This window comes from Pseudoalteromonas sp. Ld20, from assembly GCF_045064175.1.
Classification (GTDB): Bacteria; Pseudomonadota; Gammaproteobacteria; order Enterobacterales; family Alteromonadaceae; genus Pseudoalteromonas; species Pseudoalteromonas neustonica.
The window spans coordinates 288,358-380,523 of sequence record NZ_JBISHB010000034.1 but is presented as its reverse complement, the minus strand read 5'-3'; the positions used below and the strand labels follow the sequence as shown (position 1 = coordinate 380,523).

The 92,166-nt window shown below is 39.0% G+C and carries 78 protein-coding genes and 1 pseudogene (1 of these 79 only partly in view); 32 read left to right on the top strand and 47 right to left on the bottom strand.

Annotated elements, in window-relative coordinates:
- The 3 genes and pseudogenes from ACJJVX_RS11530 to ACJJVX_RS11520 all read left to right on the top strand — a co-directional run.
- Positions 1 to 203, top strand: a pseudogene (locus ACJJVX_RS11530) (DDE transposase); the annotation flags it as partial.
- 211 nt (positions 204 to 414) lie between these two features.
- Entirely contained in the window at positions 415 to 801 is a 387-nt protein-coding gene (locus ACJJVX_RS11525; RefSeq protein ID WP_054205182.1) for an MmcQ/YjbR family DNA-binding protein, read from the top strand.
- 1,374 nt (positions 802 to 2,175) lie between these two features.
- The gene (locus ACJJVX_RS11520; RefSeq protein ID WP_405631543.1) at positions 2,176 to 3,015 is read left to right on the top strand and encodes a Tim44 domain-containing protein; all 840 of its coding nucleotides are present in this window, start codon (positions 2,176 to 2,178) and stop codon (positions 3,013 to 3,015) included.
- 102 nt (positions 3,016 to 3,117) lie between these two features.
- Here ACJJVX_RS11520 and ACJJVX_RS11515 read toward each other — a convergent pair whose 3' ends face one another.
- The 4 genes from ACJJVX_RS11515 to ACJJVX_RS11500 form a co-directional block, all read right to left on the bottom strand.
- Positions 3,118 to 4,308 (bottom strand): amino acid aminotransferase, encoded by a 1,191-nt coding sequence (locus ACJJVX_RS11515; RefSeq protein ID WP_054205179.1) that lies wholly within the window; start codon positions 4,306 to 4,308, stop codon positions 3,118 to 3,120.
- Positions 4,309 to 4,387: 79 nt separating this feature from the next.
- A complete protein-coding gene (locus ACJJVX_RS11510; protein ID WP_054205178.1) occupies positions 4,388 to 5,053 on the bottom strand; it encodes a GAF domain-containing protein in 666 nt (221 codons plus the stop codon).
- Positions 5,054 to 5,106: 53 nt separating this feature from the next.
- The gene (locus tag ACJJVX_RS11505; RefSeq protein WP_209438563.1) at positions 5,107 to 6,768 is read right to left on the bottom strand and encodes a fused response regulator/phosphatase; all 1,662 of its coding nucleotides are present in this window, start codon (positions 6,766 to 6,768) and stop codon (positions 5,107 to 5,109) included.
- Complete coding sequence (locus ACJJVX_RS11500; protein ID WP_054205177.1) at positions 6,768 to 7,073, bottom strand: STAS domain-containing protein; 306 nt, start codon at positions 7,071 to 7,073, stop codon at positions 6,768 to 6,770. The genes ACJJVX_RS11505 and ACJJVX_RS11500 overlap by 1 nt, the downstream gene beginning before the upstream one ends.
- 155 nt (positions 7,074 to 7,228) lie before the next feature.
- On the opposite strand from ACJJVX_RS11500, the gene ACJJVX_RS11495 reads away from it, so the two are divergent.
- Positions 7,229 to 7,558 carry a stress response translation initiation inhibitor YciH gene (locus ACJJVX_RS11495; RefSeq protein ID WP_405631540.1) on the top strand — a complete coding sequence of 110 codons (330 nt, stop codon included), beginning with the start codon at positions 7,229 to 7,231 and terminating at the stop codon, positions 7,556 to 7,558.
- Between the two features lie 1,145 nt (positions 7,559 to 8,703).
- Here the strand turns inward: ACJJVX_RS11495 and ACJJVX_RS11490 are convergent.
- From ACJJVX_RS11490 to ACJJVX_RS11475, 4 genes are all read right to left on the bottom strand, one after another.
- Entirely contained in the window at positions 8,704 to 9,087 is a 384-nt protein-coding gene (locus ACJJVX_RS11490; protein WP_054205175.1) for a hypothetical protein, read from the bottom strand.
- A gap of 434 nt (positions 9,088 to 9,521) precedes the next feature.
- On the bottom strand, positions 9,522 to 9,905 hold the full coding sequence (locus ACJJVX_RS11485) for a hypothetical protein (protein WP_054205175.1): 384 nt from the start codon (positions 9,903 to 9,905) through the stop codon (positions 9,522 to 9,524).
- A gap of 831 nt (positions 9,906 to 10,736) precedes the next feature.
- Entirely contained in the window at positions 10,737 to 11,237 is a 501-nt protein-coding gene (locus ACJJVX_RS11480; protein ID WP_054205174.1) for a GNAT family N-acetyltransferase, read from the bottom strand.
- Positions 11,238 to 11,511: 274 nt separating this feature from the next.
- Complete coding sequence (locus tag ACJJVX_RS11475) at positions 11,512 to 11,841, bottom strand: hypothetical protein (protein ID WP_054456076.1); 330 nt, start codon at positions 11,839 to 11,841, stop codon at positions 11,512 to 11,514.
- Between the two features lie 284 nt (positions 11,842 to 12,125).
- On the opposite strand from ACJJVX_RS11475, the gene ACJJVX_RS11470 reads away from it, so the two are divergent.
- Together ACJJVX_RS11470 and ACJJVX_RS11465 are read left to right on the top strand one after the other, a co-directional pair.
- Positions 12,126 to 12,266 (top strand): hypothetical protein, encoded by a 141-nt coding sequence (locus ACJJVX_RS11470; RefSeq protein WP_405631537.1) that lies wholly within the window; start codon positions 12,126 to 12,128, stop codon positions 12,264 to 12,266.
- A gap of 77 nt (positions 12,267 to 12,343) precedes the next feature.
- Positions 12,344 to 12,505 (top strand): phage integrase N-terminal SAM-like domain-containing protein, encoded by a 162-nt coding sequence (locus ACJJVX_RS11465; protein ID WP_167349696.1) that lies wholly within the window; start codon positions 12,344 to 12,346, stop codon positions 12,503 to 12,505.
- Between the two features lie 24 nt (positions 12,506 to 12,529).
- Here the strand turns inward: ACJJVX_RS11465 and ggt are convergent, their stop codons facing one another.
- Both ggt and ACJJVX_RS11455 read right to left on the bottom strand, forming a co-directional pair.
- Positions 12,530 to 14,200 (bottom strand): gamma-glutamyltransferase, encoded by a 1,671-nt coding sequence (gene ggt, locus ACJJVX_RS11460; RefSeq protein ID WP_405631535.1) that lies wholly within the window; start codon positions 14,198 to 14,200, stop codon positions 12,530 to 12,532.
- Between the two features lie 74 nt (positions 14,201 to 14,274).
- Complete coding sequence (locus ACJJVX_RS11455) at positions 14,275 to 14,820, bottom strand: GNAT family N-acetyltransferase; N-acetyltransferase (RefSeq protein ID WP_405631532.1); 546 nt, start codon at positions 14,818 to 14,820, stop codon at positions 14,275 to 14,277.
- A 99-nt stretch (positions 14,821 to 14,919) separates the two neighbouring features.
- Here ACJJVX_RS11455 and ACJJVX_RS11450 point away from each other — a divergent pair, with 99 nt between their 5' ends.
- A complete protein-coding gene (locus ACJJVX_RS11450; protein ID WP_405631531.1) occupies positions 14,920 to 15,306 on the top strand; it encodes a hypothetical protein in 387 nt (128 codons plus the stop codon).
- 67 nt (positions 15,307 to 15,373) lie between these two features.
- Here the strand turns inward: ACJJVX_RS11450 and ACJJVX_RS11445 are convergent, their stop codons facing one another.
- The 5 genes from ACJJVX_RS11445 to ACJJVX_RS11425 form a co-directional block, all read right to left on the bottom strand.
- Positions 15,374 to 16,045, bottom strand: a complete 672-nt coding sequence (locus ACJJVX_RS11445) for a hypothetical protein (RefSeq protein WP_169328395.1) — start codon at positions 16,043 to 16,045, stop codon at positions 15,374 to 15,376.
- Between the two features lie 623 nt (positions 16,046 to 16,668).
- On the bottom strand, positions 16,669 to 18,372 hold the full coding sequence (locus tag ACJJVX_RS11440; protein WP_235575713.1) for an FAD-dependent oxidoreductase: 1,704 nt from the start codon (positions 18,370 to 18,372) through the stop codon (positions 16,669 to 16,671).
- Positions 18,369 to 20,138 carry a thiamine pyrophosphate-binding protein gene (locus tag ACJJVX_RS11435; protein WP_054205166.1) on the bottom strand — a complete coding sequence of 590 codons (1,770 nt, stop codon included), beginning with the start codon at positions 20,136 to 20,138 and terminating at the stop codon, positions 18,369 to 18,371. The genes ACJJVX_RS11440 and ACJJVX_RS11435 overlap by 4 nt, the downstream gene beginning before the upstream one ends.
- Positions 20,125 to 21,918, bottom strand: coding sequence for a flavin monoamine oxidase family protein (locus tag ACJJVX_RS11430; RefSeq protein ID WP_405631528.1), 1,794 nt, complete (start codon positions 21,916 to 21,918; stop codon positions 20,125 to 20,127). The genes ACJJVX_RS11435 and ACJJVX_RS11430 overlap by 14 nt, the downstream gene beginning before the upstream one ends.
- Before the next feature lie 155 nt (positions 21,919 to 22,073).
- A complete protein-coding gene (locus ACJJVX_RS11425) occupies positions 22,074 to 24,296 on the bottom strand; it encodes a TonB-dependent receptor (RefSeq protein WP_054205164.1) in 2,223 nt (740 codons plus the stop codon).
- Positions 24,297 to 24,659: 363 nt separating this feature from the next.
- On the opposite strand from ACJJVX_RS11425, the gene ACJJVX_RS11420 reads away from it, so the two are divergent.
- Together ACJJVX_RS11420 and ACJJVX_RS11415 are read left to right on the top strand one after the other, a co-directional pair.
- Positions 24,660 to 25,805: a porin gene (locus ACJJVX_RS11420; RefSeq protein ID WP_054453325.1), complete on the top strand. Its 1,146-nt coding sequence runs from the start codon at positions 24,660 to 24,662 to the stop codon at positions 25,803 to 25,805.
- A gap of 10 nt (positions 25,806 to 25,815) precedes the next feature.
- A complete protein-coding gene (locus ACJJVX_RS11415) occupies positions 25,816 to 26,223 on the top strand; it encodes a phosphate ABC transporter substrate-binding protein (RefSeq protein WP_054205162.1) in 408 nt (135 codons plus the stop codon).
- 265 nt (positions 26,224 to 26,488) lie between these two features.
- On the opposite strand, the gene tyrA is transcribed toward ACJJVX_RS11415, so the two are convergent.
- The 6 genes from tyrA to ffh form a co-directional block, all read right to left on the bottom strand.
- Positions 26,489 to 27,622, bottom strand: a complete 1,134-nt coding sequence (gene tyrA, locus ACJJVX_RS11410) for a bifunctional chorismate mutase/prephenate dehydrogenase (RefSeq protein ID WP_405631524.1) — start codon at positions 27,620 to 27,622, stop codon at positions 26,489 to 26,491.
- A 634-nt stretch (positions 27,623 to 28,256) separates the two neighbouring features.
- Positions 28,257 to 28,616 carry a 50S ribosomal protein L19 gene (rplS, locus tag ACJJVX_RS11405; protein ID WP_007581406.1) on the bottom strand — a complete coding sequence of 120 codons (360 nt, stop codon included), beginning with the start codon at positions 28,614 to 28,616 and terminating at the stop codon, positions 28,257 to 28,259.
- A gap of 33 nt (positions 28,617 to 28,649) precedes the next feature.
- A complete protein-coding gene (trmD, locus tag ACJJVX_RS11400; protein WP_054205160.1) occupies positions 28,650 to 29,417 on the bottom strand; it encodes a tRNA (guanosine(37)-N1)-methyltransferase TrmD in 768 nt (255 codons plus the stop codon).
- Positions 29,417 to 29,953, bottom strand: a complete 537-nt coding sequence (gene rimM, locus ACJJVX_RS11395; protein ID WP_054205159.1) for a ribosome maturation factor RimM — start codon at positions 29,951 to 29,953, stop codon at positions 29,417 to 29,419. Before rimM ends, trmD begins: the two co-directional genes overlap by 1 nt.
- A gap of 17 nt (positions 29,954 to 29,970) precedes the next feature.
- Entirely contained in the window at positions 29,971 to 30,219 is a 249-nt protein-coding gene (rpsP, locus tag ACJJVX_RS11390) for a 30S ribosomal protein S16 (protein WP_016708927.1), read from the bottom strand.
- A 259-nt stretch (positions 30,220 to 30,478) separates the two neighbouring features.
- Complete coding sequence (ffh, locus tag ACJJVX_RS11385) at positions 30,479 to 31,858, bottom strand: signal recognition particle protein (RefSeq protein WP_054205158.1); 1,380 nt, start codon at positions 31,856 to 31,858, stop codon at positions 30,479 to 30,481.
- A gap of 272 nt (positions 31,859 to 32,130) precedes the next feature.
- Between ffh and ACJJVX_RS11380 the strand changes: the two genes are divergently transcribed.
- The 3 genes from ACJJVX_RS11380 to ACJJVX_RS11370 all read left to right on the top strand — a co-directional run bounded on the left by ACJJVX_RS11380 (position 32,131) and on the right by ACJJVX_RS11370 (position 35,235).
- Positions 32,131 to 32,937: an inner membrane protein YpjD gene (locus ACJJVX_RS11380; protein WP_054205157.1), complete on the top strand. Its 807-nt coding sequence runs from the start codon at positions 32,131 to 32,133 to the stop codon at positions 32,935 to 32,937.
- A gap of 61 nt (positions 32,938 to 32,998) precedes the next feature.
- Positions 32,999 to 34,267 carry an HlyC/CorC family transporter gene (locus tag ACJJVX_RS11375; RefSeq protein ID WP_152960587.1) on the top strand — a complete coding sequence of 423 codons (1,269 nt, stop codon included), beginning with the start codon at positions 32,999 to 33,001 and terminating at the stop codon, positions 34,265 to 34,267.
- A gap of 128 nt (positions 34,268 to 34,395) precedes the next feature.
- Positions 34,396 to 35,235, top strand: coding sequence for a mechanosensitive ion channel family protein (locus ACJJVX_RS11370; protein ID WP_054205155.1), 840 nt, complete (start codon positions 34,396 to 34,398; stop codon positions 35,233 to 35,235).
- A gap of 55 nt (positions 35,236 to 35,290) precedes the next feature.
- On the opposite strand, the gene ACJJVX_RS11365 is transcribed toward ACJJVX_RS11370, so the two are convergent.
- Together ACJJVX_RS11365 and gshA are read right to left on the bottom strand one after the other, a co-directional pair.
- Positions 35,291 to 35,899, bottom strand: a complete 609-nt coding sequence (locus tag ACJJVX_RS11365; RefSeq protein WP_054205154.1) for a hypothetical protein — start codon at positions 35,897 to 35,899, stop codon at positions 35,291 to 35,293.
- Between the two features lie 124 nt (positions 35,900 to 36,023).
- Positions 36,024 to 37,601, bottom strand: a complete 1,578-nt coding sequence (gene gshA / locus ACJJVX_RS11360) for a glutamate--cysteine ligase (protein WP_054205153.1) — start codon at positions 37,599 to 37,601, stop codon at positions 36,024 to 36,026.
- Between the two features lie 443 nt (positions 37,602 to 38,044).
- On the opposite strand from gshA, the gene ACJJVX_RS11355 reads away from it, so the two are divergent.
- Positions 38,045 to 39,592 (top strand): PAS domain-containing methyl-accepting chemotaxis protein, encoded by a 1,548-nt coding sequence (locus tag ACJJVX_RS11355; RefSeq protein ID WP_054205152.1) that lies wholly within the window; start codon positions 38,045 to 38,047, stop codon positions 39,590 to 39,592.
- Positions 39,593 to 39,800: 208 nt separating this feature from the next.
- Here the strand turns inward: ACJJVX_RS11355 and clpB are convergent, their stop codons facing one another.
- The 3 genes from clpB to rluD all read right to left on the bottom strand — a co-directional run bounded on the left by clpB (position 39,801) and on the right by rluD (position 44,197).
- Positions 39,801 to 42,377, bottom strand: a complete 2,577-nt coding sequence (gene clpB / locus ACJJVX_RS11350; protein WP_054205151.1) for an ATP-dependent chaperone ClpB — start codon at positions 42,375 to 42,377, stop codon at positions 39,801 to 39,803.
- A 107-nt stretch (positions 42,378 to 42,484) separates the two neighbouring features.
- Positions 42,485 to 43,210 carry a peptidoglycan editing factor PgeF gene (pgeF, locus tag ACJJVX_RS11345; RefSeq protein ID WP_405631512.1) on the bottom strand — a complete coding sequence of 242 codons (726 nt, stop codon included), beginning with the start codon at positions 43,208 to 43,210 and terminating at the stop codon, positions 42,485 to 42,487.
- Between the two features lie 9 nt (positions 43,211 to 43,219).
- On the bottom strand, positions 43,220 to 44,197 hold the full coding sequence (gene rluD / locus ACJJVX_RS11340; RefSeq protein WP_054205149.1) for a 23S rRNA pseudouridine(1911/1915/1917) synthase RluD: 978 nt from the start codon (positions 44,195 to 44,197) through the stop codon (positions 43,220 to 43,222).
- Positions 44,198 to 44,338: 141 nt separating this feature from the next.
- On the opposite strand from rluD, the gene ACJJVX_RS11335 reads away from it, so the two are divergent.
- On the top strand, positions 44,339 to 45,100 hold the full coding sequence (locus tag ACJJVX_RS11335) for an outer membrane protein assembly factor BamD (protein WP_054205148.1): 762 nt from the start codon (positions 44,339 to 44,341) through the stop codon (positions 45,098 to 45,100).
- A 303-nt stretch (positions 45,101 to 45,403) separates the two neighbouring features.
- On the opposite strand, the gene glnB is transcribed toward ACJJVX_RS11335, so the two are convergent.
- Positions 45,404 to 45,742 (bottom strand): nitrogen regulatory protein P-II, encoded by a 339-nt coding sequence (gene glnB, locus ACJJVX_RS11330; RefSeq protein WP_054205147.1) that lies wholly within the window; start codon positions 45,740 to 45,742, stop codon positions 45,404 to 45,406.
- Between the two features lie 72 nt (positions 45,743 to 45,814).
- On the opposite strand from glnB, the gene ACJJVX_RS11325 reads away from it, so the two are divergent.
- From ACJJVX_RS11325 to ACJJVX_RS11315, 3 genes are all read left to right on the top strand, one after another.
- Positions 45,815 to 45,982 (top strand): hypothetical protein, encoded by a 168-nt coding sequence (locus ACJJVX_RS11325; protein ID WP_157601495.1) that lies wholly within the window; start codon positions 45,815 to 45,817, stop codon positions 45,980 to 45,982.
- Positions 45,983 to 46,188: 206 nt separating this feature from the next.
- A complete protein-coding gene (locus tag ACJJVX_RS11320; RefSeq protein WP_054205146.1) occupies positions 46,189 to 46,737 on the top strand; it encodes a GspH/FimT family pseudopilin in 549 nt (182 codons plus the stop codon).
- Positions 46,738 to 46,809: 72 nt separating this feature from the next.
- Complete coding sequence (locus tag ACJJVX_RS11315) at positions 46,810 to 47,352, top strand: GspH/FimT family pseudopilin (RefSeq protein ID WP_405631507.1); 543 nt, start codon at positions 46,810 to 46,812, stop codon at positions 47,350 to 47,352.
- Between the two features lie 91 nt (positions 47,353 to 47,443).
- On the opposite strand, the gene ACJJVX_RS11310 is transcribed toward ACJJVX_RS11315, so the two are convergent.
- The 13 genes from ACJJVX_RS11310 to murJ all read right to left on the bottom strand — a co-directional run bounded on the left by ACJJVX_RS11310 (position 47,444) and on the right by murJ (position 62,214).
- Positions 47,444 to 47,848 (bottom strand): type IV pilin protein, encoded by a 405-nt coding sequence (locus tag ACJJVX_RS11310; protein ID WP_054205206.1) that lies wholly within the window; start codon positions 47,846 to 47,848, stop codon positions 47,444 to 47,446.
- A 10-nt stretch (positions 47,849 to 47,858) separates the two neighbouring features.
- Entirely contained in the window at positions 47,859 to 50,966 is a 3,108-nt protein-coding gene (locus tag ACJJVX_RS11305) for a pilus assembly protein (protein WP_054205144.1), read from the bottom strand.
- 15 nt (positions 50,967 to 50,981) lie between these two features.
- The gene (locus tag ACJJVX_RS11300; RefSeq protein ID WP_054205143.1) at positions 50,982 to 51,467 is read right to left on the bottom strand and encodes a pilus assembly protein PilX; all 486 of its coding nucleotides are present in this window, start codon (positions 51,465 to 51,467) and stop codon (positions 50,982 to 50,984) included.
- Complete coding sequence (locus tag ACJJVX_RS11295; RefSeq protein WP_054205142.1) at positions 51,455 to 52,444, bottom strand: PilW family protein; 990 nt, start codon at positions 52,442 to 52,444, stop codon at positions 51,455 to 51,457. The genes ACJJVX_RS11300 and ACJJVX_RS11295 overlap by 13 nt, the downstream gene beginning before the upstream one ends.
- Positions 52,445 to 52,446: 2 nt before the next feature.
- Complete coding sequence (gene pilV / locus ACJJVX_RS11290) at positions 52,447 to 53,007, bottom strand: type IV pilus modification protein PilV (protein ID WP_054205141.1); 561 nt, start codon at positions 53,005 to 53,007, stop codon at positions 52,447 to 52,449.
- Positions 53,008 to 53,129: 122 nt separating this feature from the next.
- Complete coding sequence (locus tag ACJJVX_RS11285) at positions 53,130 to 53,831, bottom strand: LytTR family DNA-binding domain-containing protein (protein WP_054205140.1); 702 nt, start codon at positions 53,829 to 53,831, stop codon at positions 53,130 to 53,132.
- A complete protein-coding gene (locus ACJJVX_RS11280) occupies positions 53,828 to 54,868 on the bottom strand; it encodes a sensor histidine kinase (RefSeq protein ID WP_405631501.1) in 1,041 nt (346 codons plus the stop codon). The genes ACJJVX_RS11285 and ACJJVX_RS11280 overlap by 4 nt, the downstream gene beginning before the upstream one ends.
- 29 nt (positions 54,869 to 54,897) lie before the next feature.
- A complete protein-coding gene (ispH, locus tag ACJJVX_RS11275; protein ID WP_054205138.1) occupies positions 54,898 to 55,827 on the bottom strand; it encodes a 4-hydroxy-3-methylbut-2-enyl diphosphate reductase in 930 nt (309 codons plus the stop codon).
- Positions 55,827 to 56,267, bottom strand: a complete 441-nt coding sequence (gene fkpB, locus ACJJVX_RS11270) for an FKBP-type peptidyl-prolyl cis-trans isomerase (RefSeq protein WP_054205137.1) — start codon at positions 56,265 to 56,267, stop codon at positions 55,827 to 55,829. Before fkpB ends, ispH begins: the two co-directional genes overlap by 1 nt.
- Positions 56,264 to 56,764 (bottom strand): signal peptidase II, encoded by a 501-nt coding sequence (gene lspA / locus ACJJVX_RS11265; RefSeq protein WP_054205136.1) that lies wholly within the window; start codon positions 56,762 to 56,764, stop codon positions 56,264 to 56,266. The genes fkpB and lspA overlap by 4 nt, the downstream gene beginning before the upstream one ends.
- A gap of 9 nt (positions 56,765 to 56,773) precedes the next feature.
- Positions 56,774 to 59,602 (bottom strand): isoleucine--tRNA ligase, encoded by a 2,829-nt coding sequence (gene ileS, locus ACJJVX_RS11260; RefSeq protein WP_054205135.1) that lies wholly within the window; start codon positions 59,600 to 59,602, stop codon positions 56,774 to 56,776.
- A gap of 25 nt (positions 59,603 to 59,627) precedes the next feature.
- Complete coding sequence (gene ribF, locus ACJJVX_RS11255; RefSeq protein WP_054205134.1) at positions 59,628 to 60,554, bottom strand: bifunctional riboflavin kinase/FAD synthetase; 927 nt, start codon at positions 60,552 to 60,554, stop codon at positions 59,628 to 59,630.
- Between the two features lie 130 nt (positions 60,555 to 60,684).
- Positions 60,685 to 62,214: a murein biosynthesis integral membrane protein MurJ gene (gene murJ, locus ACJJVX_RS11250; protein WP_405631555.1), complete on the bottom strand. Its 1,530-nt coding sequence runs from the start codon at positions 62,212 to 62,214 to the stop codon at positions 60,685 to 60,687.
- Between the two features lie 287 nt (positions 62,215 to 62,501).
- On the opposite strand from murJ, the gene rpsT reads away from it, so the two are divergent.
- Entirely contained in the window at positions 62,502 to 62,762 is a 261-nt protein-coding gene (rpsT, locus tag ACJJVX_RS11245; RefSeq protein WP_054205133.1) for a 30S ribosomal protein S20, read from the top strand.
- 158 nt (positions 62,763 to 62,920) lie between these two features.
- Here rpsT and ACJJVX_RS11240 read toward each other — a convergent pair whose 3' ends face one another.
- The gene (locus ACJJVX_RS11240) at positions 62,921 to 63,304 is read right to left on the bottom strand and encodes a response regulator (RefSeq protein ID WP_054205132.1); all 384 of its coding nucleotides are present in this window, start codon (positions 63,302 to 63,304) and stop codon (positions 62,921 to 62,923) included.
- Between the two features lie 121 nt (positions 63,305 to 63,425).
- On the opposite strand from ACJJVX_RS11240, the gene ACJJVX_RS11235 reads away from it, so the two are divergent.
- Together ACJJVX_RS11235 and ACJJVX_RS11230 are read left to right on the top strand one after the other, a co-directional pair.
- Entirely contained in the window at positions 63,426 to 63,875 is a 450-nt protein-coding gene (locus tag ACJJVX_RS11235) for a hypothetical protein (RefSeq protein ID WP_054205131.1), read from the top strand.
- A 99-nt stretch (positions 63,876 to 63,974) separates the two neighbouring features.
- On the top strand, positions 63,975 to 64,220 hold the full coding sequence (locus ACJJVX_RS11230) for a hypothetical protein (RefSeq protein ID WP_054205204.1): 246 nt from the start codon (positions 63,975 to 63,977) through the stop codon (positions 64,218 to 64,220).
- Between the two features lie 184 nt (positions 64,221 to 64,404).
- On the opposite strand, the gene ACJJVX_RS11225 is transcribed toward ACJJVX_RS11230, so the two are convergent.
- Together ACJJVX_RS11225 and ACJJVX_RS11220 are read right to left on the bottom strand one after the other, a co-directional pair.
- The gene (locus ACJJVX_RS11225) at positions 64,405 to 64,536 is read right to left on the bottom strand and encodes a hypothetical protein (protein ID WP_269432715.1); all 132 of its coding nucleotides are present in this window, start codon (positions 64,534 to 64,536) and stop codon (positions 64,405 to 64,407) included.
- A gap of 100 nt (positions 64,537 to 64,636) precedes the next feature.
- Entirely contained in the window at positions 64,637 to 65,557 is a 921-nt protein-coding gene (locus ACJJVX_RS11220; protein WP_054205130.1) for a glyoxylate/hydroxypyruvate reductase A, read from the bottom strand.
- A 173-nt stretch (positions 65,558 to 65,730) separates the two neighbouring features.
- Between ACJJVX_RS11220 and ACJJVX_RS11215 the strand changes: the two genes are divergently transcribed.
- The 3 genes from ACJJVX_RS11215 (at position 65,731) to ACJJVX_RS11205 (ending at position 69,946) form a co-directional block, all read left to right on the top strand.
- Complete coding sequence (locus ACJJVX_RS11215) at positions 65,731 to 67,443, top strand: lysophospholipid acyltransferase family protein (protein ID WP_054205129.1); 1,713 nt, start codon at positions 65,731 to 65,733, stop codon at positions 67,441 to 67,443.
- 162 nt (positions 67,444 to 67,605) lie between these two features.
- On the top strand, positions 67,606 to 69,228 hold the full coding sequence (locus ACJJVX_RS11210) for an ATP-binding protein (protein ID WP_405631493.1): 1,623 nt from the start codon (positions 67,606 to 67,608) through the stop codon (positions 69,226 to 69,228).
- A 10-nt stretch (positions 69,229 to 69,238) separates the two neighbouring features.
- Positions 69,239 to 69,946, top strand: a complete 708-nt coding sequence (locus tag ACJJVX_RS11205; RefSeq protein WP_405631491.1) for a response regulator — start codon at positions 69,239 to 69,241, stop codon at positions 69,944 to 69,946.
- 386 nt (positions 69,947 to 70,332) lie between these two features.
- Here the strand turns inward: ACJJVX_RS11205 and ACJJVX_RS11200 are convergent, their stop codons facing one another.
- Both ACJJVX_RS11200 and dapE read right to left on the bottom strand, forming a co-directional pair.
- Complete coding sequence (locus ACJJVX_RS11200) at positions 70,333 to 71,004, bottom strand: hypothetical protein (RefSeq protein ID WP_054205126.1); 672 nt, start codon at positions 71,002 to 71,004, stop codon at positions 70,333 to 70,335.
- A gap of 501 nt (positions 71,005 to 71,505) precedes the next feature.
- Entirely contained in the window at positions 71,506 to 72,690 is a 1,185-nt protein-coding gene (gene dapE, locus ACJJVX_RS11195) for a succinyl-diaminopimelate desuccinylase (RefSeq protein WP_405631489.1), read from the bottom strand.
- Between the two features lie 278 nt (positions 72,691 to 72,968).
- On the opposite strand from dapE, the gene ACJJVX_RS11190 reads away from it, so the two are divergent.
- On the top strand, positions 72,969 to 73,622 hold the full coding sequence (locus ACJJVX_RS11190) for an OmpW family protein (protein WP_054205124.1): 654 nt from the start codon (positions 72,969 to 72,971) through the stop codon (positions 73,620 to 73,622).
- Positions 73,623 to 73,688: 66 nt separating this feature from the next.
- On the opposite strand, the gene ACJJVX_RS11185 is transcribed toward ACJJVX_RS11190, so the two are convergent.
- A complete protein-coding gene (locus tag ACJJVX_RS11185) occupies positions 73,689 to 74,225 on the bottom strand; it encodes a thioesterase family protein (RefSeq protein WP_054453304.1) in 537 nt (178 codons plus the stop codon).
- Between the two features lie 112 nt (positions 74,226 to 74,337).
- Between ACJJVX_RS11185 and ACJJVX_RS11180 the strand changes: the two genes are divergently transcribed.
- Positions 74,338 to 74,826 (top strand): hypothetical protein, encoded by a 489-nt coding sequence (locus tag ACJJVX_RS11180; protein ID WP_405631487.1) that lies wholly within the window; start codon positions 74,338 to 74,340, stop codon positions 74,824 to 74,826.
- A 21-nt stretch (positions 74,827 to 74,847) separates the two neighbouring features.
- Here the strand turns inward: ACJJVX_RS11180 and tyrR are convergent, their stop codons facing one another.
- The gene (gene tyrR / locus ACJJVX_RS11175; protein WP_054205121.1) at positions 74,848 to 76,404 is read right to left on the bottom strand and encodes a transcriptional regulator TyrR; all 1,557 of its coding nucleotides are present in this window, start codon (positions 76,402 to 76,404) and stop codon (positions 74,848 to 74,850) included.
- A 258-nt stretch (positions 76,405 to 76,662) separates the two neighbouring features.
- Between tyrR and ACJJVX_RS11170 the strand changes: the two genes are divergently transcribed.
- The 7 genes in view from ACJJVX_RS11170 to ACJJVX_RS11140 are tightly spaced (at most 22 nt apart) and all read left to right on the top strand, a layout consistent with a single transcriptional unit that may run on beyond the window.
- Positions 76,663 to 78,888 carry a CapA family protein gene (locus tag ACJJVX_RS11170; protein WP_405631485.1) on the top strand — a complete coding sequence of 742 codons (2,226 nt, stop codon included), beginning with the start codon at positions 76,663 to 76,665 and terminating at the stop codon, positions 78,886 to 78,888.
- A 22-nt stretch (positions 78,889 to 78,910) separates the two neighbouring features.
- Positions 78,911 to 80,896, top strand: coding sequence for a hypothetical protein (locus ACJJVX_RS11165; RefSeq protein ID WP_054205119.1), 1,986 nt, complete (start codon positions 78,911 to 78,913; stop codon positions 80,894 to 80,896).
- Positions 80,896 to 84,012: a poly-gamma-glutamate biosynthesis protein PgsC/CapC gene (locus tag ACJJVX_RS11160; RefSeq protein WP_054205118.1), complete on the top strand. Its 3,117-nt coding sequence runs from the start codon at positions 80,896 to 80,898 to the stop codon at positions 84,010 to 84,012. The genes ACJJVX_RS11165 and ACJJVX_RS11160 overlap by 1 nt, the downstream gene beginning before the upstream one ends.
- Positions 83,999 to 86,272 carry a hypothetical protein gene (locus ACJJVX_RS11155; protein ID WP_405631481.1) on the top strand — a complete coding sequence of 758 codons (2,274 nt, stop codon included), beginning with the start codon at positions 83,999 to 84,001 and terminating at the stop codon, positions 86,270 to 86,272. Before ACJJVX_RS11160 ends, ACJJVX_RS11155 begins: the two co-directional genes overlap by 14 nt.
- On the top strand, positions 86,256 to 87,020 hold the full coding sequence (locus tag ACJJVX_RS11150) for a hypothetical protein (RefSeq protein WP_405631478.1): 765 nt from the start codon (positions 86,256 to 86,258) through the stop codon (positions 87,018 to 87,020). The genes ACJJVX_RS11155 and ACJJVX_RS11150 overlap by 17 nt, the downstream gene beginning before the upstream one ends.
- Positions 87,005 to 91,309: a hypothetical protein gene (locus ACJJVX_RS11145; RefSeq protein ID WP_405631476.1), complete on the top strand. Its 4,305-nt coding sequence runs from the start codon at positions 87,005 to 87,007 to the stop codon at positions 91,307 to 91,309. The genes ACJJVX_RS11150 and ACJJVX_RS11145 overlap by 16 nt, the downstream gene beginning before the upstream one ends.
- Position 91,310: 1 nt before the next feature.
- Positions 91,311 to 92,166, top strand: the 5' end (the start) of a protein-coding gene (locus ACJJVX_RS11140) for a poly-gamma-glutamate synthase PgsB (protein ID WP_405631474.1). The gene runs 3,257 nt beyond the window's last position; only the first 856 of its 4,113 coding nucleotides appear in the window; it begins with the start codon at positions 91,311 to 91,313; its stop codon lies off the right edge, out of view.

The window sequence follows — 92,166 nt, the reverse complement described above, 5'->3', positions numbered from 1 at the left end:
TGCAAGATTTAAGTGTATACGTCACGACTGCTGAGGGTCGAGCTAAAGCAAGAGAGCGTGTTAAAGTAGAGCACGCTCTTGCATCTGTATGTAACCGTAAAGGACCTCGAGCACGATATAGAGGAATAAGACTCAATGAATATGATTTAAATCGTACAGCCATGATCACTAATTTACATATATCACTGAAATTAGCTGCATGATTTTTAAACTATATGGTGCTCTAGCAGACATTTTTATTAACCAAGTATACTTAAACATCATACATCGCGAACAACAGCACGCATTTTTAAAATTTAACTTCTAGAGGTTGTTATTGCTAATAAATTTGCTTTATTAATCTCTTTTTCATGACTAAACGATAAAAAAGCTGCTATTGTTAATTTATCTTAAAATGACTTCAAGGACTGGATCATGAATCAACACACAGCACATGAGTACCTAAAAAATAAACCTCTGGTCATGGTTACCCAACCTTTCGGCCAAGAAGTTGATGTATATAAAGTGAACCATAAAATGTTTGCAACACTATCCGTCGGAAACGAAGGGCAAACAGATGAAAATGGCAATTTAATCTGGTGGATGAATTTAAAATGCGATCCAGACGAAGCCCAAGCACTGCGTGATATTTTTCCGTCTGTCATACCGGGTTATCACATGAATAAACGGTTATGGAATACTGTTATTCTTGATGGCTCAATCCCTAATGGGGAAATTGAACGCATGATAGATAATTCTTTTAATTTAGTGGTCGCAAACATGCCTGAAAAAGACCGTAAAGCAATTGAAATACATCTATAAAAAATTGATATAAACTGCACTGTTCAATTTATTTGCTCAGTGCAGAGTAATCTATAATGATTGACACTAAACATTCCCTCTAACACACGCTAAAACACTATTTCGAGTTAATACCGGCCAAAAGTAAATACTTTCTTGCGTGACCAAGTACCTGCAGCAATACTAGGGCGTGTTGACCTTTCGTGATTGATTTTGCAGCAGTATGTTTGGTATTTAGGCAAGGCAGAGCCTATGTAGTGTGGTTGTTCCCCATAAATAGGCGATAACGCAGTATAAATGCCAAACATGCGCTGCCCAAAGGGTTCTTCCTAGGGGCGATTGACTCTTTGTTGCTCGGTTTTTACTTAGCCCGCTAGGTTACAAACCTCGCGCCGCGATTAAATCGCCCCTAGATTGAACAAATTTCAATCCACAAAGGTCAACACGCCCTAATAAATCACCTGCGTTCACCATTAAATGACTTACGAAAGTATACCGTAAACATGACTGCCCTTTTGGTAAATTAATATCAGTTTTATTCACCGCTATTTCAAATATTTTGTGCCTATTTATTCGCTTTTAATAATTAAACCTTTAGTTGCCAGTAACTGCTTATTGGCTCCCATACGTATAAGCAATCCGCTATTTTTTAAATTTTAACTCGTATTTCAATGGTCCTTAAAGGTTTACCACACCTTTTAGCTAACTGAGCATTCGTAACATCGCGATCTTGCTCACTAATATACACGACAAAGGTCAATATTTTATTAGAGAGTGTAAAAGGCGGTGTATATTTGGGCATTATTTGTATTCATTGCTTAGGTGTTAAATTGCAGTGTGATAGTTAAAGTACCACTTTAAAACTTTATTTTTACAGCAAGCCCGCTATTTAATTTAAGTCAAATCCATAAAAAAACCGTTAATTTGATTGCTCAAATTAGCGGGTTTTTTAGGGTTTTTAAATCAACGAATTTAAAAACCTATATTAGTGGAGCTGCCCCGTCCGCAAAGCCTCGATTATTATAGGCCGTCAATAAAAACAATGGCTTACTTTAAAATCAGAAACTTAGTTTCTTATGCTATTTTTTAAGGTCTTGTGTAATTTTTTGAATTTGGACATTATGTGGACACATAAAAAACAAGGAAAGTTATGAGTTTCAACTTATTCAAAAAACACCTTAAGTACACAATTTGTATTATGGCAACAATAGTAGCGCTTATGAAGTTTTTCTATTTCATAGATGACTACAGTGATTCATTTAAGAGCAATATTGTTCCTGAAATAGTAGGGATCGCAATTGTAACGGGTATTTTAATCCGAATTCACTTTGTACCTATTTATATAATTCCTAAACTGATTTAGAATCGCCACTCTAATCTGTTTTAAGGAATTTCATGAAAAACCTGATTGTTATATTTTCATTACTTGCTCTGTTATGTACTGCAAGTTTTGATGCTGAAGCACGTAAAAAGTTCGGTAGTAAAAAGCGCGGAAAAACCCCTGAAACCCAACAAACTGCACAAAAACAACAAACCGACACCAATACTGTCGCTCCAGCAGCTAAGCCAAAATCAAGCAAAAAAGGCATGATGGCGGGCATCTTTGGTGGTTTGTTAGCCGGAGGCTTAATCGCCTCAATGATGGGTGATGATTTCGAAGGTATGCAAATTTTAGAAATGATCGTAATGGCCGGTATTGCCTTTATCATCTTTAAACTTGTAATGGGCATGATCCGCCGTAAAAATGCCCCAGCGATGGCGCATGCGCAAGGTACATTTAACGCGCCACAAATGAAACAAGCCGCACCAGAGCAAGCGACTGCTACAGGTTTTAGTCAAACGAATAACGTGCCTTTTAACCTGCCACCTAATTTTGATACCAATGGCTTTTTACAAGGCGCTCGTACTCATTACCACACTTTACAAACAGCGTGGAATGAAGCTGATTACAGCACGATGGCTGAGTATTTAAGCCCTGAGCTAGTGGCGGAGTTTAAAGCTGAACGAGAAACAATCCAAAGCGTAGCGACTGAGGTCATGTTTATTGATACCGAGCTTGTTCGCGCTGATACAAACGCACAAAAATGGCAACTGAGTGTTCGCTTTAAAGGTAAATATCGTGATTTAGGTGATAATAAAGAAGAGCCTATTTTAGAGATTTGGCACTTAGAGCGCGGCACTGATAATGACGCACCTTGGTTAATAGTTGGCGTAGAAGATTTAATTGATTCATAAAATCTAATCACTAAAAACAAAAAACCGCACAACATAATGTTAGTGCGGTTTTTTATTATTTAAATAAACGCTATTTATATAAACAATGTAATGTAAATATAATTACTTACAAACGTCTGCAACAGCATTTGCAAAGTACTCAATGTTTGTATCACTGATACCTGCCACGTTTACACGACTTGAACCAACAATATAGATTGAATATTCTTTTTGTAAACGATCGATTTGCGCTTTATTAATACCTAAGAACGAGAACATACCGTTTTGGCGATCAATAAAAGAGAAGTCTTGTGCAATCCCTTTCGTCGCTAGGTTATCTTTAATAAGCGTACGTAAACCATTAATACGGTTACGCATTTCATCAAGTTCGCCATGCCACATTTGTGTAAGCTCTGTGCTACTTAAAATAGTATTTACAATGTCAGCACCGTGCGCTGGTGGCATTGAATAAATACCACGCACCACACTTAACAGTACTGAATTTGAAATATCAGCCGTTGCAGCATCTTTAGCGATAATAGAACATGCGCCAATACGTTCACGGTATAAACCAAAGTTTTTAGAACATGAAGAACAAATAATTAGCTCATCAACCGCATTCGCTAAAATACGTAAGCCGTTTGCATCTTCTTCAAGGCTTGAACCAAACCCTTGGTACGCAATATCTACAAGTGGTGTAAAACCAACATCTTTAGCAAGCTGCGCTACAGTGTTCCACTGTGTTTCGTTTAAATCCATACCACTTGGGTTGTGGCAGCATGCGTGCAATAAAACAACATCACCTTTAGGCACTTGCGTAAGGGTCTCTATCATTTCATCAAATAATAAATCTTTATTTTCGTAATCGTAGTACGGGTATTCTTTAACTGTCAGACCAGCGGCTTCAAACAAGCTGATATGATTAGCCCAAGTAGGATTAGTAACCCATACTGTTGCCCCTGGATTACAACGAACAATAAACTCAGCAGCAACACGCAGTGCACCTGTACCGCCGGGCGCTTGTGCTGTACGAACACGGTTAGCTAATAACGCTTGGTGCTCACCTAATAATAGGTTTTCCATTTGCTGACAGTAATCTAAATTACCTGCCAAACCAATGTATGATTTACTGGTTTCATTTTCTAGACGAAAGGCTTCGGCTTTTTTTACTGATTTTAATACTGGCGTATTGCCTTGTTCATCTTTATAAACACCCACCCCTAAGTCAATCTTATTTGGGTTAGTATCTTGCTTATAGGCCGCCATAAGGCCAAGAATAGGATCTGTTGGTAATGGTTTTAATACTGAGAACATTGACTATCTCTTTCATTATTTAGGGGTTAGCTGTTGCACTTAGCTTAACATAAAAGGTCACTAGATTGACTAGTGTTATTTACACTAAAAAGTGAGGAATTTTAATACAGCAAGCAATTAATAGCGCTAATGTTTGTTGATTAAAAAATTCGTTATTGAAGGCCTCACCGTCAACAATACCCACACAACGATTTTCACTGTCAAAAAGCGGTAAACACGCTTCTGATTTAACTTTAGGATCACAAGTATAATACTCTCCACCCGCAGCCAAATATTGCTCAACATTGTTTATTACACGGCCTTTACTGCTCAGTGCAACCTGTACATTATTACTACCCGCTGCAAATGCTTCAGTAAGTGGAAAAAGAGGCCTACTTGGTGCGCCAAAATAAGCCAATTTCAGAAGCTGGGCGCCCTCTTGCGTTTGCGTATTTTGATAGATACCGTACCAATCAACATTCGTTTGACTTACAACATAATCAACGATGAGTTGTAATGTTGCCAACTTATTAGTGGTGTGCTGATCTTGGCTTACATAATCAGTTAACTTAAATGGCTCATCTTGTAAGTAACCAAATAAACTGCACGTCCCACCTTCGCCTAATTCAGGTATTTGATATTGCCAACGTACAGAGGGCAACTGTACCTGATGCCCAGCCAAATGCTTTTCAAGCTTGATAAGTTCCGCAGAGACTAATTGAGGTGACACATCTAATTGTGCCAGCGATAAATAAGAAGAAGCCATTTAGCCGTCCAAACATCTAAAAAACAAATCATAGCATGACAAATGACGTTCGACTAGGCTTGTAGCGATGTTAATCTATAACACATTTCTATTTGATTCCCAGATGCGTTATATGACACCTGTTCGGCTATTTCTTCAAGTAGTGATAACCCACGACCATGTTCACGCGTTAAACTATGTCCGTTGTTATTATCGGCGCTAAAACCATTACCTGAGTCACATATAGTAAAATAAACACACAAGGTTTCCGGACAATAACGCATATCAACAATGATCATCGCACCTGTTAATTTTTCTAGAGCGACTTCTCTTTGTTGGTAATACTCCATAAAGCCATCTTCTTGATTTTTAATATCGGAATCTAATCCCAAAACACCATGATCGAGCGCATTGTTATACGCCTCAGATAATAATAAAAAGATGTTTGACCGGTGCGCTTTCAACCCACCTACTCGGGTAATTACATCGACTATCTCTAGTACCGGATCGGTTTGCTTTATTTGCGTTGAGTTTAAACTTAATGAAAAGTTAAAAGGTAGTGGAGAGTAGCTTTCTATTTCTTTTTTTGGTGCAGGCACAGCTAAACAGTTAAACAAAACTAAACTTAAATCATCTTGCTGTTTAGTGCCATGTGCAAAGTTTGTCACATGTTTAATCACCTCATTACTTGAGATTTGCGCTTTACTTGCTAATACCTCTATAAAGCGCTGCTCACCAAAATAGTCGTCGTATTCATTGGTGGTTTCAATAATCCCATCCGTCGATAAAACCAGCCGCATGCTGGGGTCAACTTCAAAATGAATCAACTCGCGTTCAAACTCATCGGTTTCTAATATACCTAAAGCCATATGTTGCGATTCTAATGTTTTTAAAACATCTCCTTGTTGGTTAATTAAATACGCATCAGGTAAGCCACCTAACCAAGCCGAAATGCTTTTTCCTGAGCTACTTAACTCAATAATATTTGCAGCACAAAACATATGACCAGGTAATAGTTTAGCTAAAACTGTGTTTACTTCATTGGCAATATCGCTTACTGCCATGCCTTTACCGACCATGGTATAAAATACTCTAGAAGCAGGTAAGGCACCCACGGCAGCCGCTAAACCATGACCAGTAAAATCTCCCAACATACAATATAAACTACCAATAGGGCTTTGTGCCACTAAACACATATCACCATTAAACATTGATGCAGGCGAAAGGTGAAAATCTATATTTTCAGTAAATGCATATTGATTTTCGAGCGCATTATTAAATATATGCTCAACTATTTCATGCTCTCGTTCAGTTTGATTATAGTGATATTCTAATAACTTATTTTGCTCGTGGGCCTTCAAGCTCAGTTGCCGAGTACGGCTATGTGCTTTGATTTTTGCACTTAAAATAGCCTTATCAAAAGGCTTATTAATAAAATCATCCCCTCCCACCGCTAAGCAACGTTCAAAACTACCTTTTTCTTCTAATGCCGTAATAAAAATAATAGGTAAATAAACATCACTACTTAATTTTTTTATCCTTGCTGCTGTTTCATAACCGTCCATTATTGGCATTAAAACATCCAACAAAACAATGTCTATTGCTTCTTTTTCTAATAGCGCTAATGCTTCTACACCGTTACCTGCTAATAAAATATTGTAACCTTGCTGCTCCAGCATAACTTTTAATAGTGTGCAATTTATGGGTTGATCATCAACAACAAGAACGCGCATCATCAGTCGATATCAAATTTTTTATCAAAACGAGATATTTGCAGAATTTTTTTCAATTGCGGTTGGCAATTACTAATATGAATCGCGTTAACAGATGTCCCCAATGTTTTTTTCATGTTAAGTAACATACCCAACGCCGAGCTATCCATATAGTCGGTTTCGCGTAGGTCTACAACCACCCTCACTGTAGTATCATTTATACCAGCGTAGGCTTGGCGAAACGATTGAACCAAATTAAAATCAAACTTCCCTTTAATTTGAATCGTTAGTGTAGTGCCATCCGCTGAGGCACTCTTACTTAAACTCATACTCAACTCCTGATCAGATTATCCGTTCTTATTGCTTTAAATATAACTGCTTAAAAATAATTAGCCAAAAATAAAAGCACCTAAGCGCAAATTTGTTATTAGATTTGATATTATAGACGTTATTGTTATTTAACTTTTTTCACCGCAGGCTAAGCATGAGTGATAGTAATCTCGTTTATTCAACCGAAACCGGGCGCATCAGCCAACCAAAACCAACTAAAGAAATTGAGAGCAAAACCTTTAAAGATGGCGCCCTGCGCATCGAACGCCAAACAAAAGGCCGTAAGGGCAAAGGCGTTATGTTGGTCACCGGCATTGATAGCGAACAACACGACTTAAAAAAACTCGCTAAAACCATTAAAAGCAAAATGGGCCAAGGCGGCGCAGTAAAAGACGGCATCATAGAAGTACAAGGCGACGACCGCGACAAACTTAAAGCCATCCTAGAGGCACTTAAATTTAAAGTAAAAATTGTCGGGGGATGAGCCGCTGGGTTTATAAATGCGCTGCTGATATACAAAAATACGCAGCGATTCCCCCTGTTACCCAACGCAGTGGCAAGAAAGAATGAATACATTGGCGATACTCGTGCACTAAATTTTTAAGGCAAACATTTGTGGAATGGGCAGGGTTATCTGTGCGTTATTCATTTTGAGCTAAAGCATATTATCGGCAGCAAGAAACCAAAGAAAAACCTCATAATACCATCATCAGATCATTGTCATTTAAGTGGATACGAATCCTATTTAGGTGCTGGAAAACACATACGCCCTACGATGAATCAACTTACTTAACTGCATTGAAAAGTAAGGGATCACCGCTGTTAAGATTTGCGGTGGAAAGTGAGCTTTACCGTTTGCTGTCCACCTCAGGGCGTGTTGTTAGATGCGTATTTTACACAAACCGTAAACTTTTGAGCTAATTTTACAAGCATGTAACTGACAATAGGAAACAGCGGTGTAAATAATATAAATATTAAGAAGAGTCCACCATCCATTAGACCTGCTTCAGTATTCCTTAATGGAGTTATATAAATAGCTATCAACACAAGCGCAAAAGTAAGTGGCCCTGTAAATAAGGTAATTACTAATTTAGATACAGTATTAAGTTGTTGCTCATATGACTTTGCATAATATTTACATACTAAAAAAGAAATATAGAAATGAACAAAAAGAAAAACACCTAAAACTAGATAACTCACCAAACCTCCCTATACGTATAACGAGGCTGTAGAATAACTCGTTTTTTAATTTATTTTTATTGATGCTTCAACCATAGCTGAGTTCCTATTTTGGTTCAATCGGTTACTTCGATTTTACATAAATATAAAAAAAGGATTTAGTGTTGTTTTAATGGGCGTTTTGGAAGGGATTGCAGGTGTGTGAGTGGTTTATTTGAGGTGATAAGAGTTTACTCTATTTGGGACTGTTGAACTTTGTAGTATGTATATTAACGCCAGTATTGGTAGCCAAAGCGAGAAATACAATGATAATACTTTATATCAAGCAAACTTATTTGACGTTTTCTTGCGATAGCCATATGACATTCTGTTTGTTTTTTGCACTAATTTAAAGCAAGTAAAAAATATGGAAAATACAAAATTTAGGATGGATGTCATCTTTGTTATTTATTATATTTGCGATTGCCAAACATTTAGTTTCTCCTCACTAGAGTAGACACCGCTAATCCCAACAGCTAGTGAGTTGGAAAAAGGAATTAAAGCTAGACTATTTATACCACATCGAAAAGGAAGCTGCTCGTGTGACTGCGACACAGCGCTCATTCTTATTTGCCCCGCGAGTTCGTCTAACCAACAATAAAAAGTCATTCTCACATTAGGCTTTGCGTTTGTATAAACATCCTTACTATCACGTAAAAAAGCAATGATTGATCCTTCGGTATTACCTAATGCGTTTATTGCAAAAGCCATCATATTCTCTTGAGCTTCAACATTAATTTCATTAGATACAATGACTCTCAAAGATCCAGCCAATTCCTCTAAATCTGAATGCATTTCAATTTAAACCTCTAGCACACATAACGAGGCTGTAGAATAACTCGTTTTTTAATTTATTTTTATTGATGCTTCAACCATAGCTGAGTTCCTATTTTGGTTCAATCGGTTACTTCAATTTTACATAAATTTAAAAAAGGATTTGGTGTTGTTTTAATGGGCGTTTTGGAAGGGATTGCAGGTGTGTGAGTGGTTTATTTGAGGTGATAAGAGTTTACCCTATTTGGGACTGTTGAACTTTGTAGTATGTATATTAACGCCAGTATTGGTAGCCAAAGCGAGAAATACAATGATAATACTTTATATCAAGCAAACTTATTTGACGTTTTCTTGCGATAGCCATATGACATTCTGTTTGTTTTTTGCACTAATTTAAAGCAAGTAAAAAATATGGAAAATACAAAATTTAGGATGGATGTCATCTTTGTTATTTATTATATTTGCGATTGCCAAACATTTAGTTTCTCCTCACTAGAGTAGACACCGCTAATCCCAACAGCTAGTGAGTTGGAAAAAGGAATTAAAGCTAGACTATTTATACCACATCGAAAAGGAAGCTGCTCGTGTGACTGCGACACAGCGCTCATTCTTATTTGCCCCGCGAGTTCGTCTAACCAACAATAAAAAGTCATTCTCACATTAGGCTTTGCGTTTGTATAAACATCCTTACTATCACGTAAAAAAGCAATGATTGATCCTTCGGTATTACCTAATGCGTTTATTGCAAAAGCCATCATATTCTCTTGAGCTTCAACATTAATTTCATTAGATACAATGACTCTCAAAGATCCAGCCAATTCCTCTAAATCTGAATGCATTTCAATTTAAACCTCTAGCACACATAACGAGGCTGTAGAATAACTCGTTTTTTAATTTATTTTTATTGATGCTTCAACCATAGCTGAGTTCCTATTTTGGTTCAATCGGTTACTTCAATTTTACATAAATTTAAAAAAGGATTTGGTGTTGTTTTAATGGGCGTTTTGGAAGGGATTGCAGGTGTGTGAGTGGTTTATTTGAGGTGATAAGAGTTTACCCTATTTGGGACTGTTGAACTTTGTAGTATGTATATTAACGCCAGTATTGGTAGCCAAAGCGAGAAATACAATGATAATACTTTATATCAAGCAAACTTATTTGACGTTTTCTTGCGATAGCCATATGATATTCTGTTTGTTTTTTGCACTAATTAAAAGTTAGTGCGAAATATAGAAAATACAAACTTTAGGATGGGTGTCATCTTTATTTCTTTTAAGCTCGCTCAATCAGCGGAGAAAAAGTGGTACCGTCTGCGGGGCTTTAAGTTGCTAGCGGATGTGATAACAGGCGTAAAATTTAAAGACGGAGAAAGAATAATACAAGATCAAGCAGAGCATCAAGGTGGCTTCATACACCAGATTTGACAATAACTCAGCGACTCGCCATAGCCTGTGGTATTACCAGTAAAGGCCCTTGTAGAAGCTCAAAAACAAAAGGAATTAACATTGCATTAGGCAATGATTACTTAGCGTCACAAGGTTTAGTGTCATTGAGAGATGTTTGGATCAATATTCATTACGGGAGATGAACCGCCCATTGCACCTCCTGTTAATAAAAAGCGCATGATTGGTGGTGTGGGGGCTGGAGGTTAGAGACCTCCGGCTACCCGATTATGCGTATTTTAACCTAAACTCTGTACAAGCTAACTGCTTATTATTTAATACAATAAAGTTAGGGACATTACCAATAGGCTCAAAGCCTTGTTTTAACAATACATGCTTTGAAGCTGGGTTGTTTTCTAATACTTTAGCTTCTAAGGAACGAATGCAAAATTTTCTTTTTGCAATATCAATTAGTGAAGCCAGACAAAAGCTTGCATAGCCTTGAGATAAAAAACGTTTTGAAACCCTATAACCGACAACAGCTTTATTAGTGCTAATATCTCTTAAATTGGCTCTTGCGACAATTTCATTATTTTTAATAAGTAAACCACAAAACGCTGTACCAGAATTTACCTTATTAAGTTCTGCATCAATGTGGTTTCCGACACCTTTAGCCGAATAAAAATCATGTCCTCGAGGCTCAATTAATGATTCAAACCATGATCTATTTTCTAGCTCGAAAGCTAATAATTTCTCCAAATGATCTTTAGATAACAGCTCAAGTTGCATTGAAACTCTCTATACGCATAACGAGGCTGTAGAATAACTCTAACAGCCAAATTCAATTAAAAAACGAGCTCCTGTAATTAACTCTAAGCGTTTTTAAAGCATTAGATAATGCATTTGGAACCCATAAAACAGGCTGTTTTTCTTAAAAAAGAGTAATTCTACAGCCACAACTTTTCAATAACGGGCGCAGGCGCGTGGGGTATAATGGCGAAGCCGCCCCGCGTGTATGCGTCCCAGCGAACGAAGTGAGTGAGTTAATTGAGTTGTTAGGCACTCAAGGCCCCCAATAATTAAAATAATATATAGTGCCTTTAGGTACTGTAATAGACATGTACATACCGCACTCAATATGCACATCGCCATGTGATATTTTTCCTTTTTGTGAGGAATTATGAGGCCAAGGCTTACTATTAACGAAACACTTATCAGTCCCTTGGTCTTCAATAACTAGATAAGTACTACCATCATCAGACGTTCTGTATCTTCCACGCAACTCATATGTAGCATCCGGATCTTTATTTAATAGCTGCGGCACAGCAATTATCAACAATGCTGCTACAGGAATTAATATTAAAAACCCTAAGATAAGTAAAAACTTCTTCAAAGTTTCTCCGAGTGCCTAACAATTTTATAGTGCGCGCGTCGCGCATATTTCTGCCGAAGTCACGCTCATGTATCTAATAAGTCTTTTTTAACAAATAACTTAACCCATTGCTAGCTATAATTATTTCTTGGTACTAAATATAATCAGAAAAAGAAAATACGCTCGACGCTCTTTTTCTTGAATATGGGAGCAAAACAACTAGACTGTATATTTATGGCTATGTTGTATTTCAGTGTTGGTGAACTATATTTAATATACTGAAACCTAATAACGGTAGGTGCAACATGGCTTCCAAGCAGTTTCAAAATATACTACATCACATTACCAACTTAAATTACGCTCTTGAGAATTATTTAAGCTGGTTTAGGTTTATGGAAGATAACACTGAGTATTCAGATCAAACATGGATAAAAGAGGCATTATGATATGAATTTTTAATACCCACACTCAACTACAACATAGCCCTATACATACAGTGCAATTTGGAAGTTGAATATTATTTATGAAATCTCTTTTTCTAAGCATGATTAAAGATCATATGTATAGCAAGCGGTATGCTAAGAGCACTATTGAAGCTTATCTGTTTTGGATAGCTGCCTATATCCGTTTTAATAATATGCAACATTCAAGCTCCATGGAAGATACTGAAACCGAGCAACCTTAAAACTTACCGCTTACCGCTGCTACCTCAAAACACCACCGCTTTTCCGCGCCCTGATGCTTCAGAGCCTGCGTCAAGTTTGCCATTGCGTTCAATAATCACGTGCATATCTCCAAAACGGCGTTCATTGAGTGTATAGCCCATTTTTTCAAGTGCTTTAATAACCTCTGTATCTAAACCTGGGTGATGACGGATCACGTTTTTAGGCCAAAGTTGATGATGAAAACGCGGGCTGTTTACCACTTGTTCTGCACTCATATTGAATTCCACCGCATTTAAAATAGATTCATACACTGAGCTAATAATCGTGGTGCCACCCGGTGAGCCAGTGACCATTTTTACTTTATTGTCTTTGAGTAAGATGGTTGGCGTCATTGAGCTGAGCATACGCTTATGGGGCTGTATTTCATTGGCTTTGCCGCCGAGCGCGCCAAATACATTCATTACCCCTGGTTTTGCACTAAAGTCGTCCATTTCGTCGTTAAGTAAAAAGCCTGCACCTGCAACCACTACGCCACTGCCGTATCCTAAATTAATCGTGGTGGTATTCGATACTGCATTGCCCCACTTATCAACAATTGAAAAGTGTGTGGTTTGTTCGCTTTCATATAAACCGGGTTTAATGTTTTCAGTCGTTGATATTTTATCTAGCGTTATCGTACTGCTACGCTTTTTAAGGTAATCACTGGCAATTAACGCCGCTTTTGGTACATCAAAAAAGTCGGGATCGCCTAAATACTCTGCCCTATCAGCAAACACGCGTTTGCCTATTTCGGCTAATAAATGAATATACCCTACTGAATTATGCTCCAGCCCTTTCGCAGGTTTTGTTAACTCATACATTTTAAGCCATTGTAAAATAGCGATGCCACCAGAGCTGGGTGGTGGCGAAGTAAGTACTTCATAACCATTCCACGCTGATTTCATAGGGACTCTTGATTTAGCTTGATACGCTTTTAAATCTGCTTGTGTAATAATGCCACCGTGCTCAGACATAAAGTTAGCAATAATTTTTGCTGTTTCACCTTCATAAAACCCTGCTTGGCCTTTATCACGAATACGCTTTAATGTGGCTGCTAGTTCTGGTTGTTTGAAGTTTTTATTCGCCTTAGCACTGGAGAAATAATCAGCAAAGTTAATAGATACCTCTTTTTTAGCCATCCGTGCAATATAACGCTCTATGCTACTAGCAAGCTTTGGATGCACTATAAATCCATGTTCGGCTAGCTTAACTGCTGGCTCAATTAATACGTCCCAATTGAGTGTGCCGTGTTTTTGATGCGCTAACCACATGCCTGCAACACTTCCGGGAACGCCGCTGGCATGGATCCCGTATACTGACTTATTAGTAATGACGTTACCTTGCTTATCTAAGTACATATCTCGGTGAGCTGCGCTGGGTGCTGTTTCGCGGTAATCAATAAAGTCTCCTTTGCCGTCTTTTTGGATCAACATAAAGCCACCGCCGCCGATATTCCCAGCCTCAGGTAAAGTAACGGCTAACACAAACTGCGCTGCAATTGCTGCATCTACAGCATTTCCGCCAAGCTCTAAAATAACACGTGCCGTATCACTGCTATAACTATCTGGCATTGCAACGGCCGCTTGAGCCACCTTGGTATTATTTGCTAACACGCTCATTTGTAATTGAATAACTACTACACTCAATAGCAGTAAATGCCTAGCACCTAAAAACATAATTAATTCCTTATTGTATTTATTTTTTAATTATTTTATTAATACACTCTGTGCGTGATACGGTCAAACTACTATTACTCAATCTCAATACTTTTGCGATAGAGTACCGCTGGTAAATCACCATTTTCGTCAGTATGAATGTATTGCTTAATAAACTGCATTCCTAGTTTTTGCATTACTTTAATTGAACCAATATTGTCTTTTAGGGCTGTTGCACTCAATGCGGTGACACCGGCTTGTTTTTCTATGACTTCTGCCACTGCTTTAGCCGCTTCGCTTGCGTATCCTTTTCCCCAGCTTAGTTGCTTAAATCGCCAACCAATTTCTATATCACTAAAATTTGACGCATCTGTAAAAAATCCCATAGGACGTATCAACACCCAGCCTATAAATGTATTAGTGTCAGTAATATTTACTTGCCATAAGCCCCAGCCTTTATCTGGATTAGTGTAGGCTTGCAAGCGAGGGATAAATACCTCTTTAATCATTTGCATTGAGCTTACTTTACCACGCGTGAGGTGGCGCATTACATCTGGATCGCTGTCTAAATCAAATAGTAGCTGAGCATCTCTTTCGCCCATTAATTTAAAATTAAGTCGTGCTGTTTGGGGTATATTCATTTTTCTACCTGTATATTGCTTGTTATTGCGTTGTCATTAATAATGACCGTACCTAAGATAAAAACTCTTAGGCTTCAATCCTTTTATTAGAGAACAAATATGAACAAATTAGCAAGTTTAGTTTTATTAGGTTGTGTAGCATTAACTGGTTGTGAAGATGCTAACGAAGTAAAAAAAGATGCCTCTGAAGCAAAAGCCGACGTTCAAGAAGCGCTCACCGATGCATGGAATGATGTAAAAGAAACCACTAACGAATTTAAAGGTGAATCGCTTGATGAGCTACTTAGTGAGAGTAAAAAGCTAGGCCTAGATATGTATGATGACGGTAAAGAAGTCGCTCTTGATGCATGGTTAGAGAGTAAAGAAGCCGCTGGTGAACTCACTGAGAAAACCAAGCAAAAAGCGCAAGAACTCGCAGCTGAATTACGTGAAGCACGTGAAGCACGTGAAGCACGTGAAAAACGCGAGCAAGAGAAAAACAACTAATAACATATTTTCCCTGTGGGCTATGTGTTTATTCACCTAGCCCGTACTGTATTTATGGCATGTACGTTTATTCAGCCGTATTGATCCGTTGTTGTAACTTAACTAAATACTGTTTTTTAGTGATCAACACATCAAGATCCCCTTCAAACGTATACACTTTTTTCATATTAACAAGAGTGAATTTGCCTTTGATCAACGACATTGCACAACTTAAATTTATAAAATTAAAATACAATATAAAACGTTGCAGCGGATCTGTTTCAACTTGGCGTAAACCGAGTTTATTAGCTGTTCGCGGATTAATAATATAACTCGATGCTTTTAAAGTAATGTGTGTTGGCTGATGGTTTTCATACTCGCTTATCAGCGTTAATAGCCCTTCAATGTAGCCTGAAAATACCTGTTTAGTGCGCTGCTGCGCGCTATCTTTTGAATTAAGTACAAAATAGTAATCAAATAAACTTCCGCCATGTAGCACCAAACGTGCATTTTTTACTTTTTCACCAATCAACAAGGGTGAATAATATTTAAGGCTACCCGCTTTAATTCCGCTGGGTATGTCAATAAATGGTGCAAATACAGAAAGACTGATTGAAACAGCAAATATTGATAAAAATAAAACTGAGAGCATAAAAAACAACCCTGCTAAAACGAGGTTACCTACAATAAATAACCCCGCTAATTTTAATTGAAAAGCGTGCTGTTGTTGTCGCGTGAGTAAATAAAACGTATGTTCCATTTTAATGCTGATCCTTATTTTTTTATATCGTCACTATATTCTCTCAATACAATGCCTGTAAATATAAAATAAGCATACGAAAGCTAGGGTGTGTTGACCTTTGTGGATTGAAATTTGTTCAATCTAGGGGCGATTTAATCGAGGCGCGAGGTTTGTAATCGAGTGGGCTCGATAACTGCTCCTGCGTTATTCTACTGGCTCACATCCATGTGAGAATAAGTAAAAATCGAGCAAAGCTTCCGCGTCCTGCTCACACCTCTTTGTTACCCTCTATGCAGGTAACAAAGAGTTAATCACCCTTAGGAAGAACCCTTTGGGCAGCGCATGTTTGGCATTTATACTGCGTTATCGCCTATTTATGGGGAGCAACCACACACCATAGGCGCTGCCTTGCCTAAATACCAAATAGACTGCTGCAAAATCAATCACGAAAGGTCAACACGCCCTAGATACTTAACATGGCGATTCTATGGATAAACGAAAGTAAAATTTCAATATTATGGTCGTCAATTGTTTGGGGATATGTGATGTTAAAAATGCCACTTTTGCTTTGTAATAAAACAAAAATGACATTTTAGCTAACCAGCGCTTTTAGTGCTTAAATAAAACTTGGTTCGACCAAATTAAATAATCGTTTTACGTGACCTTAGGTGATTAAAAGAGTCTTTTGAATATGCTTCTTTTACATCAATAAGTTGCTGATAACTACCAAGGAAGTACGTTTTTGTTGGGATTGCACTGTCTTTAAAGCTAATAAACGCGCCCTCAGTTCCATTAATTTGTGTCTCTCGGCTTACTTCAATCCAGTCCATTGCTCTATTGATATAATTGTAGACCTCATTATTTTGGCCTTTTTCTTTTAACTCAACCGACTCATTCCACCATGTTTGATATTGAATAGTGTACTGAGATTTTGAATAAGGGAATGCAACGCGGGCGTTTGGCTCTTCTTCGCTTATTTCATCATAGAAAGGACCTGCTATAGCACCGAGCGTAACGTAACTAAACAGGCCTAAATCACTACTCTTCGCATTAATTAAATCTGACGTTAAACTCTGAATTAACTGATCTTTCCCTTCTTTTTTTAGACCACTAATTTTCACAACTTTAGATGTTAATTTATGTGGTGCAGGTGCATCAAAGTCAGGAGTGAATGGCATGCCATCGGTATTCGTTAAATTACCTACGTGCATTTTATTCTTTAGTACATCGTAAAGGGAGTTTCGTGACCAATTACTCATTAATGCACTGTTATAGTTAGCTTTTGTATCTGTACCTTGGTGTACTGGTGTACTATTGCTAAAGTTGTTTGTTACAAATTCTTCTAGTGCCTGCCAACTTCCCTGCCAATAGCCGTACATAGAGCTCGGGTGGCATAACTTTCTAACTTCACTTGTCGCGTGCTCAGCAGCAACTGCATTAATTTTTAAATTAGTGCCGACCAGCATATCGGTACTTGCGTTATTTATAACGTCTTCCCATTGCGATAAAAGCTCAAACGTGGGCAAGAGTTGCGCATGCTCGTCATTAGTATTCCAGTTTATTACAAAACGATGGATCTCTTCTGGGATCTCAAATGCTTTTACTTTAAAGTTGGTCACTATACCGTAACTTAGGGCGCCGCCACCACGTAATGCCCATAATAAAGCTTGATGGGATTTTTCGTTTACTTCAACAATATCACCGTTACCTAATACAACAGTAGCCCCCACCAGCGACTCACAGCACATCCCTTTGCTACGTGTCCATGGTCCCCAGCCTCCGCCTTGAATAAAACCAGCTAAACCGACTGTTGCGCATGTACCATGAGGTATTGTCAATGGCGGGTTATTATCAGCTAGCTTTGGCACCACCTGAAAAAAACGATAACCTGAGCCTATACTAGCAATATAGTCGCCGTTAACTTTATCAACGTTAAAATCTGTTAATCGGCTCAAATCTAATAAAATCACATCGGTGCCCGTACACTCCCCTTCATGGTCGTGTCCACCAGAACGAACGCGGATCGGTAAGTTCAAGCTAATAGCTTGCTTATATGCCTGTGCTACATTTTTTGTTGATTCACACATTATAATAACAGCAGGATTGAATCGTAAACGAGTATTAAATATAAGGGTTTGCGCTTGATACCCTGTTAACCCTGGAGTTTCAGACACTGATGGGGATGCTTGAGTTAGCAGCTGATCATCTTTAAAATCCAAAGACTTAAGTGCTTGAACCAACCTTAGCGTATTATTCCAATAAGTTGCCATCAGGCTCTGGGCGCTTTTTAGCTGTTCGTGCGGCTGTTGCGAAACTTCATGAACTGTATTTTGGTTATTCATCATATATTCCCTTTATTATCCTTGTGACATAAACACTCGTCACGTTTTTGACCGGTTACTGACTCTGCAAGCGTTTGAATTGCTGGCGCTAAATCATCACGTGCAATATCAACTTTAATGAGGTAAGGCGCTGATGTATTTTCATATAAAATATTAAATGCATCTTGTAGATTTGCCACTGAATTGACATTTAAATATTTAACACCGTAAGCCTGAGCTAACGCTTCGTAATCCCAAGAAGGTAATTCATCAAAAGGAGCAAATTTTCCTTCAGGTGTAAATGCGCAAATATCTACAAATGATTGCTCAATAGCATAAACCTCGTTACTCATTACAAATACAGCGGTATTACAGTGATTACGCCTCAGCGTTGAAAGTGTCTGGCACATCATCATAAACCCGCCATCCCCTGCAATTACAATACTACGGTTATCATTTGCAAGTGATACACCTAAAGAGCACCCTGTTTCATGTCCCAGAGATCCCCATGCGGCATCACTGACGAAGTGATTTTTTTCTATGCCAATCAATCTTGCAGCCATATAAAGTGATGAGCTTTCACCTAAAATAAGGTTATATCTTTTTAAGGGACTCGATTCATTTAACTCTTGTTGATAAAAAGTAAAGAAGCTTTCGTAACTAATTTGGCTGCACAAATCGCTATGCTTAGTGAGCGGCAGTGCATTGAAGCCAAAATTGTCGGGCTTTGAAAACGTCACGTTAAAGCCTGCTGATGAACACAAAAAATGCGCAATCAATTCATTAATGAATACTGCTAGGCTGGTATGAATAAAGTGATCACTGTTACCAACAAGCGCACCATCCATATTGACTCTTATTAGATCAGAGCCTTGATTTGTCAGCATCGTGATGTAGTCATCAGTAAAAATGACCCCAAGCGCTAAAACTGCATCGCATTGCGACACATAATCGAACGTTTCAGGTAATGAGGCTTCGCCTGCATAGGTGCCTACAAATAATTTATGGCTAATTTCGCTTCGCTCGCTGATCACCGATTTAGCCAATGTGCTTGTGGTATAAGGTATATTAAGTAAATGTAAAAGTGACTCTACCTTGTCTTGTAAGCCTAACCTTGCGATCTCTATCCCCAGCATAATTATTGGCTGTTTTGCACTTTCTAGCTTTTGTATGGTCTGTTGTAGTAATGTTTTTTGCATACCTAGGTTAGCTGGTGAATCGGTAATAACCAGCGGTTGCATGGGTGCTTTGCATTCTGCCCCCCAGACATTTTGCCAAGCTTCTAAGTAAATTGGCCTTTTTTCTTTTATTGCACACGCTAATGCTGCATCTATAATAGTTGGAGCCATCTCAGGATCTGACAGTATTTCACTTGCCACGGTCACACTTTCAAATATGACTTGGTTTGAATTATAATTACCCGTTGAGTGATGAAATAATGCGCCTGTATCTGCGATAATTTTTCGATCATCAATTGATGGGCTAGCCGTGATCACCACCACAGGATTTCTTTCTACATAGGCGCCTGCAATTGCGTTTATAACACTTAATGTACCGACTCCATATTGCACCGATACTGCGCCAATTCCTCTGTAACGAGCATAACCTTCGGCCGCATAACCTGCACCTAGCTCCGTTATGTCACCAACCGCATCAATACCATCAAACTTATCAAGTGCGCTCATAAACTCCTGTACATAGTCACCCGGTACTTGAAATATTTTTTCTAGACTTTGCTCTTTTAAGCGCGTTAATAAATAGTCAGCAACTGTAAAATTATTGGTACTCATGGTTAATTCCTTCGTACGCAAATTTCGTTACTTCATTAAGTGTATTACTGCTTGCATTAGGCTGCACTTTTTCACTTTGATCTTTGCAGGTCTTATTGCAATTAACAGGTAGATAATTATGCTTTTGATCTAACCAGCATGGTGTGGGTAAATCAAAAAACTCCTCGAGTGTTGATTCTGCTGTATTTAATGCACCTTCAACCCAGCCTTGTTCGTATGAGTACGCCTCACCAATAATATATATGTTTTCTTTATCAACAGGGTGGCGCATACGACACATAATTTCATCTAAACGATAATTTGCTTTCCACTCATGCCAACCCCCGCCATAAGGGGCGTCTCCCCAATCTTGGTAAATGGCCGAATACGGCATCGCTAATTCTTTTTGCTCATGAAGCGCTTCTATTTGTCTGTGTGCAGCTTCCACCATGCCAGTGGTTATTTGGCATTGGCTTTTAGGGACTATTTCTTGTGGGGTATAACCTTCACATCCATAGCTTGGTGTGTAACCAGAATATAACTCACCAGACTCTAAGCCTTTCCAATAGGGGATAGAGCCAATATCATTATATGACGCCATCAATAACGAATTTGTATTTGGTAAACCGCCTGCTTGGTCGCACTCTGTTCCCATATAATATGTTTGCCTAATTGGTAAGTCGGTCACTGAACGACCTGCAACTAGACCTAAACTTCGCCACCAAGGCTGCTCGTAAGCCATAAACATTTTTAGCGCTTTTTGTATAAGTACTGAGGGGATATTTTCTTTTAACCATGGATCAGCAAAAAATTCAGACTCAATAAGCTCCAATGAACGTCTTGGCATTGCCAAAATTAACCGTTTCGTTTTTACAATTTCCTGATCAGTGACGGTTAAGTCATCAACTGTTTTGCCATATTGATCTGTGCACGTTGATTGAAATATTAATTCATATCGATAATCAGGATCATCCAAATAGTTAATTTTCACTAACCGTTTATTCATTTTCACTTTGTCATCTTCGGCTAAACAGCTTGGTAACGCTTTAAACTGCGCGCACAGTGTTAATGGCAGTGCCTGGAATCCATCAGTAAGAGTGAGAAACTCAGTGTCATCACTGTATTCTGTTGCGGGAAGCTGAGTAACCGCACTTGCATTAGCAACATTAGCATCGTACCCGCCAGCCTCTTTCATAAATAAATAGGCTTCGTTACTTAGTACTCGCTCAAGTAGATTCCAAAAACCATACTTCCAAATCTCTTTGCCAAATACTTTCACTTTCATTTGCTCACACAGACTCATGTCAGCAAAACCAGGACAAATTAAGTTCATCACCTTAACTTGCAAATCCTCAGGGCCAAAGCCGCGTTCAGATCCGTTTAAGTTATAAGGTATTTTATCAGGGCACTGCGCAAAATCTCGGTAACGAAAATATTGACCGCGCAGATAAAAAAGATTATTTTCACTGCCCGCTTTTACATCTTTCAAAGCGGGATCTTTTGAATTAGGATACATGGGTAAAGAAGAACCCATTGGGAAATCTTGCGTTTTCAGGTTCAGATTATTAACTAATGCATTAACCATGACATGATCTGAAGGAATAAAACGCATTCCCCCTAACTCAGCAACTACATTCGGTAACCCGGGCAGTGTTTTACTGTATAAACGTCCCCCTATGCGGTCACTGTATTCAAATAGTGCTATACGTTTTGCTTTGCCTTCATGCTGTTGTAGCCTCCACGCACTGTAAACACCAGACACGCCACCACCAACAATTGCTATATCAAGTTCGTTCTTCATAATTGTTTATTCCTTAACTAAATTAAGCTAAGGCTAGTCAAAAATAATTACGAGTTCTATTACACGCTATTACAAAATGAACCGTGACTATAAATTCACAAAAAAAGGTAAGCCTAAGCTTACCTTTTAATGTTTAAACCAGATTTTTTTAGTAATTAAAGCTCAAAATCTTTCTTAAACTTAATACCAAATTCACTGCGGTCATTACTGCGCATCACGCCTACAAAACCCGATTGTTGCAGACGACCTACATCGTAAACTTCGTTTAGCACATTTTCGCCGTATAATGTCACTTCCATATCGCCATAAGCATTAAGGTAAGAAATATTAAAACCGACTAACTCACGCGAATCAATTTGCTCACTTTGGTTAAACACTGACTGACCTTGCATATCACTACGGTATGAATAGTTAGCATTAAGTGCAATTGTGCCGCCGTTACTTAAGTCAACAAAGTAAGATGGCGCAACCATTACAGTCCAACGTGGTGTTAATGCCGGTGAATCTCCGATACCAATACCTTGTACGCCAGCATCAACCTCTGTAATTTCAGAATCTAAATAACCAACGGCGCTGCGAATAGTGAAATCATCTGTAATTGCGATAGTTGTTTCAAGCTCAATACCTTGTGCTTTTGAAGCACCTGCATTTTCAACAATTGTTACAAACCCACCACCAGCCGTTGGATCAGAAAATGGTAATGCCAAGTCTGTGTAATCAGTTACAAACACAGCAAGCATCATAGATACATTTTCATGTACCTGCCCTTTTAAACCCAGCTCGTAGTTAATTGCTTTAGTTTCATCAAACGGTACGAATTGATCAGGCCCACCAAATGGACGAGGCGGAAAGCCCCCTGTTTGATAACCTTTTTGAATTTGACCGTATACGTTCATGTTGTTGCTAAGTTGGTAAGATGCGTTTACATCCCATGTTACTGCATCAAAATCAGCGGTTACGTATTTACGCTCAGAAAAACTTGGGAATACCGCATTCGCTGCTTTTTTATCTTTTGAATAACGAAGACCACCACCAATGCTTAAATCATCAGTTAAGTCATAGCTTGCATTTATATACGCTGCATATGAGTTGGTTTCTTGGTTTACGTCAAAGAAGCCGTAGTCTCCAAATGATGCTGATACGCCATCATTTAATAAACCATTCGGAGTATTCCAAGGACTAAATACAAAAGGACCTGAACGTGTAAAGCCATCTTCGTTGAAATAGTAAAGGCCAGATACAAAGTCCATGTCCGCAAATGTACCGTTTAATTGAATTTCAAACGAGTATTGATCCGCGCCACCCTCTTCTGGAAATTCTGATAAATTAAGCGCCGTTGCATCATCATCCAAACCGCCATCATATTCTGACGTACGATAACTTGAAATAAACTTAGCCGAGTAAATATCGTTAATCGCCCAATCAGCACTCAACGATGTACCCCAACCTGAATATGACGTTGATTCAATACCTGCTACCGTTGATGCTAAATCATCTGGATTTGCAGGTAGCATGTCAGCTGTTAATAGTGGGAAGTCGCCATTAAAAGGGTCGCTTGCATCTAATGGTTGTGTTAATTCGATTGTGTAAGGTGATTGGCCCGATTCATTATCAACAGCATCCAATGAGAAAACCATTGAAAAATCACTATTTGCTTGCCATTTTAGTGCAACGCGCCCGCTCGTTTCTTGTTCTTCGCCAATTTCTTTTTCAGGATTGGCTAAATTGATTGCTCTACCTACACCATCACGTTTTTTGTAAGATGCACTGGCAGACATACTCAGCTCATCAGTCAATGCATTATTAAAATACACATCGCCAGCGATGCGCCCACGAGAGCCCACTTTTGCTGTCGTTGTTAAAATACCTTCATCACCGGGCTGTTTTGTAATGATATTTACTGCGCCACCTAATGTATTACGCCCATATAAAGTCCCTTGAGGGCCACGTAACACTTCCACACGCTCAACGTTTGGTAATGACAAGTTAGAACCCATTTGACGCCCTAAGTAAACGCCATCTAGGTATACACCAACACCAGGATCTGTGGTGATGATGTGATCTTGTAAGCCTATGCCACGAATAAAAACAGATGCATGGGCTGCATTACCCACACCATAACGAGTAATATTTAGGTTAGGTACATATTTACCTATGTCTTCAAGATTACTCATATTGGCTTTATCGATAAGATCTTCACCGATTGAAGTCACCGCTGTTGGGGATTCAAAAATACTTTCGGTGCGCTTACGTGCTGTTATTTCGATTTTCTCAAAAGCATCCTGCTTTGCAGTGGTTTTTTCATCTTGAGCATAAGTTGTAGTCGCAAAAGTGGCAATTATTGCTAAGCTTAACTGTGAAAGGTTACGTAATTTCAAAATTCTCTCCAAAGGATACCGTGTGTGTGTTTGCGCTGTTTTAAATATCAGGCACAAAAAAAGATGCTTAAATAAGCATCTTTCCTCTGGAAGGATATTATATGACAGTATTGTGAATTTGTGTATAAATTTAATGTAAGTCGTCACTTTTATTACTTTAGTTAAACATTTCATTAATTATGATAATAAACCATTCGCAAATAGGATTTATAAAACCTAAAAAAAACAAATTACAGATTATTTACCCATTACAAGAACAAAAACAACATACATAAGATAAAATAAAACATAACATTCGATAATTTACCCCTTTCATTCTATAATGTAGTCGAAATCAACATACTAAACACCTAGGACACACATATGAAAAAGCTATCCTTAGCTGTCGCTATCTGCTGCGCGTGCGTAACAAGTTATGCAAACGCTGAAGTTCGCATAAACGGTTTTGCATCAATAGTTGGCGGAAAAACATTAGATAACGATTCAACCTTGTATGAATATGACAATGATATTTCATTCAAAAATGAGAGTGTCTTTGCATTACAGTTATCTGCTGACTTACAAGATAAATTGAGCGCAACAGCACAAATTGTTGCCCGTGGTGAAAACGACTTCAATGCGGAATTTGAATGGGCCTACTTAACTTACGAATTTACCGATGAGCTGCAACTCAGTGCAGGTAAAATGCGTGTGCCTTTTTATCGTTATTCTGACTTTATAGATGTTGGCTATGCATATCGCTGGGTAAGACCACCTCAATCTGTTTACAATATTCCATTTTCAACATACGAAGGCCTTAGCCTGCTGCACACATCACAGCTAGGTGACTGGGACTCAACTCTACAAATTATTTATGGCAGCTTTGATGGTAATATTGGAGTTGTTACTTATAACGATAAAGCTGAGCTAAATGATATAGCAGGCATTAACTGGACTTTATCATATGATTGGTTCAGTGCCCGTGCAGCATACCTTGTTGCTGAAACATCTATTGGCCTAAGTGATCAAGAGCCTACAGGCCAAGCTCTAAATGGCCTTGAGAAAACACTGCGTGATAACGGGTTAGTAACACAAGCAAATGATATTGCGATTTCTGAAGATGATGGAACATTTATCGGTGTTGGTTTTTCAATTGATTATAACGACATACTATTTGACGCTGAATATACTCAACTTGAAGTTGAAAACAGTATATTAGCAAAACAGTCGCAATATTATGCTTCTGTTGGTTATCGTATGGATGAAATTATTGTGCATTTCACCTACGAGAACAATGACGATAAACATGACGCCGCTGATTTTGATAAAATAACTCAAATCCCTGCTCTTAATGGCGCTATCAACCAAGCACTTTTGGGCACTAAAGCACAAAGCACTGTTTACACGATAGGCACTCGTTATGATTTCCACCCATCAGCGGCGCTAAAAGTAGATTTTAGCCGTTTTAAAAATGACATTACAGATACTGAAACGGACGTTATAGCCGTTGCTGTAGATTTAGTTTTTTAAGGGGATAAAAATGAAAAAGCTAATTTTAGCGAGCCTAATTTCAACCTGCTCTTTTGTAGCATTTGCTGATGTTGCAGTTATAGTAAACCCAAGTAATAGCAATTCATTAGACAAAAATGAGATAAAAAAAATCTACCTAGGTAAAAGCAAATCATTTGCCGATGGTGTAAAGGTTAACCCCGTAAATCAAAACGGTAACAGTGTTGTTGATGAGTTTAATAACAAGGTTGTTGGCAAATCAAGTAGTCAGCTAAATGCTTATTGGTCTAAGCTTGTTTTTACTGGTAAAGGCACACCGCCAGAGAAACTAGATTCCGATCAAGCAGTTATTGATTTTGTAGTAAGTAACGCCGATTCTATTGGTTATATTGACAGCGCGAAAGTAAGCGATGCTGTAAAAGTAATTGCTACATTTTAAAATATAAGCGTATGTAAAATACCCAAACCACCTCAAGATGCGAGTTTTAGTTGGAATTAAAAGCGATTTAGGCAAGGCATTGACTGCAAGTAATAGTGGTTCTACTATTAAAATCAATTCCTTATAAAAGTAACGCAGTCTAAATCGCTTTAAAACCAACCCGTTGGGCGTTTCACAGAGACTTACTCTCATCGTTGCTGCTTCTTGAGGTGGCTTGGGTATAATACCAGTCAGTTTAACTGACTGGTATTTTTTAAACGTTTTATTAATCAAGTACTTTTGCGTCATTAGCTTTATTGAGCAAACTGCGACTTTGGGTTAAAAAGTGCGCGGTTGAATCTGAAAAATATTCTTTTGCTTCAGCAAATGAATCTATTAGCCCAACTTTATCACCCGCTTTGAGCTTTTTTAACGTACTCGCAAATGTCTCTTGATACTGTGTAAGTAATGGCGCTACATTATCAAATTGTGCCAACATTATATCGGAATAAAGCTCTGGTGATTGTGCAAATAAGCGCCCTACCATCATTAACTCTAATTGGTATATTGGTGACGAGCAACTTCGCAATTCTTCAAGTGTATGGCCTTGCTTAGCTAAGAACTGGCCGTAAACAAAGGTGGTTAAATGGCGCATAACTTGAATAATTTGCATAGCTTCATCGTGTTTTTTAGCATCAAGTTCAACTAACTGACAGCCCCACACTTGCAGCTGAGATAATAATCCTTGCGCAACTTGATGCTCACGCCCTTCACAGACCACCACCGTTTGCTTAACCCAGTGAGAAATATCAGGACCAAACATGGGATGTAAACCCACTACAGGCCCGCTATGTACCTCTTTTAACACACTTAGTGGTGCTTGCTTAACCGATGTTATATCAACCAATAAACAATCATTATCAAGTGGTGGTAATGCTCTAACTATCGTTTCTAAGGCGTTTATAGGCACACTGATCATCACCAGTTTTGCGCCTTTTAAAATTTCTTGTGCATTCGTTTGCTGATCTTTATCAAGGATCCTGACTTCATAACCAGAGCGAATAAATTGCTGAGCAAAAAGCTGCCCCATTGCACCTTGACCACCAACAATAACAATAGGTGATAGCTGCGGGGCACTACATGCCAATTTAGCTTGTTGGTTCTGATAAGCTTCTCGCATCATACGCCTAAGAATATCTTCAACAAGCTCAGGATTAACGCCTTGCTTTATTGCTTCTTGGCGTCTGGCCGCTAACAAAGAGGCTTCACGCTCTGGTGCATGTAAAGGGGCACCTGTTTGCTGCTTAATTTCACCAATTTTTTGGGTAATACTATTACGCCGAGCAAGCAATGCAACCAGCTGTGTATCGCACTCATCAATACCTATTCTTAACTGGTCTAAATCTTTAATATTCGCCACGCTCTATACACCTCAAAAATGTAATTTTGTATATTTATATTTACATAAAAGTAAACTAATCAATACAATAAATACTAACAGGATCGGTTAACTGTTAAAAGGTTAAATAAAGAAAAGAATGTGATTTGAGTTGGGAGCTATGAGTTGTAATTTATAAGCTGTCCGGAGTTATCGTCACCGCTTGCTAATCGACTTTAGGCGTTCACCTTAGGGCTTATAACTTTATTTGGCGGATTATCAGTAATTCTACATTACCCAACCGATAAAATAATTAAACATTTTTGGACTGATATGAGAATGGTAGTGCCTGATCTCTAATACCAATCGTGTTAAGTTAATGACCATTTATAGCGAAAGATAAGTACAGTGATAACAAGGCAGAAATTTTGACATGGTGTTGTTCTCGGCAATTGCTCCTGCATTGCTCTAGCTCCTGCATCCATGCATCCATGCATCCATGCAGTCGTACATGAAAAATTACTAACGCAGTTAGCGCTTTATTTAGTCCGCTAGAATGGTTAAATATTTAAGCCGATTGGTATAATATCTAACTTATTCTTTGTCACTAAAAAACCAAAACGGGTTGCAACCCGAAGGCTGCAACCCGTTTTTTTGCGTTGATAAACAGCGCGTATTAGTTAAGCTTTTCTCTAATACGTGCAGATTTACCAGAACGCTCACGTAGATAGTAAAGTTTCGCACGGCGAACTGCACCGCGACGCTTAACTGTTACGCTATCGATAAGAGGGCTGTGCGTTTGGAATACACGCTCAACACCTTCACCGTTCGAGATTTTACGAACTGTGAATGCTGAGTGAAGACCACGATTACGCTTAGCGATTACAACACCTTCAAAGGCCTGTAGACGCTCTTTAGCACCTTCTTTTACTTTTACCTGTACAACCACTGTATCACCAGGGCCAAATGCAGGTACGTCTGTTTTAAGCTGCTCATCTTCAAGCGCTTTAATAATATTTTGGTTTACTTTTGCCATTATGTTTCTCACTTTCCTAGGTGTAACTGTCTTCTAGCCACAAGCTTTTTGGTACTCTTGCTGAAATTTTGCGAGTAATACCGCTTGCTCCTCAGTCAGAGCTAGGTTATGCAACAAGTCAGGACGTCGTAGCCAAGTTCTGCCTAATGACTGCATTAGCCGCCATTTTGCTATCTCTTGGTGGTTTCCGCTGAGTAATACAGCAGGCACCTGTTTGTCGTCCAATGTTTCTGGCCGAGTATAATGAGGACAATCTAGCAAGCCATTCGAAAATGAGTCTTGCTCTGCTGACTGGTTATGCCCTAAAACACCTGGCACTAATCGCGCTACTGCGTCAATTAATGTCATAGCAGGTAGTTCACCACCACTCAAAATAAAATCACCAATTGACCATTCTTCGTCAACATATGACTCTATTATTCTCTCATCTATACCTTCATAGCGACCGGCAATTAAAATCAGTTTTTTAGAGCTTGCGAGTTCGCTTGCCCCTTGCTGATCTAATTTGCGCCCTTGCGGGGACATATAAATTACTTTTGCACCATCACCTGCCGCTGCTTTAGCGTCAAGAATGGCTTGTTTCAATGGCTCAACCATCATCAACATACCTGGACCGCCCCCGTAAGGGCGATCATCCACTGTTCTATGCTTATCAATAGCATAGTCACGTGGGTTCCAGCAGTTAAAGTCGATCAGACCATTTTTTACTGCGCGACCAGTTACACCTTGCGTTGTAATGGCATCAAACATGTCCGGGAAAAGGCTGATAACCCCTACCCACAACGAACTAGTTTGACTCATTAAAAGCCAGGATCCCAGTCTACGGTAATTTCTTTAGCATCGTGTTTAATCTCTTTAATAACTGTATCAGTTAAAAATGGAATTAAACGTTCAGCTTGACCAAATGCATCTTTATTGTTTGCTTTAACAACCAATACGTCATTTGAGCCTGTCTCCATCAGGTCATCAACGATGCCTAAGTTATAACCTTTATCAGTTATAACCGACATGCCAATGAGATCTCGCCAATAGAACTCGCCTTGCGGAAGTTCTGGTAATTGCGCTGCATCCATTGAGATTTCTGCATGGGTATAAGCCATTGCTTCGTCTCGGTCGTTTACTTGCGCAAATTTAGCGATAAAGCCTTTGTTGTGGCGACGCCAGTCGACCACTTCTAAGGTCTGCCATTTACCTTGCTGCCCTATCAACCACGGGCTGAATTCGAAGATCCCTTGGGGATCATCAGTAAATGAATGTACCTTAAGCCAGCCCTTTATACCATATGGGGCACCGAGCTTTCCTACGACAATTATTGATGAGGTGTTCTCTTGACTCATGGTTACACTTACGCCTATTAAGCCGCTTTACGAGCGTCTTTTACTAACTTACTTACGCGATCTGAAAGAGATGCGCCCTGACCTACCCAGTGTTCAACACGAGATAAATCTAAACGTACTTTTTCTTCTTGACCACTAGCAATTGGGTTAAAAAAGCCTACTTTCTCGATGAAGCGACCGTCACGCGAGAAACGGCTATCCGCAACCACAATTTGATAGAAAGGGCGTTTTTTAGCGCCACCACGTTGCAAACGAATAGTTACCATACCGTCCTCTAAATAGATTGACTGTTTTCATTAATAAGAATTGCTCCCCAGTATGGGGAGCTGGGGAATTGTACGAGTTTTTAGCAACAATGCAAGTAAGAAGTGACTCAAAATAGGAGTTAACTTGATTAAACTATGATCTCCGCGTTAATTGAGTCTATATAAGTCTTTGAATGCATAATTTATCCACAAAAAAAGAGGCTGTTTGCCTCTTTTTTAAATTAATTTGTACACAATACCTACAAAACTTAGCTGGTAATTAAAACTTAGGCCCACCACCACCCATCATTCCAGGGGGTAACATGCCTTTCATACCGCGCATCATTTTTTGCATTCCGCCCTTACCTTTCATTTTTTTCATCATTTTTTGCATTTGCGTAAACTGTTTTAGCAACTTATTTATCTCTTGCACTTGGGTACCAGAACCCGCTGCTATACGCTTTTTACGCGAACCTTTAATGATTTCAGGACGGGCACGCTCTTTTTTAGTCATTGAGCTGATGATCGCTTCCATTTGAATAAAGGTTTTATCACCCATTTGACCTTTCACTGCATCGGGTAAGTTTGACATACCTGGTAACTTATCAAGCATCGACATCATGCCACCCATATTTTTCATTTGCTTTAGTTGCTCAGCAAAATCATCCAGGGTAAAACCATCGCCTTTAAATACTTTTTCAGCTACTTTTGCAGCTTGCTCTTTATCGACTTTCATCTCGACTTCTTCGATCAATGAAAGTACATCACCCATCCCTAAAATACGGGATGCTATGCGGTCAGGATGAAAAGGTTCGAGTGCATCAGTACGTTCACCCACCCCCATAAATTTAATCGGCTTACCGGTGATATGGCGAATAGACAACGCCGCACCACCGCGAGCATCACCATCGGTTTTTGTTAATATAACACCAGTAAGCGGCAATGCTTCGTCAAATGCTTTAGCTGTGTTTGCCGCATCTTGACCTGTCATAGCATCAACGACAAATAAGGTTTCGATTGGGTTGATTGCTTTGTGTAGCGCTTTTATCTCATCCATCATGTCATTATCGACATGTAATCGGCCTGCGGTATCGACTAATACAACATCAATAAACTTCTTTTTTGCGTGTGTTATAGCGGCCGTTGCAATATCAACTGGCTTTTGTGATATATCACTTGGGAAAAATTCAACTTCAACTTCTGCGGCAAGCGTTTCTAGCTGTTTAATTGCGGCAGGACGATATACATCGGCACTGACCACTAACACTGATTTCTTTTTACGTTCTCTTAAAAATTTCGCAAGCTTGGCAACACTGGTGGTTTTACCCGCACCTTGTAAACCCGCCATCATGACAACAGCTGGCGGTTGTGCGTTTAAGCTTAGCTCTTCGTTTGCTTCACCCATGGCTTTTTCTAGCTCTTCACGAACTATTTTAATAAAAACTTGCCCTGGGCTTAAACTTTTAGTTACTTCAACGCCTACCGCACGTTCTTTAACTTGTTTAACGAACTCGCGAACAACGGGTAAAGCAACGTCAGCTTCTAAAAAAGCCATACGAACTTCGCGTAGCGTATCTTTTATGTTGTCTTCAGTTAGGCGACCGCGGCCGCTGATATTCTTTAAGGTTTTACCTAATCGTTCTTGGAGGTTCTCAAACATGTAAAGGTTCCGATCAAACGTGATATACCGACAGCTCAATTTCACACCGTGAGCAAATTAATAGTTTGCTCTTTATATGCGTTAATTTAACTTAGTCAGTAATATTAAAATTTTAATTAAAAACAGTATACCGTAAATTAAGGTGCACAATATAGTACTCAAGTAGGCTGTTTGAGTTTCTTTTTACAAAGCCTAGGCATTTGTCTTGCTATAAAATACAATGGACTTACTCTAACAAGGATATTTGACTCAAATTGAGTGGCCCAAGTACTATGCTGATTATTAGTTTAACTATTATTGCCAGTTTATTTTACGTTTTAGCGACATCACATGTCCTATCTCGATTATTTCACCAACAAGGTCCGAGCCAAAAGCTCACGGTGATACTAAGCACTATCGCTATCTTAGCGCACATGCTATTGCTGGTAAATTCGGTCTTTCGTTCTGATGGACAAGATTTGAGTATCGTGAATGTCGCACTCTTAACTTGCTGGGTGATCGTGGTGTCTGTCACCACGGTTTCATTAAAGTTCCCTGCAACATTACTATTACCTGTGGTGTATGGTTTTGCGGCTTTACTAACAATTGCTAGTTTATTTATTCCTCATCATATTCTATTGCAAAGTATTGATATACAAATCGGCCTTGTTACTCATATATCACTCTCTTTACTCGCTTATTGTGTACTTATTATTGCTACGCTATATGGTGTGCAATTTTATTTTATTGATAAGCGGTTAAAGCGCAAAGATTTAGCGATCGTGCGTAGTCATCTTCCTCCATTAATGGTGGTTGAACGCCAGCTTTATCATTTATTGACATTAGGAACAGCACTTCTTACTTTGGCTTTGCTATCAGGGTTGGTTTTCCTCGAAGGTATGTTTGCTAAAGAGTTTATACATAAAACCATTTTATCTTTATGTGCATGGGCTATTTTTGCCACGGTTACACTTGGTCACTTAAGATTTGGCTGGCGCGGAAAACCTGTTGTACTTGCTATAATGAGTGCTGCATTTGTACTGACATTAGCTTATTTTGGTAGCCGCTTTGTGCAAGAAGTTATCCTTAATAAGTTTTAACTTGACTCAGCGTGCTCTCTACCGCTTAATATACCTTGATTAAATAAAAAAGGATCCTTCTTTGGACGACATCTCTACAAGTGTTTTGTTTATAATACTTGGAATACTCATACTTTGTTCTGCATATTTTTCTGGTTCTGAAACGGGCATTATGTCAATTAACAGAATCCGCTTACGCCACCTTGCCAAAGAAAACCACCGCGCAGCAAAGCGTGTCAACAAACTCTTGAGCCGTCCTGATAGACTTATTGGCCTGATCCTAATTGGTAATAATCTGGTAAACATTGCTGCCGCACAGGTTGCAACTATAATTGGTATCCGTTTATATGGTGATTTAGGTATCGCTATTGCCACTGGCGCACTTACGTTAGTCGTCCTTATTTTTGCAGAAGTAACACCTAAAACGCTTGCTGCGCTTTATCCTGAAAAAGTTGCCTTTCCAAGCTCGGTAATACTCAAAGGTTTGCTAAAGATTCTCTTTCCATTTGTCGTCGTTGTTAACTGGATGACCAATGGTATATTACGCTTATTTGGTATTAGTGCGGCACAAATAGATGAGCACAGTATGAGTAAGGAAGAATTAAAAACAGTGCTGAATGAATCTGGTGCGCTGATCCCCGCTCGCCACCAAAGCATGTTGACCTCTATTTTAGATTTAGAGCAAGTCACTGTTGAAGATATTATGATACCCCGTAACGAGATCGTGGCCATTGATATCAATGATGACTGGAAACTTATTAGTAAACAGCTTACCCACGCACAACATACACGCGTACTTTTATACCGTGACCAAATTGATGATGCGGTAGGTTTTATCCACTCACGTGATGCGCTGCGCTTGTTAACGAAAGAGCAATTTGATAAGCCATCACTACTTCGCGCAGTTCGTGAAATTTACTTTATCCCTGAAGGCACATCGCTTAATACACAGCTGTTTAAATTTCAGCAATCAAAAGAACGCATTGGTTTGGTCGTCGATGAATACGGCGATATTCAAGGCTTAGTAACCCTTGAAGATATTCTTGAAGAAGTGGTTGGCGACTTTACGACTACTCAAACACGTACTCCAAGTGAAGAAGTTGTATCACAAGAGGATGGTTCATTTTTAGTGGATGGCGGTGCTAACGTACGTGATCTAAACAAAGAAATGGATTGGGAATTTCCGCTTGATGGCCCAAAAACGCTAAGTGGATTAATTGTTGAGTACCTTGAAGATATTCCAAATGCAAATTTAAGTTTACGCATTGCAGGCTACCCTATCGAGGTAATTGAGGTGAAAGAGAACATGATTAAACTTGTTCGAGTTCAAGCCGCTTTACGCAAATCCTAACCCCAAATGATAGAGTAACCAGTAAGTTACTCTATCTCTCTTTCTTATTTCTGAATTTTCCGACATAGATTCTCAACCCAGTGATATATATTAAGCTATTATAATTCTTTATCTTACGGAGAACTTTAATGGATGATATTTCAGTAGAGACTATATACACCAAAGCTATCGAAATGCTTATGTTGTATGGCCCTAAATTCTTACTCGCAATATTTGTATTAGTTGTGGGCTGGTGGTTTATTGGCCGAATTGCAAATATGACCGAAAAATCAATGGCTAAAGTGAAATTTGAAGCCGGTTTAACTCACTTTTTAGTCTCGTTTATTTCAGTGATATTAAAAGTCCTATTACTCATTTCTGTTGCCTCGATGATTGGGATCGAAACCACCTCATTCATCGCGATGCTCGGCGCTGCAGGTTTGGCTGTAGGTATGGCTTTACAAGGCAGTTTAGCTAACTTTGCTGGTGGTGTACTTATCTTGTTCTTTAAACCATTTAAAATTGGTGATGTCATTGAAGCACAAGGGCATATGGGTAAAGTCGTTGAAATTCAAATTTTTGTTACTATCTTACTTACCTACGACAATGAAAAGATTATCATCCCTAACGGCGCACTTTCAAATGGCTGTGTTAAAAATAAATTTGCAGAGCCAACTCGCCGTGTTGATATCGAATTCGGCATTAGCTACCAAGATAATGTACTAAGGGCTCGCGAGGTGTTAATGGCTGTCCTAAATGAGTATGAGTTAGTGCTTAAAGGTGATGAAGCGAAGAAACCTATTGTGCATGTTAGCCAACATGGTGATAGCCATATTGGCATGCTCGTTTGGGCATGGGTTGACTCTGAAAATTATTGGCCGGTATATTTTGGTTTATACGAGCGCGTTAAGATCGCTTTCGATAAAGAGAACATCACCATTCCATTCCCACAAAGAGATGTACATATCCATCAATTTCCAGGGAAGTAAATAGCCTGCCCCCTTAAAACTAACAAGCCCGCAGTGCGGGCTTGTTAGTTTTAAATTAGCCAAATAAACGATCTAACCAACCTTTGTCTAAACTATCTTCACATTTTTTAAGTTGAGCACCATAACGGCTTGCCCTATTTTTTACTTTATTTGCGACACCCATTAGCCACTTTTTCTTTTTGTAGGTGCCACGTTTATAGCCACCCCAGCCTTCGTGGTAATTTAAATATTGTGCGTAAGCATCCCATTTTGATATGCCATTCACTTTATGCGTTTTATAAACAAACCAACCCATGAAGTCGATGGCATCATCAAAATCATCACGATCAGCCCCGCTGTTACCTGTTTCGCGAATATAATCAGACCATGTTGGTGTTTTAGCTTGGGAGTAGCCATAAGCAGAACTTGCACGCCCGGTGGGAATAACCCATAAAAAATATTCCATTGGAGGTGCTGCATCATGCTTAAATGAACTTTCTTGATACATCATACTCATTAGCACATGCTTTGGTGAGCCCCACTTTTCTTGGGCATTTTTGGCATCATAATACCAACTTGATTTTTCTTCAAAAATCTTACAGATATCATTAGGTTGCTTTGGCGGAGCGGTCGCGCAGCCGGTTAAAATCACTCCCAGCGATAGAATTATTAAATTTTTTTTCATTTATTTTGATTCTCGCTGAACTTTTAATAAAAACATCGGCCTTAGTTTATGAATGCGCAGTTTAGCATTGTTTCATCCCTGAAGAATTTTTACGCAGCCCATATGGGCTGCGTTTTTTTGTCTGTTATTTATCTTTAAAATACTCATCTAAAAACACTTTAAAAGATACGCTATCAGCAGCAACTACAGCAAGCTCGTCCTGTATTGAACGCTGTGCTTGTTGTTGCAAATAGCTATCAGAATAAACGTTGTATGGCGTTGCTTGATGGCTATGCTTGTAATTTTTAGCTAATGCTAAAGCAAAGTGTCCGTTATCAAGACCTGACTCTTTCAATTGCGCCACATAGCGACCTGAATAAGTAAGTGTAGGATCTGTGATCCACGAAGATAAGCGTGCAACCGTTTCACTGTAGTATTGGACACCATAAGCATTATCCATGTAATGAGCCACAGAGCGAAGCTGAGCAAACACCTCTTGTCCCCAGTCGACTAAATTACTTGGTGCGCCTGATTTATTGAGCTCAACATGACTAGCACGCCCATTATTAACAACGGTATCTAGATTCTCAGTGCTGCGCTGTTGCGAGTCCCAATCCATGTCCGGTGAATCTTTTAACAAGCAATATGTTAAAAATACATCGAGAAAGCGAATTTGTTCAATATTAATGCCTGTTTCGCTAAACGGGTTCACATCTAATGCACGAATTTCTATGTATTCAATACCACCACGTAATAATGCATCCGTTGGTGTTTCACCACTTTTTGCATTGCGCTTAGGCCGGATTGGAGAATAAAATTCATTTTCTATTTGTAAGATATTTTTATTAAGCTGTTTTGGTTGATCATTATTGTAATCGCCAATGCCACTGTAAATATCTGATGGCGTATTAATCGCACGCTTTAAGCCGGCGACATACTCATCTAATGAGTTATACATAACCTTTAATGATGACTGCGCACTATTTGTATAACCTAAGTTACCTAATCGAAGCGCCGTGCCTGTTTCAAGGTATAGTGTACCTTTGCCTAATTTTTTAAATGGTAAATCCGTCTTACGACCTTGTAAAAACGAATTACATAAAGCGGGTGACGCACCAAATAAATAGCTTATTAACCAAAGCTCTCGTTTAAAGTTACGGATCAAGCTGAGGTAACCTGCTGAGATAAAATCAGTTAACGGTCCCTTGTCGCCTTTTATTGTCTGCAAACTTTGCCAAAACGTTTCAGGGAATGAAATATTAAAGTGCACGCCAGCAATAGCTTGCATCATGCTGCCGTAACGGTTTTTCAATCCTTGACGGTAGAGTGTTTTCATTCGGCCAATATTGGAATCGCCAAATTGAGCTAACACTATGTCGTCTTGGTGCTCAATGAAACACGGCATACTGATAGGCCATAATAACTCATCCCCCATCTGCGCTAAGGTAAACTTTTGCAAATCTTGCAACTGACTTAACGTTTCTTCGGCAGATTCACTAACCGGTGTAATAAACTCTAATAACGATTCAGAGAAATCAGTGGTGATATGCCCATTTGTTAACGCACTACCAACCCCTTTAGGATGTCTTTGCTGTGATATAACACCATTAGGCTGAATCCTCAATGCTTCTCTTTCTATGCCACGTTGAATACCTTTAATTGCGTATTGATGTTGTTCTGGAGATAACGCTGCTAGCGTTTTATTTAGATCATGTGTAGTCAAAAATGCTTCCTCGAGCCACGTGGCTTAATCTTAAGTCAATGGGGGCGAATTGATAATACTCAAGGCTAAATAATAGGGATCACACTTATTCTAATTATTTGCCACACAAACTACCGCGCGAATTACAGCAAGGCGTACAAATTTGCCAATGCATTATAGACTAATCTTGCCATTGAAAGTGTCAATATACAATTGCTTTAAACGCACCACTGTCATGACATATATCATGATGTGGTTTATTCAAAATACATAGACCCGCCCAGTCGAGCTAACCATTCAAATAACTGCAAAGTAAATATGGTTAATTGACCTTTTATTTGTTTTAGATCATCAAAAGTGTAATTAGCAATTTATGCGTACCCACTTTAGGTATTTTACCTTTCATTAATTTAGGATGAACTTTATAATCGGGTTTAATAATAAAGTATGTTTAAGGACTACCCATGCGTCGGGGTCAGCAAATAAAGAATGAAGAGGTTACTTTTTCACAGCACCAAGAATTGGTCTCTACAACAGATTTACGTGGTGTGATCACTTATGCTAATGACGCTTTTTGCGCAATAGCAGGCTACACATTAGAAGAGTTGATGGGTAAAAACCATAACATTGTTCGCCACCCTGACATGCCCAAAGCTGCATTTAAAGAAATGTGGGAAAAGCTAAAAGCAGGCCACTCATGGCGTGGAATGGTTAAAAACCTCTGTAAAGACGGTCGTTATTATTGGGTTGACGCTTTTGTTACCCCTATTTTTGAACACGGTCAATTAGTTGGCTATCAATCTGTCCGCAGCAAGCCGACACAACAATTAAAACAGCGCGCCACTGAATTTTATAAAAAAATAAATGCTGGAAAGTCACTCACTTCATACCGTGAATTAGTTAGTGTAAGGCAAACATGTGCGTTGATCATCACGTTACTGGGTTTAACTCTGTTAGCTGTGACTATATCTGTTACTGCAGCCCTTGTTGCAGTGTTATTTTGTAGCGCTATTGTTTTCCTCAATTATGACGAACTGATTGTAACTCCCAATTTATTAAAGCAGCAAAAGGCTGAGTTTGATTCTGTCTCACGCTATATTTACGTAGGCACTCACCCATTTAGTATTAGCGAATACAATCGTGAGATGCTCAACGCAAAACTACGCACAGTGCTTGGCAGAATAAAAGATGCCACCATAACATTTAACGGTATAGCGTCTAATTTAGATAACCAGTCGTCACTTACAGAGCAAGGTATTTCGGCGCAAGGTCAACGTCTAAGCCAAATAGCGACGGCAATGTCGCAAATGAGCACAACAATTGGAGAGATCTCCACAAGCACTCAAAATACCGCTGAACAAGTTAATGTAACCTACCAAAGCTGCTCTGATATTAAAGTTCACATTGCTGATAACAGCTCAATGGTGTCAGAACTTGCATCTCAAGTAGAGCAAGCGGCTAGCACTGCAAATGCATTAGCAACAGAGGCTGATAAAATTGGTCAAGTAATGACTGAGATTGAAGGCATTGCTGAACAAACCAATTTATTGGCTTTAAATGCTGCAATTGAAGCTGCACGCGCAGGTGAACATGGCCGCGGCTTTGCTGTAGTAGCTGATGAAGTGCGTGCACTTTCTTCACGTACCCAACGTGCAACATCGCAAATTCACAGCTCAATTAAAGAAATTCAAGACACTTTGTTTAGTTGGTCAACAGTGATGAAAAATACAAAATCCCAGGCCGATGAATGTGTAAATACAACTGGCCATACGCAAATAGAGCTTGATAGCATTTTTGCTCAGATAAGCGAAATATCACAATTAGCCACACAAATATCAGCCGCAGCACAGCAGCAACAAGCGGTCAGTGGTGATATTGGTGAGAACGTAAAACAAATTAAAGGATTTAGTGATGAAAACCTCGCTTTAAGCTTTAATGTAGCTAAAGATGCGGCTCAGCTAGTTGAAGGTTCACGTAAAGTGAATGATATTTTGCTTACTTTTAAAGTTTAAATTATGGTTTATTAGGATGTTAAAGCCTGATTTTAGAGCTTTATTTTTAACTTTACATTAGGCCGTGTTGACCTTTATGGATTGAAATTTGTTCAATCTAGGGGCGATTTAATCGCGGCGCGAGGTTTGTAACCTAGCGAGCTAAATAAAAATAGAACAACAAAAAGTTATGACCAGCACATGCGCTGGTCATAACTTTATTACTTATTTAGCGTGTTGTGAATACTAAACCATTTTCATCAGCGTCTATCACTATCATGTCTCCACTTTGATATTCACCAGCGAGTAGCTTCTGAGACAGTGGGTTTTCAATTGTGTGCTGGATTGCTCGTTTAAGCGGTCTTGCACCATAAACTGGGTCAAAACCGCTAGCAGCAATTCGTTCAAGTGCAGCATCACTAATGTTTAACAAATACCCCATTGCTGTAAGTCGCTCGCGTAATTTGCTCAGTTGAATATCTGCAATCTCTTTGATGTGCTCATTCGCTAGGGGATGAAATACGACAGTTTCATCAATACGGTTTATGAACTCAGGTCTAAATTCATTAACGAGTACACCCATTACTTTTTCTTTCAAGGCACTGTAATCATTACTACCTGTTTGCTCTTGGATGATATCGGAGCCTAAATTAGAAGTCATGATAATCACCGTGTTTTTAAAATCAACGGTTCGACCTTGCCCATCCGTTAAGCGACCATCATCCAATACTTGTAGTAAAATATTGAATACGTCAGGGTGCGCTTTTTCAATTTCATCAAGCAAAATGACTGAATATGGACGGCGTCGTACAGCTTCGGTCAAGTAGCCACCCTCTTCATAACCTACATAACCAGGAGGCGCGCCAACTAAACGTGCTACTGAGTGTTTTTCCATAAACTCTGACATATCAATACGCACCATTGCGCTCTCAGTGTCAAACATATATGTTGCTAACGCTTTTGTCAGTTCGGTTTTACCTACCCCGGTTGGCCCTAAAAATAAGAATGAACCAATTGGTCTATTTGGATCAGCAAGCCCTGCGCGTGAGCGCCTAATCGCATTAGATACGGCAATAACGGCTTCGTCCTGCCCGATTACTTTTGCATGCAGATGATCTTCCATTTGCAGTAACTTTTCTCGCTCACCTTGAAGCATTTTTGAGACCGGGATCCCCGTCCAACGCGATAAAATTTCAGCAATCTCATCTTCGCCAACCTGATTTTTGAGTAAACTCATATCTTGCATTTCAGCTTGCGACGCTAAATCAAGTTTACGCTCTAAATCAGGGATGCGACCATACTGGAGTTCAGACATACGTTGTAAATCAGTTGCTCTGCGGGCAACATCTAAATCTAAACGAGCTTGTTCTAGTTCTGCTTTTATAACTTGGGTGCCTTGAAGTGATGCTTTTTCGGCATTCCACACTTCATCAAGCTCACGGTATTGGGCTTCAAGGTCTGTGATCAATTCCTGCATTTCACTTCGACGCTTTTGGCTTGCGTCATCTTTTTCTTTCGCTAACGCATTGTCTTCTAATTTAAGTTGAATAATACGACGCTCCAACTTATCTAAAGACTCTGGCTTTGAATCAATCTGTAGACGAATAGACGAACCTGCTTCGTCAATTAAATCAATAGCTTTATCTGGTAGTTGGCGATCACTAATATAGCGGTGCGACAAATGTGCAGCAGCAACAATGGCCGGATCGGTAATATCAACGCAGTGATGAAGCTCATAACGCTCTTTTAATCCACGTAAAATCGCTATTGTGTCTTCGACTGAAGGCTCTTCAACTAAGACTTTTTGAAAACGACGCTCTAAAGCTGCATCTTTTTCAATGTACTTACGGTATTCATCAAGCGTTGTTGCACCTACGCAATGTAATTCACCTCGTGCTAAAGCAGGTTTTAACATGTTCCCTGCATCCATTGCACCATCGCTCTTTCCTGCGCCCACCATAGTATGAATTTCATCTATAAATAAAATCACTTGGCCTTCTTCTTTAGCCAATTCATTAAGAACTGATTTTAATCGTTCTTCAAACTCACCTCTATACTTGGCACCAGCCACCAGCGCCCCTAAATCAAGTGACAACACACGTTTGTTTTTTAACCCTTCGGGCACTTCACCATTAATGATACGCTGCGCTAGTCCTTCGGCAATCGCCGTTTTACCGACGCCTGGCTCACCAATTAGAACGGGGTTATTCTTAGTGCGTCGTTGTAGTACTTGAATTGTACGACGAATTTCATCGTCACGACCTATAACAGGGTCTAACTTACCTTGCTCAGCGCGTTCGGTTAAATCTATGGTGAATTTTTTCAATGCTTGGCGTGTTTCTTCAGCATTTGGATCATCCACTTTTTGGCCACCTCGAATCGCTTTAATTGCCGCTTCAATTTTTGTCGCGGTCATATTCAAGGCACGGAAAATATCACCTAACGGTCCTTTATCTTCACAGGCAGCTAATACAAATAATTCGCTCGAGATATATTTGTCTTTACGTTTTTGTGCATATTTATCACATAAGTTAATCAGTGAAACCATGTTATTCGATAACTGTACGTCACCACCAACACCTTCCACTTTAAAGAGTTTTTCTATCTCTTGGGATAATTTAGTATTGAGCTCATCGGCACTCACACTCGCTTGAGCGAGTAATGCACGCACACTTGAACCGCTTTGCTGAAGCAATGAGTACATTAAGTGCACAGGTTCAATAAATTGATGATCGCGACCTAGAGCAAGAGACTGAGCATCTGAGAGCGCAGATTGAAATTTACTGGTAAATCGATCTAAACGCATAATGAGATAACCTATAAAAAAACTAATTGTTTAATTAATGGGTATGTTGAGTGGTTTGTTCAAGGTTTAGCAAAAAATATAATCATGAATATGAGTGTAGTTAGAGGTTATTTGCGCCAGATCAAGCTTGCCATTCGTCCTGTCTGCCTATCACGGCGATATGAAAAAAATGATTCGGGCTGGCTTACGGTGCAATATTCACCGCCACTAATAGTATTAACACCTAACTGCATCAATTGAATACGGGCAATAGCGTAAATATCAGCTAAATATTTGCCATTATTGGTTTCTTTAAATGCGTATTCATAGGCATCTGATTGCTCACAAAATGCAGCTCTTACTTCACTGCCTACTTCAAACTTTAATGCACCAATTGCAGGCCCTAACCATGCAATGATGTTATTTTTTGATGCCGAGAATTGAGCAATCGTATTCGCCATAATACCTGCATTTAAACCACGCCAGCCACCATGTATTGCGGCAACTTCATTACCACACGATGACGTCAACAATATAGGGAGACAATCTGCCGTCATAATTGCTAAAGGCTGATTCTGCAAAGATGTATAAAGTGCATCTGCATCTCGTACTGTTAATGGATCAAAGTGTTTATCAACGACGACAACCTCAGCGCTATGTACTTGATTTAACCAAATCGGCGGATTTGGCAATAGCTGATCTAATAAATGGCGATTTGCTAATACCACTTGCCGATCATCACCCACATGAAGCCCTAAGTTTAAACTTGAAAAAGGGGCACGCGATAGCCCCCCGTCACGAGTTGTACTTAATGCACCAACATTTGTTGGTGCTGACCAATTGGGTGAAAGCATTAACTAAGCTTAATAATCAATATTTGGGTTTGCTTTCGTATCTTCACGTAGCACGTGCGTCATCGCAACCATGTCATCAGGAATAGGTGCCTGCCATGTCATCATCTCACCAGTAATTGGATGAGCAATACTTAACTTAACAGCATGCAAAGCTTGACGATTAAACTCACGTAGCATTTGGAATAACTCAGGTGTTGCTCCTTTTGGTGGACGTGGACGGCCGCCATATGCTTTGTCGCCTATTAATGGGTGATTAATAAATGCCATATGAACACGAATTTGGTGAGTTCGTCCTGTTTCTAAACGCAGACGTAATCGCGTGTGCGCACGAAACTTTTCAGCAACGCGAAAATGCGTAATTGCAGGTTTACCCTGCTCATGAACAGCCATGTGTGTACGCTGTGTAGGGTGACGAGCAATTGGTTTTTCAACCATGCCACCTGCTGTCATCGTACCATTACAAATTGCTTCGTATTCACGCGTGAAATTCTCGCGCTTTTGCAAGGCTTTAACTAAATGTGTTTGCGCCTGAATAGTTTTAGCTACCACCATTAAACCGGTCGTATCTTTATCTAGACGGTGAACAATACCTGCACGTGGAACGTTAATAATATCAGGATGATGATGCAATAATGCATTAAGCACTGTGCCATCAGGATTACCAGCTCCAGGGTGCACAACTAAACCCATAGGTTTATTGATAACTAAAATATCATCATCTTCATAAACGATGTTTAATTTGATATCTTGTGCGAGGTATTCACGTGGTGCTTCAATACTCGTTTCAACATTAACGACTTCTCCGCCAAAGAGTTTTTCGCGTGGAGTGTTGAAAATTTCACCATCAACGGTGATTTTATCATCCAAGATCCACGTTTTTATACGTGAACGTGAATAATCAGGGAACAATTGTGCTAATACTTGGTCTAGACGTTTACCGCCTAACTCAGTTGGTACATCGGCTTGAAGAGAAATTTGCTCTGTCATTAGTAACTTTACCCAATTTACCAGTGCAAGCTGCGCTCGACTGGGTTAGAATCGCTTTTAATAAAAGCATTATATAATAAGTATAGTTTACTCGGTTTTACCCACTTGGCCTAGCCGAAGACATCGAAGGTAACAAATAAAATGATAAATAGAATAGGGAAACGTGCATTCGCCATTGTTTTTACAGTTTCATTGCTTGGTTTAGGGGCTTGTTCGTCAGCACCAGATGAAGAAGATATCCAACGCGTACCAAATAAATCTGCACAAGCACTTTATGAAGATGCGAAACAAACTCTCGATTCAGGCTTATACGCACGTGCAATTGAACTTTTAAGTGCTATAGATTCACGCTACCCGTTTGGCCCAATGTCAAAACAGGTGCAATTAGATTTGGTGTTTGCTCATTATCAAGCTGGAAATACTGAGCAGGCATTAGCAACAATAGACCGTTTCATTCGCCTTAACCCAAACCACAAAGATTTAGACTACATGTACTATATGCGTGGCTTGGTAAATATTAAAGCGGATGAAAATGCTTTCCAAGAATATTTTGGTGTTGACAGAGCTGACCGTGATGCAAACCGAACTCGTGTTGCATTTACTGATTTATCAACTTTAGTTAATCGCTTTCCTGATAGCGGTTATGCACCTGAGGCAAAACGCCGCTTAGTATGGTTGCTAAATAAAATGGCACGCTATGAGCTTAAAGTAGCCGATTATTATTACGAACGAGAAGCATATCTAGCTGCAGCTAACCGTGGTAAATATGTTGTTGAACATTATTCACAAAGTAGCTATCTAGATGAAGCTCTGGAGATGATGGAAAAAAGCTATGAAAAGCTTGGTTTACCAGAGTTAAGTAAGCATGCAAGAATGACTCGCGAACTAAATAAAAATAAGTAGATTATTTCCAAACACACTCTAACGTGTTTGTAATAAATACAAAAAAGGCGCTACTTGATACAAGTAGCGCCTTTTTTAATGGATGAGTAATACCAATCGACTTAAATTTTTAACCATTCTAGCGGACTAAATAAAGCGCTAACTGCGTTAGTCATTTTTCATGTACGACTGCATGGATGCAGGAGCTAGAGCAATGCAGGAGCAATTGCCGAGAACAACACCATGTCAAAGTTTCTGCCTTGTTATCACTGTATTTATCTTTCGCTATAAATGACCATTAACTTAATATAATTGGTATAACGTCTAAATTGCTTCTTCATCTTCTTCCGCTGTACGGATACGAACAACACGTTCAACGTCAGTTACAAAAATCTTACCGTCACCAATCTTGCCCGTTTGCGCTGTTTTGACAATAACTTCAATAGCACGGTCTACATCTTCATCCGTTAGTACAATGTCTAATTTTACTTTAGGTAGAAAATCAACCATGTACTCAGCACCACGATACAATTCAGTGTGCCCCTTTTGACGACCGAAGCCTTTAACTTCGCTTACTGTCATGCCTGTAATACCAACTTCTGATAATGCTTCTCGTACATCATCAAGTTTAAAAGGCTTAATTATTGCTTCAATTTTTTTCATTGTTTGTTGCTACTCATAATTCCCATTTGCATCGATTTTAGACAATCCTGCATCCCATAGCAAACAAAGCAATTGAATTACGATGATTTAATCGCCAGCAGTGGTATGATTGAGCAACAGATTACAGCCATACCCAAACTACCTCAAGGTGTGAGCGTCGTTGGAGTTAAAAGCGATTTAGGCAAGGCATTGATTGCAGAGAATAGTTATTCCCTTGCTAAAATAAATAACACAGTATAAATCGCTTTTAAACCAACCCATTGGGCGATTCACCGGGAGTTACTCTCTGCGTTGTTACTTCTTAAAAGGGACATTCTTACAAGTAACGCTTGATATTAAGCCCCTGTGAAACGCTGAACCCTGCATCTTGAGGCGGTTTGGGTATATAATTAATAATGAGTTTAAATAACTCCACAGTAAGTACCTACTTAGTAGCAGAGGTGTATATGAAAAATAAACAACGTGGTTTCACACTACTAGAATTAATGGTCACAGTTGCAATTGTAGGGATTCTTGCTGCGATCGCATTTTGGAATAGCAGTGATATGCTTAATAAAGATCGTGCCGAAAATTTTCTTTTAGATTTAAAGCGCAATATTAGTTTTGCTCGAGCTAAGGCAAGTAGTACTGATGAAATTGTTATTCTCTGCCCTGTGTTAGAAAGTAGTGTAATCGCAAAAGCGACAACCATTGAATGCTCAAATGACTGGGCTGATAAAAACGCTATTATTGTATTTGTAGATGCTAATCAAGATCAAGGCTATGACGCTGGCTCTGACTCAATACTGAGAGTTATGGATAAAGTACCACTTAATAATCAGCTGAAATTTTCAGGCAGCAATAGCTTACGTTTTAATACCAGCGGTAGAGTAACAACAAACCCTGGTGATTTTGTTTTTTGCCCCAGTAAATCAGGTGAGAGCAACAAAGCTTTAAACGTCTCCCAATCTGGCACAGCAATGTATCTTGGAGATACCACATCTAACTGCCAATAATTACATCTATGTTTGCTAATCTAGGATTAGCATCTAGAATTTAGAGATATTGGATTACTACGGACTTCAAGGATGAAGCAGTTAACGCCCCTTCACCAACATTCTGGGATCACATTAATTGAAATAATGATTGGTGTGTGTATCTTATCTATTTTGCTTCACTTTACTGTATTTCAAATGTCTGAGGTATTAGCGCGTGTAAGAGCTGAGAATAATACAGCCTTATTGCATCGAGGCTTATACTTATCGAGGCTGTATGCAATAGAGCACAATACTTTTACTACTTTTTGCGCCATGAAAAATAAACGCTGTGTGCTGGATCAGTGGGATAAACAAGTTGTTGCTTTTACTGATAAGAAGAATTTTGGAGTACGAGATCCAAATGAAGAAATACTCATGGTGTTTGACCTTGCTCATCAAGCCGATAGATTAAAGTACCCTAGACGTATGATCACTTTTCGCCCTGACGGGACACCAAACGCTTTAAATAATGGGACATTTATATACTGTCCAAATTATCAACAAGCAAAACTTGCTGGCTATGCTGTCACACTGAGCCAAACAGGACGAGCAAGAGTGAAATCCACAAAAGAATGTCAGTCAGCCTCCCTATGATATAAAACCTTATATCATAGGGAGGCAAACGTGGTTAAGTAGCTTATCGCTTGTGGAATATACCCAAAAGCGATAATTAATAATTAAGTTACTAACCCCAGCAGTAGTCGATACTTTTACTGCCCCCTACGCCTTTTAAACCAACATCAGTTATTGTAAAAGAGCCACAATCACCGTCTGACTTTACAGGCCCACCAACTGGCTTTGCTGTTAGAGTGAAATTAGAACCTCCAACGTTCACTGTAAGTGAATAGTAGCCGTTTTCAGTCGTTGTATTAACACCTAAATCACCTAGATTAGACGTGTACTGTCTGTTATCAACAAAGTACTGTTCTTGTCTATTTGCGGCATCTAATAACGCTGTTACAGCTTCTACACGCGCAGCACGCTTTACATGCTCAGAATAACTTGGAATAGCAACCGACGCTAATATACCTGCAATAGCCACTGCTATTAACAGCTCAGTTAATGTAAAGCCATACGTTCTTTTTTTCATTACTTGCATCTTAATTATCATTACTTGCTTCATCATTATCTTCACGTTTATAAATAAATGTTTGTCGTGTTTTAAAACCAAACCCAACCGGTAGCTCATCACTAAATAGCTTTATTTTGCCACTTGTATCCAGATTTAAGCCTGGACCAGTAATTTCTTTTGGTACAAAAGGATTTGTAACACCATACTTTTCAGGGTTTTTAATGCTTGGCCCAATTGTTTGAAATTTACTCACTTCTTCTACGTCTTCACCTGTATCATCACACTTACCATTACTGTCTGAATCCGCACATGAGGCACCACTACCGAAGAATATTTGCGGTGTGTCAGGCACGTCATTACCTGTTTGATACTTTAAATTACTATAGGCCTTAGTGCCATAATGCAAATGAAACGCGTATACGTGTCCTGATCCTCCACTTAATGAACATTGATTCACTGTCGACGTTTTTGATGCTGGTGTATAACTTGTAAAATATGCAATGCCACCAATCACTGTCGCTGCAGCCAATGACTTTTCACCTGCGCTTGGTAGCGCATAACGCCACCCTTTATAGCTATTGGCTAATTCAGCTTCTAATTCGACAAATTTCTCTACATTATCGAGTGAATTACCAAAAGGATCATCGTTCATCTTCATCAAATCACCTACTTCTATTGTAGGCGGTATTTTTGTTTTAAACGAACGCGTAACCGTGTTTTCATCTCTGATCATGAATAGTTGATCTTGTTCAGATGTTGATGTCGGTTTAGAGCGGTTACCACTGCCTATCAGTACTGCATCAAAGGGGGTATCTTTACGTGTTGTAACACCGCTTACTAGATCTTTTGTTACTTTACTAAACATTGTACGTGCTACCATCGGCTTATAAAAAAAGCGACGGTCTTGGGCTGCGTTGTTACTTCCCAGTTCTGCGAGCTTAAAATGTGTCCATGGATTTTTTGCATCCGTAGGGTTATCTGAGGGCATGTCAACACGCCAAACATTGCCTCCCGTATCTGTTGCATAAAGGCGATCAATATAACCATCGTAATCAGAATCCATCGTCGTTATATCTGAAGCAATACTATGTTGTCCTTGAAAACCATTGCCTGACTCTAAAGACCATACTTTTTTTCCAGTCTGTGCATCAACGATAAAAATACCACGCCCTTTGCTATCATTACTGCGTATTGCATTGTCTTTATTTGTATCATAGCCTGCACCAAAAATGAGCATTGGCTTATTTTTGTAGCCATTTAGATTAACAAAGGCAACTTGTGCTTTTGACCATGTTTGTCCAAGTTCGTTAAAATCGCCACTGCTTCCAGTGATTGGCCCACCCCACATTAACTTTGGTTTATCTGGTATCGAAATATCAAACGCATAGTATTGATTTCCACCACGACGCATCCCAGTAAATGCCCAGACTCTGTCGCTACCATTAACAATGCCGTCTTTATTTTTGTCATCAAAGTAAATTGAGATTGGGCCATCAAAGCCATATACTTTTGTGTCAGCTTGGTTGTCTCGTAACGGTTTCATTATTTTATAAAGGCTGGTCGGTATGAAAGCCCAGCTTTCAGATACAGTGTCTCCACTGTCTTTAAACATATGCAAGTAACCTGCATTTGTTCCAATCAGGATTCTTATGTCGTCATTACCGTAATCTATCGCAACAGGCTTTGAATGTAACGGATCACCAAAAATATCTGTTCGCTGATCAATTGTTGAACCATTATCATTTTCATCATTAACATCAACCCCTTTCGACCAACTTATAATATCAGGTAACTCAAGTAAGTTACCCCCAGCTAATTTTAATAAGTTGTTAACGCCACCTAATGCATTAGCAACATCGGTATAATTGAAATCTATTAACCCACCAGTGCCCGCATCTGTAAATAATTTACGCTCTGCAAGCATAGACAACTTTAAATTTACACCTCCTTGTTGTACCGTATTACCATCAGCCCCTTCGTTTTCCGGTAACCAAAAAGTACGTGCATTCTTATCTATAAGACCATCGCTATTAAGTGCTTGTATATCTTCAGAATCAACAATGTTTGCACCAGATACTTTTAGTTTTTTTAAATTTCCTCTCCACCTTGCACCACTTTCAGGATAAAACATTGCGTAATATATTGATTCTCGACTGCGAGTTTGGTCAGCATTATTAGTAGCAACTGCTGGCGCCGAGAAAGTATCGTTGACTTCTCTTATTCTGGTAATTGTTTTTTTAAGTGCATCAGATAATTGCTCTGCAGTGTTTGCATGCAGATATTGACCGCCACCATCTTTTGCAGCTTCGGCAAGTAATGTCTTACCAGCTGAGCTCATCCCAGAACCAAAGCCTATAGCAAAAACACGCCCCTCATCATGAATTAAGGGTGTGCCAGGATAAAGGTCGACTTTAGTATCTTTAGTGCCATGAATAGATTTTGCCAATGCACTTAAATAGCTGTTACTAATTTTTGACGGATTGCTCCCAAATGTACTTCTATGCAAATTATAAATAACAGTATCAGCGCCGTTATCATTTGAAGGATCGCCATCGGTCATTAAAATAACATTTACTGAGTTATCACATCGCTCTGGTACGCCGCTAACAGGTAGAAAAGGTGAACGGTAGCGATTGCCCACATCAACCGTTCTATCACGCGCACCAACGCTTCTCCCATAAGCACGCTGCTGACCGGTTAAATAAAGGTAAGCTTCCCAAAGCGTTTCTGTCAACGGCGTTGCACCATCTGCAGGCAAGCTATTAATCTGATCTACCAATTTAGTTTTAGTTGCACCAAGACCAGCCATGACATAGCCACCTGAACTACCGTTAAAACGCATTAGACCAAACTCTATGTCATCATTATCATTTACGAGTGAACGAATTGCATCTTTTGCTACACCTAGGCGACTATCATTACATAAAGTCCAGCCTCGATAATAACCACAATCTCTACCTGTTCTCGTAGAAAAGGCCATGCTCCCTGATGTGTCAAAAACAACCACAACCCGTGGTTTCTCTGTCGTTTTTACATTATGGTTAACATAAAGCTCTATATCTTCGGCTTTAGCTTGATAACACACTGCTAATGCAAGAGACAGCAAACTAAATCTTACAAACTTATGGGTCTTCATTTACTTATCCTCACTTTAACTGCCTGTATTCAAGCTCACCATCTCTTGTGCAACACCCGTTACAACAGCCAATGTATGCTTACTTTTTGAACCATATGCGATTGTCGTGTTCATTTGCATCATGTTGCATGAAATTCCAGCTGTATAACTAAACTTACGTGGACATTGCAAATCATGTGCACCCGTATTTAAGTTTATTAGCAGGCTTTTTGTTTTACCACCAAGAGCCAAATCAACCCCACCAAGAGGAATCTCTACTGGCGTTAGAAAAAAACGACTATTACCACCTCTTAGCGCTTCTGTAGCCATCGTTTTTTGTACTTCTCCCATCAAGGTATTATCTGCAATTTCGCGCTCTTGAGCAGCATTTGTGATTTTAATATCTATGCTACTGCTGCTCATTAAAGTCACCGCTATCCCAGTGACAGCAATCACCATTATAAGCGCGACGATTAATACAACTCCCTGCTGGTGGGTCCTACTTGTATTTAAATATTCCATAAATTTGCTCCCACATTGTTCAACCGTATTGTGGTTGTAAATAAAGTTCGACGGAAATGATCTGATTTGCTAATAATTCGTTGATCAGCATCTTCCCCCATCGTATACACTTGACTTTTTAATTTAAGACCATAGTCTGGTAATAATGAACGTACTAAAATAAAGACCTGAACAGTTAGAATTCCCTGACGATTTTCCCAATCTGATGCGGTCATATTTTTAATACTTTTGTAAGTATCAACACGGTTATTACTTGTCGTATCTAAGCCAAATACAAAACGCATATTTTCAACGCCTTCCATCACTGTTTCTGTGATCATACCGCCACTGGGGGTGAGCCTTTTACGCATAAGCACTGGTACACTAATTGACTGTTTATTAATTTCATATGTTTGATTCGCAACATAATAAACATGATGCCCATATGGCCAAACGCTAGCATTACCATTAATGCTGTTTTTATCAATAGGTCCACGTCGAAACTCGGCCTTTTCTTGTTGGGCAATAAAGTAATATTGCTTGTTAGTACTATCATCAGGCTGTACCTGACGTCCTTCTAAATATTTAACTTGTAATATATCTGAGACAGGATCAAAATTTGCATTTTTAATACAACTTAATTGCAAAGCACTTGTTGCTTCTACAGCAAAAACAGATCGAAAATTAGTATTGCTATTATCTGGAAAACTACCGTTATTCTGGCCGCTAAAACAATCACTTGTAGGATTAGGAAGAGTTACCGTATTATCATCTGTAAATCCATCTTCATAAAATGTTCCCCAAAATCCTATTTGCTCAATATCACGTTTCATTATTGATAATGCTAATCGACCCGACTCCTGAAGCTCACCAATTACCATTGTGTCTTTTGTTGTTGATTTCATGCCAACATACAAAAACATCACTCCGCCTAAAATCAATCCACCAATAAAAAGGGAGATCATTATTTCGATCAACGTAAATCCATGCTGCTTCATACTTAGCTCCGTATATAAATAAAGCTGTTTATAACGACTAAGCGCCGCTTTTTATCATTCGCCCCGCACTTTTTCCCTTGTGTACTCCCAGTGGCTGTCATTTCTTGACGCCCTTGCCAACTTATTATTACTTCAATATTAAATTGCTTACCTTTTGTATTCGCCATCATTTGTGGATCAATACATACTGTGGCGTCATCTAAAGTACCTGTATTTTCTCTTGCTTGAATAGCGCGCTTCCATTGCTCGAAATCTAGTGCCGCGATCTGCGCAGCACTACAAGCCCCCGTAAAGCATTGAGAGTTAGAGTTTAATGCCGTTTTACTCGTAAAATCTTTTTTATATAAAGCCCCAATTTGGGGCACATCGTTAGCTCTGATACGTTGAATAATATCGTTTCCTAATGCCACAGCAGCGGCACGTTGCATTGAATCAAAACTCGCTTTTTTAGCCGTCGCTTGTAATGCCACAGCACCAAGTAAACCAAAGCTTAAGATTACGAAAGCAATTAATACTTCAATAAGTGTAAACCCTCGTAGAGATGAAGGGTGTGCTGAGCCCATAAGTACGCCTAATAAAAAATATCGTACGATAAGAATAATCTAACAAGGAGGGAATACAAGAAGGGTTAGGATGAAAGGTTATTTTTGTTGATAAACGGTTAACGCTATTTGCAATGAGTAACCTAAAGTTGCTCTTTTACCACTTTGTAAGCTCGCCGACTTACTGGTAGTAAATGAGTGCAATTTTTAAGCTCCACTACATGGCTACCATCTTCAGCTTTTTTCAATGCATGCAACTGCGATCGATTAATCAATATCTTACGGTGGATCTGTAAAAGTTCCACGGGAAAGTCTGATACTAGCTGCTTCAAGCTTTGCTCGATGATTGCCTCCCCGTCATCAAAAATAATCCGTGTATATTTCTCTTCAGAAATAATGTAATAAACTTTTTCCAACGCTATTACTCGACTAACCCCCGCTAACTGGTAACTTATTGTCGCTGTTTTTTTCTTTTGCATATGAGCTCGAGTTACTCGTCCTATTTGCTCTAGCGTTTTCGCTAAATTTTGCTCAGTCACTGGTTTCACAAGATATCCTGCAGCTGATAGCTGTAATGCCTCTAGCGCATGTTCAGGGTGAGCCGTCACAAATACTATCGCTGGCGGTACAGCGAGTAGGTTAAGCTCGTTTGCAACTTCTAAACCATTTAATCCGGGCATATCGACATCCAAAAAAACTAAGTCAGCAACCCACGACTGCATCAATTCTAATGCTTGCGTACCGTTACTTGCTTCTCGGTGACTGCTTAAATCGGGGTATATAGCAAGTAAGCGCTTTAGACGTGAGCGAGCCAATGCTTCATCATCAACGATTAATACTTTCATGGGAAACCCTTTAAGTCTAATACATGCCTAGGCAAAACGAGTTTCACTCGAAAAGTGTCATTGCGTGTTGTAACTACCAACTTTGCTTTCCCTTGATAATAAATGTCTAACCGTTGACGAATGTTCTCCAGCGCCATACCATTCCCAGGACGTTTATTCACACCTTCAAAAATAGGGTTTGATACCAAAATAGTCAACGATTGAGTGCTAAGCAACAACTCTATATTTATTACAGCCCCTGTTACTGAAGGTTCAACTCCATGGCACACGGCATTTTCAATCAAAGGTTGCAATGTTAAACATGGTATTTTCAGCGCAGGTAACTGCTGAGGGATATGCCAATTTACTTGTAAGCGCTCTGAAAACCGCCAAGTTTCCAAAGCTATATACTGTTTTGTTAGATTAATTTCATCTTCTAATAAAGTGCTTTTTCCGACTTTCATCGCAGCTTGCGATAAAGCAGCCAAGGCCAGAATTGCTTGCTCTGCAGCTAATGGATCATAATGGGTCAATTCGGCTGCTGTATTTAAACTATTATATAAAAAGTGTGGACGAATACGTGCCTGCAATGCATCAAGTTCAGCTCTCGCTAATGCATTGGTTTGCTGTTCTTTTTCATAGTGGATAATTAAAAATTGAATAAACAATGCTGCAACTAAAAATACCATTAGTAGGTTTTTTAATAAAAACTCGTAGGGGTTTTGCAGCGCAATATAATCATTTGTAAACTCAGTAAAAAGCAGACTAAACAAAGCGGTAGTTAATAATAAAGATGCCATTAATGCACATAACTGAGGTGTTTGATTTAGTCTTTGAAGCCGTTTACGTAAAAGATAAAGCCAAGTAAGGCTAAATAAAAAGGTGAGATGTAAAAAAAGGCTAATAGCCCCTAAACGAATCCAAATTGCATCAGCCGTCGCTGGAGCAAACGCTAAAATAGTCGCTATAACTTGTCCTACAACAAGTGTAGCCAGTACTCCACGCTCTTTAAAAAGAGCCGCAAAAAGCAAAACATTGGGTTGCAATTGTTTGCTCATCCGGCTCTCCTTTAAAGGTTGTTATAGGCTTAACGCAATTCAACCGGTACTGCAAAGACAATATTCTCTTCTTCGCCCGGGTTTTCAATAACCTGTTTACCACCAAGTTCTTTTAAGCAGTTTATTACTTGTTGCACAAGAACCTCAGGGGCTGAAGCACCCGCTGTTACACCCACCGCATTTGCCTTTTCAAACCAATGCTTTTCAACATTACTTGCATCATCAATTAAATAAGCGGTTGTGCCCATTTTATCTGCAAGTTCACGTAAGCGGTTGGAGTTAGAACTATTTTTTGCACCAACAACGAGCAATACATCTACTTTATCTGCCAAGTCACGAACAGCATCTTGACGATTTTGTGTCGCATAACAAATATCGTCTTTTCGTGGACCATTAATTGCGGGATACTTTGCGCGCAAAGCATCAATTACATCAGCAGTATCATCCACTGATAATGTCGTTTGGCTGCAATAAAATAAATTGTTAGGGTTTTTAACATTAAGATTAGCAACATCATCAGTCGTTTCGACTAAATAAATACCGCCATCGTCATTATCGTATTGCCCCATAGTTCCCTCAACTTCAGGGTGGCCATGATGACCTATCAAAATACACTCAATACCCTTACGGCTTGCGCGCGTAACTTCCATGTGTACCTTGGTAACTAGCGGGCAAGTGGCATCAAAAACTTTTAGCTCTCTGCGCTTTGCTTCGCTGCGAACAGCTTGAGACACACCATGCGCACTAAAAATAACAATGCTATCGTCTGGCACTTGATCTAGCTCTTCAACAAATACCGCACCACGTCTTTTAAGACCGTCAACAACATAACGGTTATGTACAACTTCGTGGCGAACGTAAATTGGCTTTTCAAAGATATCTAACGCACGCTCTACGATACTAATTGCTCGATCTACACCGGCACAAAAACCACGTGGATTTGCTAAAAGAATATCCATTAGCCATTTACCTCTAAAATTTCTACTTCAAAGGTTAATCGCTGACCCGCTAGAGGGTGGTTAAAGTCAATTGTTACTGACTCCCCCTGCACTTCACGCACAAGCCCTGGTAACTCTGTACCATCAGGTTGCGTAAAAGCAATAATTGAACCGACTTTTGCAGGTGTCTCTGGGCCAAATTTACTGCGATCAACGTAATAAATGTTATCAGGGTTAGGCTGCCCAAATGCATCTTCTGGTTCAAGTTCAAATGATTTGCTCTCACCTGATGCCAAACCAAATAAACATTTTTCAAAGTTTGCCGTTAAGCTACCATCGCCCATAACAAGCTTTGCGGGCTTATTATGCACTTTGGTTGAATCAGCTGCTGAGCCATCAGACAATTTAATCGAAAAATGAAATATCACTTGTGAGTTTTCACCAATCACCGATTGACTCATGCTTTTTGCTCCTTTGGACTTTCGCCTGTAAAGGCATCATATAATAGTAGCGCTGCACCTACACAAATTGCACTGTCGGCAATGTTGAACGCTGGAAAATCCCAGTTTTGGTAGTAAAAATGAAGAAAGTCAATTACATAGCCATATGTCATACGGTCATATAAGTTACCTATCGCTCCTGCTAATACTAACGAATAAGCACCGCACAATACTTTATTAGTGGCTGGTAGACGTTTTAACCACCAAATAAGTAATACACTAATTGATATAGCTATAATGCTTAAAAACCAACGCTGCCAACCACCCGCTTCACTTAAGAAGCTAAATGCCGCGCCATAGTTATGGACATACGTTAGATTAAAAAAAGGCAAAATATCAATCGAATCATATAGATTCATGGTTTTAACAACCAGTGTTTTGCTGGCAAAGTCTGCTACTAAAAGTAGCAAACTTAACCAAAGCCACACTAAACCACTTTTTTGGGCTAGTTTGCTCACTTAAAACTCCTATGCGAACTGGCGCTTTTCACCTTCGCCATTTACGTTACTCACGCAACGACCACAAATTTCAGGGTGTTCTGGATCAGTCCCTACATCATCACAGTAATGCCAACAACGCTCACACTTTTTAGCATCTGTCGCTGAAACGCTAATATACAAGCCTTCAATTTCTGTTGCTTGAGTGCCATCTGGTTGGGCATCAACAGCCGTTACAGTTACCTGTGAGGTCAAAAATACAAAGCGTAGTTCATCACCAAGTGCTAATAGCTTATTTGTAAGTTCTGTACTTGCATATAAAGCGACATTAGCTTGTAATGTTGCACCGATAACTTCTTCTTTACGTGCACCTTCAAGAACGCGGTTTACTTCATCACGTACTGTTAGAATTGTTAACCAATCATCATTACTAAATTGACCTTCACTAACAGCCTTTAAACCATCATACCAAACTGATGTAAATACATATTGATCACGTTCACCTGGTAACGCTTCCCAAATTTCTTGCGCTGTAAAACTCATGATTGGCGCCATCCAGCGCGTCATTGCTTCGGCAATATGATACAAAGCAGTTTGACACGAACGACGTGCATGACTATCGCTCTTCGCTGTATATTGGCGATCTTTGATTACGTCTAAATAGAAAGAGCCAAGTTCACCAGTACAGAAGTTCATTAGCTTTTGCGTCACTTGTAGCATTTGGTAGCTATCGTACGCGGCTAAAATTTCATCTTGTAACTGTGCTGCACGACCAACAATCCAACGATCAAGCTCAACCATATCATCAATAGCAACTTGGTCAGTTTTAGGATCAAAACCACTTAGGTTGGCTAATAAATAACGGCTAGTATTACGAATACGACGGTAGCGATCAGCTGAACGTTTAAATATCTCATCTGATACCGTCATTTCTGCGGTGTAATCAGTTGAGGCAACCCATAAACGTAAAATATCTGCGCCTAGTTTGTTCATCACATTTTGTGGTGAAATAACATTACCTAATGATTTTGACATCTTACGGCCATTCTCATCCACGGTAAAACCGTGAGTAAGCACTTGGCGATAAGGCGCATGTCCATTAATAGCAACTGACGTCATCATTGATGACATAAACCAACCACGGTGTTGATCTGAACCTTCAAGGTATAAATCTGCTGGGCCAACTAAATCTTCACGGGCATCAACAACACATGCGTGAGATACACCTGAGTCAAACCATACATCAAGTGTATCTTGCACTTTCATGTATTGCTGAGCATCAGCTTCGCCAAGCAATGTTACAGGTTCTAAGTCATACCATGCTTGAATACCTGACTTTTCAACCAGCTGAGCTGCTTTTTCAATCAATGCTTGTGTATCTGGATGAAGCGCGCCAGTGTCTTTATCTACAAATAAAGCGATTGGTACGCCCCACGTACGTTGACGTGAAATACACCAGTCTGGGCGACCTTCAACCATGTTAGCAATACGGCTTTCGCCCCATTCAGGTAGCCACTGCGTGTTTTTAATCTCAGCCAATGAATCTTGACGTAAATTAGCCTGATCCATACTGACAAACCACTGCGGCGTAGCACGAAAAATTATTGGCGTTTTATGGCGCCAACAATGTGGGTAACTGTGCGTCAATGCATGATGATGCAATAAAGCATTACGTTCAGTCAGTACATCAACAACGCTCGCGTTTGCTTTAAATACGTGTTGGCCGGCAAATAACTCGGTATCAGGTAAATAAACACCATTTGCGCCTACTGGGTTCGCAACTTCTAAACCGTATTGTAAACCTGCCACGAAATCTTCTTGGCCGTGACCTGGTGCGGTATGAACAATACCAGTACCTGAATCAGTTGTTACATGTTCTGCGACAATGACTGGCACGTTAAAATCATAAAACGGATGAGCTACCTGTAAGTTTTCAAGCGCTGCACCTTTTACATAACCTAATACGTGGTAATGATTAAAGCCATATCGATCCATTGCATCTTTTACAAGTTCTGAGCCTAAAATCAAACGCTGCGTAGCGCCTTCATCATCAACTTGTACCAGTGCATATTCTAAATCAGCATGTACTGCAACCGCGCGGTTAGCTGGCAGTGTCCAAGGAGTTGTTGTCCAGATAGCCGTACTTACAGTGCCTGAGCCTTCATGCCCTTCGTTTAAATCAAAGGCATTAACAACGCCCGCTTGATCAACAAATTCAAAACGTACATCAATAGCCGGTGATTGTTTATCTTGGTACTCAACTTCTGCTTCAGCCAATGCTGAACCACAATCAGTACACCAATGCACAGGTTTAGCACCTTTGTGTAGATGACCTTTTTCGATAATGCGACCAAGCACACGGATGGCGTTGGCTTCAAAATCAAAATTCATCGTTAAATACGGTTTATCCCAATCAGCAAATACACCTAGGCGTTTAAAATCAACTTTTTGACCTTCAACTTGCTTTTTAGCGTAAGCACGACATTTTTCACGAAACTCAGCAGCCGTGACTTTCACACCCGGCTTACCAACTTTCTTCTCTACCATTAATTCAATTGGTAAACCATGACAGTCCCAACCTGGTACATAAGGCGCATCAAAATCAGATAACGTTTTTGATTTAACAATGATGTCTTTTAGAATTTTATTTACTGAATGGCCTAAATGAATATCGCCGTTTGCGTACGGAGGGCCGTCATGCAAAATAAAGGTTTTTTTACCTTTTTTAGCGTTGCGAATTTGACCATATAGGTCTTCTTCATACCATGTTTTAAGCATTTTTGGCTCACGTTGTGCCAAATTGCCGCGCATTGGAAACGTCGTTTCCGGTAAATTCAAAGTATGCTTGTAGTCGCTCATTAATCCTAGTTTCCGTATCGGCTACCTAATTTAAACCAAAACACTGTTTAGCGGCAGCAACATCAGTTGCTATTTGTACCGTCAATTGTGTTAATGTCTCGAATTTTTTCTCATCGCGAAGTTTTTCAATCAACTCCACGTGCATAAACTGTCCGTAAATATCTTGCGCAAAGTCGAACAAATGAACTTCTAATAATGCGCGTGTTCCATTAAATGTGGGTTTGTTGCCAATATTTGCAACCCCATACACTTTTTTATCGTTTAACGTTACTTGCACCGCAAATACCCCATTCACTGGGCATACTTGACGCTTTAATGCGATATTCGCAGTCCTAAAACCTAGCTCTCGCCCGCGTTTCCAGCCATGAATAACACGCCCTGATATTGCATAATCATGGCCTAACATCGCTTTAGCTTGCACTAACTGACCTTCAGCTAATGCTTGGCGGATCAAAGTGCTGCTTACTCTAGCATTTAATTGGCGAAAACTCGCGGTGCTTTTTACATCCATATGAGCCGCTTGACCCATTTTTGTCAGTAAATTAAAGTCACCTTGGCGTCTTTTCCCAAAGCGAAAATCATCGCCTACGGTTAACGCTTTAACGCCAAGCTTATTGATCAATATATCTGTCACAAATTGCTCAGCTTGCATATTGGCAAATTGTTGATTAAAACTAATGCAAATAACGCGTTCAACACCTAATTCCTTGAGCAAACGTAGTTTGTCTCGTAATCGTGTTAATCGAGCCGGCGCATTGTCTTTAGCAAAAAACTCTTGCGGCTGTGGTTCAAATAACATCACCGTGCTGGGCAAATTATATTTTTTAGCGTCATTGAGTAACCCATTGAGTACTTCAGCATGCCCTAAATGCACGCCATCGAAATTACCAATGGTCAACACACAGCCGTAATGCTGCGTGCGAATATTGTGAATACCTCTAATTAACTCCATGCCAACTAATGCCTTTGTAAGCGTTATGTACCGAGTAAAATTTCACTTGGGTTACAGAATCATCAATTATACCCAAACCACCTCAAGATGCGAGTTTCAGTTGGTTATATAAATCGTTTTTTTTACTTCATTAAAGCGTTGTAACACTTTTTATCGTTTTCAATCGTACACCGAACAAAAACAAGGTCAAAAAATACACGAACCCAGCAAGTACCAATAAACCACCTAATAAAATCACTTGCTCTGTGAAGTGCCATTGCTGCCACATAAATTGGATTGAGGTGTACCAAACAACAGCCCCCATAATCAATGCTCCTATGACACATTTAGTAAAAAACACTAAACTAAAACGAGAGAATTGATATACCTGCTCTTTGCTTAATTGGCGATACAGTAAATACGCATTACAGCTAGCGGACATTGATGTTGCCAACGCTAACCCTAAATAACCAATAAAAGGGGCTAGCATGATATTGAACACCATGTTCAATACTAAGGTGATAATACCTATACGCACAGGGGTCTTGGTATCTTGGCGAGCATAAAAACCGGGCGCTAACACTTTAATTAGCATAAAACTAACGAGCCCGACCGAGTAAGCCATAACACCGAAACTTACAGCCTGAACATGGTCAATATTGTCATCTTTAAATGCACCATGATCAAATAAAACCGAAATGATCAACGGACTGATAATCATCAGGCCAACCATCGCTGGCAGCCCTAAAAATATCACAAACCGCACTCCCCAGTCTAAGGTGTGCTGAAAATCGCTGCCTTTATCACTACTATGTAATTTAGACAACGCAGGCAAAATAACCGTTGCGATACCAATCCCAAATAAACCCAACGGAAACTCAATTAATCTATCGGAGTAATACAACCAAGCGATTGATCCTGTCATCAACAAAGAGGCGATTACTGTATCTAGTAGTAAATTAATTTGACTAATAGATACACCAAATAATGCTGGCAACATCAACTTGCGTACTTTTTTTACATTTTCATCCTGCCATGCCCAGCGTGGTTTACTGAGCATTCTAACTCGATACAAAAATGGCAATTGAAACAACAACTGCACCACCCCACCTACAAACACACCAATGGCAAGTGAATAGGCACCGACAGAAAACTTATCATGTAAAAAATATGCACATGTAATAATCGAAATATTCAATAAAACAGGTGTAAATGCAGCAACCGCAAAACGGTTATAAACATTCATTAACGCACCGCTAAGTGCAACAAGGCTAACAAAAAACAAGTAGGGAAACGTTAATTTTAGTAAGCTGCTCGCTAATTCAAACTTTTCAGCATCTGGGCCACCTTGCCACCAATCAATAAACCAACCAGTACCAAAAAGTCCGGCAATAATTGGCGATGCGATTACACCAATCATGGTGACGATCAGTAAAATAGTCCCTAATGTCCCCGCTGCTTGGGCGACAAAAAGACGAACTTTATCATCACCTTGTTGTTCTTTTATTTCAGATAATACCGGCACAAACGCTTGAGCAAATGCGCCTTCAGCAAATAAACGTCGTAAAAAATTTGGGATGCGATTAGCGAATAAAAAAACGTCGGCTGCGGCTCCGGCTCCCAATAAGTTGGCTACCACCGCATCTCGCACTAATCCTAAAATACGCGATATCATTGTCATTGCACTTACAATCATACCAGAACGAAATAATCCTTTTGCCACCTTAAACTCGCTGTAAAACAATTAAGAAAGGTAATTATGCCTAAAATCTACTGAAAGCACTAGGCTGAGACCACGGGCTTTGTTACAATAGCGATATTAACTGCTAGAGCGGCAACAAATTGATGTTCGTTATTAAGGAGCAGTTTTTCTTGTTATGTCAATTTTTTATTGACATTCATGATTAAAAAAGGCATATTCCACGGCCTTTAAATTAAGCTTATTTTTAAGATTGTTAGGAGCAAACCTTGGCTAACATCAAGTCTGCAAAAAAACGCGCTATCACTAGCGAAAAGAACCGTCAACACAACGCAAGCCGTCGTTCAATGATGCGTACATACTTCAAAAAAGTACTTGTTGCTATTGAAGCTGGCGACAAGGAAGCTGCACAGCAAGCTTTCGCTGTTGCAACACCTATTTTAGACCGTTACGCAACTAAAGGTCTAATTCACAAAAATAAAGCAGCTCGTCATAAGAGCCGCATAGCAGCTAAGATTAAAGCGCTATAATTTATTTTTGCTAGAATATAAAAAACCGGCCTCGGCCGGTTTTTTTATATCTATTTTCTATGGCGCTGAAAAAATAACTCAATAATTTTTAACGCAGCCTAAAGAGTTATTTAATTCACTAGATAATTTGTTATGCGTAATTTTGATATGACTTTAGATTAGGCTATGACTAATTCAGGGTAAAACTTTTTCAACATTGCGGCTATTTTTTTCGGTGTAAATGGTTTTACAACAAACCCTTTAGCGCCTTTATCAATCGCATCTTTTACATTCTCTACCGTAGAATGAGCTGAAACCATCACCACATTTGTCTCAGGATTTATATCGTTTATTTGCGCGATAAGTTCTTTTCCATCGCCATCTGGTAATTCGATATCTAAAAATATAATGTTGTAACTCGCTGCATTACACGCGCTAATGCACTGCGCTGCTGTCGATGCTTCCCTAACGTTTTCAATACCTAAATGCATTAAAGTTTGATTTAAAAAGCTACGTACAGTGCCTACATCGTCCACTATCAAGATTGAAAGCTGCGTATTCATGGTTGATCCCCGTAGGTTATGAACTAGGTTTAAGTTATTATACTTGGGTATATACCTAATAACTTATTTCATTTTATAATCTCATTATAGAGAGCTCTGCTTAAAAGGCCAGATTTGCTTTATGTCTAACAATCAAAAAAAACAATCCTTACTTGGAAAAACACCACAAAGAAGAAAACCGACAACTGCATCAAAAAAAAAGGGGACCAGTCAGCTTCCTAGCTCAATCCAAAGTGTAGATGAGCAACAAATTACAATTGGGGCTAACAACAAAAAAACGAAAGCTAAACTTATTATTACTGGTGTAATTTTACTAATCGCTGTCAGTGTACCTAAGCCACAATTAATAACGTATGAAAAGTTAGGCCTAGTGACGCAAAGTGTTTACTGGCCTGGTATGTTTGGTTACGGTGCCACACTTTTTGATTCAAGCTTGCAGCCTCAAGCCGATCTAACCCGAAACAGCCTTTACTTGTGTCGAAATATGAAGCAGCCTGATAGCTGTCAAAAATATCGAATAACCGAAAATGCAGGCTTTTTTGCTGCGCTCAAAAAGCTAATGATGGATTAAAAAAACTAATCCGAAAAAATAAATTTACTTGGTTGAAAGGTGCGCAAAAACTCACCATAATGGCGCTCCTTTTTTCAACACATGAACAACGATAAAACCATGCTAAACGAGCTTGATTGGCTTTTAAACTTTATACTATTAGCCCTAGGATTAGGGGCATTTTTTATTAACCAACTAACAATATTACGCGTTGCGGCGATTAGCGCCTGCGTTTTACTGTTTTTATCATTTAGTTTAGACCTAATGTCGTCAAGTGTGATCTCAAACATGAGCCTTGTGTTGATTAATACATTTTATTTGTTCAAAGTTTATACCTTTGGTCAATTAAATGTGACGCCTAATTAATATATCCCCCAAGATAATTTTATATGCCTTACTTGGTTTTACTGAGTGAGGTATTTTTTTGTCTAAACTTATTAGCAAAGAAATAACTCGCTTGCACAATAATGCATTAATAAGCTTGTAAAAAAGGAAGAGAGTAAAAACCGAGCACTATGTAAGAAGGATTGACTCGGCTTAGTGATTACTTTTATTTAACTTGGCTTGTTGATTGTTGAGGTTGTTCATCAGCATTAGCTTGGTTAAACCATGCTGACACTCCCATTAGAACAATAGACACCACAATAACACTGAGTTTTACGCCACCTTGTTGTTGTTTCATTATAAACCTTATTATTGTTTTTATTATAAATCGTACGCGTTATAGATTAGCTAAAATTACAAGTGTTAACAATATGTATTTTGCGTTAATTACTTAGATTTTAATAACCTTTTGTTCTATCAACTTGATGATTTAAATCTAGGCCTAATTTTAAACGCTCTACATTTTGTGCAATTTGAGTCGTCACACTATCAAGATCTGACAACGCTGCACAATGTGGTGTTAGTGTGATTTTAGGGTGTTGCCAAAATGGGTGTTCATCACCTAATGGTTCTTGTGTAAATACATCCAAGGTAGCCGCGCGCAATTGCTGTTGGTCTAATGCATGTAGTAGGTCTTTTTCAACCACATGCTGTCCCCTAGATACATTTATTAATACTGCATGTGGTGGTAAATGCGCTAAAAGATTACGGTCTATAATACCTTTTGTTTGTGGTGTTAAAGGCAATAAACACACTAAGTAATCTGCTTTATTGAGTAAATTAGGCAATGCTGCTTGCTGATGTATACAGTTAACATCAGCCATACTTTTTGCGCTTTGCGAAAACGCGCTTACACTAAAGTTATTTATTAAAAGACGTGTAGCGCATGCTTGACCTAACTCACCAAATCCTAAAATAACAACATGCTTATCGCGATAGCTTCGCTTTGGGCACCATTGGTTATCTTGCTGTTTTAATATGTACTCTTTTAAGCGCAGTTTATGCGCCAAAATATGGGCTAATACATACTCAGCCATGTCATGAGCCAAGTTTTCATCAACAATACGTGTAACAACAACATTTTTAGGTAATACATTTAAATCGATGCTGTCTATTCCTGCCCCAAATGATGAAACAGCTTTTAAATTTGGTAGTTGTACCCACATATCTTCAGGGGCAAGCCAGGCAAGAACAAATTCAATATCATTTAAATTATCACAATGTGGCCACTGCGAAATTTTTACATCTGGTAGCTTAGCCTCCAATGCAGTCATTATTTTACTGCAATCACGCCCGCTAATAGCGACAAGTACGCTCATAGAATGCCTATAATAAATAGTATATTTACAATAAGTATAACCTCTGCTGCAATATTTAATCTAATGAGATTCAATTTACGCACTTTAAAAAGTCACACAATTGCAACCTAACTGTCATCGCTTGCTTTTACTCTTTCAATATTGGTTTATCGCCAACATCAAACGAGGTAATAATGATCAGTGTTGATAAAGTAATCGCAGCAAATCTGCCACAACTAGAAAACTCACCTAAAGTTAAAAGTTTAGTTAAAAAAGGCTTAGGGTACTTACTACATGAGCAAGAGTTTGTAGCCTTTGGTGATGCTTACCCTCACTTACAAGGTATTGAGTTTGTAGAACAAGTGCTTGACGAATTAGACTTCGATACTCGCTATAAACCGAAACAAATTGAAAATATCCCCAGTGAAGGTAAATTAGTTATTGTCGCTAATCACCCTATTGGTTCGTTAGATGCGTTAGCATTAATTAAAGTGTTATCAAGCGTTCGCCAAGATTTAAAAGTCGTAGCCAATCGCATGTTGATGTCGGTAACCCCCATGCATTCGTTACTTTTGCCCGTCGATAATTTATCTGGGACAAGTAAAAAGCAAGAGCTTAGTAATATTCACCAACATTTAAAAAGTGAAGGTGCGCTATTGATCTTCCCAGCAGGTGAAGTATCTCGTTTAAGTCCAACAGGTATAAAAGACTGTAAGTGGAATAGTGGTTTTTTACGTATCGCTAAAAAAGCGAACAGCCCTATTTTACCTATTTTTATAAAAGCCAAAAATAGTTCGCTTTTTTATGGTACGTCAATGATTTACAAACCGCTCGCGAGTCTACTACTTGTCAAAGAAATGTTTAAGCAGCGTCAAAAATCATTAGAGTTTGAAATTGGTGCATCAATTCCTCCTGAATCCTACTTAATTGAAAACCTCAAAGACAAAGAGGTCGTTAATTTAATTCGTAAGCAACTCTATGCATTAACATCAAAAAAAATCTTACCGCTTAAAACTCAAACGCCTATCGCAACCTCGGAATGCCGTAAAGAGCTAAAAAAGGCCATAGAGAAATGCCAGCGACTTGGTACCACACAAGATGGGATGCAGATTTACTTGTATCAATATCAAGGCAGCTCACCTATTTTCAGAGAGCTTGGCCGTTTAAGAGAGATCTCTTTTAGAGCTGTGGGAGAAGGCAGTGGAAAACGCCGTGATATTGATAAATACGATATGGACTATCAACATTTAGTCTTGTGGGATAGCTCACAGCTTGAACTCGTCGGCGCATACCGTTTAGCCTGTGCGCAAGATATTATTGAAAAACATGGCCAAAAAGGCTTATACACCGATAGCTTATTTTCATACAGTGATGAAATGGCTCCCTACTTTAAGGCTGGCATAGAGCTTGGCAGAAGTTTCGTACAACCAAAATATTGGGGACGAAAAAGCCTCGATTATTTATGGAATGGCATAGGCGCATTCATAAATACCTACTCTCAGTACCGCTATCTATATGGTGCTGTTAGTGTGTCAAATACGCTCCCAGAGCAAGCTAAAGCGATGCTTGTTTATTACTATCAGCATTACTATGGTGCCAAGCAAACAATAGCCATACCTAATAATGAGTTTAAACTCACAGAGCAACAGCGACTCCAATGCGAAACGCTTTTTTGTGGTAATGATGTTAAAGAAGATTTTGTTGAGCTTAAGCATGTGCTCGCAAACATGGGTGCCCAAGTACCCACTTTATTTAAACAGTACACCGAACTATGTGAGCCTGGCGGCGTACAGTTTTTAAGTTTTAGTGTTGATCCTGATTTCAATAACTGCATTGATGGACTTGTATTAGTTGATCTTGAAAAAGTAAAAGAAGGCAAAGCCAAAAGATATTTAGGAAAGACCTAAGAACGCAAAGGTGTATAAAATAAAGACGACCAGCCATCTAGCTTATTTACTAAACCTACTTTGATCCGTAACGTGAATTTAAGCTCACTGTATGCCATCAAAAGTAGTTTTTATGTAAAGGTATGATACAGTGGTTGTACATAAATTATTGACAGACTAGCTATGAAAAGGTCCCTGTTATTTTTATCTTTTATCATTATTTTTTCGGTAGTTAGCATTCAATTATTAGTGATCCCTCATTTTGAAAGTAACGTGAGGTACCCAACTGAAAAATGGGCATTAGAGTTTTTAACCTCAGGCTCTACGGATCTTCTTGCTCAACAATTACAATCCATACCTAAACACCAGAGAATAGCTTACTTACAAACCATACAGGCCAATTTTGGCTTTGAACTTACCTTACAAGACTATCAACAAAATGATTTTTCAAGTGAGCAGCAATCTTGGCTCGCAGAGAATAAAATTTGGGGAGACCCGCAAGCAGATTTAGCTTATCGAAAAATAGATAACGAGCAGCTGTTAGTGATTGTAAAACCTAATACGGTACCTAAGCATCTGGTCAACGAGGCACAACGTTGGATGATGGGCTCTTTTTACTTACTAAGCAATATTTTAGCGAAACACCCGCAGCACAATTGGCCGTCGATAATTGATTCGCTCAGTGATAATTTTTCATACCCCGTTGCACTAATGACATTGAGTGAATTAACTTACACAAAGCAACAAATAGCCCAATTGAAAACAGGGGCTATTGTGACCATATCCACTGCGGATTCTAATTTTATTGGCTATCCCGCTGACATTGCCGTACAGCGAATCAAAAATAGCGATAAAGTAATTGTACTTGGCCCTTTTAGCCCTCAACTAAAGGGCAAAGTGGTGTACATGTTAAGTATCTTTTATTTTATATTCGGCTTTTTTCTGCTTATACCAATTATAATATGGTTAATTCCTGGCTGGCGCTCTATGTTATCGCTCAATAAAGTTGCGATATTACTTGGACAAGGTAAATTTGATGCTCGCGCTAAGCTAATTCGTTTTAGCCATCTAAACCATTTATCCAAAACGTTTAATATCATGGCCGAAAAAATACAACGTCTTATCTCTTCTCATAAAACCCTGATAAATGCTGTATCACATGAATTGCGAACCCCCATTGCACGCATTGAATTCAATATTGAATTACTTAGAAATAGTACAGCCAATAACTATCAACTTGGGCAACTAGAGCGGATTGAATTATCTTTGAATGAACTAAATTCATTAGTGTCAGAAATGCTTACACATGCTCGATTTGAGCGTGAAATACCGACACTTACATTTGCAGCCGTTGAACTTAATCATTGGATAAAACAAGAGTTATTATGTTGGCAAGAGGCCAATCCAGATATTGACATTGTCTTACTTGAACAAGGCATTTGCCATGCAATGATTGATACGTTTTATATGAGCCGCGCATTAAGTAATTTAATGCGCAATGCCATCGCGTATGGAAGAAACCATATTCAAGTAAGCTATGAACAAACCGTGAAAGGCTGGCTTATTTGTGTTGCGGATAACGGTGATGGTATACCTTTATCCAATGCTGAGAAGGTATTTGAACCATTCTATCGAGAAGATCAAAGTCGTAATTTGCAAGTCGGAGGAACCGGACTAGGCCTTGCAATCGTTAAACAAATTTTAGGCTGGCATGAAGGAACCGCGAGTGTTGAGCCATCAAGCTTAGGTGGTGCGTGTTTCATGCTAAATTGGCCAGCCAAACGCATACATCAAGAATCCACATAGAGAATAATAAATGAAAACAAAAATTTTAGTGGTAGAAGATGATTTACCGCTTGCTGAGTCAATTCAAGAGTATTTAACGATTGAAGGCTATCAGGTTGAAATAGAATCAAATGGCGAGCATGCGGTCTCCCGTATTTTTCAGTGGCAGCCAGCTCTGGTGCTGCTTGACGTTATGTTACCGAACAAGGATGGCTTAACGGTATGCCGCGAAGTAAGGCAGTCATACAGCGGCTATATTTTGATGTTTACTGCACGAGAAGAAGAAATTGATCAGGTTGTAGGGCTTGAAATTGGTGCCGACGATTATTTACTAAAGCCGGTGAAACCTCGCTTACTACTGGCAAAAATTAAAGCTTTTTTAAGACGTGGACATCCCACAGATCCACTCGCCATAAAGCCACAAACGAAAGAATCTATAACGTTTGGGCAATTAATAATTAATACACATAACCGGACAGTCTCTTTAGCAACGCAACATATCCAGCTCACAGACGGCGAATATGACCTACTGCTACTACTTGCTAAAAATGCAGGAGTTATTCTTTCACGTAGTGACATTGTTGAACAAATAAAAGGTTATCACTATGATGGTATTGAACGTGGTGTTGATAATCATATTAGTCAGATACGCAAGAAGCTCGGTGACAATGCGCGTAATCCAATAAAAATTAAGACTATCCGTTCCAAAGGCTACTTATTTGTGGTTAGTGCATGGTAGTTATGGGTGGATATGGCGCTATACCCTAAATATAGAAGTAGCGCCTTTGAGAGACTTGAACTTTGGATAATATACCCAAACCACCTCAAGATGCGAGTTTCAGTTGGAATTTAAAGCGATTTAGGCAAGGCATTGATTGCAAGTAATAGTGGTTCTATTGTTAAAATCAATAACGCAGTATAAATCGCTTTAAAACCAACCCGTTGGGCGTTTCACAGGCACTTACTCTCATCGTTGTTACTTCTTAAAAGGGACTGCCATTGTTGCAAAGTAACGCCTTGATATTAAGCCCCTGTGAAACGCTGAATTCTGCATCTTGAGGTGGCTTGGGTATACATCTTTCTCAGCAACTACTTCACGCTAACCAGATAAGTTTTAATCTAAGGTTATTCTTGAGCCATTACACGTTTACCATTGCTATCGACAACGAGTAAATATGATGCACCAAAATTACCCCCACATAAATCGATAGCCTGATTGGCAACTTTTAGGCCATTAGCGCAGTTACTAACCGCTAAAAACTCTGTGACACGGCCCTTTTTTGTAATTAATACTTTTTTATCATCAATTGAAACATCATACTCACCGTAGGCAAATAAACGTACATTAAATACATCGGCAGTATTGCTTTGTTTTTTATCAATCACAGACAAAGCCCGTTCACCTGAAGATTGCCAAGCAATAACCCATAAATCATCATTATTACTCAAGGTTGTATTTATGCGTTCCTCTTTATTCGCATTGATACTGTCTTTAACCCCCAAGTTAATCATATTATTAATTACTTTATAACTGTAGTTATAGCGACTACCCACAGCATTGGCCTCCACATCGCCCGAAGCGATATTATCACTATCAAATAAACCGCTATAGCCGGTGCTAATACTCCTTTTTTTGACATGAAAGTCAGCCATATAATCCAATGAATTTATAAAAGACATATTTACTTGATGGGTTAATTTATCATCTAATTCATCCGTGCTTTCACCACATCCACTTAAAGCAGCTGTCACACCAAACAACAGTGCAATACTAAATCCTTTATTACTGGTGCTCATAATAATCTCCATAATGTTTAATTTATCAACGCTAAAAATCGCACTAAACGCTTTTATTACTTTAATAATTTTTTATTAATCAATTACTAAGCATTACATTTCGAATAGCGAAATTGACTGAAAAAATGTTAGCATATTCTTTATGAGACATCTCTCAGCGCTTGTCGGACATTGTCAGGAATTGTCTGTTGATAATGAGCTTTTAGCTTAATGATGACCTTGCGTTATATACCCAAGCCACCTCAGACGCCGTTTCAGTTGGAGTTAAAAGCAATTTAGGCAAGGCATTGATTGCAAATAATGGTTGTTCCCTTGTTAAAATCATTCCCTTATAAAAGTAACGCAGTATAAATTGCTTTAAACCAACCCTTGGGCGTTTCACAGGCGCTTACTCTCATCGTTGTTACTTCTTAAAAGGGACTGCCATTGTTGCAAAGTAACGCCTTGATATTAAGCCCTGTGAAACGCTGAAGTCTGCATCTTGAGGTGGCTTGGGTATAGTCAGCTGGCATGGCTAATAAATACCCGTTCTAAAAGCTGTGTGTATATTTGCTCAATTTTTAGTAAGTCATTAATAGGCACATGCTCGTTCACTTGGTGGATGGTATTATTTCTTACCCCGCATTCAATCACTTGGGTATAATCATTAGCAAAAAACCGCCCATCAGAAGTCCCGCCACTGGTACTTAATAAAGGATAGCTGCCTGTCACATTAAAAATAGCTTGTTCAACTTGAGTCAATAAGCAGCGACGCGTTTGATGACTAGTATAAAAAGGCTCACACGGACGCTCCCATTCCACACTCAGCAAAGCTTGTAGATCGCCTAACGCGAATTGAATTTCATTTTTTATATCACTGCTTTTATAACCATGGCTATAACGAATATTAAATGTCATTTCACACCGTGCTGGCACCATGTTATCAACAACATTAGCAATATTAATCCCTGTTACTTGCAAGCTCGTATGTGAACTTGGCTCGTCACGCTGCCACGTTATACCAGCCAAACGCTTGATTACTTCTGCACTTAAATGGGCTGCATTTATGGTGTTTTCTGGATAAGCAACATGCCCTGCTTTGCCGTTGATCACTAACCGCGCAGACAGTGCACCTCGACGGCCATTTTTGATTGTATCACCAACATGCAAATGACTGGTTGGCTCACCGACAATGCAGCCGTCAAGTTTGATACCTTGTTGCGCTAAACGCTCTGCAATCAGTAGTGAACCATATTCCGCCTCTCCTTCTTCATCAGAGGTGATCAGCCAGTAAAAAGTACCTTCTTTTGCAGCTGCGTTAGCCAGTAACGTACGACTAGCACATAACATGGCGGCAACGCCTCCTTTCATATCAGCAGCGCCGCGGCCATAAATAGCGCCATCAATAATAGCACCTGAAAATGGTTCTGCTCGCCACTGCTCACTTGTCGCGGGTACAACATCAATGTGCCCAGAGAATGCAACTAAAGGCCCATCTCCAAACTCTATTTTTGCTATAAGATTTGTTACGCCTTTATAGGTAAATTGATCGCACGTAAATCCTAAATTCGAAAGTTGATCATTTAGCCAGTCTATGGCGCCAGCTTGATTTGGGGTCACCGATTTAAATTTAATAAGCGTGCGTAGCCAGTCAACAACTTTAGGCTGCGCGTGTATTTGTAATGATGGGGTTCGTGCTAAAAACATATCAACACACAAAATGCAATAAAGGTAGCTTTATTACAACCGTGTTTTATGACTGGGATATGTCAGTTTATAGAAATAAACATGACTGATTTATAAAACGAATAGAACACGCCTCAAGTCAATCATTATTATGATAAAGGCATCTAAACATTAATCTAAATCAAACAATCTTTTTAGATCCAATAATCTGCTTATAAACATTGATCTAGAACAGTTTCTTATTTCGAATTTACTTGATAATAGACTCAATTCAAAAAAAGTAGTTCTCGGAGAACAGCATGAAAAAACAACTTAGCGCAGCGTTATTCACCTCTCTTTTAATCGCGTCTCCTTTTGCCAGTGCAGATTTTAGCGTAAACGTAGGTGCTATAAACGTAAATCCTGATAATAGCAGCTCAGCAATCAATGAAGACTCAACTCTTGGTCTAAAAGGTGATTCTGATACACAGCTTGGTATTACTATTGATTATGCATTTAATGATAACTGGGTTTTAGAGTTAGTTGCTGCAACACCTTTCTCTCATGATGTTGACGGTACAGGTGGTTTAGCTGGCAATAAAATTGCTAATATTAAGCATTTACCACCATCACTTATTGCTCAATATCACTTTTTAGACAGTGCATCTGCATTTCGCCCATTCGTAGGTGTTGGTGTTAACTATACGGTATTTTTCGACGAACAACCTTCAGCGGCACTTAAATCAGTACTTGGCACTGACGATGTTCAAGTGAAGTTAGATGATTCATTCGGCTTTGTAGCACAAGCAGGTGTTAACTACATGTTTAATCAAAGCTGGGGATTGCATGCAATGGTATCTGTAATGGATATTGAGACTGATGCAACTGTCTACGCAAAAGGCGCACAGGCACTTACTTCAACCGTTAAAATTGACCCGGTTGTTGCAATGTTAGGTGTTAAGTATAAGTTTTAAATTTGTAGATACTAAAAATATACTTTAAAAAGGCCTTTCGGCCTTTTTTGTTTTTTCGTATTAAAATCAGCGAGACAAGTTAGTTACTTTTTTCTGTTCAAGCATTTCCTTCCAATGCATTATTTCTGGGGGCAAAATAGGTGCTACGCCATCAAACCCCGCAACCTCTAACATCTCTTCAACGCTAACAACGCCTTTTTTACGCTTAAACACCCCTCTAACATATGCAATAGCATGAAGGCCACGATCAGAGTGAAACTTCTGTTCTATATAGAAATATTTATGGTCCCAACCAACTAGTCGCGTACTCACTGTATAACGCTGCATCGGCTTGATATCACGAATATAAGTAATCGCAGTTGCATTGACGATGGGAAACCAGCGTTTTTTTAATATCGGCCCCAATAACCCCACCCTTTCAGTCATCCATGTTCGCGCCAAATCCATCATGGCTAAGTAACGAGAGTTTGTCAGGTGCAAATTAATATCACAATCAGTCGGTAACGCTTTGTAATCAATATCAACTGTATCTAATAGCGGCTGATAAACACGATTACGTTTGATTTTAAAAAAAAGTAATAAAAGACGAAAATAGAGGTTCACAATTAAAGGTCTAACCAGTTAATAATACAACCGAGTGTAGCACAGCATCTTGCAATGGAGAATATTCTGCTCTAATCTCAAAGTTCACTATTTTTAAAAAGTACGCATCATTATGATTAAACCTGTCTTTTACTTAGGTGTTTTATTCACACTTTTTAGCAGCTATGCATGGGCTGATTTTGATTATCCGGGAGAAGGAAAGGTTAGCTACCCTACTGGTGTAGAAAAACCGTTTAAATTCGGCTTTGGTTGGCAAAAAAACAATGAGCAATTTACCATTGGAACTAAAAGTTACAATATGCAATTACCAGAATCATATTCCATTGCTATAACGCTTTCTAAAGATGAGCAGCAAATCTGGGTGCAAGAATTTAACAATGGTTTTATTGAAGGGTTTAACTGGAAAATAGGCGAGCACACTTTAGCACTTGAAAAACGTCAGTTTAAAGATCCTGTCAAAGGAAATTATGTGATTAGTTTAGATAATAAAAATTACTTTTTTGCTCGTAACAATATCAGCATAATGATTAAATTTAGCGAAGAAGGGATTGAGACAATCGCTATTGATGGCGTCACTAAAGATATGGGCACTAAACAATAGTGCCCATAAATAATTGCAAACTTACACTTTTACTGTTTTACGGTTAATACCATAATCACGTAATTTATTCGCAACAGCTGTGTGGCTTAAACCTAACCGTTTAGCTAGTTGACGTGAACTTGGGTAAGCTGGGTAAAGTTTACGTAATAACGTTGCTTCAAAGCGCTTTACCGCTTGATCTAAAGAGCCTTCAAAATCAGACTCTAAATAGCCCAAGTCATGTGTAAATGTGGGTAACTGAAGATGCTCTACACGTAGTTCATTGTCATCTAATAATGATACCGCGCGGTAAATCGCATTTTCGAGCTGACGCACATTACCCGGCCATGGGTAATCTTGCAAGAACGCTAAGCACTCAGCCGATAGTTCAGGTATAGCATGGCCATTTTGCTGTGCATATTTTTGAATAAAGTGCTCAGCCAATGGACCTACATCAGCCCTACGGTCTCTCAGTGGCGCTATTTCAAGTGTCAGGACGTTAATTCGATAATATAAATCTTCTCTAAACGTTCCCTCTTGCACCATTGCTGGTAAATCTTTCTGCGTCGCGGCAATAATGCGAACATTCACTTTCACTTCGTTCTCATCGCCTACTTTTCGAAATGTACCATCTTGTAAAAAGCGTAATAGTTTGGTTTGTAATTGCGTAGACATTTCGCCCACTTCATCCAAAAATACCGTACCACCATCCGCTTGTTCAAGCACACCACGTTTTGGTGCAGCATTTTCTTCGTAACCTGCATAGCCAAATAATTCAGATTCTGCTACATCATCAGGTAATGAAGCACATGACAATGCAATGAACGGCTTGACTGAACGATTTGACGCATAATGGCATGCACGCGCAAGCAGCTCTTTACCAGTACCTGTTTCACCGGTAATTAAAATAGGCGCTTCCAATTGTGCCATTTTACGTGCTTCACGCACAACTCGTCGCATTGCGGTACTAAAATTATGAATGGTTGCAAAACTCTCTTGCCCATAACGACGAAATGCGCTGACTTGCTGTCCCAACCGACTCTGTGATTTGATGTTGATTACAGCGCCCGCCAATACATCGCCTTCAGCACCTTGCGGCACTGCTATTGGTAAAATGTCAGCAATAAAATCTTCACCTGCAACTTCAACACGTGTTGTTTGGCCTAAAACTTCTTTCCCTTCCAGCCAGCGTGTAAAATTAAAGCCTTTTAATAGATTATTAATATTCGAGCCGAGAATCTCTTTTTCACTCAGCTGTAAGTCTTTACATGCGGCATCATTGCATAACCTAACCCAGCCTTTAGCATCAATAGATATAACGCCATCAGGTAACGCACGCAATAAAGTATTAAGTTCGTTATGCTCACGTTCAGAAGGTAAAAAAGCAGTAGTTCGAACATCTTTAACACCATCAATCAATCGTATTGATGGCATAATTTTTTGGAACTGTTCAAACTCAATCGGGGGGAAGCTGACGTACATACGACAGTTCACTGAATCAACTTCAATACCTTTCAAATCAACTTGATAATTGACCAAAATATTAAGTATTTCTTGAGCAATACCGATGCGGTCTGCACAATGAATATCTAAACGCATTATATCCTCAAAAAAAGAGACATTTATATATCACGGATAATACGCGAACTCCTCTAGAGAGGATAGTCAATTGTAAAGATATTTGGACAAGGCTGAAATAAATAATCTAAACATGGCCGTTATTGAATAATAAATACTATAATTTAGGATTGAACAAATTAAAAAATATCAAATGTTTGGCTGGTTGCTAATACAACTATACATTCCGTATAATGAAAACGTGCTAGACAATGTAACTAGAGTGATAATGAGGTCAGTTTGAAATTAAATATATCCAAATATCTTGTGCTACTGTTAACGATCAATATCGCTGGCTGTAAAGTCGAAGATCCTTACGACGCAGGAGAAACACAAGCTCAACAAACTGAAAGTCAAAAAAGAGCCGAGCATTTAAAGCAAACATTTACAGGCTCAATGACTGTTAAGAATGAGCAAGGGCAAATTTTAAGTGATATTACAGTGAGCTTTGCTAGCCAGAATTATCAAACTGACGCTAATGGACAATTCACTTACAACGAAATTGCTTTTGGTAACCACCGACTAGTAGTAAGCGACTCAGGGTATTTCCCACTCGCTGCAACAATCACAGTTACAAAAAACGGTAACAACCAAGACATTACCTTAAGTAGCAAGAGTAGTAATACTGTTAGCTTACTGTTTGCTGGTGACACTATGTTTGGGCGTCGTTTCCTCGATCCATCACTTGCAACTATGACAGCTAACATTCCCGATATTGAGGGTGCCCTTATCCGTCCAGCGACAGCTGCTGAAAATGCACAGTCTCTAACACAGTTTGTGGGCTCTTTTTTCCAAGCTGCCGACTTCACATCTGTTAATTTAGAGTCACCAGTGACAGCATCACCTGAAACACCTCATCCAACAAAAGAATTTAGCTTCTTTTCTCTTCCTGAGACCCTTGCAGGAATAAAATCAATCGGCGTAGATTATGTCGCATTAGGGAATAACCATGTCTATGACTTTTTAGATGATGGCCTTAACGATACGCTAACTGAAGTCGCTAATGCAGGGATTGCCAACAGTGGCGCGGGTAACGATATACAAAGTGCCTATCAACCTGAGTATATGGATGTAGGCACCGTTAAACTGGGGCTTTTTTCAGCGACATCGATCACAGGTAAAGAACATGCTATTACCTACGTTACTGACAAAACCAAAGGCGGTGCAGCCGATTTAACAGAATCAGAATTGGTTGAAATGTACCTTGATGAAGCTGCTAATAATAGCGATTATGTAATAGCCCAAATGCACGGGGGCGATGAATATAGCTATGAACCAAGCAACTATATAAAAAGTCGATTTAACTTATTGTCAAAGCAAAAAACTAATTTGATTATTGCTCATCACCCGCATATCGCCCAAGGATTTTCTGTGTTCAATGGTGTCCCCGCCATTCTTGGTCTTGGTAACTTTGTCTTTGACCAAGATAGGTTAGATACCTTATTAGGTGTGGCTGTATTAGTACATGTTAACAAAGATTCATCGCCAATGACTGAGCGTGCATATGCATACCCTATTTATGTGGAGGGGTATCAACCTAAATTCATTAATGGCTTTTTAAGCGATTATTTATTACGCCGCTTAGCCGAATTTTCAGACGATAACATCACACTTATCCCAAGAGATGGCTATGCAGACGTATACTTTGCAAAAAACCAGGCCAGTAGCTCTTCACATACTAAAACAGTCACAATAGCAGCAAATCAATCAATTATTGACCTACGTGATTATGCCCCATCCAGCAAATCATTCTTAACTAAGATTGAACTTATATCTGGTGCAGCCCCTTCAAATATTAGATTTGGTCGCGATGTTATGGTTTTCGGGGATTTTGAAGATTGGGACAATGACGATGAGCAATTGGAAGTTGCACGCTGGGATCATACTGGTGATAGTGTGACACCTTGTATTAGCCAAGCAAGAAATGGCCAGCAAGGCTTGTGTTCATCACGCACTCAGTTTGACAATACACCTTCTATTATTCCTTTTCGCCAAACAATCCGTGCAATGGAGTTACCAAATCTAGAAAATGAAATGAGCGTGTTTAAGGATTTTAGTTTATTTGGTTATAGCAAAGCAGATAATGCAGGCAAGCTCGATGCTAAGTTAGTAATTACAACAGCTGAAGATGGTCTAGAGTTTTCAACACAATATATAAGCATTCAGCCAGCGGGTAGCCACACTTGGCAAGCGTTTAATTATGATTTTACACTCCCATCGGATGATTTAACATTAGGACCAGAAAAGTTACCTGCAAGAGGAATAAAAGTCACTTTTAACCACTACCCTCCTGAAAAAGATGAAGCTAATCTAGCGCTTGATGATGTTACCATGATTTCTTGGCAAACCAAGCTTGAGTTAACAGAGGGGGTTTGGCAAACTGATAGGATGCATGGTTTTGATTTTATAAACTTAAATTCAAATGCCCCACTCACTTTTAAGCTCACTTTCAGTACGCTTGACTAATTTTACTACCCTAGGATTTATAGTGGCTTTTAAACAACAATTTTTTCTATTAAAGAACCAACGAACATTCTGGCTAATTTTAAGTTTATTTATTATTGTAATAGTAGCAAATACATTATCATTGTTTCATTCAGCCAATGCTTTTTTTTACAGTAACTTAGCACAGCTAACGCACAGCCAAAAAAGTAATGTCGTTATTATAGAAAGTGAGCATTTGAGCCGTGATCATAATGTTTTAGTTGAGCAACTATTAACATATAATCCAAAAGCTGTTGTTGTACTCGCAAATGAGCAGTTAAGCTACTTTAAGTCTGAAGGACAAGGACCTGAACAAAAGGTATTTTATCCTCACCCTAATAACGCATATTGTCTGCCAGCTATTTCTGATTGGTCAGGCTATAACGTTGAATTAGTAGCTATGTCTAAAAGTTTATGCAAACCTGTGTGGCCAGCATTATTTAGTGATCTTGATTTAGACAATAATTTACTAATAAATTTTTCGTTATCTCCTTCGGCTTTACCTAAGTTTACAGCAACACGCTTGATGACTATGGATATAATGGCAAGCCAGTTAGAAGAGAAGGTTGTGATTATTGGCCAAAAAAATGTGGGATTAGGGGTAACGCTTAATGCGCCAAAACTACAACACTCATCTAATTATTTATTACTAACAGCTTATATTGCAGATACGCTAAATAAGAACAATGCTGTGGTCATGCTTTCGAAACTACAAAGTACATTTTTGTTACTAGCCATTGCGTTTTTACTTTTATTTGCATTTCAAAAGCTCTCAATAAATTACAGCATATTTTTAGTTTTAACCCTTATAGCTAGTTGGTTTACTCTTGGCTATTTCACATTGATTCTACAACAACTATTTTTACCTGTTGGTCAAATGAGCATCCTTACTCTGTTTTCTCTACTGTGGGTGATTTTGGTCAGGAAACTAAACGAAGATAGTCAATTAATCAGCCTGATAGGTAATATTCAGCAAAAGATGGCTGGGCGTTATCTGCCAAAATCATTTACCTTACAAAGTAGCCCATGGGATGCCATTATCCGCTTGGTCAATCAACAACTCGCATTAAACAAATCTATATTTCTGGCCCGCAAAGAAGGTGACCATAGACTAAGCGAAATTAGAGCGGTGAACTGTCAGTTAAGCGATATTAAAGAAATGCGCCGAGACTATAAGCGAGAGCCCTACTCTGAAGCCTTAAAAGCATTTGGCGTAATCCCTATCGACAGACCTTTTTTTGAAAACATTGAAGACGGTGAAGTCCAATATATTGTGCCATTAATTTATGCTGGTGATGTACGTGGTTTTTGGGCTATGACTGTAACCCCAGATGAAAATTTTAATCAGCAAGCATTTGAAAAAAATGTAAATGCGTTCGCAGCTCAAATTGGCGAGTTACTATTTCATTATCGTATTTTTGAATCGCAAACAGATGCAAATAATAGCGCGCTTTCTCAGTTATTAACTTTGCGCCTTAAAGAACCTTTAAGCCAACAAGTAAAAGTATCAATTGCCGAGATGGAGCAAAAGCTAACGACTTTAGAACATGTTTTCAACAATATACGCTCAGCGACGGTATTGTTTAACTTGTTTGGCCAAGTAGTACAAATCAACCAATCATTAGAAAAACTAGCAACAAAACATCAGTTTTCAATATTTGAAATGACCGCTCTGGATTTATTATGTTTAGTGACAGATCTTGACCTTGAAGCTGCTAAAGGAAAACTGCGTTTTATTACATTACAAAAAGGTGACATCTATCTCGAGGCACACATTGATAATAAAACGTATATTTTAAATGTTAGAGCAATGGATTCAGCCAATGTGCAAAGTGCATCTGGGGAACCTTTTCAAGTGTCTGGCATTTTGTTTGAATTTATCGATCTTGCCTTTTTCATAGAAAAAATGCCCAACAGTAAACAATTATGTGACTCGATAAATGAACAACAAAAGTGTTATATGCAAAGTTTAGCGGAGCAAACTAACTAGTGGGCGATTTTATTTTACAGCTCTTTCCTGCTGGTGGCGGACTTGGTCAGTCAGTAATTACCACTGTTTGGATTGGTATTACTGTTGTTTGTTTTCTAAATTTACGATTTGGCTTTCCCTTAACGGGCTTAGTAGTACCAGGTTATTTAGTTCCATTACTGATCGTCAGCCCCACCTCTGCAGCCGTAATTTTAATTGAAGCCATCGTTGTATATGGCATTATGCTATTTTTTGCTAAATACATCATGGAACGCTTTGGCTATGCTGAAATGTTCGGTCGAGATCGATTTTTTGCCATCATACTCATAAGTATTCTTGTACGTGTTGTCATGGATACGTTATTTTGGCCACTTATCGCAGGTGTATTGAGCGGCTGGGATATTACCTTTGATTACTCTTCACAGCTCTATTCCCTTGGTTTAGTTATTATTGCGCTAACAGCGAATGTAATGTGGAATGGCGGCTTTAAATATGGCATGAAGGTCACTATTGTCCAACTTGTAATTACCTTCTTATTGGTGCGTTTTGCATTAATGCCAATGACTAACTTTAGTATTGCCAACTTGGCGATTATGTATGAGGCCGTAGCGGCGTCAATTATAGCAGCGCCTAAAGCCTATATCATATTGGTCATTACAGCCTTTATCGCCTCTCGCGCCAATATTAAATATGGCTGGGAATTCAATGGCATAATGCTTCCTGCATTACTTGCATTGCAATTAATGCAGCCAACAAAATTACTCACCTCATTTGCTGAAACCGCCATTATTTTGATTATTGGCGCATCTCTATTGAATTTTACTCGCTTGCGTAATGCCAATATAGAAGGTGCTCGTTTACTGTTGTTTTTCTTCAATATTGGATTTATTTATAAACTACTTCTAAATTATTTCTTAGTTCATTATTACCCCGAAGTAAAAGTAACAGATGCGTTTGCCTTTGGTTATATGCTCTCAACCTTATTAGCGCTTAAAATATATCAAAAGAGCGCCTTAGGATTAGTGATCCGCGCAACTTTTCAAACCTCTATAATAGGGGGAGCACTTGCAATTGTGATTGGGTTCATCATCATGTTTGTCCCTTCATTATTTGTAGATACAGGTATTAAAGAACTTTCTGCAAATCAAAAGATAAGCACTTTAAACCAACAAATTAGTGAATATAAGAGCTACTTATACACAGAAAATAAGGGGCCAATCGAAATAAGTAGCTATCAAGCAAGTCAAAATAAAACCAAGTTTAAACAAGCTATTTATGAAATAAATAAAGCACCAGACTCATCTGAAAACTTAGCTAAAGTAGAGCAAATGCTCGCTAAGCTAGATTTTCAACTGCAGTTTGATGAAAAGTATATATATATCCGCGATGCCCGAAAAACATCACAAAGAGGTTTATTCGTCATCTCCCGACAGCCAAAATCTGGCTTTATTGTGACGGTCCCCTTCCCGACATCTGAAAGCTTAGCAAGTGATTCTGCTGGCCTTATTTTTTCTCATTTCAGCAGTAGCGCATTAGTCTTTGGTACAAGTTCAACACCTAGTGCTGAACTTTCACATAACAATGAGCAAAGCCCCTACTATCTTGCCTTTATTGAGGCTATGGATATAGAACAACTGTTTCAAGTGCGAGAAGTAAATGCAAGAACAAGCCGCCTGTTAGCAAAAACAACCATAGGTGCAACAAGCCAATATTGGATTTACAACCAACTGCCAAGTTCTTTAAGTCAGCGCTTAATTCAACAACTACTAGGGTACGAGGAAACATTCTTTGGACAAGCAACAAGCACTTCGTTGCCTCAAAATGGCTTTGACGGTCAATTGTTTGAAGCCTTTCTTAACAGTGATAATTACACAACATTATTGTCTAATATTTCTCGCGATAATGAGCTCGATGCAGAAAATGCAATTAACTACTCGGAGCAATCTCTCACTGACGTTGTTGATTTTAATTCACACTATATTACAGCTAAAGGTAGTGGCGACTATCTCCCTCTGTCGGTTAACCAAGCTGCACTTTGGGAGTTTGAAATTCTTCGTCCTTTGTACCGTATTAAAGTAGATTTAGCGGGTCAAAATATTGATGAAGACACCATTAACCAACTAAACCAAATTAATGCCACGACTAGGTTGCTAGGTTATGAGCTTACACTTCTTACCAATCAGCAAGGGCGTTTTTTAGTCATCGCACCGCAGCCGAACAGCCCCGCGACTAAACATGGTCAAGGGTTTTACATATTAAACCTAAACAATAGCGAGCAATTAAATATTGCAGTCCCGCGACCTATTTTTGAAAGTAATACACTGAAATTTGCGGCGCAATTATTTGCCAACAGTAAAGCCGAACATCTACTAATAGCCGGTGCGCACCCTTACGCTCATCCAAAAGCAAATGTTTTAGCGCCAAATAATGTTGATTCATTATTTAATGTAGTGCATCAGAGTTATTTACGATTTGCTGCTAATGACGTTATATTGAATTTACAGTTAAGAAGTCACAGCGCACCATCTTGGATAAGACCAACTGCGTTGGCCTTTCAATTTACACATTCAAATGGGACTCATCAAAATCTACTTAATACGCTTGATACTAATTTAAAAAATCTTGCTGTAAGCTATCAAGTAGTACATGGTCAAACTGTTACTCGAGGTTTAGAGCTCGGCACTTCGCCACAATCAGGGTATCAGCTATTTGCTCCAAATAGTGAGCTTGCAACCCTATGGTTAGCTTCTGACTTTAAGCAACAATTTTCTGTGAATCAACAAAGTTTAGTCCAGCGTTTATTAGCTATTTCTAACGAGCCAACAGTAAAAGTGATGAACATAACAACACTATCACCCACTGATTGGAAAACGTTAACACCTCAGTTAAAAAATGATTTCACTCATACTATCCAGCGTTATTCCAGCTCACAAAACTTAACGGTGTTAGCACAAATGTGTGCTCAATTAACAAGCTGCCAACTTCAAACGATTGAGTTTGAAGGGCGTAAAGAATACGCATTAGCAATTAAACAACAAGGTAAGTTATTGGCCATCTTCAACCCAGTTACAAATAGATTAACTGACCAAAAACGTTTTAACACTATGATGAGTGAGGGTGCGTATGCAATATATTAAGCAACTCTTAAAATTACTTATCTTGCTTCCTCTTTTAGTTGGTATTGGGTTTTCTGGATTTAGTTTATATATTTGGTTAGGCTCAGCAGAGCCAACAAGTATTCGCTCTGAAGATGAAACTCGTTCGAATGTGCAATGGTTAAGTAGCGATAAAGCGCTTGTTTTTTCTTTTTCACCATCAAGAACACATTCGATTAGAGTCTTATCAAATGCTATTTTTGCACAACAGTTAAGCCTTGATAAACCAGTAAATTACGCAATTGAATATGCGTTTATTGATCAACAAAAGCAGGTTATCAGTTCACATATTTATCATCATGCATCAAAGCTCACTCCGTTAGAAAATGAGTTTCAAGTAAAACAAATAATTGAAGATCGCCAAGCCCTTACCGTTGCATCAGGACAGTCATTTTACATTAGCCCTGAGCAGCTTAAAAATGTTGCAGCCATTTCCCTAAAGCTTATCCCTGAAGATACTCAGGTGATGGGAGTGGTTGTTCGAGTACATGCTAAAACACTTAATGACAATCAAGATAAGAACAGTACGTGGCTTAAATTACCTTTAGAACGAAGAGAGCGCGCCACAGAATATCACAGCATTGGTGCCAATGCGTTATCCATGAAAGAGATATCAAATGCCGTTACTTACTCATGGCTTAAGCTTGCCCCACAAGGGATACCTAGCATTGATTTCAAGTCAGATATTTTATACGAAACATTACCGTACAATGTTGTAACTTATGATTTCTCGAGCCAGCAATTAAATTTAGGTGACTATTATACCGACGCATCTTTGTGTGCGAGTATTACCTTAGGTGAACCTGATACCCTGCATTTCACAAAAAGTGCAGCCATTACTCCTATCCTAACGTGGTACGACTTAAATCAGTATTTACCACCAAAACGAGTGGTTGTTGAACAAGATGCTAATAAACCACTCTCTTTTACAACTGAACCACTGGCTGCTGGTCTAGTTACTATTTGTAGCCAAGAACCGCTATTAACTACTTGGTCACTTGTCTCTCAACAAGAGTTGACGACAGCACAAGATAGCTATTATTTGATAAGCGAACCAATGAGCGCACGCTACGATGTTGAACCTAACAGCGATCTAGCAATTGAATTAAGATCTGCAACACGCAACGCAGTTACAGTTTCTGTGCTTGATCAGTCGAACCAAGTTATTGATGACTTCGAAGTGTACTATGATGGTGGAATATCTGCATTCGATCGAGTAATTTTAGACAGCACACAACGCCAGCAAGTAGCACAAGCTAAAACCTTTTACTTACGTGTTGGGAAAAATGCTGCAGCTATCAAAATAAACTCAAAGCATGACGCATTAGTGAGAATAAAATCTCGTAATAGCCTGTTTAACTATCAACGTACGGTATGTCATTTGAATTGTTTTGAAGATGAGACGTTTCATAACATAGCGGCTTGGTATGAACAACAAGCAAGTAATCACTATATATTTAGTGAAAAAGAGATGCTGGTAAATATTCGTGTGTTTGCAGCTCCACCTGAAATAGAACAAAAAGACACCTTTTATCAATCTAGTGATCTTTCAAAACAACTTAGTTTATCAAATGTTGCTCTTGTATATAGTCCTGATAAATACTTTTTGGAGCCAACAGAGCCATCTCAATTTCACTTTGCAAAAATGAATAACAAACAACTGATTCAAAAATCAACCAATATAAAAAGTACAACACCGGCAAGTATTATTTATCAACTAAACAAAAATACAGCGAAAGAAATTGATTTAAAAGACACAGATTTTGAGCAATTAGCACGCGTTGAAGACAGCTCAAAAACCATTTATCAAAACTGGCAAGGCGAGCGTCCTTGGATAAAACAAAGGTTATATAAATTAACTGCCAATAAAGCGGTTACTTTAAACTACCCCACATTACGCCCGAAAAGTGTTGTGGTTAAAATTTATAGTAACAAAGAAAATGACGATGTCGTTTTGAATTTATCACAGCACGCAAAATATTTTAGTGGTCTAAAAGAAGAATATAGCATTGCTAAAAAGCGCTACAGATTACTACCAAGTAGCTTAAGTGAGGCCTTTTTAATACACCCAAAAGATAGCCGTCTATATTCATACCCAGCCATTACAAATCAAATTACGGCGGATATACAAGCAATACACAGCATTCGAGTCACTACAGATAAAGATGTTTGGGTTGCTGTCTTAGAAGAATACTCTAAGGAAGAAGTAAAAGTCAGGTGGTGGAATGATGACTCTTTATAATACCCTATTCCCATTCGTCACACTTCTGGCTATGAGCTTTTCAACATACGCCAAAGAAGCTGATAATTATGCTAGTTTAAAAAAACAACTTAGTACTTGGTTAGCAAATTCGAATGTAGTTTATGCTGATTTTACTATCACTCAGCCCGTTACTATCACTACTAATGATAAACTGGCGGCAGGAGGGGAAGTAAAATTCAAAGCATCTGGCAAGCAATGTGTTGCCTATGCTCCGCACCGTTTTTATGATATCCATACTTATCGTATTGCACTGGCACTTTTTGAACACTGCCAAGTTTTTTTAGCAAATACAGTTCACAGGAACACACTTAATTTGAAAGGTCAGAAAACAGATTTGGGGAAGTATCGCTACAGTACAACAAATGCATTTCTTGATGTTTATAGCCAAACAGTAGACACATTTACTATTTACCAAATTCATGGTTTTGATGCCGCCAAACGACGCACTAAAGAAGCTCTCAATGCTGATGTGATAATCAGTAGAGGAAATAAGTACCCTAACGATAAAATTAAACAAATGAGCCAATGCTTAGTACAAAAGCTGCACTTGAATAGCGTTATTTATCCTATTGAAGTGAAAGAGTTAGGGGGCACTAAAAACATATTAAATACTGTAGCGCCACGCAACAGTCATTTTTTTCATATTGAGCTAAGCAATACATTGCGCGCTCGCCTTATAAAACAGCCAACTTTAATGAGTCAATTTAACACATGCATTACGCTATAGTTGCTTTAATCTCTAGTTTGTTATTGATGGTTAGCTCATTAAGCTTAGCCAGCAATGATAATATTTTAAAATCCCCATATTGGTTGAACGTTCAGCCTAAGTTATTGCTCGCTCAACAACAGCAGAATATGTATTTCGAGGCCAAACAGAGCCATTATTTATGGCTTGAAAAAGGTCAATGGCTCGAACTTGAAAATGATACATTTAGCTCATTTATTTATAGTTCTGGCACAAGTCAAATAGCACAGCAAAGACTTAACCAACGACGCGATTTTATTTGTGAACAAGATAAATGTCAGTTACCAAGCACCTCGTATAATCGCGTAATAAAAATATCAAATCACCTTGATGACGCTGAATACCTGTCAGTTATGGTCGGTGAAAAAAATAGACATAAAGATAGCTTTCGTCGTGCAATAAAACTGCCAAGGCAAGCAACTCGTTTGCGTTACGGCCAAAATATCGAACACTATTACCATTTTAAAGCCGGGGATACCGTAAAGCTGTTTTTTCAAAACGCAAAAAAACTAAAAATAACTGTTCGAAAAGACCTATTAAATAAAGATATTAACGGTAAAGTATATGCTTATATTAATGACCAGCCAGCTGCTATCGTCGGCGTTTTAGCTAGTCGTGCAAGTGAGTTTCACAAGCCACACATTGGGTTAGCTAACACTGAATACCTCGCAGTGGGTAAAGGTGAATATTTAACACTAAAAAGCGAAACTGACGCATATATTAAACTTGAGCAGAACCATCGCGCTATATACGACGACCTTGCTATGGATAAACAACAAGAGGCGTTATTTCAACCATACTGGGTTAATAATCTAAACAATACGCTAACACAAATTTATCAGCAGCGTGATCTATCACTTCTCGACCCGCAAGTTTATCGCCATAGTGACTTATTGGCTCAACGTCGTTATCTAGATCTACTCAAAACAATCAGTACATCTGACTACCTACTCCCACTATCAAATGAAAGTGATAGTTTCACAAGTTACTTTAAACACTTTGATAGTCTAAGCGGCGTACGCTTAGTTGACGATATTGGCTACCCAATTTTAACCGAAGAGTATGCACAAGTTCATCAACTGGCACATCAAAAACACTTTTTCTCTCTCGATGCAAAACAACGAGTGAAGCAAACTATTACTTTCCATGCAAGAAGTGAAGTTGATACTCAACTGTTAGTGAAAAGTGGTAACCAACAATGGCAGTTAAATTTATTAAAAAGTGAGAACTTTGCAACTTTTGAATTAAATATACCACTGACAGCATCTGGCATCAGTATTCAAAATTTGCAGCAGCAAAGACACCCTATTGAGTATGTGTTACAAAGTGATAGATTGTTAGATTTACCAAATAACGAACTACTGTATGCACAGCCTGGTCTGCTAACAACAAAAAGTAAGATTATAGACTCTTTAATAAAGCAGCAGCTAACGCAAGCAGGAGACGAGTTTTTATCAACACTAGTCCCTTATAACCCTGTACTTGAGCCTAATAGCTTTACATCATTTGATTCGATGCATTGGCAGCACCAGCTTGGAGAAGCGCAGTATTTAGCCAAAACAGATCCACTGCAAGCACTGCTAGTTACTAAAAAATTAGTCTCAGTCCCTAGCGTTGAAATTGCAATTAAAGCATGGCAATTACGCATTGCTATATTGATCAAGCAAGGTAGAGCCATTTTAGCTAAAAGTTACCTTGAGGGCCTATTTAAAAGCAGTGATAAACCAGCATTAAAACACTATGCCGGTGGCGAACTCCTTAAACAATACCAAGCGTTAGGGCAAGATTATAAACTACAAGGTTTATGCGCTAATGCACTCACTGAACTACCTGCATGTCGTAACATAACCATTGATTTAGCTATCAAGCAGCAAAAGAACTTATTTGCATTATGGCTCAGCCATGACTTAACGGCCGATGATGAATTAAACAGTAGCTTTAAACGTCTTAACTGGCGTGATTACAATAACACGCAAACACAGCAACAACTTATTTATGGCGTTGAGCATAGTGGACAGCAAACATTAACGAGTTCTGCTGCTATATTTCAAGCTTTTACGGTTACCCGCACGCAAGGAATAACATTTAAAGCTGTAAATCAGCCAATGACAATTGCATTGCGAGCTCGAAGTGAAAGTGTTCAAAATGGGCAATATAAAATGAGCTGGTTATACACCAGTCAGGGTAAGCAGCAGTCTTTATTGCCTATATTTTCTGACGTTAGTTCTACCACCGCCTTAAAAAACAGCGGTGAATTATTATCTATCGCCTCAGAAAGTTTACTCACTCTAAAGGTTGGTGAATCGATCAGGTTAACCAGTGATCACCCTACGTTTGTCACTTACAAAGTAATTCCTGCGCCGTTAGTAACTAGCTTTAACTATCAAAACATGGCAACCCCTCACTATTGGCAGACACCATTTATGTCATTGCTGTATGACTCTAGTGTGGATTTAAAGAGCCTTTTAAATAATACGTTATTCAAATTAGCTGAAAAAACATTAAGCATAAACGAGTTCACACAAGTGCTCGCCAAAGTACATGCTTTGAGTTTGCCTGTCGAACTGGAGTCTTTATATTCACGAGTACAAAGCTACGGTGAGTGGGAAGCCGTTCCTGAATATGAGGATTTTGCAGGTACGCAACTAATCGCTGTAGACTCATTAAGTCAAGCAAGTTATAGCGACCAGCTTGCTCGTGCAAGTAGTCAAGAAGGATTTAATAACGGCTTAGTGCTGCGTCCTTTACATAGTATGTATATAGATTTAAGCCAGACACGCTCGCAACAACTTAGACTAAACTTTAACTTTTCGTCGGCAGAGTTATCTCAAGGTAATATTGCTAACGTGGCGCTAAACTTAGGTGATTCAGAAAAAACATGGTCTGTGCAACCCGATAAAATCACTTCTTTTGGCTTTAATAAATCAGAGTTAAATGACAGTGTGATCTCATTACGCTGGCTCAACCCTTACCTTTCACAAATTATGACAGTAAATGCACAAGAGTACCGTGATAATACATGGCAGGATCTCCCGCTTGCAAACAACCTGTTGTTTTATACCGTATTGCCTGATGCACATTTGATAGCGAAATTACCTGCAGATAGGCTAGTTAAGCTTGAGCAAATGCAGTTAAACATTGGTGAGGAACAAGTTGCTCAGCGTACCGAGCGTACATTTTTCCATCCTGCTGGGAAAGTTGAAGTGAGTACTGATAAGCTCAAATACGTCCGTCTTTATACATGGCAGCTGAGTAAAAGCAATCATAAAATATCGAATTATAAAGCGCCGACAAAAGTTGAAAAACAGTCGATTGTTTATCAACTGCCTGAGTCTGAAAAATCGCTACAAACTGAAGTCGCACGTTTTTCTCCAGATGATCTTAGTTGGCAGGCTTTTATAAATTATGATCGCCGCGGTATATTTGAATCCAGTGAAGATATAGCAACGCAAAATAACATTGATGTTGGCGCGCGTTTTCGTTTAATCAGCGATGAGAATTGGTATCGTCTCGATCTAAGTTACTCAATAAGCGAAAGCGATAAAGATACCATAGCAGTTGATATGTATCACTCTTGGCAAGATCATGACAGCCCTTGGTACGTCGATAGCGCATTAAAAACGCGGTGGCAGCCATCAACACAAGGGGCTGATAGCCAATATAGTGTCAGTACCTCTGTACAGGTTGGTCAAATTTGGCGCATAGATGAAAGTCATCGTCATCAATGGCAAGTAAGCCCCTTTTATAACTATAGCAGTGCAAATATAGATGATTTATTACTTGATCCAACTCTAAGCTCTGATATTTATAGTTTCTATCGCGAAGATCACCCATACGGTTGGCGTGGTGAATATCAATACCGTTATCAGCCATGGGTTGACAGCTATTTTAACTTCTTAGCGGGTAGCACATCTAATTCTGATTGGACCAGCCTAGACAGCTTGCGCTTTGGGACATCGTGGACTCAATACTATCAAGGTCATATTTTTCAAGCAGGACTTACCAGTTATTATAAATTTGCTGATAAACACAGACCAAATAATACCTGGCAATACATCACGAGTCTTGGCTGGCGTAAACAGGTTCCACTTGGAAGCCTATCACAAGGTTGGGTTAAATTACGTTGGGATCAAGACTGGTTTAGAAATGACCATAATATCAGTTTAGAATTTTCTACGGGTAACCTTGATAGCACTGGTTTTGAGGTTTTCTCTCATGACGAAATTATTTTTGAGTCGCTGCAACTCAATCACTTTTTAGAGCAAAATTAATATGGCCACAGTTGAGAAACAGATGACCCACAGCGAACTTAAAAAGCACTTAGAACATTTATTATTTGCCGATATTGCTAACTTTTGGCTCGATCTGTATCGCCAAAAATACTTACAGTTAGTCGATGATTTAGCTGATTGGGAGTTGATCCAAAACATCCCAGAAAATGAAGATTTAGATGCATGGCTGCTGCGTCAAGCTATTGCCTTCTTGCGTCACCAAATTGAGAAAAAACAACAGAGCTTACAAAAGTTAGATGCCGGATACTCTCTCTTTATAGAACGATTAAGCCACGCTGAAATGAGTGCCGAACGCGAGTTTCATATCCTTGATTATGCAAAGCAACTCGGTGGAACACCAAAGCAATTAAGCTTAGATAAACTTGCTTTCTCACGTTGGTTTGATGAGGGAGCGGTTATTAATCGCTATCAAGATAAAGTTGCCGAAATTGAACAGACTTTAAAGTTTTTAATCGGCAAACTGGGGGATTTAAGTAATCGTTATTTAAGAGCATTTTCTAACAATATTGAAAAAGCATGGCAAACATTAGATTTAGAAAGCTTCTTTTTATTGTTATTGTCAAAAACTGACAATGAACATGTAAAGAATGCACTTTATCGCGCTCTGGCTAATCAAGTTCAGCTTATCCACACCTATAACGGCGCACCAGAACTTAGCGCAAGCCTCATTGAAACTTTAGTATTGGCACTAGAGAATAGCCACACACCTCATCTAGCACGATTAGATATTTTAGAAATTTTAATCCATCAACGCCCCACTTACCTACGCGTCTATATGGAACAGTTCATTAATGATGAAACTGAGGAATCGTTAACTTACGAGATCAAGTTATTCA

What these genes read in the sequence shown, in the direction of transcription:
- ACJJVX_RS11335 (WP_054205148.1), top strand. Translation starts at nt 44,339, where the DNA reads ATGATAAATAGAATAGGGAAACGTGCATTCGCCATTGTTTTTACAGTT.
- ACJJVX_RS11435 (WP_054205166.1), bottom strand. Translation starts at nt 20,138, where the DNA reads ATGAGTACCAATAATTTTACAGTTGCTGACTATTTATTAACGCGCTTA.
- ACJJVX_RS11365 (WP_054205154.1), bottom strand. Translation starts at nt 35,899, where the DNA reads ATGAAAAAAAATTTAATAATTCTATCGCTGGGAGTGATTTTAACCGGC.
- ACJJVX_RS11455 (WP_405631532.1), bottom strand. Translation starts at nt 14,820, where the DNA reads ATGAATATACCCCAAACAGCACGACTTAATTTTAAATTAATGGGCGAA.
- ACJJVX_RS11285 (WP_054205140.1), bottom strand. Translation starts at nt 53,831, where the DNA reads ATGAAAGTATTAATCGTTGATGATGAAGCATTGGCTCGCTCACGTCTA.
- rluD (WP_054205149.1), bottom strand. Translation starts at nt 44,197, where the DNA reads ATGACAGAGCAAATTTCTCTTCAAGCCGATGTACCAACTGAGTTAGGC.
- ACJJVX_RS11155 (WP_405631481.1), top strand. Translation starts at nt 83,999, where the DNA reads ATGCAATATATTAAGCAACTCTTAAAATTACTTATCTTGCTTCCTCTT.
- ACJJVX_RS11500 (WP_054205177.1), bottom strand. Translation starts at nt 7,073, where the DNA reads ATGAGTTTAAGTAAGAGTGCCTCAGCGGATGGCACTACACTAACGATT.
- ACJJVX_RS11320 (WP_054205146.1), top strand. Translation starts at nt 46,189, where the DNA reads ATGAAAAATAAACAACGTGGTTTCACACTACTAGAATTAATGGTCACA.
- ACJJVX_RS11355 (WP_054205152.1), top strand. Translation starts at nt 38,045, where the DNA reads ATGCGTCGGGGTCAGCAAATAAAGAATGAAGAGGTTACTTTTTCACAG.
- ACJJVX_RS11210 (WP_405631493.1), top strand. Translation starts at nt 67,606, where the DNA reads ATGAAAAGGTCCCTGTTATTTTTATCTTTTATCATTATTTTTTCGGTA.
- trmD (WP_054205160.1), bottom strand. Translation starts at nt 29,417, where the DNA reads ATGAGTCAAACTAGTTCGTTGTGGGTAGGGGTTATCAGCCTTTTCCCG.
- ACJJVX_RS11470 (WP_405631537.1), top strand. Translation starts at nt 12,126, where the DNA reads ATGGCTTCCAAGCAGTTTCAAAATATACTACATCACATTACCAACTTA.
- ACJJVX_RS11490 (WP_054205175.1), bottom strand. Translation starts at nt 9,087, where the DNA reads ATGCATTCAGATTTAGAGGAATTGGCTGGATCTTTGAGAGTCATTGTA.
- ACJJVX_RS11180 (WP_405631487.1), top strand. Translation starts at nt 74,338, where the DNA reads ATGATTAAACCTGTCTTTTACTTAGGTGTTTTATTCACACTTTTTAGC.
- ACJJVX_RS11420 (WP_054453325.1), top strand. Translation starts at nt 24,660, where the DNA reads ATGAAAAAGCTATCCTTAGCTGTCGCTATCTGCTGCGCGTGCGTAACA.
- ACJJVX_RS11450 (WP_405631531.1), top strand. Translation starts at nt 14,920, where the DNA reads ATGAACAAATTAGCAAGTTTAGTTTTATTAGGTTGTGTAGCATTAACT.
- ACJJVX_RS11465 (WP_167349696.1), top strand. Translation starts at nt 12,344, where the DNA reads ATGAAATCTCTTTTTCTAAGCATGATTAAAGATCATATGTATAGCAAG.
- ACJJVX_RS11280 (WP_405631501.1), bottom strand. Translation starts at nt 54,868, where the DNA reads ATGAGCAAACAATTGCAACCCAATGTTTTGCTTTTTGCGGCTCTTTTT.
- pgeF (WP_405631512.1), bottom strand. Translation starts at nt 43,210, where the DNA reads ATGCTTTCACCCAATTGGTCAGCACCAACAAATGTTGGTGCATTAAGT.
- ACJJVX_RS11430 (WP_405631528.1), bottom strand. Translation starts at nt 21,918, where the DNA reads ATGAAGAACGAACTTGATATAGCAATTGTTGGTGGTGGCGTGTCTGGT.
- ACJJVX_RS11300 (WP_054205143.1), bottom strand. Translation starts at nt 51,467, where the DNA reads ATGGAATATTTAAATACAAGTAGGACCCACCAGCAGGGAGTTGTATTA.
- ACJJVX_RS11495 (WP_405631540.1), top strand. Translation starts at nt 7,229, where the DNA reads ATGAGTGATAGTAATCTCGTTTATTCAACCGAAACCGGGCGCATCAGC.
- ribF (WP_054205134.1), bottom strand. Translation starts at nt 60,554, where the DNA reads ATGGAGTTAATTAGAGGTATTCACAATATTCGCACGCAGCATTACGGC.
- ACJJVX_RS11240 (WP_054205132.1), bottom strand. Translation starts at nt 63,304, where the DNA reads ATGAATACGCAGCTTTCAATCTTGATAGTGGACGATGTAGGCACTGTA.
- ACJJVX_RS11235 (WP_054205131.1), top strand. Translation starts at nt 63,426, where the DNA reads ATGTCTAACAATCAAAAAAAACAATCCTTACTTGGAAAAACACCACAA.
- ACJJVX_RS11515 (WP_054205179.1), bottom strand. Translation starts at nt 4,308, where the DNA reads ATGTTCTCAGTATTAAAACCATTACCAACAGATCCTATTCTTGGCCTT.
- ACJJVX_RS11485 (WP_054205175.1), bottom strand. Translation starts at nt 9,905, where the DNA reads ATGCATTCAGATTTAGAGGAATTGGCTGGATCTTTGAGAGTCATTGTA.
- tyrR (WP_054205121.1), bottom strand. Translation starts at nt 76,404, where the DNA reads ATGCGTTTAGATATTCATTGTGCAGACCGCATCGGTATTGCTCAAGAA.
- ACJJVX_RS11315 (WP_405631507.1), top strand. Translation starts at nt 46,810, where the DNA reads ATGAAGCAGTTAACGCCCCTTCACCAACATTCTGGGATCACATTAATT.
- rimM (WP_054205159.1), bottom strand. Translation starts at nt 29,953, where the DNA reads ATGAGTCAAGAGAACACCTCATCAATAATTGTCGTAGGAAAGCTCGGT.
- ACJJVX_RS11505 (WP_209438563.1), bottom strand. Translation starts at nt 6,768, where the DNA reads ATGATGCGCGTTCTTGTTGTTGATGATCAACCCATAAATTGCACACTA.
- ACJJVX_RS11310 (WP_054205206.1), bottom strand. Translation starts at nt 47,848, where the DNA reads ATGAAAAAAAGAACGTATGGCTTTACATTAACTGAGCTGTTAATAGCA.
- ACJJVX_RS11145 (WP_405631476.1), top strand. Translation starts at nt 87,005, where the DNA reads ATGCATTACGCTATAGTTGCTTTAATCTCTAGTTTGTTATTGATGGTT.
- clpB (WP_054205151.1), bottom strand. Translation starts at nt 42,377, where the DNA reads ATGCGTTTAGATCGATTTACCAGTAAATTTCAATCTGCGCTCTCAGAT.
- ACJJVX_RS11190 (WP_054205124.1), top strand. Translation starts at nt 72,969, where the DNA reads ATGAAAAAACAACTTAGCGCAGCGTTATTCACCTCTCTTTTAATCGCG.
- rpsP (WP_016708927.1), bottom strand. Translation starts at nt 30,219, where the DNA reads ATGGTAACTATTCGTTTGCAACGTGGTGGCGCTAAAAAACGCCCTTTC.
- ACJJVX_RS11230 (WP_054205204.1), top strand. Translation starts at nt 63,975, where the DNA reads ATGCTAAACGAGCTTGATTGGCTTTTAAACTTTATACTATTAGCCCTA.
- ACJJVX_RS11445 (WP_169328395.1), bottom strand. Translation starts at nt 16,045, where the DNA reads ATGGAACATACGTTTTATTTACTCACGCGACAACAACAGCACGCTTTT.
- ggt (WP_405631535.1), bottom strand. Translation starts at nt 14,200, where the DNA reads ATGTTTTTAGGTGCTAGGCATTTACTGCTATTGAGTGTAGTAGTTATT.
- ACJJVX_RS11415 (WP_054205162.1), top strand. Translation starts at nt 25,816, where the DNA reads ATGAAAAAGCTAATTTTAGCGAGCCTAATTTCAACCTGCTCTTTTGTA.
- glnB (WP_054205147.1), bottom strand. Translation starts at nt 45,742, where the DNA reads ATGAAAAAAATTGAAGCAATAATTAAGCCTTTTAAACTTGATGATGTA.
- ACJJVX_RS11215 (WP_054205129.1), top strand. Translation starts at nt 65,731, where the DNA reads ATGATCAGTGTTGATAAAGTAATCGCAGCAAATCTGCCACAACTAGAA.
- ACJJVX_RS11480 (WP_054205174.1), bottom strand. Translation starts at nt 11,237, where the DNA reads ATGCAACTTGAGCTGTTATCTAAAGATCATTTGGAGAAATTATTAGCT.
- ACJJVX_RS11305 (WP_054205144.1), bottom strand. Translation starts at nt 50,966, where the DNA reads ATGAAGACCCATAAGTTTGTAAGATTTAGTTTGCTGTCTCTTGCATTA.
- dapE (WP_405631489.1), bottom strand. Translation starts at nt 72,690, where the DNA reads ATGTTTTTAGCACGAACCCCATCATTACAAATACACGCGCAGCCTAAA.
- murJ (WP_405631555.1), bottom strand. Translation starts at nt 62,214, where the DNA reads ATGACAATGATATCGCGTATTTTAGGATTAGTGCGAGATGCGGTGGTA.
- ispH (WP_054205138.1), bottom strand. Translation starts at nt 55,827, where the DNA reads ATGGATATTCTTTTAGCAAATCCACGTGGTTTTTGTGCCGGTGTAGAT.
- ACJJVX_RS11380 (WP_054205157.1), top strand. Translation starts at nt 32,131, where the DNA reads ATGCTGATTATTAGTTTAACTATTATTGCCAGTTTATTTTACGTTTTA.
- ACJJVX_RS11205 (WP_405631491.1), top strand. Translation starts at nt 69,239, where the DNA reads ATGAAAACAAAAATTTTAGTGGTAGAAGATGATTTACCGCTTGCTGAG.
- ileS (WP_054205135.1), bottom strand. Translation starts at nt 59,602, where the DNA reads ATGAGCGACTACAAGCATACTTTGAATTTACCGGAAACGACGTTTCCA.
- ACJJVX_RS11150 (WP_405631478.1), top strand. Translation starts at nt 86,256, where the DNA reads ATGATGACTCTTTATAATACCCTATTCCCATTCGTCACACTTCTGGCT.
- ffh (WP_054205158.1), bottom strand. Translation starts at nt 31,858, where the DNA reads ATGTTTGAGAACCTCCAAGAACGATTAGGTAAAACCTTAAAGAATATC.
- ACJJVX_RS11510 (WP_054205178.1), bottom strand. Translation starts at nt 5,053, where the DNA reads ATGGCTTCTTCTTATTTATCGCTGGCACAATTAGATGTGTCACCTCAA.
- ACJJVX_RS11295 (WP_054205142.1), bottom strand. Translation starts at nt 52,444, where the DNA reads ATGAAGCAGCATGGATTTACGTTGATCGAAATAATGATCTCCCTTTTT.
- ACJJVX_RS11520 (WP_405631543.1), top strand. Translation starts at nt 2,176, where the DNA reads ATGAAAAACCTGATTGTTATATTTTCATTACTTGCTCTGTTATGTACT.
- fkpB (WP_054205137.1), bottom strand. Translation starts at nt 56,267, where the DNA reads ATGAGTCAATCGGTGATTGGTGAAAACTCACAAGTGATATTTCATTTT.
- ACJJVX_RS11200 (WP_054205126.1), bottom strand. Translation starts at nt 71,004, where the DNA reads ATGAGCACCAGTAATAAAGGATTTAGTATTGCACTGTTGTTTGGTGTG.
- ACJJVX_RS11440 (WP_235575713.1), bottom strand. Translation starts at nt 18,372, where the DNA reads ATGATGAATAACCAAAATACAGTTCATGAAGTTTCGCAACAGCCGCAC.
- ACJJVX_RS11525 (WP_054205182.1), top strand. Translation starts at nt 415, where the DNA reads ATGAATCAACACACAGCACATGAGTACCTAAAAAATAAACCTCTGGTC.
- ACJJVX_RS11225 (WP_269432715.1), bottom strand. Translation starts at nt 64,536, where the DNA reads ATGAAACAACAACAAGGTGGCGTAAAACTCAGTGTTATTGTGGTGTCT.
- pilV (WP_054205141.1), bottom strand. Translation starts at nt 53,007, where the DNA reads ATGGGCTCAGCACACCCTTCATCTCTACGAGGGTTTACACTTATTGAA.
- rplS (WP_007581406.1), bottom strand. Translation starts at nt 28,616, where the DNA reads ATGGCAAAAGTAAACCAAAATATTATTAAAGCGCTTGAAGATGAGCAG.
- ACJJVX_RS11370 (WP_054205155.1), top strand. Translation starts at nt 34,396, where the DNA reads ATGGATGATATTTCAGTAGAGACTATATACACCAAAGCTATCGAAATG.
- ACJJVX_RS11220 (WP_054205130.1), bottom strand. Translation starts at nt 65,557, where the DNA reads ATGAGCGTACTTGTCGCTATTAGCGGGCGTGATTGCAGTAAAATAATG.